This window comes from uncultured Maribacter sp., from assembly GCF_947500985.1.
Classification (GTDB): domain Bacteria; phylum Bacteroidota; class Bacteroidia; order Flavobacteriales; family Flavobacteriaceae; genus Maribacter.
Genome location: NZ_CANMTX010000001.1, coordinates 57,672 through 173,014, shown reverse-complemented (window position 1 = coordinate 173,014; position 115,343 = coordinate 57,672). Strand labels below are relative to the sequence as shown.

The 115,343-nt window shown below is 34.0% G+C and carries 109 protein-coding genes and 1 tRNA gene (2 of these 110 cut by a window edge); 57 read left to right on the top strand and 53 right to left on the bottom strand.

Annotation, left to right across the window (positions count from 1 at the left end):
* Both Q0871_RS00750 and Q0871_RS00745 read right to left on the bottom strand, forming a co-directional pair.
* Positions 1–1,237, bottom strand: the 5' portion of a protein-coding gene (locus Q0871_RS00750) for a magnesium chelatase (RefSeq protein ID WP_299317052.1). It extends 233 nt beyond the left edge of the window; only the first 1,237 of its 1,470 coding nucleotides appear in the window; its start codon is at positions 1,235–1,237; its stop codon lies off the left edge, out of view.
* 15 nt (positions 1,238–1,252) lie between these two features.
* Complete coding sequence (locus Q0871_RS00745) at positions 1,253–2,404, bottom strand: VWA domain-containing protein (protein ID WP_299317051.1); 1,152 nt, start codon at positions 2,402–2,404, stop codon at positions 1,253–1,255.
* Between the two features lie 484 nt (positions 2,405–2,888).
* Here Q0871_RS00745 and Q0871_RS00740 point away from each other — a divergent pair, with 484 nt between their 5' ends.
* The 4 genes from Q0871_RS00740 (at position 2,889) to Q0871_RS00725 (ending at position 6,235) form a co-directional block, all read left to right on the top strand.
* On the top strand, positions 2,889–3,653 hold the full coding sequence (locus Q0871_RS00740) for a DUF1853 family protein (protein ID WP_299317050.1): 765 nt from the start codon (positions 2,889–2,891) through the stop codon (positions 3,651–3,653).
* 180 nt (positions 3,654–3,833) lie between these two features.
* Positions 3,834–4,535 carry a glycohydrolase toxin TNT-related protein gene (locus tag Q0871_RS00735; protein ID WP_299317049.1) on the top strand — a complete coding sequence of 234 codons (702 nt, stop codon included), beginning with the start codon at positions 3,834–3,836 and terminating at the stop codon, positions 4,533–4,535.
* 250 nt (positions 4,536–4,785) lie between these two features.
* Entirely contained in the window at positions 4,786–5,604 is an 819-nt protein-coding gene (locus tag Q0871_RS00730) for a DUF4393 domain-containing protein (RefSeq protein WP_299317048.1), read from the top strand.
* A 220-nt stretch (positions 5,605–5,824) separates the two neighbouring features.
* Positions 5,825–6,235 carry a hypothetical protein gene (locus Q0871_RS00725; RefSeq protein ID WP_299317047.1) on the top strand — a complete coding sequence of 137 codons (411 nt, stop codon included), beginning with the start codon at positions 5,825–5,827 and terminating at the stop codon, positions 6,233–6,235.
* A 159-nt stretch (positions 6,236–6,394) separates the two neighbouring features.
* Here the strand turns inward: Q0871_RS00725 and Q0871_RS00720 are convergent, their stop codons facing one another.
* The gene (locus Q0871_RS00720; protein WP_299317046.1) at positions 6,395–7,240 is read right to left on the bottom strand and encodes a DUF4249 family protein; all 846 of its coding nucleotides are present in this window, start codon (positions 7,238–7,240) and stop codon (positions 6,395–6,397) included.
* Positions 7,241–7,243: 3 nt separating this feature from the next.
* Complete coding sequence (locus tag Q0871_RS00715) at positions 7,244–9,652, bottom strand: TonB-dependent receptor (RefSeq protein ID WP_299317045.1); 2,409 nt, start codon at positions 9,650–9,652, stop codon at positions 7,244–7,246.
* A 193-nt stretch (positions 9,653–9,845) separates the two neighbouring features.
* On the opposite strand from Q0871_RS00715, the gene Q0871_RS00710 reads away from it, so the two are divergent.
* The 4 genes from Q0871_RS00710 (at position 9,846) to Q0871_RS00695 (ending at position 13,507) form a co-directional block, all read left to right on the top strand.
* Positions 9,846–11,654, top strand: coding sequence for a glycoside hydrolase family 2 protein (locus tag Q0871_RS00710; protein ID WP_299317044.1), 1,809 nt, complete (start codon positions 9,846–9,848; stop codon positions 11,652–11,654).
* A gap of 353 nt (positions 11,655–12,007) precedes the next feature.
* Positions 12,008–12,202, top strand: coding sequence for a hypothetical protein (locus Q0871_RS00705; protein ID WP_299317043.1), 195 nt, complete (start codon positions 12,008–12,010; stop codon positions 12,200–12,202).
* A 43-nt stretch (positions 12,203–12,245) separates the two neighbouring features.
* Positions 12,246–12,656: a GNAT family N-acetyltransferase gene (locus Q0871_RS00700; protein ID WP_299317042.1), complete on the top strand. Its 411-nt coding sequence runs from the start codon at positions 12,246–12,248 to the stop codon at positions 12,654–12,656.
* Between the two features lie 239 nt (positions 12,657–12,895).
* The gene (locus Q0871_RS00695; RefSeq protein ID WP_299317041.1) at positions 12,896–13,507 is read left to right on the top strand and encodes a DJ-1/PfpI family protein; all 612 of its coding nucleotides are present in this window, start codon (positions 12,896–12,898) and stop codon (positions 13,505–13,507) included.
* Positions 13,508–13,553: 46 nt separating this feature from the next.
* On the opposite strand, the gene hisIE is transcribed toward Q0871_RS00695, so the two are convergent.
* From hisIE to Q0871_RS00580, 23 genes are all read right to left on the bottom strand, one after another.
* Positions 13,554–14,162 carry a bifunctional phosphoribosyl-AMP cyclohydrolase/phosphoribosyl-ATP diphosphatase HisIE gene (hisIE, locus tag Q0871_RS00690; RefSeq protein WP_299317934.1) on the bottom strand — a complete coding sequence of 203 codons (609 nt, stop codon included), beginning with the start codon at positions 14,160–14,162 and terminating at the stop codon, positions 13,554–13,556.
* A 143-nt stretch (positions 14,163–14,305) separates the two neighbouring features.
* Positions 14,306–14,998 carry an aspartate/glutamate racemase family protein gene (locus Q0871_RS00685; protein WP_299317040.1) on the bottom strand — a complete coding sequence of 231 codons (693 nt, stop codon included), beginning with the start codon at positions 14,996–14,998 and terminating at the stop codon, positions 14,306–14,308.
* Between the two features lie 154 nt (positions 14,999–15,152).
* Positions 15,153–15,908, bottom strand: coding sequence for an imidazole glycerol phosphate synthase subunit HisF (hisF, locus tag Q0871_RS00680; RefSeq protein ID WP_299317039.1), 756 nt, complete (start codon positions 15,906–15,908; stop codon positions 15,153–15,155).
* 22 nt (positions 15,909–15,930) lie between these two features.
* Positions 15,931–16,446, bottom strand: coding sequence for a DinB family protein (locus Q0871_RS00675; protein WP_299317038.1), 516 nt, complete (start codon positions 16,444–16,446; stop codon positions 15,931–15,933).
* Positions 16,439–17,203, bottom strand: coding sequence for a 1-(5-phosphoribosyl)-5-[(5-phosphoribosylamino)methylideneamino]imidazole-4-carboxamide isomerase (gene hisA / locus Q0871_RS00670; RefSeq protein WP_299317037.1), 765 nt, complete (start codon positions 17,201–17,203; stop codon positions 16,439–16,441). Before hisA ends, Q0871_RS00675 begins: the two co-directional genes overlap by 8 nt.
* 3 nt (positions 17,204–17,206) lie before the next feature.
* Complete coding sequence (locus Q0871_RS00665) at positions 17,207–17,629, bottom strand: GNAT family N-acetyltransferase (protein WP_299317036.1); 423 nt, start codon at positions 17,627–17,629, stop codon at positions 17,207–17,209.
* Positions 17,629–18,210, bottom strand: a complete 582-nt coding sequence (hisH, locus tag Q0871_RS00660; protein ID WP_299317035.1) for an imidazole glycerol phosphate synthase subunit HisH — start codon at positions 18,208–18,210, stop codon at positions 17,629–17,631. The genes Q0871_RS00665 and hisH overlap by 1 nt, the downstream gene beginning before the upstream one ends.
* 136 nt (positions 18,211–18,346) lie before the next feature.
* Complete coding sequence (hisB, locus tag Q0871_RS00655) at positions 18,347–19,483, bottom strand: bifunctional histidinol-phosphatase/imidazoleglycerol-phosphate dehydratase HisB (protein WP_299317034.1); 1,137 nt, start codon at positions 19,481–19,483, stop codon at positions 18,347–18,349.
* 119 nt (positions 19,484–19,602) lie between these two features.
* Positions 19,603–20,568 (bottom strand): DUF2167 domain-containing protein, encoded by a 966-nt coding sequence (locus Q0871_RS00650; RefSeq protein WP_299317033.1) that lies wholly within the window; start codon positions 20,566–20,568, stop codon positions 19,603–19,605.
* Between the two features lie 17 nt (positions 20,569–20,585).
* Positions 20,586–21,626 (bottom strand): histidinol-phosphate transaminase, encoded by a 1,041-nt coding sequence (hisC, locus tag Q0871_RS00645; RefSeq protein ID WP_299317032.1) that lies wholly within the window; start codon positions 21,624–21,626, stop codon positions 20,586–20,588.
* A gap of 43 nt (positions 21,627–21,669) precedes the next feature.
* Positions 21,670–22,953 (bottom strand): histidinol dehydrogenase, encoded by a 1,284-nt coding sequence (hisD, locus tag Q0871_RS00640; protein ID WP_299317031.1) that lies wholly within the window; start codon positions 22,951–22,953, stop codon positions 21,670–21,672.
* Positions 22,954–23,406, bottom strand: coding sequence for a GNAT family N-acetyltransferase (locus Q0871_RS00635; RefSeq protein ID WP_299317030.1), 453 nt, complete (start codon positions 23,404–23,406; stop codon positions 22,954–22,956).
* Complete coding sequence (gene hisG, locus Q0871_RS00630; protein WP_299317029.1) at positions 23,379–24,236, bottom strand: ATP phosphoribosyltransferase; 858 nt, start codon at positions 24,234–24,236, stop codon at positions 23,379–23,381. The genes Q0871_RS00635 and hisG overlap by 28 nt, the downstream gene beginning before the upstream one ends.
* A gap of 235 nt (positions 24,237–24,471) precedes the next feature.
* Positions 24,472–25,287, bottom strand: coding sequence for a prohibitin family protein (locus Q0871_RS00625; RefSeq protein ID WP_133671014.1), 816 nt, complete (start codon positions 25,285–25,287; stop codon positions 24,472–24,474).
* 10 nt (positions 25,288–25,297) lie between these two features.
* Positions 25,298–27,325, bottom strand: a complete 2,028-nt coding sequence (locus Q0871_RS00620) for a VWA domain-containing protein (RefSeq protein ID WP_299317028.1) — start codon at positions 27,323–27,325, stop codon at positions 25,298–25,300.
* Between the two features lie 68 nt (positions 27,326–27,393).
* A complete protein-coding gene (fabG, locus tag Q0871_RS00615; protein ID WP_299317027.1) occupies positions 27,394–28,143 on the bottom strand; it encodes a 3-oxoacyl-[acyl-carrier-protein] reductase in 750 nt (249 codons plus the stop codon).
* A gap of 106 nt (positions 28,144–28,249) precedes the next feature.
* On the bottom strand, positions 28,250–29,122 hold the full coding sequence (gene sucD / locus Q0871_RS00610) for a succinate--CoA ligase subunit alpha (protein WP_133671017.1): 873 nt from the start codon (positions 29,120–29,122) through the stop codon (positions 28,250–28,252).
* A 70-nt stretch (positions 29,123–29,192) separates the two neighbouring features.
* Positions 29,193–30,128 carry a UDP-3-O-(3-hydroxymyristoyl)glucosamine N-acyltransferase gene (locus tag Q0871_RS00605; RefSeq protein ID WP_299317023.1) on the bottom strand — a complete coding sequence of 312 codons (936 nt, stop codon included), beginning with the start codon at positions 30,126–30,128 and terminating at the stop codon, positions 29,193–29,195.
* 33 nt (positions 30,129–30,161) lie between these two features.
* Positions 30,162–30,728, bottom strand: a complete 567-nt coding sequence (efp, locus tag Q0871_RS00600) for an elongation factor P (protein ID WP_299317021.1) — start codon at positions 30,726–30,728, stop codon at positions 30,162–30,164.
* Positions 30,729–30,772: 44 nt separating this feature from the next.
* Positions 30,773–31,558 carry an acyl-ACP--UDP-N-acetylglucosamine O-acyltransferase gene (gene lpxA / locus Q0871_RS00595; RefSeq protein ID WP_133687493.1) on the bottom strand — a complete coding sequence of 262 codons (786 nt, stop codon included), beginning with the start codon at positions 31,556–31,558 and terminating at the stop codon, positions 30,773–30,775.
* A gap of 1 nt (position 31,559) precedes the next feature.
* The gene (locus Q0871_RS00590) at positions 31,560–32,960 is read right to left on the bottom strand and encodes a bifunctional UDP-3-O-[3-hydroxymyristoyl] N-acetylglucosamine deacetylase/3-hydroxyacyl-ACP dehydratase (RefSeq protein ID WP_299317016.1); all 1,401 of its coding nucleotides are present in this window, start codon (positions 32,958–32,960) and stop codon (positions 31,560–31,562) included.
* Between the two features lie 2 nt (positions 32,961–32,962).
* Positions 32,963–33,979, bottom strand: coding sequence for a UDP-3-O-(3-hydroxymyristoyl)glucosamine N-acyltransferase (lpxD, locus tag Q0871_RS00585; protein ID WP_299317014.1), 1,017 nt, complete (start codon positions 33,977–33,979; stop codon positions 32,963–32,965).
* A gap of 23 nt (positions 33,980–34,002) precedes the next feature.
* Positions 34,003–35,232, bottom strand: coding sequence for an HD domain-containing protein (locus Q0871_RS00580; RefSeq protein WP_299317012.1), 1,230 nt, complete (start codon positions 35,230–35,232; stop codon positions 34,003–34,005).
* Between the two features lie 87 nt (positions 35,233–35,319).
* Here Q0871_RS00580 and Q0871_RS00575 point away from each other — a divergent pair, with 87 nt between their 5' ends.
* The 6 genes from Q0871_RS00575 to Q0871_RS00550 all read left to right on the top strand — a co-directional run bounded on the left by Q0871_RS00575 (position 35,320) and on the right by Q0871_RS00550 (position 40,165).
* A complete protein-coding gene (locus Q0871_RS00575) occupies positions 35,320–36,864 on the top strand; it encodes a PglZ domain-containing protein (RefSeq protein ID WP_299317009.1) in 1,545 nt (514 codons plus the stop codon).
* 10 nt (positions 36,865–36,874) lie between these two features.
* A complete protein-coding gene (gene tsaE / locus Q0871_RS00570; protein WP_299317006.1) occupies positions 36,875–37,285 on the top strand; it encodes a tRNA (adenosine(37)-N6)-threonylcarbamoyltransferase complex ATPase subunit type 1 TsaE in 411 nt (136 codons plus the stop codon).
* Positions 37,286–37,512: 227 nt separating this feature from the next.
* Positions 37,513–37,644 carry a hypothetical protein gene (locus Q0871_RS00565; protein WP_299317003.1) on the top strand — a complete coding sequence of 44 codons (132 nt, stop codon included), beginning with the start codon at positions 37,513–37,515 and terminating at the stop codon, positions 37,642–37,644.
* A 103-nt stretch (positions 37,645–37,747) separates the two neighbouring features.
* Positions 37,748–38,410: a hypothetical protein gene (locus tag Q0871_RS00560; protein WP_299317001.1), complete on the top strand. Its 663-nt coding sequence runs from the start codon at positions 37,748–37,750 to the stop codon at positions 38,408–38,410.
* Between the two features lie 95 nt (positions 38,411–38,505).
* Positions 38,506–39,705, top strand: a complete 1,200-nt coding sequence (locus Q0871_RS00555) for an alanine dehydrogenase (protein ID WP_299316998.1) — start codon at positions 38,506–38,508, stop codon at positions 39,703–39,705.
* 76 nt (positions 39,706–39,781) lie between these two features.
* Positions 39,782–40,165, top strand: coding sequence for a DUF4258 domain-containing protein (locus tag Q0871_RS00550; RefSeq protein ID WP_299316995.1), 384 nt, complete (start codon positions 39,782–39,784; stop codon positions 40,163–40,165).
* Positions 40,166–40,171: 6 nt separating this feature from the next.
* Here Q0871_RS00550 and Q0871_RS00545 read toward each other — a convergent pair whose 3' ends face one another.
* On the bottom strand, positions 40,172–41,338 hold the full coding sequence (locus Q0871_RS00545) for a proline dehydrogenase family protein (RefSeq protein ID WP_299316992.1): 1,167 nt from the start codon (positions 41,336–41,338) through the stop codon (positions 40,172–40,174).
* A gap of 111 nt (positions 41,339–41,449) precedes the next feature.
* On the opposite strand from Q0871_RS00545, the gene aroB reads away from it, so the two are divergent.
* Complete coding sequence (gene aroB, locus Q0871_RS00540) at positions 41,450–42,511, top strand: 3-dehydroquinate synthase (protein WP_299316989.1); 1,062 nt, start codon at positions 41,450–41,452, stop codon at positions 42,509–42,511.
* A 108-nt stretch (positions 42,512–42,619) separates the two neighbouring features.
* Entirely contained in the window at positions 42,620–42,949 is a 330-nt protein-coding gene (locus Q0871_RS00535; protein ID WP_299316987.1) for a hypothetical protein, read from the top strand.
* Here Q0871_RS00535 and Q0871_RS00530 read toward each other — a convergent pair.
* The 3 genes from Q0871_RS00530 to Q0871_RS00520 form a co-directional block, all read right to left on the bottom strand.
* Positions 42,946–43,467, bottom strand: a complete 522-nt coding sequence (locus Q0871_RS00530; protein WP_299316985.1) for a DinB family protein — start codon at positions 43,465–43,467, stop codon at positions 42,946–42,948. The genes Q0871_RS00535 and Q0871_RS00530 overlap by 4 nt on opposite strands.
* Positions 43,468–43,553: 86 nt before the next feature.
* Positions 43,554–44,033, bottom strand: a complete 480-nt coding sequence (locus tag Q0871_RS00525; protein WP_027066901.1) for a winged helix-turn-helix transcriptional regulator — start codon at positions 44,031–44,033, stop codon at positions 43,554–43,556.
* Between the two features lie 116 nt (positions 44,034–44,149).
* A complete protein-coding gene (locus tag Q0871_RS00520) occupies positions 44,150–45,253 on the bottom strand; it encodes a M14 metallopeptidase family protein (protein ID WP_299316979.1) in 1,104 nt (367 codons plus the stop codon).
* Positions 45,254–45,511: 258 nt separating this feature from the next.
* On the opposite strand from Q0871_RS00520, the gene Q0871_RS00515 reads away from it, so the two are divergent.
* Together Q0871_RS00515 and Q0871_RS00510 are read left to right on the top strand one after the other, a co-directional pair.
* Entirely contained in the window at positions 45,512–45,877 is a 366-nt protein-coding gene (locus Q0871_RS00515; protein WP_299316976.1) for a helix-turn-helix transcriptional regulator, read from the top strand.
* 72 nt (positions 45,878–45,949) lie between these two features.
* Complete coding sequence (locus Q0871_RS00510; RefSeq protein ID WP_299316974.1) at positions 45,950–46,327, top strand: hypothetical protein; 378 nt, start codon at positions 45,950–45,952, stop codon at positions 46,325–46,327.
* Positions 46,328–46,560: 233 nt separating this feature from the next.
* Here the strand turns inward: Q0871_RS00510 and Q0871_RS00505 are convergent, their stop codons facing one another.
* The 4 genes from Q0871_RS00505 to Q0871_RS00490 form a co-directional block, all read right to left on the bottom strand.
* Positions 46,561–47,517 (bottom strand): sterol desaturase family protein, encoded by a 957-nt coding sequence (locus tag Q0871_RS00505; RefSeq protein WP_299316972.1) that lies wholly within the window; start codon positions 47,515–47,517, stop codon positions 46,561–46,563.
* Positions 47,518–47,625: 108 nt separating this feature from the next.
* The gene (gene mscL, locus Q0871_RS00500) at positions 47,626–48,054 is read right to left on the bottom strand and encodes a large-conductance mechanosensitive channel protein MscL (protein WP_299316969.1); all 429 of its coding nucleotides are present in this window, start codon (positions 48,052–48,054) and stop codon (positions 47,626–47,628) included.
* 8 nt (positions 48,055–48,062) lie between these two features.
* Positions 48,063–50,723 (bottom strand): DNA gyrase/topoisomerase IV subunit A, encoded by a 2,661-nt coding sequence (locus Q0871_RS00495; RefSeq protein ID WP_299316966.1) that lies wholly within the window; start codon positions 50,721–50,723, stop codon positions 48,063–48,065.
* 25 nt (positions 50,724–50,748) lie between these two features.
* Positions 50,749–52,614: a DNA topoisomerase IV subunit B gene (locus Q0871_RS00490; RefSeq protein WP_299316963.1), complete on the bottom strand. Its 1,866-nt coding sequence runs from the start codon at positions 52,612–52,614 to the stop codon at positions 50,749–50,751.
* A gap of 237 nt (positions 52,615–52,851) precedes the next feature.
* On the opposite strand from Q0871_RS00490, the gene Q0871_RS00485 reads away from it, so the two are divergent.
* Positions 52,852–53,757 carry a DnaJ C-terminal domain-containing protein gene (locus Q0871_RS00485; protein WP_299316960.1) on the top strand — a complete coding sequence of 302 codons (906 nt, stop codon included), beginning with the start codon at positions 52,852–52,854 and terminating at the stop codon, positions 53,755–53,757.
* A 1-nt stretch (position 53,758) separates the two neighbouring features.
* A complete protein-coding gene (locus Q0871_RS00480) occupies positions 53,759–54,052 on the top strand; it encodes a chaperone modulator CbpM (RefSeq protein ID WP_299316958.1) in 294 nt (97 codons plus the stop codon).
* On the opposite strand, the gene ychF is transcribed toward Q0871_RS00480, so the two are convergent.
* A complete protein-coding gene (gene ychF / locus Q0871_RS00475; protein WP_299316956.1) occupies positions 54,049–55,143 on the bottom strand; it encodes a redox-regulated ATPase YchF in 1,095 nt (364 codons plus the stop codon). The genes Q0871_RS00480 and ychF overlap by 4 nt on opposite strands.
* 202 nt (positions 55,144–55,345) lie before the next feature.
* Here ychF and Q0871_RS00470 point away from each other — a divergent pair, with 202 nt between their 5' ends.
* Genes Q0871_RS00470 through Q0871_RS00460 form a run of 3 tightly spaced genes read left to right on the top strand, consistent with a single transcriptional unit; the run spans position 55,346 to position 60,127 of the window.
* Positions 55,346–55,924, top strand: a complete 579-nt coding sequence (locus tag Q0871_RS00470) for a sigma-70 family RNA polymerase sigma factor (protein WP_299316954.1) — start codon at positions 55,346–55,348, stop codon at positions 55,922–55,924.
* Between the two features lie 57 nt (positions 55,925–55,981).
* Positions 55,982–56,995: a FecR family protein gene (locus Q0871_RS00465; protein WP_299316952.1), complete on the top strand. Its 1,014-nt coding sequence runs from the start codon at positions 55,982–55,984 to the stop codon at positions 56,993–56,995.
* A 15-nt stretch (positions 56,996–57,010) separates the two neighbouring features.
* Positions 57,011–60,127 carry a TonB-dependent receptor gene (locus Q0871_RS00460; RefSeq protein ID WP_299316950.1) on the top strand — a complete coding sequence of 1,039 codons (3,117 nt, stop codon included), beginning with the start codon at positions 57,011–57,013 and terminating at the stop codon, positions 60,125–60,127.
* Positions 60,128–60,291: 164 nt separating this feature from the next.
* Here Q0871_RS00460 and Q0871_RS00455 read toward each other — a convergent pair whose 3' ends face one another.
* Positions 60,292–60,642: a 4Fe-4S dicluster domain-containing protein gene (locus Q0871_RS00455; RefSeq protein ID WP_076549924.1), complete on the bottom strand. Its 351-nt coding sequence runs from the start codon at positions 60,640–60,642 to the stop codon at positions 60,292–60,294.
* 89 nt (positions 60,643–60,731) lie between these two features.
* On the opposite strand from Q0871_RS00455, the gene Q0871_RS00450 reads away from it, so the two are divergent.
* The 9 genes from Q0871_RS00450 to Q0871_RS00415 all read left to right on the top strand — a co-directional run bounded on the left by Q0871_RS00450 (position 60,732) and on the right by Q0871_RS00415 (position 69,060).
* Complete coding sequence (locus Q0871_RS00450) at positions 60,732–61,796, top strand: acyl-CoA reductase (RefSeq protein ID WP_299316946.1); 1,065 nt, start codon at positions 60,732–60,734, stop codon at positions 61,794–61,796.
* Between the two features lie 70 nt (positions 61,797–61,866).
* Entirely contained in the window at positions 61,867–62,931 is a 1,065-nt protein-coding gene (gene serC, locus Q0871_RS00445; RefSeq protein ID WP_299316943.1) for a 3-phosphoserine/phosphohydroxythreonine transaminase, read from the top strand.
* A 182-nt stretch (positions 62,932–63,113) separates the two neighbouring features.
* The gene (locus Q0871_RS00440; RefSeq protein ID WP_299316941.1) at positions 63,114–64,064 is read left to right on the top strand and encodes a D-2-hydroxyacid dehydrogenase; all 951 of its coding nucleotides are present in this window, start codon (positions 63,114–63,116) and stop codon (positions 64,062–64,064) included.
* Positions 64,065–64,133: 69 nt separating this feature from the next.
* The gene (locus Q0871_RS00435) at positions 64,134–64,766 is read left to right on the top strand and encodes a DUF937 domain-containing protein (protein ID WP_299316938.1); all 633 of its coding nucleotides are present in this window, start codon (positions 64,134–64,136) and stop codon (positions 64,764–64,766) included.
* A 67-nt stretch (positions 64,767–64,833) separates the two neighbouring features.
* Complete coding sequence (locus Q0871_RS00430) at positions 64,834–65,298, top strand: DUF6146 family protein (protein ID WP_299316936.1); 465 nt, start codon at positions 64,834–64,836, stop codon at positions 65,296–65,298.
* A 30-nt stretch (positions 65,299–65,328) separates the two neighbouring features.
* A complete protein-coding gene (locus tag Q0871_RS00425; RefSeq protein WP_073243999.1) occupies positions 65,329–65,643 on the top strand; it encodes a DUF6787 family protein in 315 nt (104 codons plus the stop codon).
* Between the two features lie 58 nt (positions 65,644–65,701).
* Positions 65,702–66,010 carry a DUF2645 family protein gene (locus Q0871_RS18695; RefSeq protein ID WP_367275105.1) on the top strand — a complete coding sequence of 103 codons (309 nt, stop codon included), beginning with the start codon at positions 65,702–65,704 and terminating at the stop codon, positions 66,008–66,010.
* Positions 66,011–66,077: 67 nt separating this feature from the next.
* Positions 66,078–68,471, top strand: coding sequence for a TonB-dependent receptor (locus Q0871_RS00420; RefSeq protein ID WP_299316928.1), 2,394 nt, complete (start codon positions 66,078–66,080; stop codon positions 68,469–68,471).
* Positions 68,472–68,505: 34 nt separating this feature from the next.
* Positions 68,506–69,060 carry a type 1 periplasmic binding fold superfamily protein gene (locus Q0871_RS00415; protein ID WP_299316926.1) on the top strand — a complete coding sequence of 185 codons (555 nt, stop codon included), beginning with the start codon at positions 68,506–68,508 and terminating at the stop codon, positions 69,058–69,060.
* Between the two features lie 60 nt (positions 69,061–69,120).
* On the opposite strand, the gene Q0871_RS00410 is transcribed toward Q0871_RS00415, so the two are convergent.
* The 4 genes from Q0871_RS00410 to folE form a co-directional block, all read right to left on the bottom strand.
* A complete protein-coding gene (locus Q0871_RS00410; RefSeq protein ID WP_299316924.1) occupies positions 69,121–69,606 on the bottom strand; it encodes a monoheme cytochrome C in 486 nt (161 codons plus the stop codon).
* The gene (locus Q0871_RS00405) at positions 69,607–70,827 is read right to left on the bottom strand and encodes a sulfite oxidase (protein WP_299316922.1); all 1,221 of its coding nucleotides are present in this window, start codon (positions 70,825–70,827) and stop codon (positions 69,607–69,609) included.
* 53 nt (positions 70,828–70,880) lie between these two features.
* Positions 70,881–71,180, bottom strand: a complete 300-nt coding sequence (locus tag Q0871_RS00400; RefSeq protein WP_299316920.1) for a hypothetical protein — start codon at positions 71,178–71,180, stop codon at positions 70,881–70,883.
* A gap of 82 nt (positions 71,181–71,262) precedes the next feature.
* Positions 71,263–71,862, bottom strand: a complete 600-nt coding sequence (gene folE, locus Q0871_RS00395; RefSeq protein ID WP_299316917.1) for a GTP cyclohydrolase I FolE — start codon at positions 71,860–71,862, stop codon at positions 71,263–71,265.
* Between the two features lie 231 nt (positions 71,863–72,093).
* Between folE and Q0871_RS00390 the strand changes: the two genes are divergently transcribed.
* Genes Q0871_RS00390 through Q0871_RS00380 form a run of 3 tightly spaced genes read left to right on the top strand, consistent with a single transcriptional unit; the run spans position 72,094 to position 74,102 of the window.
* Positions 72,094–72,774, top strand: coding sequence for an ABC transporter ATP-binding protein (locus Q0871_RS00390; RefSeq protein WP_036154139.1), 681 nt, complete (start codon positions 72,094–72,096; stop codon positions 72,772–72,774).
* 9 nt (positions 72,775–72,783) lie between these two features.
* Positions 72,784–73,341, top strand: a complete 558-nt coding sequence (locus tag Q0871_RS00385; protein WP_299316912.1) for a CPBP family intramembrane glutamic endopeptidase — start codon at positions 72,784–72,786, stop codon at positions 73,339–73,341.
* Entirely contained in the window at positions 73,338–74,102 is a 765-nt protein-coding gene (locus tag Q0871_RS00380; RefSeq protein ID WP_299316909.1) for a TIGR02757 family protein, read from the top strand. Before Q0871_RS00385 ends, Q0871_RS00380 begins: the two co-directional genes overlap by 4 nt.
* On the opposite strand, the gene Q0871_RS00375 is transcribed toward Q0871_RS00380, so the two are convergent.
* The 3 genes from Q0871_RS00375 to Q0871_RS00365 form a co-directional block, all read right to left on the bottom strand.
* Complete coding sequence (locus Q0871_RS00375) at positions 74,099–75,937, bottom strand: cytochrome c peroxidase (RefSeq protein WP_299316908.1); 1,839 nt, start codon at positions 75,935–75,937, stop codon at positions 74,099–74,101. The genes Q0871_RS00380 and Q0871_RS00375 overlap by 4 nt on opposite strands.
* Before the next feature lie 80 nt (positions 75,938–76,017).
* On the bottom strand, positions 76,018–77,640 hold the full coding sequence (locus Q0871_RS00370; RefSeq protein ID WP_299316905.1) for an alkaline phosphatase PhoX: 1,623 nt from the start codon (positions 77,638–77,640) through the stop codon (positions 76,018–76,020).
* Positions 77,641–77,829: 189 nt separating this feature from the next.
* Positions 77,830–78,966, bottom strand: a complete 1,137-nt coding sequence (locus tag Q0871_RS00365; protein ID WP_299316904.1) for a Gfo/Idh/MocA family oxidoreductase — start codon at positions 78,964–78,966, stop codon at positions 77,830–77,832.
* 221 nt (positions 78,967–79,187) lie between these two features.
* Between Q0871_RS00365 and Q0871_RS00360 the strand changes: the two genes are divergently transcribed.
* On the top strand, positions 79,188–80,672 hold the full coding sequence (locus tag Q0871_RS00360) for a carboxypeptidase (RefSeq protein ID WP_299316901.1): 1,485 nt from the start codon (positions 79,188–79,190) through the stop codon (positions 80,670–80,672).
* A 14-nt stretch (positions 80,673–80,686) separates the two neighbouring features.
* Here the strand turns inward: Q0871_RS00360 and Q0871_RS00355 are convergent, their stop codons facing one another.
* Entirely contained in the window at positions 80,687–81,142 is a 456-nt protein-coding gene (locus tag Q0871_RS00355) for a hypothetical protein (protein ID WP_299316899.1), read from the bottom strand.
* 113 nt (positions 81,143–81,255) lie between these two features.
* Here Q0871_RS00355 and Q0871_RS00350 point away from each other — a divergent pair, with 113 nt between their 5' ends.
* From Q0871_RS00350 to Q0871_RS00340, 3 genes are all read left to right on the top strand, one after another.
* A complete protein-coding gene (locus Q0871_RS00350) occupies positions 81,256–81,714 on the top strand; it encodes a hypothetical protein (RefSeq protein ID WP_299316896.1) in 459 nt (152 codons plus the stop codon).
* A gap of 12 nt (positions 81,715–81,726) precedes the next feature.
* Positions 81,727–82,416 (top strand): SGNH/GDSL hydrolase family protein, encoded by a 690-nt coding sequence (locus tag Q0871_RS00345; RefSeq protein WP_299316893.1) that lies wholly within the window; start codon positions 81,727–81,729, stop codon positions 82,414–82,416.
* Between the two features lie 87 nt (positions 82,417–82,503).
* The gene (locus tag Q0871_RS00340; RefSeq protein ID WP_299316891.1) at positions 82,504–84,057 is read left to right on the top strand and encodes a M28 family peptidase; all 1,554 of its coding nucleotides are present in this window, start codon (positions 82,504–82,506) and stop codon (positions 84,055–84,057) included.
* A 140-nt stretch (positions 84,058–84,197) separates the two neighbouring features.
* Here the strand turns inward: Q0871_RS00340 and Q0871_RS00335 are convergent.
* Positions 84,198–84,273: transfer RNA gene (locus Q0871_RS00335), tRNA-His, on the bottom strand.
* Positions 84,274–84,646: 373 nt separating this feature from the next.
* Here Q0871_RS00335 and Q0871_RS00330 point away from each other — a divergent pair.
* Together Q0871_RS00330 and Q0871_RS00325 are read left to right on the top strand one after the other, a co-directional pair.
* A complete protein-coding gene (locus tag Q0871_RS00330) occupies positions 84,647–86,479 on the top strand; it encodes a tetratricopeptide repeat-containing sensor histidine kinase (protein WP_299316890.1) in 1,833 nt (610 codons plus the stop codon).
* A gap of 230 nt (positions 86,480–86,709) precedes the next feature.
* On the top strand, positions 86,710–88,800 hold the full coding sequence (locus Q0871_RS00325) for a tetratricopeptide repeat-containing sensor histidine kinase (protein WP_299316887.1): 2,091 nt from the start codon (positions 86,710–86,712) through the stop codon (positions 88,798–88,800).
* Here the strand turns inward: Q0871_RS00325 and bshB1 are convergent.
* A complete protein-coding gene (gene bshB1, locus Q0871_RS00320; RefSeq protein ID WP_299316884.1) occupies positions 88,797–89,513 on the bottom strand; it encodes a bacillithiol biosynthesis deacetylase BshB1 in 717 nt (238 codons plus the stop codon). The two genes, Q0871_RS00325 and bshB1, sit on opposite strands and share 4 nt — an antisense overlap.
* A gap of 25 nt (positions 89,514–89,538) precedes the next feature.
* Positions 89,539–90,690, bottom strand: a complete 1,152-nt coding sequence (locus Q0871_RS00315) for a PLP-dependent aspartate aminotransferase family protein (protein ID WP_299316881.1) — start codon at positions 90,688–90,690, stop codon at positions 89,539–89,541.
* Positions 90,691–91,000: 310 nt separating this feature from the next.
* Here Q0871_RS00315 and Q0871_RS00310 point away from each other — a divergent pair, with 310 nt between their 5' ends.
* Entirely contained in the window at positions 91,001–92,275 is a 1,275-nt protein-coding gene (locus Q0871_RS00310; protein ID WP_299316879.1) for a M14 family metallopeptidase, read from the top strand.
* Positions 92,276–92,359: 84 nt separating this feature from the next.
* Here Q0871_RS00310 and ccsA read toward each other — a convergent pair whose 3' ends face one another.
* Entirely contained in the window at positions 92,360–95,539 is a 3,180-nt protein-coding gene (ccsA, locus tag Q0871_RS00305) for a cytochrome c biogenesis protein (RefSeq protein ID WP_299316876.1), read from the bottom strand.
* 138 nt (positions 95,540–95,677) lie between these two features.
* Here ccsA and Q0871_RS00300 point away from each other — a divergent pair, with 138 nt between their 5' ends.
* The 8 genes from Q0871_RS00300 to galK all read left to right on the top strand — a co-directional run bounded on the left by Q0871_RS00300 (position 95,678) and on the right by galK (position 104,740).
* Positions 95,678–96,442 (top strand): Rossmann-like and DUF2520 domain-containing protein, encoded by a 765-nt coding sequence (locus tag Q0871_RS00300; protein WP_299316874.1) that lies wholly within the window; start codon positions 95,678–95,680, stop codon positions 96,440–96,442.
* Entirely contained in the window at positions 96,426–96,953 is a 528-nt protein-coding gene (locus Q0871_RS00295) for an HAD family hydrolase (RefSeq protein WP_299316872.1), read from the top strand. The genes Q0871_RS00300 and Q0871_RS00295 overlap by 17 nt, the downstream gene beginning before the upstream one ends.
* A gap of 3 nt (positions 96,954–96,956) precedes the next feature.
* Entirely contained in the window at positions 96,957–97,544 is a 588-nt protein-coding gene (locus tag Q0871_RS00290) for a Maf family nucleotide pyrophosphatase (protein WP_299316869.1), read from the top strand.
* Between the two features lie 23 nt (positions 97,545–97,567).
* Complete coding sequence (locus Q0871_RS00285; protein WP_299316867.1) at positions 97,568–98,515, top strand: septum formation inhibitor Maf; 948 nt, start codon at positions 97,568–97,570, stop codon at positions 98,513–98,515.
* A gap of 3 nt (positions 98,516–98,518) precedes the next feature.
* Positions 98,519–99,097: a mechanosensitive ion channel domain-containing protein gene (locus Q0871_RS00280; RefSeq protein WP_299316865.1), complete on the top strand. Its 579-nt coding sequence runs from the start codon at positions 98,519–98,521 to the stop codon at positions 99,095–99,097.
* Positions 99,098–99,177: 80 nt separating this feature from the next.
* Positions 99,178–101,709 carry a PIG-L family deacetylase gene (locus Q0871_RS00275; protein WP_299316864.1) on the top strand — a complete coding sequence of 844 codons (2,532 nt, stop codon included), beginning with the start codon at positions 99,178–99,180 and terminating at the stop codon, positions 101,707–101,709.
* A gap of 111 nt (positions 101,710–101,820) precedes the next feature.
* A complete protein-coding gene (locus Q0871_RS00270; protein WP_299316861.1) occupies positions 101,821–103,557 on the top strand; it encodes a sodium:solute symporter in 1,737 nt (578 codons plus the stop codon).
* Between the two features lie 25 nt (positions 103,558–103,582).
* On the top strand, positions 103,583–104,740 hold the full coding sequence (galK, locus tag Q0871_RS00265) for a galactokinase (protein ID WP_299316859.1): 1,158 nt from the start codon (positions 103,583–103,585) through the stop codon (positions 104,738–104,740).
* A 73-nt stretch (positions 104,741–104,813) separates the two neighbouring features.
* On the opposite strand, the gene Q0871_RS00260 is transcribed toward galK, so the two are convergent.
* Together Q0871_RS00260 and Q0871_RS00255 are read right to left on the bottom strand one after the other, a co-directional pair.
* The gene (locus Q0871_RS00260) at positions 104,814–105,659 is read right to left on the bottom strand and encodes a DUF2911 domain-containing protein (RefSeq protein WP_299316857.1); all 846 of its coding nucleotides are present in this window, start codon (positions 105,657–105,659) and stop codon (positions 104,814–104,816) included.
* An 89-nt stretch (positions 105,660–105,748) separates the two neighbouring features.
* On the bottom strand, positions 105,749–106,993 hold the full coding sequence (locus Q0871_RS00255; protein ID WP_299316854.1) for a hypothetical protein: 1,245 nt from the start codon (positions 106,991–106,993) through the stop codon (positions 105,749–105,751).
* Between the two features lie 171 nt (positions 106,994–107,164).
* Here Q0871_RS00255 and Q0871_RS00250 point away from each other — a divergent pair, with 171 nt between their 5' ends.
* From Q0871_RS00250 to Q0871_RS00240, 3 genes are read left to right on the top strand one after another with little or no spacing between them, the layout of a single operon-like run.
* A complete protein-coding gene (locus Q0871_RS00250; protein WP_299316852.1) occupies positions 107,165–107,662 on the top strand; it encodes an SRPBCC family protein in 498 nt (165 codons plus the stop codon).
* Complete coding sequence (locus Q0871_RS00245; protein ID WP_299316849.1) at positions 107,663–108,352, top strand: SDR family NAD(P)-dependent oxidoreductase; 690 nt, start codon at positions 107,663–107,665, stop codon at positions 108,350–108,352.
* Positions 108,353–109,663 carry a deoxyribodipyrimidine photo-lyase gene (locus tag Q0871_RS00240; RefSeq protein ID WP_299316847.1) on the top strand — a complete coding sequence of 437 codons (1,311 nt, stop codon included), beginning with the start codon at positions 108,353–108,355 and terminating at the stop codon, positions 109,661–109,663.
* A 2-nt stretch (positions 109,664–109,665) separates the two neighbouring features.
* Here the strand turns inward: Q0871_RS00240 and Q0871_RS00235 are convergent, their stop codons facing one another.
* Positions 109,666–110,715: a DUF6340 family protein gene (locus Q0871_RS00235; protein ID WP_299316844.1), complete on the bottom strand. Its 1,050-nt coding sequence runs from the start codon at positions 110,713–110,715 to the stop codon at positions 109,666–109,668.
* A gap of 258 nt (positions 110,716–110,973) precedes the next feature.
* Between Q0871_RS00235 and Q0871_RS00230 the strand changes: the two genes are divergently transcribed.
* The 4 genes from Q0871_RS00230 (at position 110,974) to Q0871_RS00215 (ending at position 114,365) form a co-directional block, all read left to right on the top strand.
* On the top strand, positions 110,974–112,401 hold the full coding sequence (locus Q0871_RS00230; protein ID WP_299316842.1) for an amidohydrolase: 1,428 nt from the start codon (positions 110,974–110,976) through the stop codon (positions 112,399–112,401).
* 83 nt (positions 112,402–112,484) lie between these two features.
* Complete coding sequence (locus Q0871_RS00225; protein ID WP_299316838.1) at positions 112,485–112,928, top strand: VOC family protein; 444 nt, start codon at positions 112,485–112,487, stop codon at positions 112,926–112,928.
* Positions 112,929–112,948: 20 nt separating this feature from the next.
* The gene (locus Q0871_RS00220) at positions 112,949–113,947 is read left to right on the top strand and encodes a pirin family protein (protein WP_299316836.1); all 999 of its coding nucleotides are present in this window, start codon (positions 112,949–112,951) and stop codon (positions 113,945–113,947) included.
* Between the two features lies 1 nt (position 113,948).
* Entirely contained in the window at positions 113,949–114,365 is a 417-nt protein-coding gene (locus Q0871_RS00215; RefSeq protein ID WP_299316833.1) for a hypothetical protein, read from the top strand.
* On the opposite strand, the gene murA is transcribed toward Q0871_RS00215, so the two are convergent.
* On the bottom strand, positions 114,352–115,343 hold the 3' portion of the coding sequence (gene murA, locus Q0871_RS00210) for a UDP-N-acetylglucosamine 1-carboxyvinyltransferase (protein ID WP_299316831.1). 316 nt of this gene lie beyond the right edge of the window; the window shows 992 of its 1,308 coding nt (coding positions 317–1,308); the start codon falls outside the window, past its right edge; its stop codon occupies positions 114,352–114,354. The two genes, Q0871_RS00215 and murA, sit on opposite strands and share 14 nt — an antisense overlap.

The window sequence follows — 115,343 nt, the reverse complement described above, 5'->3', positions numbered from 1 at the left end:
TTCCTTCTCCTTGAAAGAACCAATGTAACAATTCGTCATAAACGGTTTCTTCATCTTTACGTTCTAGTTTATTGATTTTTGGAAAATATTCTGGGAATAAAGATTTCACGGCATCATCTATTAATATAGCTGCTACGCCGTCTGCCCCCTCCTGCTCTCCTTCGTATACCAATTCTATCTTACCTGTAATTGCAGGAATGATTCCTAAGAAATCACTTAAGCGGACCATAGTATGATCTCCGCCATTTAACAATGACCTAAGCTCAGCTGTACTTAATAAGTTTTCAAAAGCAGTAATACTGGTACGAGCACTTACACCACTTTTAGCATCTACATACTCACTTTTACGAGCTTCGAAAATGATTTGTTCAAGCAAGTCTTTTGCTAAATCTGGCACATATACAGCATCTGTTTGGCGTGAATCTAACTTCGCTTCTTGTTCTGTAATTTTTCTAGCAATTTCAATATCATCTGGGTAATGCGTTAAAATCTGCGAACCAATTCTATCTTTCAGCGGAGTAACGATACTACCTCTATTAGTATAATCTTCTGGGTTTGCTGTAAATACGAACTGAATATCCAAAGGCAACCTCAATTTGAATCCGCGAATTTGAATATCTCCTTCTTCCAATATATTGAATAAAGATACTTGTATACGTGCCTGTAAATCTGGTAGTTCGTTAATTACAAAAATACAACGGTTGGCACGAGGTATCATTCCGAAATGAATCACTCTGTCATCTGCATATGATAATTTCAGATTTGCTGCTTTAATGGGGTCTACATCTCCAATTAAATCTGCCACGGTAACATCGGGCGTAGCCAATTTTTCAGCAAAACGTTCATCTTTATGCATCCAAGTAACAGGAGTATCATCGCCTTTTTCTTTGATGAGCTCCATGGCATATCTAGACATCGGTTTCATAGGATCGTCATTAATTTCAGAACCTTCTACAACGGGTATGTATTCATCTAACAGATTTACCATTAAATGCGCCAAACGTGTTTTTGCCTGACCACGAAGTCCCAATAAATTAATATTGTGGCGAGAAAGAATAGCACGCTCCAATTCAGGAATTACAGTATCTTCATAACCCCATACTCCAGGAAAAGCATCTTCACCTTTTTTAATTTTCTCGATAAGATTGTCTCTTAACTCATCTTTTACACTTTTGGTTTCGTATCCGGCAGCTTTTAAATCCCCTAGTGTATGTATTTTTTTATAATCTAATTTCATAAAATTTTCTTAGTCTTATTTCAATCTTTTTTTTCTATTTGCTTCGTAATCTTCAAAAATCATTTCTCCTAAACCTTTTAATCCGGTAAAGAATGCCTTGCCTTTATTAGCCTCAGTAAAATAGCGGATAAATTGCATTAAGTAAGGATCTTGAGCAATCATAAATGTTGTAATCGGTATATGAAGTTTACGAGCCTGTCTCGCCATATTATAGCATTTCTCCACAATAAAATCATCCAAACCAACACTATTCTTATAATATGTACCGTCTGGCATGCGAAGACAACTTGGCTTACCATCGGTGATCATAAATATCTGCTTATTGGTATTACGTTTTCTACGGAGCATATCCATCGCCAATTGCAGACCAGCAACTGTATTGGTATGATACGGACCAACTTTTAAATACGGTAAATCTTTAATAGGTATAGGCCAGGCATCATTACCAAATACTAAAATATCTAAAGTATCTTTTGGATATCTAGTAGTAATTAGTTCCGCCAATGCCATAGCTACTTTTTTAGCAGGAGTAATACGATCCTCACCATATAAAATCATACTATGGCTAATATCGATCATAAGTATCGTACTCATCTGTGCTTTATGCTGCGTATCTTCAACAACAAGGTCATCTTCACTCAATTGAAAACTACCCATACCATGATTAATCTGAGCATTTTTAATACTCTCTGTCATAGATATGTTTTCTAGACCATCGCCATAACGGTATTCTCTTAAGTCGCCCGTATGCTCATCTCCTTGTCCAGATTTACCTGTTTTATGATTACCTGCACCACTTCTTTTAAGTTTACCAAAAATTTGGTCTAATGCACGCTGACGAATTATACGTTCCATCTTTGCGGTAATGGAGATATCTCCACCACCAGAACCTTCTTCCCCATCTTGTGCGTCGCCACCGCCATCTTTAAACTCTTCGCGTATGTATCCCTTAGCCTTTAAATCCTCAATAAAGTCTTCAATGGTATAGTCTTCAGTAGTAAGTTCATACTCCTTGTCTAATTCTCGTAACCAATCAATAGCTTCGTCAAAATCTCCAGAAGTGTGTGTAATAAGCTCTTGGAAAATATCGAACAGCCTATCAAAAACTGATTGTTCGGGTGCTTCATAAGTTTCAAAGCGGAACCCCTTTCTTATATTCATAGCCATAGTATAAAATTAACACTTTTACGTTGGATGCCCACGCCTTTTGGGAAATGTTAACGTTGTTGTTTAATCTTTTGGTTGTTGGTTATTGGTTGTCCGTTGTCCGTTGCTCGTTGTTGGTTGATGGTTGTTCGTTTTGTGCTGAGCGCAAGACGCAATTTCTTATATGCTTGGCGCATGGCTTGCAGCGTTGTGCGCAAGGCGTTTTCAAGTTCGTCTTTGCGAGGAGCTTTTTAGCTACGAAGCAATCTGTTTGTTTCGTGTTCCAAAGCCACAGATTGCTTCGCTGTGCTCGCAATGACGTTTAATTAAAGTAACTTCGGCTACGCTCAGTCACCGGTATTCAGCAATACTATTTACAAACAACGAATAATAAGTACCATCAACCGACAACTGACAACTGACAACGAACAACCAATAACTAAACATTATTAACAAAGAACAAACAACTATCAAACAGCTCAAAAGCTTTTTATCCACTGCACCTATGTGGAAAGGTATTCAGTTTGGCGTGGCGCAATTTGAATTTCCTGAGGTGGACTTGAATGAGATTACTCCGATAGCTATTCCAGAGAAATTGCGGTTGGGGCATCAGATGGAATATGTATGTAAGCAACTTTTAGATGCCAGTGATGAATATGAAGTGTTATTGCATAATTTGCCTATTCGTGAAGGGAAACAGACGATTGGAGAAATAGATTTTATACTTAAAGAGGCAGCCACACAACAATTGATACATGTAGAACTTACCTATAAATTCTACTTGATTGATACCGCAATTGAGAACACAATTCATCAATTAGTTGGACCAAATAGAAGTGATGCTTTTTATAAAAAACTACAGAAAATAAAAAACAATCAATTCTCTTTAATACATACCAATATTGGACGTTCTGTACTTTTAGAGAAAGAAATAGATACTACAAATATTAAACAACAGGTTTGTTTTAAAGCACAACTATTTAAACCTTATAAAGCAGATAATTTACAACTAGACCCATTTAATGCAAATTGTATTGTTGGTTATTGGCTGCGGCTAAAAGATTTTAAGGAAACTAAATTTTCTTCATTTCAATTCTATATACCTACTAAAAGTGAATGGGTTCTAGAACCTTACATTAATGTAACATGGTCGAGCCATACCGAAATATTACCAGCACTACAAGAGCTTTTAGACCATAAGAGTTCACTGATGGTATGGGTGCAAAAAAACAAAACAACATATGAAAAGTTTTTTGTGGTGTGGTGGTGAGTTTAAATTTCTGAATATGATTATCTATAACAGCTGTTAATAACTGTTGATAGGTCTGTTTTTAAATTGATGGCAATAAGATTACTTTTATAGATGATATATGTGTAATTGTGTGCATATACAATTGTTGGGCATAATATAAACGACATTACAAAACGAGAAACAAACTGAAATAAATTAATGGGAATATTTGACAAATTGTTCGGGAAAAAGGATTCTAAAACTGAACAAAAAGATAGTAGAAAAGAAGAAAAGGTTCAGTTAAACGAAGGAGATAAATTTGTTGCTGTAGACAATAATTCTGGATATAAAATAATCAGAAATTTAACTACTGAACAAAAGGATAGTATTGAAAAATCAACTATTCTTTTACGTGCTAGTCAACTTTATATGCACTATTGGACTGACAATTTAGTTTGTACTGACCCAAATGACCAAGGTTGGCAAAATAAAGTTATGTTCTTTTGGAAAGCAGAGGAGCCATTTCCTAAAAAATCCTTACCACCTGAATTTGAAACTTATAAAATTAAGCACTTTCTATTTGAGGAAGATACCTCAAAAATTTCATTACAAGTTGGACAAGCAATGCCTTGGTTTGGAATGCCTGGTCTTGGAGAAAAACACGTATGTGAAATAGACTCAAAAAAAATGACAATTCCGGAGCTGAACAAGCTTGGAATTGTTGAGTATTTTGAACAAATAGAACTGACGAATAGTAATTTAAGTGTTTTAACAAATAAGGATGAATATTTTTTCCTAATTGACGAAAGAATAACACCTTTTCAAAACGGAAGCTTTAATTTAAAAGGTAAACCGATTCCGATTAGTGTCGCTTATGAAATTGGTGGAATACATCTAATAAAGAAAACAAAATTGGAATAAAAAATACTATGCCCAACAATGGCTATAATTAATACGGGTTTTGTTGCTTAACCCAAAGTTTAGGTATATTTACGAAGTCCGCCAAATCTTTTGATTTGGCTTTACAACAATAAAGATAAAACAAAATAAAAAGTTTTGGCTAAGTGCTTAATCGGAAATTCAGTGATTTAAATCCCCGTACTAACCATAGCCGAGACGTTAGGCACAATTATGGTAACACCGAAGAAAGTTTGAATTAATAGAATTATTTATGGACGAACAGAAAATTAATGCGCTGGTAAATATTGGACAATCTAAAGTCGTTGAAAAAGCATATGATGATTTATTAAGTGAGCCGAGTAAAAAAGCTGGAACTGCTTTGGGAACAATTGTCAACATTGGAAACACCTTATTGTGGCCTATAAAATGGGCAAACGAAAGGACAAGATTATATTTCGAAAACAATTTAAAAAAATATGAATCCAAATTAGATGAAATTCCTGACGAACAAATAACAGAAGTTCCAACTGAGATTTCTATGCCAATTTTAGAACGGTTCACCTACGTTTCAAACGAAGAATTGAGCAATGCTTTTGTAAAACTTCTTGCAAGTGCATCCTCAACAGAAAATATCAATAAAGCACATCCAGGGTTTATTCAAATCATAGACAGATTATCACCCGACGAGGCGATAATACTAAAGTACTTAGCAAGCTTAAAAAACTTGCAAGGAGTCCCATTATTATCCATTAAACACCATAATGACCCTAACGCAAGTTCGCAGTATGTTTTTATTTTCAAAAATGAAACAGGCTTAGAATCTAAACTAGATTTGAAATTTTCTGAAAACATCAAAATATACTTTGATAATCTCGAATCCTTAGGACTAATACAGGAAAGAAACTATTATTATACGGACTTAGAACCAGAGTTTGATAAAATCATCGAAGAACAAAAAGGGTTATTAGAAAATGTCTTTTCTAAATATACTGAGCAAAATGAACTGAAAAGAGCTCGAAAAGAATCAAAAGGTATGTATGAAAAAACCGAGTTCGGAGAGCTGTTTATAAGTGCATGTATCGAAAAATAACTGTGCCTAACACAACCTGTAAACAATACGGGCCTCGGGCTTGAACGCAAAGGTTTACGTATTTTTATGAAGTCCGCGAAATCTTTGGGATTTCGCTTTGATACAAAAAAAGAAAAATAAAAACCAAAAGATTTCGCTATGTGCGTGGCGGAAAGCAAACGCTAGTTTGCTCCCGTACTGTTCATAGCCAAACCGATATAAACAATTTAGAATCTCCTTATTGAAATCAAAAATCATAGCATTTATTATAAATAAAGGTCTAATAATCGGCGGATTATTTATGTTGATTATTGCGGTCATTGTTCTGAATAATGGAGTCGTTAAAAAAAGAATAACTGAGCAGAATAAAATTGTAACTGTTAAAGTGCTTGAAACACCAAAAGATTGTGATAACCTTGGACAGAGAGGTGGATACTATAAGTTGACATATAATGGACAGGTTTTCGTAAAAAAAGGAAATCGGCTAATTTGCGAAACGATGATTGGAAAAAGTAATGTGGACGTATTGACCAATGAAAACGAGGACAAAATTGTATTCTTAAATGAATATGAAGAGTCGAATGATTTTTGGAGCGGTATTATACTCGGAATCATAGGAATAGTAATCGCATATAAAGGCTGGAAAAAATAAAAACTGTTTACAACAAAGAACTAAATCAAAAGCAAACATAGTCTTCGCAAATCTAAAAGAATTCTATTCTAGACACATAACCTATAAACTCTTTTAAGACTAAAAAACCAAGCCCTAAATTCTTTAGGGCTTGGTTTTCTTTTGATATCAATACCCTTTCTACTCTACCGTATAGATTACCGTATTTTTCTGAGTAACCCTAAAATAGCCATGTGCGTAATTATCTGGATTTGTTGTGTTAATACAATTACCTTTTATTGCTACAGGCGTAGACTCAAAAAGACCGACACCACCAAGTTGATCGATTACAATATCAATATAATTGTAATAGGGTCTAGAAATACTGTGCATATTTATGGTTACCACATCACCTGGAGCTAATGGTTTTATTTCTCCCTCTTCATCATCATCTTCATTTATCTCGAACCACCAATCTACCTCGTTACCGTTTATAAATTCATCATCACCTGATTCTAGTATTGGTAAAAGATCTTGTGGTCTTTCATACTTAAAAAAGTAATTATCCCCTTCCGCCTCAAAATCGTTAAATACAATATGCAATTCAATGGTTTCATCATCAAAACCATCTTCTGTATCTTGAAATACATCTATAATATCTGCCACCGGATTCATGGTGTCATTTGCAGTATATGTTTGTCCGTCATAAATAATTTCTAATGTATAACTAGCTTCTAATTGCGGATTGAATGTAGTGGTTGTATAGGTTCCATCATTTTGATCCGTAAAGAGATAAACTTCTCCATTAACATCATTGGTTACCGATACCTGCGCCCCAACTACATCGGTACTTTGGGTATCGAAAAATGGTGTAGATGTACGCAACGTTATACTTTGCTCATTACCAGCAGTACCTTTTTCCCAATCTAGAGAAGCTTCTACCACTAAGCGTATGGTATCGGTCTGTACATCAACATCGATAACATCTTCACAACTTACTATGCATATAGCAAATACCACTAGAAATAGTTTTATATAGTTTTTCATCGATTAAAATTTAAAGTTATAAGTAATAGATGGCACAATACCGAAAATGGCCGTTCTGGTAGCTTCATTAGCCCCTGTTTCTATATTCTGACCAAATGATATGGAAGCTGCATTTTTACGGTTGTACGCATTGTACAGCCCTAATACCCATTCTCCTTTTAATTTCGCATTCGGTTTTTTATTCGGTTTATAATTAACCGATAGGTCTAAACGATGATAAGCCGGTAATCGATCAGAATTTCTATTGGCATAGCTTGCCACTGAAATACCTTCATACTCATATTGACCATTTGGGTATGTAACCGGTCTACCTGTTTGAAAAACAAGATTGGTTCCAAAACTCCATTTGTCATTTAATTGATAGGAGCCAGAAATGGAAATATCGTGAGTTCTATCATACGGAGTATTATACCAATTGCCATCATTAATACCTAGTCCGCCAGCAGTACCACCAGGAGTTCTTTGTTCAGATTTAGAAAGGGTGTAAGCAATCCACCCTGTGAATTTACCTTCGTTCTTACGGAACAATAGCTCTAATCCGTATGCTCTAGATTCCCCAGTTAAAATTTCGGTTTCAATGGTATTTTGTCCAATAAGGTCTGAACCATCTATATAATCAATTCTATTATCGGTGTTCTTATAGTACACTTCAGCTTCCATAGAATAAGCTTTGTTCTTAAAATTACGGAAGTAGCCCAAAGCATATTGATTAGATAGTTGAGGGTCGATATATTGTCCGCTGGGTGCCCAAACATCTAAAGGCGTTGCGGAAGAAGTATTCGATAATAAATGAATGTATTGAGCCACTCTAGAGAAACCAGCTTTTAATGAAGAATTATCATCAATAGTATAGGCTAGTGAAGCTCTAGGTTCTAAATTTCCAAAAGATTTAATGGCATCTCCATTATCATAAACCGTCTCCCCTATTGCTGTACCGCGCTCATAGATACCTAAGTCTGAATTGTAGACTACTGGTTGGTTATTTTCATATTCCGTCATGGGTTGACCACCCAATCTTGTAAAGGCACTATAACGCAAACCGTATTGGGCCGTTAGTTTCTCTGTCAATTTATGTTCTGCATTTACGTAGAGGCCACTTTCAACAGCCTTTTTATTATCTAACAATAAAGGATTTACAGCCGAAGTTTCAGAAGTTGGTTTTATCTCGCCTGGATCAAACTGGTAATATATTCCGCTTGCGCCAAAATCTAGTTTAAATTTATCGCTGAAATAATATTTAAGATCATATTTAAGATTGTAATTGGTAATAGAAGAAACCCAGTCGAACTCTGCAAAAGTAAGACCTAACTTATAATCGTACTTACTATAAATAGCAGAAAGGTTGGAGAAAAGCTTGTCGTTAAAAATATGATTCCAACGCAGGTTTCCGGTAGAATTACCGTAAGAATTACTGAAAGTGTCCCCTAGCTCAAAAGAATCCCTTCCAAAATAACCAGAAAGAAAAAGCCTGTTATTTGCATTGATCTTATAATTGGTCTTTAGGTTTAAGTCATAGAAACCAACACTATTATCTTGCCCAGCCGCTTTTAATAATAGATTGGCATATGAACTTCTACCGGCAATTAAGAAAGATCCTTTTTCTTTAAATAAAGGAGCTTCTAAAGCCAATCGGCTAGAAATAATACCTATACCACCCGTGGCTGCAAACCGCTTACTGTTCCCATCCTTTTGACGTACATCTAAAACCGAAGAAACACGACCACCATATCTAGCAGGGATACCACCTTTATACAATTTTACATCCTTTATGGCATCAGCATTAAACACAGAGAAAAACCCGAACATATGCGATGTGTTGTAAATAATAGCCTCATCTAACAACACCAAGTTTTGATCCCCGGCACCGCCACGCACATGAAATCCGCCAGTGCCTTCACCATTGTTGGTAACACCCGGCAACATCTGTAAAGACTTTAGAATATCAACTTCCCCCAAAACCACTGGCATTTGCTTTACGGTTTCAATGTTCATTTTAAGAACACTCATTTCTGGTTTACGTAACACGGCAATCTCAGATTCTTCTGCCGTAACTTCCACTTCATCTAGCTGTGTAGATATTTCCGATATTTCAAAATTGAAGTTTTGGTTTCGATCAAGATTTACATCTTGTTTAATATCGGCATAACCCATATAAGTAATAAGTAAGCGATATTCCCCCTTTGGGGCTGTAATGGAATAGAAACCATATTCGTTGGTTACTACACCAATTGTTGTTCCCTCTAAAAACACCGATGCCCCAAAAAGGGTTTCTCCGTTTTCAATGTCAGAAATTTTACCACTTATGGTATAGTTTTCTTGAGCTAAAACCGGAGTGTAACTAAGTAATAAAATAATAATACTTGTGACGCTAAACCACCTTAAGCGCACTTTACGCTTTCCTTTTTTAATCATGTTGTTTGTTTAATTGATTGATGAATACCGCAATATGACTATATCCTTTTAAAAATGTTACACCAAAAATGAATATTTAAGAAAATACTAACATTGACAGACAAGAATTAAAATCCATATTGTTTTAAAAATTTGCACTGTTTTTTAATTAAAACGGTAAATTTCAGGTCTAACTTAAAACTCAGCTTACCAAATGAAAAACCTAAACAACATTGCGCTAGTTTTCTTTATATTTTTCAGCATATCCATTACTGCTCAAGAAACCGAATACGCTAATCTACTTCAAAATATAGATGCTAGACAAAAGACATCATTAAATGGAAAATGGGATATTATCGTAGATCCATTAGAAAACGGATTTTACAATCATAGACTACAAGAGTATGATAAAGGGTATTTTAAGAATGCAAAAATGCAATCTCCTTCTGACCTTATAGAATATAATTTCGATACCAGCCTTCAGTTAAATGTACCCGGTGATTGGAATACTCAAATGGACAAACTTTACTACTACGAAGGTACATTGTGGTACAAGAAAGATTTCAACTATACCCCTACTTCTAATCAAGAAAGCTTTTTATACTTTGAAGCTGTAAATTATGAGGCAATCGTTTATTTAAATGGTGAAAAGCTAGGCAAACATGTTGGCGGTTACACTCCGTTCCAATTCAATGTCACCGATAAACTTGTAGAAGGCAATAACTTTGTAGTTGTAAAAGTCGATAATAAACGTAAAAAAGAAAATGTACCAACAGTAAATCAAGATTGGTGGAATTATGGTGGTATTACAAGATCGGTTCACTTAATAAACGTACCAAAAACCCATATAGAAGATTACTCCGTTCAATTAGAGAAAGGAACAACCAATACAATCAGTGGATGGGTGACAGTAGCAAATGCTACAGATGGTGACGCCGTAAGCATTAAAATACCAGAGCTTAAGAAAACAGTAAAAGCTACAGTAAAAAATGGGAAAGCTTCTTTTACAATCAATGCTAAACCCAATTTATGGTCCCCAGATTCTCCTAAATTATATGAGGTTATTTTTCAAACAAGTACTGATAAAGTTATTGATCTTATTGGCTTTAGAACGGTAACCACAGATGGCTCTAAAATACTTATAAATGGAAAAGAAACTTTCCTTAAAGGTATTAGTATTCATGAAGAAGCAGCATTTAAAACAGGGCGTGTAGTTTCTGTTGAAGAATGTAAGGTACTATTGAATTGGGCAAAAGAATTAGGTTGTAATTTTCTACGATTAGCACATTACCCACATAGCGAGGCAATGGTGAAAGAAGCAGAGAAAATGGGCTTTTTAATATGGTCAGAAATTCCCGTGTATTGGACTATTGAGTTCGATAATGAAGATACCTATTCAAATGCCGAAAATCAATTGACCGAAATGATCTCTCGCGATAAAAATAGGGCTTCGGTAGTACTGTGGTCTATGGCAAATGAAACACCTGAAAGCGAGCCACGTTTATCATTTATCACCAATTTGGCAGAGAAAGCTCGTGAGCTGGATAATACAAGATTAATTACTGCTGCATTAGATACACAGGGTAAAGGCGATGATGGCAATTTAATAGAGGATCCACTAGGTAAAGTAGTTGATGTTATCGGTATTAATAATTATTGTGGTTGGTATTATGGGGATGTAGATTCATGTAGTAGTATTAAATGGGCAAGTGCTTACAACAAACCAATGATCATGAGTGAAATCGGTGGTGGGGCTTTATACGGTTTACATGGTGATAAAAATGAAAGATGGACAGAAGAATACCAAGATGAACTGTTTAAATCTAATATTGAAATGATGAAAAATATCGATTTTATGGCAGGTTTATCTCCTTGGATTTTGATGGATTTTCGTTCATCAAGACGTCCTTTACGTAGAATACAAGATGATTTCAATAGAAAAGGATTGATCTCTGAACAGGGCATGAAGAAGAAAGCCTTTTATACACTGCAAGAGTATTATCTTGATATGGATAAGAAATAAAAATATTGATATCATTGAATATAAAAGCGATTGATTACTACAGTGTAATCAATCGCTTTTATACTTTTAAAACTATAGTTATTCAGTATACGCTCCAGAAGAATACGTTAATTCATAACTGTGCGTGTATACTGTAAACAACTCAATCAAAACTAATTAGCATCATTACTACACAACAAAATTGAGAATTATGGGTTTTACTTAATAATTATCGGTTTTTGATTCAACTATTTATTGTTAAGGTTGTCAATCAAAAAAAAATGAAACCACTATTAATCAGCTTACTACTATTAATTCTCCAGTCCATTGTAAATAGTTGCGGACGACGAAAACTGATATAAGAAAAACGTACAATGAGTAGAAAAAAGAAACCTATCAGAGTATATTCTCAAGCAGTAATAGAAACACAACATGTGTTTACCGAAAACGACCAAGTTTTTATAAAAGACAACAACTCGTCGACATCAAGTAACAACGAAATGTGGTCACCAATACAGTTCAAATGGGTATCTATTGGTAGTGTTCAAGATTGTTTAGTTCTTGAATAAAACAAATACATAAGTATATTTGGGTCGTAGCATTGCTAGAATTATGAACTCAAAAATCATACAAATAACTTCCAAAGAAACATTACCGATTAGACATCAGGTAATGTGGCCAACTAAACCTTTAGATTACGTAAAGCTGAATAATGACAATGAAGGTCTACATTACGGACTATTTTTAGATAATACATTAATTTCAATAGTATCCTTATTTATTAAGGACGAAGAGGCTCAATTTAGAAAATTTGCTACATTAGAAAATTACCAAGGTAAAGGATATGGCAGTTTACTACTAAATGAAATTATACAAGTTGCTGGTAAGAAATCATTGAAAAGAATTTGGTGTAATGCCAGAACAAATAAAATGGATTATTATAAAAAATTTGGAATGGTAGTCACAGATAGCACCTTCAGAAAGGGAGGTTTAGATTATGTTATCATGGAACGGATATTTTGACACCTTATTTCTGAAAATTCCTGCTGGTTTATTATGGTATTGATAATAATGCTAGTTATAAACAATACCAACAAGTAATCCCACAGATTCATTTAAAAATTATCTTATTTTAGAACGAAATTTTCTTCTAGGTAATTATTTAAATAACAGTTATGCAGATGTTTACTAAGCTTATAAAATCTATATTAGTTGTATTAATCCTCAGTTCAAGTGTAACTGCCCAAGAAAATTCCAGCCAAATGAATTCTACTGAAAAAGAAGAAATTGCATTCTTGCTTTTCGACAACTATGAAACCCTAGATGTATTTGGACCTGCTGAAATATTTGGACGATTAACCGAATTATATACTTTAAAATTCTATTCACTTGAAGGTGGTATTGTGACCAATAGACATCAAGTCCCAATAATGACAGAAAAACTAGCAGATATCAATAAAAAGCCATTTGCCTTTTTAATTCCTGGTGGTTTAGGAACAAGAGTAGAAGTAAATAACGATAAGCTAATAACTTCTATTAAAGATATAAGCCTCTCGAGTACATATGTTATGACCGTCTGTACAGGAAGTGCCCTTTTAGCAAAGTCGGGACTTTTAGATAAAAGGCAGGCTACTTCAAACAAACGTGCATTTGCATGGGTCGTTACCAACGGACCAAAGGTGCAATGGGATAAAGAAGCTCGTTGGAAGGTAGACGAAAATTATTATACCTCTTCAGGTGTAAGTGCAGGTATGGATATGGCTTTAGGATTTTTAGCCGACCGACACGGTTTAGATTTTGCTAGAAATGTAGCTTGGGAAATAGAATACAACTGGATCGAAGATAAAGATAATGATACGTTTACTGCAGAATGATAAACTTCATCAAAAGCAGTTAACGTATCATTTGAACTTATAAAATCTATTTCTGCCTTTTCATTAATTCAGCTTCAATATCTTTAAGTGTAAAGCCTTTTGCCTGTAACAGCATTAAGTAGTGAAATAATAAATCTGCACTCTCGTACAAGAACAACTCATCATTATCATCCATTGCTTCAATAACAGTTTCCACAGCTTCCTCCCCTACTTTTTGGGCAATTTTATTTATTCCTTTTTTAAACAAAGAAGCTACATAAGATTTGCTATCGTCAGCAGTAGTTCTTCTTTCTTTAATAGTATCTTCTAACTCTGAAAAGAATCCGAATTGTGAATTGTTTTCTTCTTTCCAACAGGTATCTGTACCGGTATGACATGTAGGTCCTACAGGATTTACAGTAATTAAAAGAGAATCATCGTCACAGTCATTTTTAATAGAAACTAAATTCAAAAAGTTTCCGCTTTCTTCACCTTTAGTCCATAAACGCTGCTTAGAACGACTAAAAAATGTAACCTTACCACTATCAGTAGTTTTCTTCAAAGCTTCGGCATTCATATAGCCAAGCATCAATACATTCTTCGTACGTGCGTCTTGTATAATCGCAGGTACTAGACCGTCACTCATTTTCTTCCAATTAGGTGTATTAAACTCCATATTCTTTTTATTCAATTTCAATTCTATTAATCATATTTTTAAAAGGCGATAATCTTATCGTTAAACCAAACCTTCTACAGCGCTTAGGATAATATTTCGTTTAATAAGCTCACAAACCGTAAACTGATATAGCCAACTCAACACTAATCAAGAGCAAAATTTATTGCAGCAAAAGCATGTTCTTCTGTAGTATCAACAACCACAATGTCGCAATCTTCTTGCTTAATTAGCAAAGGTATTTCGGTACAACCTAAAATCACCCCTTCTGCCCCTTGAATTTCAGACTTTTTTATAATATCTAAATAATGTTGTTTAGAGTCTGTAGTAATTATACCTTTGGCTAACTCCGTGTAAATAATAGAATGAACTATCTCGCGGTCTTTTTCATCGGGAATCATTACTTCTATACCAAATTGGTTCTTTAAAATATCTTTATAGAAATCAAGCTCCATTGTATACTTAGTTCCAAGTAATAATACCTTCTTACAACCTTTTTGTTTCACAGCTTCGCCTGCAACCTCTGCAATATGCAAAAGAGGCACTGTAATTTTTTCTTTGATCGCAGGAACACTAAGGTGCATTGTATTAGCACAAATAAGAATGATATCTGCACCCGCATTTTCTAAACGAACGGCAATATCTGTCATTTGAGAATGTAAAGTATCCCAATCTCCACTTGCTTGTTTTGAAGATATCTCTGCAAAATTTACCGATTCAATAATACATTCACAAGAACTCTGATTGCCAAGTATTTTAGCAACTTTGGTATTTAATAATTGATAATACAATTGAGTAGACTGCCAGGTGATTCCTCCAATGAGACCTATTTTTTTCATTATATTTTTATTAAAAAGTTTGGTATACCAAATCCTTCGACTACGCTTAGGATAATACCTAGTTTAGCAATTCTAATTCGGTCACTAAGCGTACCCGAAGTGACATTTCGATTATCAAATCTGCCTACTGAAAACTGTTACTGCCAACTGTAAATTATAATCGAACAGGAATACCGTTATTCTTCAAGTCAGTCTTCAATTCTTGAATACCTATTTCCTTAAAGTGAAAAACACTAGCCGCCAAAGCTGCATCTGCTTTACCATCTATAAAGGTATCGGTAAAGTGTTGTTTATTACCTGCACCGCCAGAAGCAATTATAGGTATATTTAAATCCGTTGACAATTTTGCCAATGCTTCATTTGCGAATCCGTCTTTAGTGCCATCATTATCCATTGAGGTAAAGAGAATTTCTCCTGCACCTCGTTCTTCTACTTCTTTTGCCCATTCAAATAATTTTCTGTCGGTCGGTACTTTACCTCCAACCAAATGCACTATCCACTCTCCATCAATCTGTTTAGCATCTATAGCAACAACAATACATTGCGACCCAAATTTGGCAACCAAATCGTTAATCAACTGCGGATTCTTTACGGCAGATGAATTTATTGAAACCTTATCTGCTCCGTTATGCAACAAAATATCTACATCTTCAACAGAAGAAATTCCGCCACCAACAGTAAACGGAATATTAACTTTTTCTGCAACGCGATACACTAAATCTGCCAATGTCTTTCTTTTCTGTTCCGTTGCCGAAATATCTAAGAACACCAATTCATCGGCACCCTCGCGACTATAAATTTCAGCCAACTCAACAGGGTCACCTGCATCACGTAAGTCAACGAAATTGACACCTTTTACAGTTCTACCATCTTTGATATCTAAACAAGGTATTATTCTCTTAGCAAGCATATTTCTTAGTATTAAGTACTAATTACTCATTTTTAATATTCAAATCTACTCCGTCATAAAATCCCAAATCCTTTTCTTTAATCAGTTTCACATAAAAAGCAATTTGACCGATATGGTATGAATAATGTTCAACGGCATGCATAATAGCACCAACCCCCGAAAAAGACATTCCTTGTACAGATCTCACTTTTATCAACTTATCTGCTGTAGAATCAAATATGACACGTTTTACGGAATCTACCGTATCTTCCAACTTATGTAATAACTCTGCTTTTGTTAGACCTGAATTAACAGAAAACTCGGCATCTCTATTTCTATTATCATCGATCTCGCCTATAGAAGAAATTACATATTGTGTCATATTACCACACAGATGTAAAATAAGATTAGCTATACTGTTTAAAGAAGCATTAGGTTTCTGCCAAATTTCTTCTTCCGATATTTCAGAAAGACTTTTCTTGATCATACGTGTACTTTCATCCATACGGTACATCGCATTTTCAACAATTTCTTCAACTAAGCGTTCTTCTTTATCCATTACCTAAAATATATGTTTCTAATTGCTTTAAGCTTATTCTATTTTCATAAATAGCTTTACCGATAATGGTGCCTTCACAACCCATTTCTGCTAATTTAGGTAATTCATCAAAAGTTGATATTCCGCCACTGGCAATTAATTTTATTTGTAACACAGATTGGTCTTCAACTGCGCTCAGACTGACATCTGTTTGTGCAATTATCTTCTTGTATAAATCAAAAGACGGACCTTCTAACATACCATCCTTACTAATATCAGTGCAAATTACATATTGAATTCCTTTTTGTTGATATGATTGTATAAATGGAATCAATTCTTCCTTTGACTCTTCTAGCCAACCAGAAACAGCTACCTTTTCATCCATAGCATCTGCACCTAATATTATTTTATCAGCACCATGCTTTTCTATCCAACCAAGAAAAGTTTTAGGATCTTTTACTGCAATACTACCACCAGTAATTTGTTTAGCACCACTTTCAAAAGCGATACGTAAATCGTCATCAGTTTTTAATCCACCTCCAAAATCAATTTGTAAACCTGTTTGCGAGGCAATCTGCTCTAAAACTTTATGGTTGACGATATGTTTAGATTTTGCACCATCTAAATCCACCAAATGCAGATGCTTAATACCGTGTGCCTCAAATTCTTTAGCTACCTCTAACGGGTTCTCATTATATATTTTTTTGGTATCGTAGTCTCCCTTAGAAAGGCGGACACATTTACCATCAATGATATCTATAGCAGGAATAATTCTCATTCTTTAATCTAAAATTTGTTTATCAACAGACATCCACAATGGTGAATCTCCTATTTTATTAAATCCGAAACGCTCATATAACAAATGGGCATCTTTAGTTTTTAATGCTAATGTTTTAAGTTTTTTAATGGTAGTATCTTCTAACATCGCTTTCACTAAAATCTTACCATAACCCTTACCTTGAAATTTATCTAGAATAATCACATCCATAAAATATCCGAAATAAATATAATCGGTGACTACTCTGGCAAAGCCAATTTGTTCATTTTCAGGTGTATATATTCCAAAACAATACGAATTCTCAATAGTTAGCTTTACTTCATCTAAAGTTCGACCATTACCCCAGTAAGAATTAGCTATGAATTGTTGAATTTTTTCAAGTTTCAATAAACTTTTATCCTTTGAAATAAAATAATTTTGCTCCATTACATTTTTAAAAAATTTTCTAAAATCTTTTCTCCCACATCACTAGATTTCTCTGGGTGAAACTGAGTACCGTAAAAATTATCTTTTCTCAATGCAGCACTATAATCTAAACCATAAGTACATTCAGCAATTGTTTCAGAACACAATGGCGCATAAAAACTATGCACTAAATAAATATGCTCTTTTTCTTCAATACCATTAAATAATTCAGATTTCAAATTTGTAATCTGATTCCATCCTATCTGTGGAACTTTTACCGTATTATTAAATTTAACAACATCAACATCAAAAATTCCTAGTCCAGTAGTATTACCTTCCTCAGACGAATGACACATTAATTGCATACCTAAGCAAATACCTAAAACAGGTTGCGTTAAAGTCGGAATTAGTGTATCTAAACCGCTATCACGAAGTTTGTGCATGGCACTACTCGCCTCACCTACTCCTGGGAATATTACCTTATCGGCTTTTTTGATTTCCTCAACATCATTAGTCAAAACTGCATCATAGCCTAACCTTTTAATGGCGAACTTAATACTTTGAATATTTCCTGCCCCGTAATTTATTATTACAATTTTCATAAGCTCAGATACGAGGTTAGAAATTTAAAGTACGATTTATTATACCACAATTTCTATTTCTCATTTTACATATATTTTATTAACAAAGGTCAATTTGTTCTATTCCTTTCACCTTGTATTTATAACATTGTACTTTTTATAATACTCCTTTTGTACTAGGCAACACCATTTTTTCAACGTCTCTTTTAACAGACATTTTTATGCTCTTTGCAAAAGCCTTAAAAATAGCTTCAATCTTATGATGTTCATTGGTGCCTTCTGCTTTAATGTTTAGGTTTGCTTTTGCTCCGTCAGTGAATGATTTAAAGAAATGATGAAACATTTCTGTAGGCATATCACCCACCATTTCACGCTTAAAGTCTGCATCCCAGACTAACCAATTTCTGCCACCAAAATCTATTGCAGATTGCGCTAAACAATCATCCATAGGTAAACAGAAACCGTATCGTTCAATACCTAATTTATTTCCTAAGGCCATATGAAATACTTCACCAAGCGCAATACCTGTATCTTCTATAGTATGGTGTTCATCAACTTCTAGATCACCATCTACCTTTATAATTAGATCCATTTGCCCATGACGAGCCAATTGATCTAGCATATGGTCAAAAAATGCCAATCCGGTTTTAATATCACTTTTACCAGTACCATCTAGATTCAGTTTTATGGCAATATCAGTTTCATTAGTTTTTCTATGAATTTCAGCCGTTCTGTCATTCAATTTCAAGAACTCATAAATCTTCTCCCAATCATTGCTTTCAATAGCAATATGGCTATCTAGTTCATCACGTTTTACCGTAATTTCATCCGTACCCAAGTTGGTCTCATCATTTATGAAAATACCTTTAGAGCCTAAGTTCTTAGCCAATTCCATATCGGTTAATCTATCACCTATTACATAAGAATTTTCTAAATCATATTCATCAGAAAAATAGTCGGTCAGTAAACCAGTACCAGGTTTTCTAGTATCAGCATTTTCATGTGGAAAAGTTCTATCTAAAAACACCTTATCAAAAATGACGCCTTCATTTTCAAAAGACTTTAATATGAAATTATGCACCGGCCAAAAGGTGTTTTCAGGAAAAACATCTGTTCCCAATCCGTCTTGGTTGGTAATCATCACCAACTCATAATCAAGTTCTTTGGCAATTTTACCAAGAAAAGTGAATGACTTTGGATAGAATATCATTTTCTCAAATGCATCTATTTGCTCATCTACGGTTTCTTTGATTATGGTTCCATCACGATCAATAAATAGTACTCTTTTTTTCATTGCTTTTTCATATAATAGTAAATAACCTCGGGACAAGTCCGCGAGGCATTGAATTGAAAACAAAATTAATACTTCGACGCAAGCGTCGGAGCATTTAAATCTCGATTATCGAGTAAATACTAAGACAATTTAGAATCATCTTTAGGACCTTCAATTGCTGTTTGTTCTTTAGATCCAAAAAAGAATTTCTTTGCTCCTGCAAATAACGCTACTCCGCCTATTGCTATAAACTTCCAAAATTTAAGTATTAAAGCAAAGAATCCGGCTTTAGCCAATATTTTACCAGCGATTAAACCCCCTATTCCGTAAGCAGCAACATCATCAAAATCAGGATCAAATTCAGAATACTTGTAACCTGTATTAAACGATACACTTCCTAAAATTGGATCTAAGTTATTCTCAACATCTTCAAGCGTGTCCATGTCACCAATAACATTTAGGTTCATGTAGCCCTTACGACCTAAAACTCTAATATTGTAATTTAAAGTACTGGTTTCCTCTTCTTCGAAAAGTAATTCTTTTGCCCAGTATAATTTCTTGTTTTCTGAATCATAATAAGGCTTTGTTGCCCAACCTATCAAATCTACAGTCGGGTATCCCATACTAGATCTTTGCGGATTTGCTTCTTTAACATCATCTTGCATTTCACTTAACAAGTCATCATAATCCATGTCTTGTGCATCGTCATCCTCAATATATCCATCTTCTGAATACGATATTTCAATAGCGTAAGTTGTTTCTACTGGAGTTTCATCTTCTTTAAGCAAAAGCCCCATAACAGACTCATCTCTTGGGTTTCCCCAAATATCAGAAAGTACACGCTGCGCTTGTTCACTGTCTAAAAACTTATAACCTTCTGGCACCATTATTTTGGCAACATCACCATTAAGCATAGACCTATCATAAATATAGGTAAAGGTATTTTCTAGGCTATCAGAATACATTTTATAACTGATCAACGCCTCTGTTTCTTCATCACTTAGATTAAGACTGTCGGCTATAAATTCTAGTCTTTCAATATCTTGAGCACGAGCTATACTAACAGTAACTAATAATGTAATAAAATAAATGAACTTGCTTTTCATTGGTTTTGGTTTAAAGGTTATATCATTTTTAACGCCTCAGCAAGTGTTTTATTCTCTACAGCACTACCTACAGTAAAACGGAGGGTATTCTCACATAATGGTTGTGTAGTACGATTTCTAACTACAACCCCTTTAGCTAATAATTGTTTATACCTAAACGTAGCATCATCAACTTTTGCCAAAATAAAGTTTGCATCTGTAGGATAAATTTTTTCTACAAATGAAACTGTTTTTAAAGCCTCTTCTAATTTTGTCCTTTCAGCTAAAATTTCATTTACCTCGTTCTTAACAGAATTTAAATCTAACACACGAGTAGTTGCTTTCTCTTGTGTTAACTGATTCACATTATATGGAGGTTTAATTTTGTTCACCACCGCAATAATTTCCGCTGATGCAATACAAATACCTAAACGTATACCTGCCATACCATATGCCTTTGATAAGGTCTGAGTAATAATTAGATTCGGAAACTCTGCAAGTTTTGATGTCCAGCTTTCTTCAGATGAAAAATCTATATATGCTTCATCGATAACTACAAGTCCATTAAAAGAATTTAAAAGTTCATCAATACTATATGTTGAAAAACTATTTCCCGTAGGATTGTTGGGAGAGCAAATGAACAACAGTTTCGTATGCTCATTAATTGCCTTTTTGATTTCAGAAACATTAGGCTGAAAATCATTAGTCAATAATACCTCTCTATTTTCTACTAGATTAATCCCTGAAAGCACCTTATACATTCCGTATGTAGGTGGAAGCGTTATTATATTATCTTGTTTAGGCTCACAGAAAGCCCTGAACAATAAATCTAAAACTTCATCGCTACCATTACCTAAAAGAATATTTTCTTCCTTTATACCCTTCTGTTCAGCCAATGTAGCTTTCAAGCCTCTCTGTTGAGGATCAGGATACCGATTGACTCCGTTTTCAAACGGATTCTCATTTGCATCTAAGAAAACCATCGTCGAACCATCGGATACATATTCGTCCCGTGCAGAAGAATACGGACTCAAGCCCTTTACGTTTTCTCTTGTTATATTATCTAAATTGAAACTCATCAGTTCAATATGGTGTTGGTCATTGAGCTTAGCTGAAATGACATTATTTTAAACTATTTAATCTTAATGTTACTGCATTTTTATGTGCTTCTAAACCTTCTGCTTCTGCCATCAGTTCAATAGCATTACCAATTGTTTGAATACCATCTTTTGTGATTTTCTGAAAAGTCATACTCTTCATAAAACTATCAAGGTTTACACCACTGTATTGCTTAGCATATCCATTTGTTGGTAAAGTATGATTCGTGCCAGAAGCATAATCACCGGCACTCTCAGGAGTATAATTACCAATAAAAACAGAACCCGCATTCAGCGTATTATCGATATAGAAATCTTCATTTTCTACACAAACAATATAGTGCTCTGGTCCGTATTCATTTATTAAATCAATAGCATCTTGATCATTATCAACGTAAATCAATTTACTATTTGCAATTGCTTGTCTGGCGATTTCTTTACGCGGTAAATCTTCTAATTGAAGCGCAACCTCTTTCTCCACTGCATCAATCATTTCTTTAGAAGTAGAAACCAAAATCACTTGACTATCGACCCCATGTTCTGCCTGACTCAATAAATCGGAAGCCACAAAAGCCGCATTTGCAGTATTATCGGCAACAACCAATAATTCAGAAGGACCTGCAGGCATATCTATAGCAACACCGTGCTTTGTTGCAATTTGCTTTGCTACGGTTACATATTGATTTCCTGGTCCGAAAACTTTATACACTTGCGGTATGGTTTCAGTGCCAAAAGTCATCCCAGCAATTGCCTGAATTCCCCCTACTTTTACAATTTTTGTTACCCCGCATAAATCCGCTGTATACAAAATAGCAGGATTCAATTTCCCTTCCTTATCCGGAGGAGAACATAATACTATCTCATCACAACCTGCAATAGTAGCCGGTACTGCCAACATTAAGATGGTTGAAAATAAAGGAGCGGTTCCACCAGGTATATATAACCCCACTTTCTGAATCGGTCTTTTTTCTTGCCAACAAGAAACTCCCGGTGCAGTTTCTACTTCTGTACGACCCGTTTTTTGAGCGGCATGAAATATTTCAATATTCGACTTAGCCAATTGAATGGCTGCTTTAAGTTCATCTGACACCATGGAAATTGATTCATTAATCTCTTCCTTAGAAACTAATAATTCATCTAAAACTACCTTATCAAATTTTTCCGTATATTTTTTAAGCGTTACATCACCGTTATCGGAAACTTCTTTAAAAATACCGTTCACCAAACCTTCAATATCTGCCACAGTTTGTGTAGGACGCTGCAGTATAGCCCTCCAATCTTCTCTTTTGGGATTATATATCTTGTTCATCTAGTTGATATTTTTTTGGAAGTGATAAGCCACTTTTTCATACCCTTGTTTTTCCCAAAACTTATGTCCTTCCACATTTCCTAAATAACAATTTAATTCTGCTGCCTCACAACCTATCGATTCGGCATATTTAAATATCCAATCAGACAGTTTTTTTCCAATTCCTTTACCCTGATATTCAGGTAGTATACAAACATTATCAGGTTCAATATGTTTACCTATATAATATTTGGTCAACACCCATATTCCCGATATACCAATGAGCTTACCGCCGTCATACACACCAATACATTGATAATTTTGAGCGATCATCTCATTAAGACGTTCTTTTAGAGTAACCTTTCCAATCTTAGGATTCAACAGCTCTAAAAAGGGAATAATGCCTTCTAAATTTTCTGTTTCTATAAAATCAATTGTATACATTTTTACAAAACCATTTTCTCTATTGGACAAACAAGAATGCCTTCTGCGCCAGCTTTTTTCAATTCGTCTATGACTTCCCAGAATTTATCTTTTTTGATTACCGTATGTACAGAACTCCAACCTTCATCTGCCAAAGGCAATACTGTCGGACTTCTCATACCTGGTAATAATTTTAATATACCGTCTAACTTATCATTGGGGGCATTCAATAAAACATATTTAGAACCTCTAGCTCTTAGAACAGATTGAATTCTAAACTGTAACTTTTCAAGAAGTTCTTTTCTCTCTTCATTTATTTTTGGAGAAACTGCTAGCACAGCTTCACTTGTCAACATTACTTCAACCTCTTTCAGGTTATTTTTAAATAATGTACTACCACTAGAAACGATATCACAAATAGCATCTGCCAGTCCAATATTAGGTGCAATTTCAACAGAACCACTAATGATGTGCAAATCAGCTTTCACACCTTTATCTTTCAAGTAGTTCAATACTGTATTTGGGTAAGATGTTGCAATACGCTTACCTTCAAAATCTTTAACTGAATTGTACTTAACTGACTTTGGTACCGCCAAGGATACTTTGCATTTAGAAAAGCCTAGTTTTTCGGCAATTGAAATATCTTCTCCTTTTTCGATTAATACGTTTTCACCAATGATAGCAATATCTACCACTCCATCTCTTAAGTATTGAGGTATATCTCCATTTCTTAAATAAAACACTTCCATTGGGAAGTTTCTTGAAGAAGCTTTAAGCTGATCTTTACCATTATCAATGGAAATTCCGCAGTCTTTTAAAATTTGAAGGGACTCCTCATTGAGTCTTCCCGATTTTTGAATAGCAATTCTAATTTTAGTCATTTTCTTTATTTAATGCTTGGCAACCAAAAGAGATTTAAATACAAAACCCGTTTGATTGCTCAAACGGGTTTTTAAAATATGTTGTTCTACTACAATACATTCCTACCTCGCCTAAGCGTGAATATGGAAATGATGATGTGTAGTTCTATTTTTCATTATACTGTAAAAGTAAAAGGTATTTTTCATTTCACAAAACAAAAGTTTAAAATGAAACAAAAATAAATAAGTCCGTGTTTTAGTTATTCCCTAAAATTAAAGGTAATCCTGAGTCTCCACCACCAACTACAATTACTTTAGAGTTAGGTGATTCTGACAATTTTAATGTCGCATCGATACCTTTATCTTGAAGAATTTTATCTGTTAACGAAGCACTTAAAATTCTGTTCGCATCTGCTTTACCTTGTGCTTCAATAGTTACTTTTTCAGCTTCTTTCTTAGCGGTAACCAAACGAAACTCATATTCTAATGACTCTTGCTCTTGCTTTAATTTTCTTTCAATTGCATCTTTAATAGTCGGTGGCAAGGTAACATCTCTTACCAAAATCTCGTTCAATTGAATATATTGACCTGAAACTATTTTTTGAGTCTCATCAAATATTTCTTGCTGAATGGCATCTCTTTTACTTGAATACAATTGCTCTGGTGTATAACGACCAACTACTGAACGTGCCGCAGAACGTATGGTTGGTAAAAGAACTCTAGAAATATAGTCTTCACCTTTTTCTTGATGTAGTTTTCCTAAATCATTTCTAATTGGCTCGAACCAAGCAGATGCTTCCAATTTTATATCAAGACCATTACTAGAAAGTACATTCATTTTTTCAAGAACCTCTTGTTGACGTACTTCATAAACGGTAACCCTATTCCAAGGTGCTACTAAATGAAAACCTTCACCCATAGGTGGCTCATCAGTCACTACACCCCCACCAAAAGTTTTATACAAAACCCCTGCTTGACCAGAGTCTATTGTAACTGTTGATTTTGAAATTGCAATAATTACTACAATAAAAATAAATATTGCGGGTAACGCAATCTTTGGTAACTTATCCATTAATGTTTATTTAAATTAATCCGTTATATTTTCTGATAAACCATTCTGCTGCAAAGGCAAATACTATAATTGCCAAAAGCATTCTGAAATCAATCAAAGATACGATATTTTCAGTGCTTTTCTCGGTTGGCACATAAGCATCATTTTCTTTCAAATCTGCGAGTAGTTCTTCAATTTGAGAAGGATAAAATTGTTTTCCACCAGAGTTAATAGCCAGCTTTTCTAACTTTACATTATCGCTTGATACAAATTGATTCTCCATATCAAACTCAGAAATTACAAAATTACCAGTTTCAGTTTTTGACTCATTCGCTACAGAAACTACAAATTCATATGACCCAGCGATTAAATTAGATAGGTCTGCTTCGAAATATCCATTTTTTAAAACCATTGGGTTCGTTTGGACCTTTTTAGTATCTGTATTCGTTACTTTAATTTTCACTTTGGCATTTGGATCAAATAAAAATGCTTCATCAAAATATGTCGCCGTGATTACGGTATTACTACTACCCTCGTACACCTTTTCATAATCAACATTCAATCTCGACTTGTTCTTTGAACTAGTGAGATATCTAATTAGATTACCTATAAACTCATCGAAATTGACAAATTCATTTGTATTCCTAAAAGTCTGTACTCTCCATTTCCAAAGGTTCTCCCCCATTAATAGTGCAATTTTCTGAGAATTATTCTCCATTACCGACAACAATGGTTGCTGAATATTCAGACCTTTTATTTGAGTGCCCAATAAAGATTCGTAGGGCGAAGTAATAAGTATTGGTCCAGCATCACTAACTAAAGGCGGAAAATCTGTTATATCAAAATTTGAAATATCATATTTTGTAAAAGCATTATTCAATAAACCGAACACCTCTTGCGGCGGATAACCATTCTCTATTTCAAAAGGTACATTGGCGTTATTCAAAAATGAGTAATCTGTTTGAGTACCGGTTATAATAAAGGTATTCGCGTTTTTACTCTTAGCGTATTCAAAAGAATTCTTGAATCTAGCTGTAGGCTGATAAAAAATAAACAAGTCTATATCTTCTAAAATACTATTTGCTACATTAGATTTTAAAATTGAAATTTCTCGTTGCTCATTACTTTCAATAGCCTTTTTAAGCGCACCCAAGTCCGGATGCAGAATATCTGAAATTAAAGCAATCTTAGTTTTCTCATCGATTACTTCGATACTCGTAGTTCTTCGATTATTCTTAATATTACGTTCTTCTGCCAGCTGTGAAACTTCAACAACCAAATTTTTAATTCCCACTGAATTCGCCTCTACCTCAATAGAAATGGGTTTGTAATTATTCTGAGAATTTAATTTTACAATCTCTTTATGAACAACTTTTGAATTCATTTTAATAGCTACCGTAGCTGAAACAGCACTGTTACCTTGATAAGATACAAAGGTTTCTAACGGAAACTTATTCTTTAAAAAGGCGTATTTGTTGGTTTGAATAGTCCCAACCGAAATGTCTTTGTACTTAGTTGTGTCGCCTAAAACAACCGTGTAAATACTATTATTTTGATCGGATTTAAAATAGCTGTAATCTTGCCCAATAGTTTGATTTCCATCAGACAATAGAATAGTAACTGTCTGTTCACGTGCGTACACTTCTTTTAAAGCAGATAGCGATTTGTAGATATTGGTGTTTTTCTCTTGAAAAGAAAGACTATCAAAAATTTGTAGGTCAGCCCCAAAACTATAATCGGCAATTTTAAATCTATCTGCAATATCTTTTGATGACTTTATTTCAGATAATATTTCATTTAGTTGTGCTGCACTCTCAGTAATAGATGTAGAATTATCAGCCAATATCACCAGATTAGGCTTCTCTAAAGTGTATGATTTTTGAGAGAACTGCGGATTGATGAGTAAAAGCAATAACCCGAAAATAGCTATAAAACGCAAAAAGGCTAAAAGCCAATGAATTTTGCTTTTAGCCTTCTGCTTATATATATATTGAAAAGCAACGATACCCAATGCTACAATAGCAGCAAGAATAATATACAATACCGTTATGCTTTCCATGTATAAACTAAAGTTATTCTTAAAAAGGAATCAAAAAAAATAACATTCCTCCTGAGTTTGTTTTTGACTTAGGTTAACATACCACCATCAACATTCAATACTTGACCAGTAACGTAACCAGACAAATCTGATGCAAAGAAAAGACAAGCATTTGCTATATCTTCAGTAGAACCACCACGTTTTAGAGGTATCCCATCTCTCCAACCTTGAACGGTTTTCTCATCTAACTTATCGGTCATCTCAGTTTCAATAAAACCAGGGGCGATAGCGTTACATCTAATATTTCTAGAACCTAATTCAAGAGCCACAGACTTTGTGAAGCCAATCATACCGGCTTTAGAAGCAGCATAATTTGTTTGACCAGCGTTACCTTTTACCCCAACAACACTACTCATGTTGATGATAGAACCACTACGTTGCTTTAATAAGGTTCTTTGTACTGCTTTCGTCATATTAAAAACAGATTTTAAATTGATATCGATAACTGCATCAAAATCAGCTTCTGACATACGCATAAGAAGATTATCTTTTGTGATACCAGCGTTATTGATCAATACGTCAATTCTTCCACCAAAATCTTCTAAAACCTTAGCTACTAATTCTTCAGCTTCTTTAAAACTAGCCGCATTACTTTTGTATGCCTTGGCATTAACGCCTTTAGCTTTCAATTCTTTCTCCAATTCTAAAGCCGGAGCTTCACTAGAGCTATAAGTAAATGCAACATTTGCACCGTGATCGGCAAAAACCTTGGCAATACCCATACCAATTCCTCTACTTGCTCCTGTAATGATGACGTTTTTATCTTGTAATAATTTCATAAGTCCGTTATTTAAAACCGAAGTTTACCAAATATACCTTTTGTTTAATTTATAGGCTAAAAAAAATCCCGCTATAAACGGGATTTTATATGAAAAATATGAGTTCTTAACCCATTACCTCTTTTACTTTTAAGCCGATTTCAGCAGGAGAATCCACAACGTGAATTCCACATTCTCTCATAATACGTTTTTTAGCTTGAGCAGTATCATCGCTACCACCAACAATTGCGCCAGCATGGCCCATTGTTCTACCAGCAGGTGCAGTTTCACCAGCAATAAAACCAACAACTGGTTTTTTACTTCCACTTGCTTTATACCACTGAGCAGCATCTGCTTCTAACTGACCACCAATTTCACCGATCATAACCACACATTTAGTTTCTGGGTCATTGATCAAAAGCTCAACAGCTTCTTTAGTAGTTGTTCCTATAATTGGATCACCACCAATACCGATTGCAGTTGTAATACCTAAACCTTGACGTACTACTTGATCAGCAGCTTCATAAGTTAATGTACCTGATTTAGATACGATACCAACATTACCCTCTTTGAAAACAAAACCTGGCATAATACCAACTTTAGCCTCACCCGGAGTAATAACACCAGGACAGTTAGGGCCGATTAAACGACAATCTCTATTTTTAATATAGTTGGCAACCTTAACCATATCGGCAACAGGAATACCTTCTGTAATTGTAATAATAACTTTAATACCTGCTTCTGCAGCTTCCATAATGGCATCTGCAGCAAAAGCTGGTGGAACAAATATGATAGTAGTATCTGCACCTACTTTCTCAACAGCTTCAGAAACCGTGTTAAAAACAGGCTTACCTAAATGTTCTTGTCCTCCTTTACCAGGAGTTACACCACCTACGATATTAGTACCGTACTCAATCATCTGTCCGGCATGGAAAGTACCTTCACTACCAGTGAAACCTTGTACGATTATTTTGGAATCCTTATTTACTAATACGCTCATACTACTGTAGTTTTATTTTTGATTAGAACAAAAATATAAGTTGTTAATGACTTTTATAGCATTTACACCCTTATTTCTTATCCATTTTTTTAATTATTTCTGGAATCTTCTTGATATATGCCAATTGTTTCAACTTTTCACGTGATTCTTCGATAGGAGTCCCGAAATAACTCTTACCACCTTTCACTGATTTTGTAACTCCGGTTTGACCCATTATTACTGCTTTTGCACCAATTGTTATTCCGCTATTGGTTCCTACTTGTCCCCAAATCGTGACTTCATCTTCTATAATAACACAACCAGCGATACCAGTTTGAGAAGCAATTAAACACTTCTCACCAATTACGGTATCATGACCAACATGAACTTGATTATCTAGTTTGGTACCAAATCCAATGGTAGTATCTCCAGTGACACCTCTATCAATTGTACAAAGTGCTCCAATATCTACATTATCTTTCAAAACAACTCTTCCGCCAGATATAAGTTTATCAAAACCTTCAGGTCGTTTTTTATAATAAAATGCATCAGCACCTAAAACACTACCAGCGTGTATGGTAACATTATTACCTACAATACAATTATCATAAATAGTAACGTTTGAGTGAATAAGGCAATTATCACCTATCTCTACATTATTACCTATAAATGTATTGGGTTGAATAACGGTGTCTTTTCCAATCTTCGCTGTAGCAGCAATTGTCTGACTGCTTGATACAAAGGGTTGAAAGAATGTTGTTAGTTTATTAAAATCTCTAAATGGATCATCTGAAATCAACAATGCTTTGCCTTTAGGGCATTCTACATTTTTATTAATTAAAATAACTGTAGCCTTAGACTGCAGTGCTTTATCATAATATTTTGGGTGATCTACAAAAACAATATCTCCGTTTTCTACCACATGAATTTCATTCATGCCTAGAACAGGAAAATCATCATGCCCAACATATTCGCTAGATATAATATCTGCAATCTGTTTTAATGAAAAAGTAGTCAGAAATTTCAATTAATTCGCTTAATTCTAATTAATTAATATATACTATTCTTTTACACGTTCCATATAAGAACCTGAAGAAGTATCTATCTTAACTTTATCACCTTCGTTAATGAATAACGGAACATTGACCTCTGCCCCTGTCTCAACTGTAGCAGGCTTAGTAGCATTAGTAGCTGTATTTCCTTTAACACCAGGCTCAGTATATGTTATCTCTAAAACTACACTTGCAGGCATTTCTACAGATAAAGGCAAACTATCTTCTGTATTGAACATGATTTTCACTACTTCACCTTCTTTTAATAAACCAGGAGCGTCTAAAGAACTCTCTTGCAAGGTAATTTGGTTATAATCATCAGTATTCATAAAGTGATACGTATCTCCTTCAGGATACAAATACTGATAAGAACGAGTTTCTACACGAACATCATCAATTTTATGACCTGCTGAGAAAGTATTATCCAATACTTTACCAGAAGTAACACTTCTTAGTTTAGTACGCACAAAAGCAGGACCTTTACCCGGTTTTACGTGTAAAAATTCAATAATCTTATAGATATCGTTATTATATCTTATGCATAGTCCTTTTCGTATATCTGATGTAGATGCCATTCGTAGTATTTATTAATGTTGTTAACTTAAGTTTACTGTGTTATTTAATTATTGCTGAAATATCCTTTCATGATTCCACGTTGAGAATCACGAATAAATTGCAAAATCTCGTCACGTTCAGGGGTTGCTTCCATCTCCGCTTCAATTATTTGCACAGCTTGAGTGTTGTTATAATTCTTTTGATATAGAATTCTGTAGATATTCTGAATTTCTCTAATTTTATCAGATACAAATCCTCTTCTTCTTAATCCTACAGAATTGATTCCCACATAAGACAAAGGCTCTCTTGCAGCTTTCACATAAGGCGGAACATCTTTTCTCACCAAAGAACCTCCGGTTACAAAAGCATGTTGACCAACAGATACAAATTGATGTACAGCAACCAAACCAGCTAGTATTACATTATCACCAATAGTAACGTGACCTGCTAATGTAGAGTTATTTGAAAATATACAGTTATCCCCTACTAAGCAATCGTGTGCAACATGGCAATATGCCATTATTAGACAATTTTTACCGATAACAGTTTTCATACGATCAGAGGTACCTTTGTGTATGGTAGCACATTCTCTAATAGTGGTATTATCACCGATTTCAACGGTAGTTTCTTCACCATCGTATTTTAAATCTTGTGGAGAAGCAGATATTACTGCACCAGGAAAAATATTACAATTCTTACCAATACGAGCGCCTTCCATTATAGTCACATTTGACCCGATCCAAGTACCATCGCCAATAATAACGTTATTATGGATAGTTGTAAACGGTTCAACTACCACATTTTTGGCAATTTTAGCTCCCGGATGTATATAGGCTAAAGGTTGATTCATTCTATGTTCTTTTAACTATTTGCGCCATTAATTCAGCTTCACTTACTAATTTGTCATTTGCGTATGCATAAGCTTGCATATGACAAATACCTCTTCTAATCGGTGTAATTAAACTACAGTGAAATATTAATGTATCGCCTGGCAATACTTGCCTTTTAAATTTCACTTTATCTATTTTCATAAATAAAGTCAAATAATTTTCTGGGTCCGGTACAGTACTTAAAACTAAAATACCACCTGTTTGCGCCATAGCTTCTACTTGAAGCACACCTGGCATTACAGGTGCTCCTGGAAAGTGACCAACGAAGAAAGGTTCGTTCATCGTCACATTTTTCATACCCACAACATGCGTTTCTGATAGCTCGATTATACGATCTATTAATAAGAAAGGAGGTCTGTGAGGTAGCATATCCATTATCTTATGGATATCCATTAAAGGAGGTAAGCTTAAGTCGTACTTAGGAACTTTATTTCGTTTTTCTAATTTGATGATTTGTGAAAGCTTCTTCGCAAATTGATTGTTTACATAATGACCAGGCTTGTTAGCTATTATCTTACCTCGTATACGTGTACCAATTAATGCTAAATCACCAATAACATCCAATAATTTATGTCTTGCTGCCTCGTTAGGCTGGTGCAATGTCAGATTATCTAAAATACCATTAGCTTTTACAGAAAGCTTCTTTTTATCAAAAGCCTTCTCTAATTTCGTCATGGTAGCCTGAGAAATTTCTTTATCTACATAAACGATAGCATTATTTAAATCACCACCTTTTATTAGTCCGTTTTCCAAAAGCATTTCTAACTCGTGTAGAAAGCTAAATGTACGTGCATTTGAAATTTCAGATTTGAAATCAGAAAGTTTTTCTAATGTAGCGTTTTGGGTTCCTAAAACTTTAGTTCCAAAATCAACCATCGTCATCAATTGATATTCGTCTGATGGTATAATTGTTATTTCACTACCTGTTTTTTCATCCTTAAAAGAAATAACATCTTTAACAATGTATTCTTCACGCTCTGCTTCTTGTTCAACAATACCGGCATTCTCTAAAACTTCTACAAAGAATTTAGAAGAACCATCCATAATTGGTGGCTCTGCAGCATTCAATTCTATAAGTACATTATCTATTTCAAGACCCACCAAAGCCGCCAAAACATGCTCTGAAGTCTGAATTTTTACACCATTTTTTTCTAAATTAGTGCCTCTTTGGGTGTTTATAACTAGGTTAGCATCAGCTGGAATAATTGGTTCTCCTTCTAAATCTACCCTTTTAAATTTATAACCGTGATTTTCATCTGCAGGTAAAAACTTAATGGTAACATTGCTTCCAGTATGTAAACCAACTCCCGTTAGGCTTACTTCTTTACTAATTGTTCTTTGTTTGCTGTTTGTTGTACTCATCGTCAATCTTTCTTTTCTAAGGTGTCGATTCTACTAATTATTCTCGGTAAATTCTTAAAATGAACATATGATTTATTGTAATCACCATAGTTTAAAGCAGGTGATCCCTGTAGCACTTCATTATCCTTAACATTTCTTCCTATACCCGATTGTGCTTGTATTTTTACATTGTCACCAATAATGATATGACCAACAATGCCTACTTGCCCACCGATCATACAATGCTTGCCTATTTTTGTAGAACCCGCAATACCAGTTTGTGCAGCTATAACCGTATGTTCGCCAATTTCAACGTTATGTGCAATCTGTATTTGATTATCTAGCTTCACTCCTTTTCTTAAAATCGTAGAACCTAAAGTAGCCCTATCTATCGTAGTACCGGCACCTATATCAACATTATCTTCTAAAATAACATTACCGGTTTGTGGCACTTTAACAAATTCACCATTTTCATTTGGTGCGAAACCAAATCCGTCAGCACCTAGCACTGAACCACTATTAACAACACAATTGTTACCGATAATAGTTTCTGAATATACTTTGGCTCCAGCAAATAGCGTCACGTTATCTCCTATTTTCACATTATCACCAATGTAAACATTAGGGTACACTTTTACATTATCTCCTAAGGTTACATTATTACCTAAATAAGCAAAAGCACCAATGTAAACATCAGTTCCATAGGTTGCAGTATCCGACTTAAAAATCGGTTCTTCAATACCTACCTTATTGTTTTTGACTTGATTGTAATATTCTAACAACTTAGAAAACGATTTATACGCATCTTCAACCTTAATTAAAGTGGTAAATAAATCTTGTTCTGGAACAAAACTCTTATTGACTATCGTAACCGATGCCTTTGTCTTGTAAATGAATGAAGTATATTTCGGATTAGCTAAAAAAGTAAGGGAGCCTTCTTCGCCTTCCTCGATTTTAGCAAGTTTATGTACGGCTATTTCTGGATTTCCATGCACTTCTCCTTCTAAGATACCTGCAATCTGACCTGCTGTAAATTTCATGAGCGTAAAAGTAAGAAAAATTGTTAAACCCCTTCTTTAGGATAACACATATAATATTTGGTTACCGTTTTTGAAAGTGCATTTAAATTAAGGTGATCAGATAATTTTGCAACGTCCGTAATCTTTCCATTTTTTCTTAAAATGTTGATAGTCTGATGTTGCCTGTCGTATGCTTTATTTTTCAGCTCTCCTCTAAAGACGAAATAAGACGTTTCTTCATCGGTAAGATTATAGTGTGCTTTAACCTTATTAAACTGAGATAAAAACTTACTCTCTGTAACAGGTTCTTTCTTAACCTTAATATGTAACAGTTTTCTATCTATAATCATTTCACAGAGTGATGACAATACAAAATCATCAGAAAACTGCCATTCTTTTAGGGCTGCGAGTATATCAACATCATCTAGCTTTGCGAATTTTGCTAATATTTCGCTATTAAAATTATTAATATCTATATGGTTAGATAAGAAATACTTTAATGCATCACTACAATTTAAAGACTCCCCTTTTTCGATAAGAGAGCGTGCTCTTTTCAATATGCTAATTAGAACACGTTCCGCTACTACAGCTGTTTTATGCAAATAAACTTGCCAATACATAAATCGACGCGCCATTAAAAACTTCTCAACAGAGTAAATACCCTTCTCTTCAATAACCAAATTACCATCAACTACATTTAACATAGTAATTAATCTTTCGGCATTTGTATTACCCTCGGCAACGCCTGTATAGAAACTATCTCTTTTTAAATAGTCTAATCGGTCCATATCTAACTGACTAGACACCAACTGATTTAAGAATTTTTTTGAGTGATTACCCGTAAATATGGATATTGCCTCCGTTAAACTTCCGTTAAATCGCTGATTGAGTTCTTCCATAAATTGAAGCGAAATAAACTCATGGCTTACACCTTCAACAATACTATGCTCCATAGCATGAGAAAAAGGACCATGCCCTATATCGTGTAAAAGAATAGCGATTAATAGTCCGTCTTCTTCACCTTGAGTTATCTCAACCCCTTTAAAACGAAGTACTTGAATAGATTTCTGCATTAAATACATACAACCTAATGCGTGATGAAACCTGGTATGGTGTGCCCCAGGATATACTAAATACGATAACCCCATTTGAGAAATTCTACGAAGCCTTTGAAAGTAAGGATCTGCAATCAGGTCAAAAACGAGCGTACTAGGTATTCTTATAAAACCGTAAATTGGGTCATTAAAGATTTTCAGTTTGTTTGATGTCTTCAATATTGTATTGTCTTTTCTAAAATTAACATTTCAAAGTTATACAAAAGCAATAGGATAGAAATTGATTATCAGTAAAATAATAATACAATGAACAAGATAAAAATATTGTGGGTAGATGATGAAATCGATTTACTCAAGCCACATATCATCTTTTTAGAATCAAAAAATTACAGTGTTATCACCTGCCAAAGCGGACAAGAAGCATTAGAAGAATTAGCCGAAACCAGAGTAGATATCGTTTTTTTAGATGAGAATATGCCTGGTATATCTGGTTTAGAGACACTTTCAGAAATTAAAATAATTGATAATTCTTTACCCGTTGTAATGATTACCAAGAGCGAAGAAGAATCTATAATGGAAGATGCTATCGGTTCTAAAATTGCCGATTATCTTATAAAACCAGTAAATCCGAATCAGATTCTGCTTTCCTTGAAAAAGAATTTAGACCACTCAAGATTGGTTTCTGAGAAGACCACTAGTAACTATCAGCAAGAATTTAGAAAGATTGCGATGGATTTATCTATGGTAAATTCATATCAAGAATGGACAGATTTATATAAAAAATTGATTTATTGGGAATTGCAGTTAGAAGAAATTGAGGACAGCGGAATGTTCGAAATTTTAGAATCTCAAAAAACAGAAGCAAATCAACAATTTGGCAAGTTTGTAGAACGTAATTATGAAGATTGGTTTACCGATACCGATGCCCCCGTAATGTCTCATACTGTATTCAAAGATTGGATAGCGCCGGAAATCAAAGATTCAAAAACATTATTGATAGTTGTTGACAACTTACGTTATGATCAATGGTACGCATTTGAAGATACGGTCAACTCATTTTATAAAAAGAAGAAGGAAGATTCGTATTACAGTATTCTACCAACAGCTACACAATACGCACGTAATGCAATATTCTCTGGTCTGACTCCGCTTGACATGGAGAAAAAATATCCAGAATGGTGGAAAAACGATACCGATGAAGGCGGTAAAAACTTATTTGAAGACAAATTCTTAGGTGCTCAGTTAAAAAGACTCGGTTTAGATTTAAAATGGGAATACCATAAAATTAGTAGCCTAAAACAAGGAAAGCATTTAAGTCAGAATTTCAAAACTCAAAAAGATAATGACTTAACAGTAATCGTTTACAATTTTGTAGATATGCTATCCCATTCCAAAACAGAAATGGAGGTAATTAAAGAATTGGCTTCAAATGATAAATCTTATAGATCTCTAACCACCAGCTGGTTTAAAAACTCACCAATGCTAGAGATTATTCAGCAAGCACAGACATTAGGTATGAAATTGATTATAACCACTGATCATGGTACTATAAATGTAAAATCACCATCTAAAGTAGTTGGTGACCGAGATACAAGTGCTAATCTTCGTTACAAAACCGGAAGAAGCCTTACCTATGAAAAAAACGATGTACTAGCAGCCAAAGATCCAAAATCTATTTATTTGCCTAGTATTAATATGAGCAGTTCTTATATTTTTGCAAAAAATGACTTTTTCTTTGCCTATCCAAATAATTACAACCATTATGTTAGTTACTATAGAAACACTTACCAACATGGCGGCGTTTCGCTAGAAGAAATGATAATACCTTTTGTAGTTTTGGAACCTAAATAGATTTATACCCATGGAATTCATTTATACAGAACACGAGTTGGAAGATATCGCAAAGCAGATAATAAAATCCTCAAGTAGCAAGACATTAGCATTTTACGCCCCTATGGGCGCAGGTAAAACGACATTGATTAAAGCACTTATAAAAGAGTTAGGTAGCAGTGATAATGTGAGCAGCCCTACGTTTGGTTTAGTCAATGAATATGCACTTGAATCTGGTGAATTACTTGGCTATCATTTTGACTTTTATCGCTTAAATGATGAAGAAGAAGCGATGGATATGGGTCTGGATGATTATTTAGCTTCCGGTGGATGGATATTTATGGAATGGCCAGAAAAAATACCAAGTTTAATACCTAATGATGTTCAGAATATAAAAATTGAAATTATTGATGAAGAAACAAGAAAGCTAGTACTCTCGTAATTTGAGAGATTGACATAGAAGTGATAGTTTTTTAAAGATATGAAAATCACACAACCTCAAGAGTGGTTTTATATTGCATTTATTCGATGAAAAACCAAAAATTCGACAAAACGATTTATTAATCCGTTAAAAGACACAATTTTAACGATAAAGGGAGTTTTATTTGTGTATTTTTTCTTACGTTTGTAGGAGAACTAAATATTTAGTATAACCAAAAATCCCTTGAAATGAAAAACAAAAAAACATTCTTAGCATCAATCGCTTTAGGCGTATTCCTTTTAGCAATGGCTGCACCAATTATTGATATTGATAATCAGCAATTAAATATTGAAAAGAGAAAGATTACTAAAAGAATTTAATTCAAAGAATTCTTTCAAAATTAAAGAGCAATTTTATTGCTCTTTTTTTATTTATAATATTTAATAGTTTACATCGTTAGCATATAGTAATACTATAATGCAAATGATAAAGAAAGTCAAAAAAAAGAAAGCTAAAAAGAAGATTTTCCTGGAGTCTCTTTTAGTTTTTTTTATAGCAATTTCTCCTTTCTTATATAAAGGCTATGAATACCTACCCTATAATTCTAATGGAGATTTAACTTTTTTTGGTTTCACGTTAGGAGGTAACGGTTTTTCTGATGCTAAAACTTACGTATGGTTTTTAACAACTAAAGTAGTGCCTCTATATTTAATGATTTTTTGGTTTCTTACTTCTCGAGACTGGTGGTATCATATTATTATTATACCAATAGCAATGTATGCTTTTCAATTATTTGAAGTATTATATGATTCTGATGATGTTGTCGATACTGATAACATATGGTGGTTGATTCCTATTTGCATGATAACCATTCCTTTCGTATATATTATCCGTGTTAAATTGTACGATAAGCACGTACATGGCATTGATTTAGAAGCAATCGAAGCAGAATTAGAAGAACTTAAAAATAAGGGATTCGATAATACAGATAATTTTGATTCGGAAGATAATAGAAAAGAAGTACATCAAGATGAAATTTCTACTATTTCTGAAGATATAAATGAAAAATTATCTACAGGAAACTTAGAGCATATTTTTAAGAATGTTCAAAATCGTATTCAAGGATGGTTACAGCTAAAATCTTAACTATTCAATATCTTTAAAAGTTCAGAAAATTCATTTCTTTAAAAATTGTACATTTGAGTTTCAAGTCATTGATTTGAACAACTCATTAGTAAGTTATGAACCAACCCACTTCCCCTTTTAGTAGACACCAATTGATTCCACAAGAGGAAACCCTAGAGGTTTTGCGTCAAAAAGGAGAATTATTTATTGGTATTCCGAAGGAAAACCAATACCAAGAAAAAAGAATATGCCTTACTCCTGATGCCGTAAATGCAATAACTGCTAATGGGCATCGTGTTTTAATAGAATCTGGCGCTGGCGAAGGCGCTCATTACTCCGATGCCGATTATGTTACTGCTGGTGGAGAAATAACTCGAGACACTAAGAAAGTTTTCGCTTGCCCCCTAATTCTAAAAGTAGAGCCTCCTACCCTAACAGAAATAGAATATATAAATCCGCAGACAACCATCATATCTGCTCTTCAAATCAAAACACAGTATAAAGAATATTTTGAAGAACTAGCAAAAAAGCGAATTACCGCTATTGCATTTGAATACATTCGTGATGAGGAAGGTAAATACCCTGCAGTTCGCTCACTTAGTGAAATTGCCGGTATTTCTTCAGTACTAATTGCTGCCGAATTAATGGCTGCTAATAATAACGGTAACGGATTAATGTTCGGAAACATTAGTGGCGTACCACCCGTAGAAGTGGTGATTATAGGTGCAGGAACTGTTGGTGAATTCGCAGCAAGATCAGCTATAGGTATTGGAGCAAATGTTAAGGTTTTTGATAATTCTATTACCAAACTTAGAAACATACAGACCAACTTAAAACAAACAGTCTACACGTCTACTATTCAACCAAAAAACCTCTTAAAAGCTTTAAAACGATGCGATGTGGCTATCGGAGCAACAAGAGGTAAAGACCGATCGCCCGTTGTAGTAACTAGTACTATGGTAGAGCACATGAAAAAAGGTGCTGTTATCATTGATGTAAGTATTGATACTGGCGGGTGTTTCGAAACTAGCGAAATAACCGACCATAACAAACCCACTAGAAAGAAATTTGATGTCATTCACTATGGTGTACCAAACATTCCGTCTAGATATCCAAAAACAGCATCAGTTAGTATAAGTAACATATTTACTCCTTATTTATTAAAAATTGGAGAAGATGGTGGTTTAGAAAATTCACTCCGTTTTGACAAAGGTTTACGTAACGGACTTTACATGTACCATGGTATATTGACCAATAAGTCTGTAGGCGAATGGTTCGATTTACAATACAGTGACATAAATTTCCTTATTTTTTAGAATACTAAAGACTTTCTTTTTCCTATCCATTTTAAAAGGCATAATTTTGCACTCTTAAAAGTATTGAAGCATGAATATGGATTTTATTAAAAGGTTAGGTTTTTTCTTGGTTGGCTTATCTATTGGCATTGTGTTTCTTACTTTTTTTCTTAAAAAGAAATCTCAAGAAACGGGTGTTTATTTCTGCTACCTACCAGACTGTAGAACATTAAAAGACATTAGATCTAAATCTATGTACTATAGCGATGAAGCAACACAAAAACTAAAAGAGTTTGAATTAGATTCTATTGGGGTTACTTACATTTTAACTGAGGGAGATGTTGATTTTAGCAAAAGTGACACAAAATCTGTTCCCTGCAAAACCTACATTGTAGAGTCTGAATACAAGGAACAAGATTATATATTTACGGTAAGAAACTGTAGAGAAAAAGCTTCAATCGAAAAAGTAGAGCGACAATAAGCATTACTATATTTTTCTACGTTTTCTTTCTGCTTTCAATAATGAAAGCTCTCTACTTGTTTGCCCGGCTACCGATGTATTTTCATCTGCCCTTCTAATTAAATAAGGCATCACATCACGTACTGGTCCAAATGGCAAGTATTTAGCAACATTATATCCATTTGCTGCCAAATTATAAGATATGTGATCACTCATACCATATAACTGTCCGAACCAAACATGATCATTATTTTTTGCAATACCTTTTTTCTCCATCAACTCCATTAAACGATAACAGCTATCTTCATTATGTGTGCCAGAGAATATAGATAATGAATCTAAATTATCTATCATATATTCAATGGTTGCATTAAAATTATCATCGGTCTCAGCTTTAGTCTTACAAATTGGCGAAGTGTACCCTTTTTCTTTGGCGCGATCATTTTCTTTCTCCATATAGGCACCACGCACCACTTTCATTCCAACTAAAAACCCATCACTCTTTGCACGTTCTTGCAAAGATTTCAAATACGACAAGCGATCCCATCTGTAGGTCTGTAATGTATTAAATACAATCCTTTTCTTTTTGTTGTATTTACGCATCATGTCTTCAGCAAGGTTGTCTGCTGCATCTTGCATCCAGCTTTCTTCACCATCAATTAACAATGAAACTTCTAGGTCATGTGCTTTTTTACAAACTTTATCAAACCTATTGACAACACGTTGCCATTCTGCTTCTTCATCTTTGGTGAGCTCTTTTTTTTCGCTTATCTTTTGGTACAAAGCAAAACGACCAAAACCTGTTGGTTTAAAAACAGCAAAAGGTATAGCCTCTTTCTCTTTAACAAAGTCTAAAATGGTTAAGATAACTTCAGTAGCAGAATCAAAGGGGTCCTCCTCTTCTTTACCTTCTACAGAATAATCTAAAACCGAACAAACTCCCTTTTCCCACATTCGATCAACCACCGGTAAACAATCACGTTCATTTACACCACCACAGAAATGATCAAATACTGTAGCTCTAATTAAGCCCTCGACGGGTAAATGAGCCTTAAATGCAAAATTGGTGATTACAGACCCCATTTTAACCAAAGGTTCATTTGAGATCATCTTGAAAAGAAAATAAGCTCTTTCTAATTCTGAATCTGACTTTAGTGCAAAAGCTGTTGCAGTATTTTCAAATATTTGGTCCATTTTATATAATTTCTATAACGATCAAATATAATCACAGAATTTATAATCCTAAGACTAAAAATAACCTTTATTTTGCGGTTAAATAGTCATTAATACTAAGTCAAATTTTCGATGGATTCTATAATTTCAGATTCTTACGCAGTACATTTTAACGAAAATGCTTTTCAAACATTAAACAATCACCTTTCAGAAAAAAAATATTCTACTATTTTTATTCTAGTAGATGAAAACACACATGAGCTTTGTTTGCCAAATTTTATGGCAGAAATTAATGGTGATTATCAGTTTGAAATTATTGAAATTGAATCAGGAGAAATAAACAAAAATATTGAAACATGTGTTGGTGTTTGGGAAGCTTTATCTGAATTAGGTGCTGATCGCAAAAGTATCTTGATAAATTTAGGCGGCGGTGTATTAACTGATATGGGCGGCTTTATAGCGTCAACATTTAAAAGAGGTATTGATTTTATAAATGTACCTACTACCCTATTGTCTATGGTAGACGCATCGGTTGGTGGAAAAACAGGTATTGATTTAGGCGCTTTAAAAAATCAAATTGGCGTCATTAATCAGCCAGTTATGGTACTTGTAGTACCTGATTTTCTTGACACACTAGAAAATAGACAGGTTGTAAGCGGATTTGCAGAAATGCTAAAACACGGTCTTATTCAAGACACAACCTATTGGGAAGCACTGAAAGAAGCTAAGGGTTTAAAGGATATGAAGAGGCACATTCTTACATCTATCCAAATTAAGAACAAGGTGGTGCTTCAAGACCCTACAGAACAAAACATACGTAAGATTTTAAATTACGGACACACGCTTGGCCATGCTATAGAATCTTATTTCTTAGAGAGCGATTCAAAAGAAATGTTATTACATGGAGAGGCAATTGCCATTGGTATGATTCTAGAAGGTTATCTATCAAATAAACTGCTAGGATTATCAGATGAATCTTTAACCGATATAAAAACTACTTTTTTGAATAGATATGATAAAGTAAAGTTTTCAAATGAGGATATCGAAAACATTCTTAAACTAATGAAGTACGACAAGAAAAACTCTCATGGCAAAGTGAATTTTGTGTTGTTAAAATCTATTGGCAATCCCGAATATGACATTGAAATTCCTGTAGAATTATTCACTGAAGCATTCGCATACTACAAAGTTTAAAAAGTTCATATACTCAAAATGGCACTTTCACAACTCTAAAAATTGACTTGTGACAATTATTGCTAGTTTAGTTATAGTTAAACTCAACCTTCTATAAATAAATAAGTTATGATCAAACGCCTTATTGATTACCGTAAGTTAGACCACCAATTAGCTGCACTTTTAATAGAAACCTACCCTTATGGATATGGTGATGAAGACATCATTAGTTTTAAAAATATTAAAGGAGATTATGTTGAAGCAGTAGAATTAAAAACCGCCGATACATTATACCTAGTTAAGATAAGTAAAAGCCTTTCTAATTTCATTGCAAATTTTGAAGAGAACATAGAAAAGGAGTTAGAAACCAAAACACCAGAAGAGGTTATGCAATCGGAAGAAATGACGAAAGCACTTCACCTAAACTTCGAAATTGAATCTGAAGAAGAGCTAGATTAATTAAAATAGCGTTCTTGTAGAATATTTTCATGATGTTTTTGGTGACCACTTATTACCAAACCTAATGCAGCTACAGACCAAGGAATACCACTAGCTGTACCCATTCTTTTTTGATTTACATTTAGCATAGTATCGAACAAACTAATTGAAGAATCACGAACATGAAGATACTCTTTCAATATATCCTCTTTTGTACGTTGGTTGGCATTACTTTCTGTAACGAACATATTATGGTCAAAGCCTGGCAATGAGGTTTTGTCGTTTCTAGATATTCTAAAAGCACGATATTGAAATACACGTTCAGTATCAATTAAGTGAACCAAAACTTCAGCTACAGTCCATTTACCTTCCCCATAGCTGTGTAAAAATTGTTCATCGGTCAAACCTTGAACTAAATCTTCAAAACTTTTTCTACCATTTAATAAAGCAGTTTTTAAATCTTCTTGTTCATCAAGAGTTTTTAAATAAGTACCGTAGAAAAATTGTAATTCGTCTTCTTGTAAATCTTTAACCGTCATTCTGAAAATTGAAAAATTGAAAATTGAAAAAGCCCAATCATATAAGATAACCGGGCTTTATTTAAGTTAGTTGAATAACCTATTATTTATAACTCATTAAAAATAGTATGCATCAAACGTTTTTTATCATTAAAACTTTCTTCTAATGAAATCATCGTTTCTGTTCTACTAATACCATCGATATCATCTATTTTAAAGATAATATTTTTGGCATGCGTAGTATCCTTTGCTCTAATTTTACAGAAAATATTGAATTTACCTGTTGTTATATGTGCAATGGTAACGTTTGGTATTTGATTTAAACGCTCAAGCACGAATTTAGTTTGGTGTGTTTTTTCAAGAAAAATACCTACATATGCTATAAAGGCATAACCAAGTTTCACATAATCTAAAGTAAGTGATGAACCTTTTATGATTCCCGCTTCTTCCATTTTCTTAACTCTTACGTGTACCGTACCGGCAGATATAAGAAGTTTTTTTGCAATATCAGTAAAAGGAGTTCTAGTGTTGTCAATCAACATATCTAGAATTTGGTGGTCTATTTCGTCTAATTTGACTTTGCCCATAGTTGTAAAATTTTTGCCAAAAATAAAAAATAATCACATTAAACTCATTGAAACTTCATTTTTTTTAATGAAAACGTAAATATTATTACATTTTCGAAGAAATAAAACAATAAATATCACGAAAGCAGCTTCAATAAATCATTTTCTTTGAGCCATAAAATATCATTCTCATCATTGCAGTTCAATGTTTTATGTCCGAAAATCTCTGAGGGTTGCTTTTCTAAATGATATAATTCTGGCACAAACTCTACTTTACCGTTATTTAATACCTCTATATACTGTATTTGTACAAGTTCACTTTTGGTAAGCTGATTTTTAATATAATTATCATTTACAACTAAGATATCTACAAACTGTTTACCATTTTCAGGAATAGACAAATACTGTTCTAATGTGTAATCTGAGACAAGATTCTTTGATATCACCTTAATACCTTGTAATAAAGCCTTAAATATAAACACCCTAGTTTTATCTCTATCATAATCTTCTGCATAGTGACCTGCTTCGAACAATATTGTAGGCGTTTCTCTCATTTGAAAAGCATCACCAACGCAATTCGCATTAAAACCATCATCGTACCTACCTACTTGCCCAGGAATTTCTTTTTGCAATTTGTTATTCATTGCCGCAATAAGCTGCATACTTAATTTACGAGATGGCGAAATGTTTCTGTCTTTATCAAAAGCAGGTGCCAAAAAAGAAACGGTTGCAGGTTTACTCGTTTCACCTACATTAAATATAGTTCGCTGGTCATGAAGATTTAAACAATAGTTAGGTTTAAATTCCTCATAAACTGTTTTAAGAACACGACTCTCTGGCTGAGACAAATCTTGTGCATCTCTATTAAGGTCAATTTTATTAGCATTGACCCTTGTATAGTTTCGAGCTCCATCAGGACTTAATATAGGAATAATTTTTAGAGTACAAGATTTAGAAATTTCTGAGACATCAACAATATCTTGTTTTAAGTAGCTCAATAAATCAACAACTGCTTTAGTAGTTGTTGATTCGTTACCATGCATTTGAGACCACATTAAAATTTTATTTGGACCGCTACCAAACGTAATACATTTTATAGATTCATTTCTTACCGATTTTCCAACTACTTCAATTTTAAAAGTAGGCGACAGTGTTTTCAAAAACTCATTTAAATGATCATAGTTAATATACCTGCCAGAAATAGTGGGTACCATTATTTTATTATAATCCAAATCTTTCATTCTACTGATGCTTTAATACCACACAAAAATACTACAGCCTATGTTTACAATTGTAAACATAGTACATTTCGATATGCTCATTATGATTTTAATATAATTTACAATTTTAACTTATTATCTAATTACAATTACAATGTGTTGTAATTCAGTAAGTTATTAAATTTAATATAAACACAAACTTTACATATTTTTCATTTTTAATATGATATCATCAAACGCTTAACATTCTAAATTAAAGAATACATTAACTTTGTAAACATGCTAGACACTACTTCTTTTCTATCAAGATTAAAGACCATTTTAGCGCACAATGAACTATCATCTGCTGCGTTTGCAGATGTTATACAAGTGCAACGATCTAGTATTTCTCACTTACTGAACGGAAGAAACAAACCAAGTTTAGAATTTATCATTAAAGTGGACCAAGCCTTTGCTGAAGTAGATTTGCAATGGCTATTATATGGAACAGGAACTTTTCCTAAAACTGAAACCAACCCTACTCCAGAACCAAAAGACAACAAAGAAGCTTTAGCAAAAGTTACAAGCAAGAAGAACGAAAAAAGTTTAGAACGAATAATAATGTTCTATACTGACGGTACATTTAAAACATACTCTGAGTTTTAAAATCTACTTATAATCACGAACTATTATTGCCTTTTTCTAACCACTTCGTTCCTAATTCCTTTATTTTGCAGTATGAAGAAAAATTTGATTTTAACAGCTGCTCTAGGCTTAGTTCTTTGCTCATGTTACCAACCTGAACGTAATTGCGAAAAGTACAAAACAGGATCTTTTAAGTTCACCTATGAAGTTGGCGACACTATAAAAGAAGGTAAATTCACGAGAACCGAAGATTATAGTGTAGACCATTATGAGAATAAAATAGATAGTGCTACAGTACGTTGGTTCAATGATTGCGAATTCGTTTTACAAGACATTCATAGCAAAACAGCAATTCAATATAAAATTATTAGCACAACCGACTCCTCATACACCTTTCAATACAAAAGCGCCGTAAAGGATCCGAATAAAAAACTAATTGTAAAAACAGGAACAGCAATAAAAACTAAATAATCACTTTCTAAATCTCCTTTAATCCAAATGACCATATCACTATATTAGCCATAACCTATTTTGAAATTACTTTAGGTATTGAAAATATAATCTTCATCTCTATACAGCCAGCGTACTACTTGCGTCTTTTAAAGCAAAAAAATCCCTAATTAAGCAAATGCTTAATTAGGGATTTTTTGTTAATTCTATTAGACTTAAATGATTTATAAATCTAATTAAGCTCTTTTAAGACCTTAATTAGGTCTGTCGAAGGAAACACCAGGGTTTGTTTGTTTCTGTTGCTCAGACAATCGCTGTTGTTGCTTTACGGTCATCGTACTACCGTCATGACTCCATCCTGGAGGGCCGAATATGTACATTAACTTATGGCTTAGTTTTTTTGATTTCTTAGTATCTGCCCAAATATCTTTAAACTCATGCGTAAGAATAACTATAGGGTTGTTAGAATTTGGAGCATGAATTACACCAAATTTAACATCGATATTTTCATCATACTCTTTCCAAGTACCAAAAATCTTATCAAAGAAATTTAAAAATCCCCCATGATTCTTATCTAAATACTCCACATTCTGAGCGTGATGAACTTGGTGCATTGTATGCGTATTGAATATTTTCTCAATGAATCCCATTTTTGGAACATACTGAGAGTGCAATTGAAATTGCCAGAAAGACTCAATCGCTAAACATACAACTACCATCTCTACCGGAAAACCGATTATAGGCATCCAAACATAGAAAAAAGGCTTGTACAACAAAGTGAACCAACCATTACGAATTGCAGTACCAAGATTAAAATTATCAGAAGAGTGATGCACTATATGTGCCGCCCATAGAATACGAATTTCATGATTTGCTCTGTGAAACCAATAATAAGTAAAATCATCTGCTAATTGACAAAGTAACCAAACATACCAAGCATAGCCAAACGACTTATACCCCATGATATTTGTTCTTACACCATCAACCAATGGATTGAATAGCTCATAAGCATACTCAAAAAGAACAACTAATAAAATTACTTTTAATAAAGGACCGATAATGGCAGACCCAATTCCCATAACACTACTAGCTGCAAAATCTTTCCAATCATAAAGATCATCATCTCCATGAGTTTTGCTGTAGGTCAATTCTAATAAAATAAAGGCAATAAAGGCTGGTGCGCCATACACCAGGGGGTTAGTGAAATCCATTAATTAAAATTTTTTGTAAAGGTAGTTATAAAAGCAATTATTCTTTGAATTTGTCTAATCTTAACATTCTATCTCACGATAAGACTTCTCAATAATTAAACAGTTTAATTACTTTTTACTTTTAAGTATGGCATTTTGCTCTTGCAACAGTTGCTCCATACTAGATAGCAAGGCTATGTTTTTTGGAGTTTCTACTTCTTTGTTTGATGGATCTTCAGATTTCTCTTTAAACCTATTTATAAATTTTACCATAACAAAAATGGTCAGGGCTATGATTCCAAAATCTATTAGAGACTCTATTAGTTCACCATAACCAATAGCTACCTCCTCTACCGAATCAGAAACTTCCCTAAGAATCCATTTTTTATTTGAAAGATTAACATCATCTGTCAATAAAGAAAGTGGAGGCATAATTATAGCGGATACAATAGTACTTACAACTTTGTTAAATGCGGTCCCTATAATAATACCGACAGCTAAGTCTATCATATTGCCTTTAATGGCAAAATTCTTAAACTCTTCGAAAAATTTTTTCATAATTCCGACTAATCAAATAATGTTGGTTCATCTGCAGATTCATCATCTTCATTTTTAGAATTCTCAGCATCATCACCAGATGCTACAGATTCTTCATCTACAACTTCAATATTCTCAACTTCTTCTGGAACCATTGGCTCATGTGGCAATGGATCAAGAAGATTTATGTTTTTAACCTTCTCTGTAATAAACTGATTACCTAAAGCTTTAATACCTTTAATCGATATAAAATCTTCAACATCAACAGATTCATTATCCTTCGCTTCTTTACCTCTAGGCTTAGGAAATTCAATTTCTACCATTGGTTTCCAGTCCGTAGATACAAGCTCTAAATATGATTTTGGATGCTCTGAAATAAACAATTCTTCTTTATTTTCACTTTCAATCAAAAATCTTTTGATATAAAAACGTTCTTTTTCACCTTCCCAATAAATAGCAGAAATCGGTTTCTCTGGTATCCATTTCTCTAACACAATCATATCATCATCGAAATGAGAAGTCAATACAGGTAAAAAGGTTTTTGCAATTCCTTTCTGATTAATAACTAATAACAAGTCATCGCCCTTAAACTCCCCTAGCAATTCTCCTCTACCGTCAACATTCAATCTACGCACAACATTATCGAACCAAATTTTTCTTGGCTTCAGTGTAGACACTCCTTTTTCCTTTAATTCGATTCGCTTAACAGAATATTTAGTAACAATATTTCCTTTCGAAGCTCTTCCTTTAATCAGGACATCTGAAAAATCAATATCCCATTTCAATTTCTTAACACTACCCACCTGACGAAGTAAAACTGTTATTACTTCAGCCTCTCCGTTTGGATTAGCAGAGAAATATAACACCTGTGAACCAGCCTTACCAGTGGTTAAATCGTACTCTCTATCTCTGGTCATGCTGGTAACATTAAAACGCTTAATGTATGTAGCACCGCCTTTGCCGTCCTTATAAACAAGGTTATAGGTCGTGCGTTTATCTTTTTTCTTGAATACCGCGACATGAATAATACCCTTGCCCACAAAGATTTTAGAATCAACTTTTGATACCATCATTTTACCTTCATTTGTAATCATGATAATATCATCAATATCACTACAATCAGTAACATATTCATCTTTCTTTAATGATGTACCAACAAAGCCTTCATCTCTATTTACATATAGCTTCGTATTCCTGATAGCAACTTTAGTAGCTTCAATATCATCAAATACACGAATTTCGGTTAGACGACCTCTATCTTTACCGTAGGTTGCTTTAAGGTTCTTGAAGTAATTAATTGCAAATTCAATAAGATTAGCCAAATGATGCTTTACTTCCGCAATACGCTCTTGCAAGCTCTCTAAATGCTGCTGAGCTTTATCTAAATCGAACTTTGAAATTCTCTTTATACGTATCTCGGTAAGTCTGGTAATATCTTCTTCGGTAACTGCTCGTTTGAGATGTTTTGTAAATGGCGCTAAACCTTTATCGATTGCAGCAATTACACCTTCCCAAGTTTCCTCTTCTTCAATATCTCGGTAAATACGATTTTCAATAAAAATTCTTTCTAGCGAAGCAAAGTGCCATTGCTCTTCTAACTCCTTAAGTTGAATTTCGAGTTCTTGCTTCAATAATTCTACCGTAGAATCGGTAGACCTTCTAAGCATTTCTGTAACCCCAATAAACAATGGTTTGTTATCTTCAATAATACACCCAAGCGGAGAAATAGAAGATTCACAGGCTGTAAAAGCATACAAAGCATCGATGGTTCTATCTGGAGAAATACCAGGTGGAAGATGTACTAAAATCTCAACATCTGCAGCGGTATTGTCTTCAATTTTTTTAATTTTTATCTTGCCTTTTTCATTAGCTTTTAAGATAGACTCTATTAAACTACCAGTATTAGTACCATAAGGTATTTCATTGATTACTAGTGTATTCTTATCTAACTGAGATATTTTTGCACGAACCCTAATTTTACCACCTCTGAGTCCGTCATTATAATTCGTAACATCTATAATACCTGCGGTCGGAAAATCGGGATAAATCTTAAATCGTTGTCCCTTTAAATGCTTAATAGAAGCATCAATAAGCTCAATAAAGTTATGAGCCAATACTTTGGTAGATAAACCAACAGCAATACCCTCTGCACCTTGAGCTAATAATAAAGGAAATTTTACAGGAAAATTTACCGGCTCTTTCTTTCTGCCATCATATGACATTTGCCACTCGGTAATTTTGGGGCTAAATATAACTTCTAAAGCAAACTTAGAAAGTCTGGCTTCAATATACCTTGACGCAGCAGCCCTATCGCCAGTAAGAATGTTACCCCAGTTACCTTGAGTATCTATTAACAGGTCTTTCTGACCAATTTGCACCATGGCATCTGCAATACTAGCATCACCATGAGGGTGATACTGCATGGTATGACCAACTACGTTAGCTACTTTGTTATAACGACCATCATCAAGCTCCTTTAAAGAATGCATGATACGTCGTTGCACAGGTTTGAATCCGTCTTCAATAGCAGGTACCGCTCGTTCTAAGATTACGTAAGATGCGTAATCTAAAAACCAATCTTTATACATACCAGACACCCTGGTCAATGCTTCAGATGAGTCAATATTAGTACTGTTTTCTTCGGAAAGGCTTTCGTTTATTTCCTCGTTCAAATCGTCATTTTCCTCCATTCAGAAGCAATCGTATTAATTTAGTTTATACTACTTTATCTTTTATTAAATCAACCTCTACTTTAAGGTTTTCAATTATAAATTTTTGTCTATCTGGCGTATTTTTTCCCATGTAAAAACTCAACAGCTCTTCAATAGACATTGCCTTATCAAGCATAATTGGTTCTAGCCTAATATCTTCGCCAATAAAGTGCCTAAACTCATCTGGCGAAATCTCTCCTAAACCTTTAAATCGAGTTATTTCTGGTTTTCCAGTTAATTTATTCAGCGCATGTTGTCGCTCTTCATCACTATAACAGTAAATCGTTTCCTTTTTATTACGAACCCTAAACAAAGGAGTCTGTAGAATATAAAGGTGATTTTCTTTTATCAACTCAGGAAAGAATTGCAAGAAAAACGTAATTAACAATAATCGAATATGCATACCATCAACATCGGCATCAGTCGCTATTATTATGTTATTGTAGCGTAAATCTTCAATAGACTCCTCTATATTCAGTGCAGCTTGCAATAGGTTGAATTCCTCATTCTCATAAACAATCTTTTTAGACATACCATAAGAATTCAATGGCTTTCCTTTAAGACTGAAAACCGCCTGTGTGTTTACATCTCTTGATTTAGTAATAGAACCAGATGCCGAATCACCCTCGGTAATAAATAGCGAACTTTCTAATCTTCGATCATGCTTGATATCACCTAAGTGAACTCTACAATCTCTAAGTTTTTTATTATGAAGACTAGCCTTCTTTGCTCGATCGCGTGCCAACTTTCGAATACCCGAAAGCTCTTTACGCTCTTTCTCGGCCATCATAATTTTACGTTGAAGCTTATCTGCAGTATCGGTATTCTTATGAAGATAGTTATCTAAATATTTACCAATAAAATCATTAATATAGCTACGTACTGTTGGGAGAGTACCTCCCATTTCAGTAGAACCTAATTTCGTTTTTGTTTGACTTTCAAAAATCGGCTCCATTACTTTTATAGCAATTGCGGAAATAATAGATTTTCTAATATCAGAAGCGTCGTAGGTCTTGCCATAAAAGTCACGTATGGTTTTCACAATCGCTTCTCTAAATGCAGCTTGGTGCGTACCGCCATGTGTTGTATGCTGACCGTTTACAAAAGAATGATATTCTTCACTATATTGAGTTTTACTATGTGTAATTGCCACTTCAATATCTTCTCCTTTTAAATGTATAACAGGATAAAGCATATCATCCATATTATTATTATCCTCAAGCAAATCTTTTAATCCGTTTTCAGAGTAAAATTTCTCACCATTAAAAATTATGGTTAGACCTGGGTTTAGATACACATAGTTTTTAAGCATGCGTTCTACATACTCATTTCTATATTTATAATTTTTAAAAATTAATTCATCAGGTATAAAAGTAACCTTAGTACCTTTTCTTTTACCCGTTTCTTCAGGGCCAATTTCATTCTCTAAATTACCAGAACTAAATTGAGCCGTTTTTAATTGGTTGTCTCTAGAAGACTGCACTTCAAAAAAACTGGATAATGCATTTACAGCTTTAGTACCAACACCGTTCAATCCTACAGATTTCTTAAAAGCACGACTATCATACTTACCACCTGTATTCATTTTAGAAACCACATCGACTACTTTACCTAATGGAATACCACGACCGTAATCTCTAACCTTGACCACTTTATCTTTAATAGATATTTCAATGGTTTTACCGGCACCCATCACAAATTCATCTATACAGTTATCTATAACCTCTTTTAAGAGAATATAAATACCATCATCTGCAGACGAGCCATCTCCCAATTTACCGATATACATACCAGGTCGTAATCGGATGTGTTCTTTCCAATCGAGCGAGCGTATATTATCTTCAGTATATTGAGTAGTGTCTTGGGACATTTAAAAAAGTTTAAGAAAGTTGCGTTAAAGATAGCACCACTCAGTAAAAGATAAAACACCTATCTGTTAAAGTAATTAACAATAAATTAAGTCAGTTTGTTGATAGCCTTGAGCGTATTCATTAAATATAACCAAATTTAACTACCGACAAATAATAAAAAAACTCTTTAAATTATGACATGTATCATGATAACAATTTTATCCTTTTTATATCTTTATTTTAGATTTTGAACAGCTATGGATTTTATTGATTACTACAAAATTCTTGAAATTGACAAGAAAGCTTCACAAGCCGATATTAAAAAGGCATATCGAAAATTGGCGCGCAAACTTCATCCGGACCTAAATCCGAATGATAAAACCGCACAAGAAAAATTTCAACGTGTAAATGAGGCTAACGAAGTTTTAAGCGATTCTGAAAAAAGAAAGAAATATGACCAATACGGTAAAGATTGGCAACATGCCGATGCTTTTGAAGAAGCAAAAAGAAATCAACGTAGTTCGTCAGGCGGTAATAGAAGAAGTTATTCTAGTGCTGGCGGATCAAATAAAGATTTTTCAGACTTCTTTGAATCGATGTTTGGTGGAGCTGGCGGAGGTTTTAGTGGCGGAGGACGACAAAGGTCTACACAGTTTAAAGGTCAAGATTTAAATGCGACCCTTAAATTAAATATGCTTGATGTTCTTGAAGATCAAAAACAAACGCTTGACTTAGGTGCTAAGAAAATTAGAATAACTATACCTGCAGGAGTTGAAGATGGGCAAACCATAAAAATTTCTGGCTATGGCGGCGAAGGGGTAAATGGCGGACCAAAAGGAGACCTCTACTTAACATTTGAAATTAATAACAACACTAACTTTCAAAGGGTAAAGAACGATTTATATAAAAATGAATCTATCTCTTTATATGATGCTATTTTAGGTAGCTCAATAGAAGTAGAAACCTTAACAGGAAAAGTAAAGCTAAAGGTAAAACCAGAAACTCAAAACGACACCAAGGTGAAGTTAAAAGGAAAAGGTATGCCGGTTTATAAGAAAAAAGGTGCTCATGGCGATTTATACATCACTTATAAAGTAACCATGCCTACCAAGCTTTCAGAAAAAGAAAAAGAATTATTCAAACAACTTTCAGAATTACGATAATATGAATTCAGAAAATTACATTCAAATAGAGGTGTTTTGTGAACGTACACAAACTCCAATAGAATTTATAAATGATCTTTTAGAGTTCGAAATGATCGAGGTACAGCAAATTGAAAATAAAACATATGTTGAACCGCAATACCTTGTTGAGATAGAACGCGTATATAGGTTACGAGAAGACCTTGGTATAAATATGGAAGGTATAGACACCTTAAACCATATGATAAAAAAAGTCAACCGATTGGAGCAAGAATTAAAACTACTACGCGATCGGTTGACTATATATGAACATTAAACGTTAAAACGGAAATGCATTACATCACCATCTTTAACTATGTACTCTTTACCTTCTACCCTCATTTTACCGGCTTCTTTCACTTTTGATTCGCTACCAAAAGCCACGTAGTCATCATAAGCAATAACTTCTGCCCTAATGAAACCTTTTTCAAAATCTGTATGTATAACACCGGCAGCTTGTGGTGCAGTTGCGCCAACAGGAATTGTCCAAGCACGAACCTCTTTAACACCTGCAGTAAAGTAGGTCTCCAAATCTAATAATTTATAAGCTCCGCGAATAAGTTTAGCAGAACCAGGCTCTTCTAAGCCCAAATCTTCTAAAAACATTTGACGCTCCTCATAAGTCTCTAACTCCGTAATATCAGCTTCGGTACCTACCGCTAAAAAAATAACTTCTGCGTTTTCAGTAGCTACCATTTCTTTTACTTTATCAACATATGCATTACCAGACACGGCTGCATCCTCGTCAACGTTACAAACATACATTACCGGTTTATCTGTAATAAATTGAAGCGGTTTAACAAACTCAAGTCTAGATTCATCATCGATTTTAATTGCTCTAACAGAAGTACCTGATTCTAATCCGGTTTTTACAGCTAGTAAAACAGCTTCTTCTTTTTGTGCCTCTTTGTTACCAGTTCTAGCTGCTCTTTTTACTTTTTCTAATTTCTTATCTACAGTCTCCAAATCTTTTAATTGAAGCTCCATATCTATTGTTTCTTTATCTCTAATAGGATCTACGCTACCATCAACATGTACTATATTGTCATTATCAAAACAACGCAATACATGTAATATAGCATCAGTTTCACGAATATTACCCAAAAACTGATTCCCTAATCCTTCACCTTTACTAGCACCTTTTACCAAACCAGCAATATCAACGATTTCTACAGTGGCAGGCAATACCCTTTCTGGAACTACCAACTCTTCTAGTTTTTCTAATCGTGCATCTGGCACGTTTACAACACCTATATTAGGTTCAATTGTACAAAAAGGAAAATTTGCACTTTGCGCTTTAGCGTTAGACAAACAATTAAAAAGTGTTGATTTACCTACGTTTGGCAATCCTACGATACCTGCTTTCATAATTAAGAATATTTCAAGGGTGCAAATATAGTTTTTAGTTACAGATTTTTCATTCAATTTTTCATCAATAACTATAATGTAAAATTGATACAATAATTTTACATTAAAATCAAACTTTTTAGCTTGACGACAGTTTAATTGTTGTTTTTTAACATATTTTAAGAAATAATTCTTACTTTGGCAGAAGAACTTGTAAGAATTTATGGAACTTCATTCAGATGAAACTATATGGTATTTTTTTAAAAAGGGCGAATCCAACGGGTTTAGCTTGCTTTTTAAAAAGTATTATCCGCAATTACATGTCTATGGTTTAAAATTGAGTAATAATCAAGAACTTACAGAAGACTGTCTTCAAAATTTCTTTATACAGTTATTTGAAAGTAGAGAAAAATTAGGGCACATAAATAGTTTAAAAGCCTACTTATTTGTTTCCTTTAAAAGAAGACTAATAAAGAAGTTACAAAAGAATCAAAACAATATTCCTATTTCAGAGGCACAGCTATTTAAAACCAATTTTACTTTTTCGTCTGAAGAAATATCAATCAAACAAGAAATTCAATTTCTTTGCACCTCTACCCTAGCAAGCCTTATTAATCAACTTTCACCAAGACAAAAAGAGGTTATCTATTTAAAGTATTACAGCGGAATGAATAGTTCAGATATCGCCGAAGTAATGGATATGAATTACCAAAGCGTTTTAAATACACTACAAAAAGCCTTGACAAAACTTCGCATAGCATCTGAAAATCAAAAGATTAAATCTATTTTGAAAAAAAATTAAAAAAAGTAGGGTATATTTTTAAGAGTCAAGCCTCTTACTAATGGAACACCTTACTATATGAACAACAATAATAAATTCGACTTAGATTACTTCCTATCGGATGCATCATTTAAAAACTGGGCAAAAGGCTTAAATAAAAATGATATCGCTTATTGGAATAATTGGATTCAGAACAACCCTTCACATATAGAAACTGTAGAGAATGCGAAGTCTATTATTATAGGTATCAATTTTAATCAACAACTCCCTAGCAGTGAAAAAGTTAACGATGCCTTGGCTAATGTTTTATCAAAAATAAAGATAGAGCCTACTCCAAAAAAAATTCGTAAAAAAACACACACAGTAAACAGCTCGTTACTAACAGCTGCAGCTGCCGTGTTACTAGTTCTTATAAGCTGGACAACCTATACTTTATTAAATAATGAAACCACGACGATACACAAAACCAATTTTGGCGAAATAATCGACTTGAAATTACCAGATGGTACCTCTGTAGTTCTTAATGGAAATTCTGAAATATGGTATGAAAAAGACAATCCTCGTCTTATCAATTTAAAAGGAGAAGCATACTTTAAAGTTAAATCTATACCAAGTACCAATGCAAAGTTCTGGGTAATTACAGAAGACCTGAAAGTAGAAGTACTGGGTACACAGTTTCATGTAAATACTAGAAAACAAAAAACAAATGTGGTGCTTGACGAAGGTTCTATTCATTTAGAACTAAAAAATGGAGAAGTTACCAAAATGATACCGGGTGAAATAGTTTCATTTTCAAATGAAAGCAAAAAACTGATCCATAAAAAAGTTGATATTGAAACCCCATATGCACTATGGCGCGGCGGCACCTATGCTTTTAACGAAATCCCCCTAAAAGAAGTGATGTTCAATATAGAAACGACCTACGGTCTCAAAATTGAATATGAAAATGAAAAATTAAAGAATTTACCTCTTTCCGGTGGTATTCCAAATCAGAATTTACAAATATGTATAGCCGCAATAGAAAAAGCCACAGGTACAAGAATCATTAAAAAAGGAAAGATATTACGCGTGCAAGAAAACCCTATTTATTAACTAAACTATTTATTTATGAGAACGAACAAACTAATGAGATTACTGCTTGCAGTAATGCTTTTTTCAAGCATTACCAGTGCAACGGCAGCTAATGAACTAAAAGAAAACGTAACATTAAGCGAGTTTCTAAATGAGATCAGTGAAAAGCACGAAGTATTTTTCACGTACAACCCTACCCTGGTTTCAAGCACCAGTTTAAATCCTGAGGAATATAAATTCCCAGTATTAGACAAGATAATTAATAAATTGGAACGCAAAACAAGTTTTGATTTTGAATATCTTGGTAATAAATATTATGTGGTTTATCATAAGAAGCCAGAAAGGGCTAAAATTCTTAAGATAAATTCTTCAAATAATGGTATTACTGCTTTGACTTTGAATGAAAAGATTCAAAACACAATCACCGGAACAGTAACCGATGATTCTGGAATGCCGTTGGCAGGAGTTAATATTATCGAGAAAGGTACTACTAACGGTACTACTTCTGATTTTGATGGTAACTATTCAATTAACATTAATGATGATACTAAATTAGTATTTAGCTATATCGGTTTTGCCACGCAAGAAGTTTCAACACTTGGCAAGAATACAATTAACGTTCAGCTAACAGAAGGAATGCAACTAGATGAATTTATTGTTGTTGGTTCTCGTACAGCACCTAGAAGTAATGCTGACACGCCATTACCAGTAGATGTAATTGGAGCTAAAGATTTAAGTTCAACAGGTCAAGCTACTTTCGATAAAGCGTTACAGTATAAAATACCTTCTTTTAACACAGTACAAACGCCTGTAAACGATGCAACATCTTTATTGGATCCTTATGAAATTAGAAACATGGGACCATCTAGAACATTAATTTTGATTAATGGTAAGCGTAAGAACTTAAGTGCCTTGTTATATACACAAACATCTCCAGGTCGTGGTGAAACAGGAGCAGATATTTCAGCTATACCTACAGATGCGATTAAAAGAGTTGAAATCTTACGTGACGGTGCTTCTGCACAGTATGGTTCTGATGCAATTGCAGGTGTAATGAACATTATACTTAAAGATTCTCCGAATGAAGGATCAGCAACATTAAGAACCGGAATAACTTCTGAAGGTGATGGTGAAATGTTTGGTGTTTCTTTAAACAACGGTTCTGCTATTGGTGAGGACAAAGGCTTTGTAAATTATACAATAGACCTATCTAAAGTAAACCAAGCAAACAGACCAGGTACTGTTGATGCTGCTGGTGAAGCTGGTGATTTTGGCGCTGACATTGCAGATGTTCAAGAATTTCTTTCTAGAAGACCAGACGCAGGGAATATCAATGGATCCCCAGAAACTGCTGCTGCTAAATTCTCACTTAACTTAGGCTATGAATTAAGTGAAAACACCTCAATGTATGGTAATGCTGCATATGTTTATAAAGCTGTAAATAGTTTTGCAAATTACAGAACTCCTTATTGGAGAACTGTTGAAGATTTTCCATATTTAGCAGATTTTTTCCCTGGAGATAATCCAAACACTGCAGGTGGTTATGACGGTTATGTTCCAACATTTGAAGGTGAACTTAGCGATTATAATGCTACAATAGGTTTTAAATCAGTTATAAACGATTGGAATCTTGATGCAAGTTTTACAACTGGCGGAAATACTCAAACGTACAAAGTGAACAATACTCACAACAGAAATGTTGTTTATTCTCCATCAGTGTTTATAGATGCAAATGGAAATGGCTCTGTAGATGATGGTGAAATTACCGAAGGTTCTGAGCTGTATAGAGAAAATAGTCAGCAATCATTTGATCCAGGAGGAACTAGATTTTCTCATAACGTTGGTAACATTGATATTTCTAGATTATTATCTGACAAAGTGAGTATTGGTGTTGGTGCTGAGTTCAGAACAGAAACTTTTGAAATTATAGAAGGAGAATTAGCTTCTTATGACGGTGGTGGTGCAGATTCATTTGCAGGTGCCTCTCCTCAGAATTCTGGTAAATTTAACCGTTACAATATTGGTGGCTACTTAAGTTTAGATTATGATGTTACCGATGCTTTTTTATTAAGCGGTACCATTAGAACGGAGAACTATTCAGATTTCGGTAATACTTTCATATATAAGTTTAGTTCTCGTTATAAGTTTAGCGATGCATTTACATTAAGAGGTTCTTTATCTTCTGGATTTAGAGCTCCTACCCTACACCAAATCTATACTCAAAAAGCTCAGTATAGTTTTGTACCAGGGCAAGGTATACAAGTTGGTGGTTTGATCAACAATGTTTCTACACAAGCAAAATTATTGGGTATACCTCAATTAGATGCTGAAACATCTACAAACTACACTGTCGGTTTTGGTGGTAAAATAGATAAGTTCAGCTATACTTTCGACTACTATAATATCGCTGTAAAAGACAGAATTGTTCTTGGAAATGAAATCGGAGGTAGTGGTGACCCTACAAATCCATTAGATGTTCTTTTAGCTAGTAATAACTTAAGCGATGTTAGTTTCTTTTCTAATGCAATAGACACAAAAACATCTGGTATCGATGTTGTACTTGCTTATAAAGGAATCGAAATTGGTGAAGGAAGTTTAGATTTAAACTTATCTGGTAACTATACTATTCAGAATGAACTTGATGGTCCAGTAAAGGATATTGACTTAGTTGCCAATTCAGGACAATCTGTTGTAAATCAAACTCAAGAAGCTTTATTCTTTACTTCAAGACCTAAGACTAAATGGATTTTAGGAGCTAATTACGAAATAAATAAATTCGGTTTTTCTTTAAATAATACATTATTCGGAAAAACTAGCTTTTTTCAACAAGGTTTAAGTACTGATGCAAATGGTAATTTCAACCTAGGTACTGAATTTGACCCTAAAGTAGTAACTGATTTAGGAGTTAATTTTAGCGCTACAGATAAATTGACAATTGCCCTTAACATCAACAACTTGTTGAATGTATTACCTGAATGGAATTTTGTTTCTCAAAATGCTGCAGGTGATGCTATTTTGGCAGACCCAGCACAGACGCAGAACCAATCTAACTTGATTACTTTCAACCAACGTTATTCTCAAATGACGTATGATGGGTATCACTTTAGTCAATTAGGCACTATGTTCAACCTATCGTTGAATTATAAATTTTAGTTTGATTTAGTTTTAATAAAAAAGCTACCTATTAATTTAGGTAGCTTTTTTTATTTAATATTAAGTATGTTAAGTGATTATAATTTCTTCATAAAAAGGTAAACAATAAAGCAGTCTAAAGATTAACTATACTTATCAAAACCTTTAGAGAAAATATATCTAATTTACTCTGGGTGCATAAAACGTTGCTTCGCTAAAAGAACTTCTTCAGTTTCAACATGATCATCATCAGGAACACAACAATCTACCGGGCAAACAGCTGCACACTGCGGCTCTTCATGAAAGCCCATACATTCCGTACATTTATCAGGAGCTATGTAATAAACTTCATCACTAATAGGTTCTTGAACGTCATTTGCATCAACTTCCTTACCATCAGGCAAAACAACATTGCCATCTAAAGAAGTTCCATCGGCATATCTCCATTCATCTGCTCCTTCATATATTGCTGTATTAGGACATTCTGGTTCACAAGCCCCACAATTTATACATTCATCTGTTATTATAATTGCCATAATTTCTTCTTCATTAATATGCCCAAAAAAGAACGGGCATGCTTATTTTTGCACAAAGGTAATTCCTACTGAATTAGTATACAAATATAATGGCCCATAGCAACCTTAGTATAGAAGCTTTTGTTAAACTTGGAAATTTTCTAAGAACATTTTGTGATTTAGTCACAACAAATACAATTTCTGACCATTTAAATGACAAATGGATGGAACGGTTTAAAACCGAAGCGGAAAGAGCCCAGCATTATAATGGGTGGTTTTCGGAAGAAAACTGCATTCATGCTTTTCATGAATGGGGTAATGCACTTACCAAAGAAAATATAGAAAGCTGGCTTAAAAACTATAAGCTAGAGGCTAACCAAGAGAAAGTTGTAGCCCTAATTATGGCTGGCAATATCCCTTTAGTAGGGTTTCATGACCTTCTATGCGTATTAATTACAGGAAACAAAGCATTGGTAAAGCTATCGAGTAACGATCAAAAATTGATCCCTCTGCTTATTGATTACCTAATCGAAATCGAACCCTTTTTCAAAGACAGGGTGACGTTTACAAAAGAAAAGCTTGAAAACTATGATGCCGTAATCGCAACCGGCAGTAACAATACTGCAAGATATTTTGAATTTTATTTCGGTAAAAAACCGAATATTATTCGAAAGAACCGAAATTCTATTGCAGTACTTACAGGAAAAGAAACCGAAGAAGAACTGACCGCTCTCGGTGAAGATATTTTTAGATATTTTGGTTTGGGATGCAGAAGTGTCTCTAAAATCTATATTCCAAAAGATTACAACATTGATACATTTTTTAAAGCTATGTTTCCATATAGCGATATTATAAATCATAATAAATACGCTAACAATTATGATTATAACAAGGCTGTTTATTTAATGAGCGAATTCAAAATATTAGATAATGGTTTCTTGATCTTAAAAGAAGAAAAAAGCTTTGGATCCCCTATTGCGTCATTGTTTTATGAGCATTATGAAGATATCAGTACTTTAAAAAAATATCTAAATAACGAGGAAGATAAAATTCAATGTATAGTCTCATCAGGTGTCTTAGATGGTGAGATATCATTCGGACAAACACAAAAGCCTTCATTGAACGATTATGCAGATGGTATAGATACGGTTGATTTCTTGTTGAGAACATCCTAGAATTAAATGGTCATCCTAACTGTAAATTCTTAAAAAATCCTGACATTTGCATCCTTAAATTACAAACAAAATGAAAAAACATAATTTTAGCGCTGGTCCTTGTATATTACCAAAAGAAGTATTGTTAAAAGCTTCTGAAGCGGTTATGGACTTCAACGGTTCTGGCCTTTCTCTTATTGAGATTTCGCACAGAAGTAAAGATTTTGTTGCCGTAATGGAAAACGCAAGATCATTGGCATTAGAACTACTTGACTTAAAAGATAAAGGCTATACTGCCCTTTTTCTTCAAGGTGGCGCAAGCTTAGAGTTTTTAATGGTTGCATATAATTTGTTGGAAAAAAAAGCTGGTTATTTAAATACCGGTACTTGGAGTGACAAAGCAATTAAAGAAGCTAAATTATTCGGAGAAATTATTGAAGTTGGATCATCTAAAGATGAAAACTTTAAATACATTCCAAAAGGTTATACAGTACCATCAGGTTTAGACTACCTGCATATTACCTCAAACAATACAATATTCGGAACTCAATTCAAGAAGTTTCCAAAAACCGATTGTCCTTTAATTTGCGACATGAGTTCAGATATTTTTTCTAGAACTATGGACTTTTCTCAGTTCGATTTGATTTATGCTGGAGCACAGAAAAACATGGGACCCGCAGGTACCACTTTGGTAATTGTTAAAGATGATATTTTAGGAAAAGTTTCTAGAGAGGTTCCTTCTATGCTTAATTATCAAACGCATATTGCAAAAGATAGTATGTTCAATACTCCACCAGTATTTGCGGTTTATACTTCTATGCTAACTTTAGAATGGCTAAAAAATCTTGGAGGTATAGCTGCCATTGAAGAAACAAATGAGAAAAAAGCCAGATTATTATATTCTGAAATAGATTTGAACCCAGTTTTTGAAGGTTATGCAAATATTGAAGATAGATCGTTAATGAATGCAACCTTTAATATTACAGATGAAGTTTTAAAAACAACATTTGATAACATGCTAAAAGAAGCTGGTATTAATGGTTTAAACGGTCACCGTTCTGTTGGTGGCTACAGAGCTAGCATGTACAACGCACTTTCTCTAGATAGTGTTGGTGTATTGGTAGATGTAATGAGCGAAATGGAGCGTAAAGGATAAGCAATTCAAACGATTTACTGTATTAGTTTACATTTCATTCAGTATTTAATATTCAATAAAATAATTCGAGATAAACTCACGAAACATTTCTAAGTGAGCCTACGTAAATTTTTGAGGTCTACCTGAACGGAATGGACAAGAAAACCTCGGAGAATTAAAATCTCGATAATCGAGTAAAACATATGAAGATATTAGCAAATGATGGTATTTCTCAAAACGGCATTGACGCTTTAGAGAAATCAGGATTTGAAGTTTTAACGACAACTGTTGCACAAGAACAGTTAGCGAATTATATAAACGAACACAAAATTGACGCCTTATTAGTGCGCAGTGCCACCAAGGTTAGAAAAGATTTAATAGATACCTGCCCTACCCTAAAATTAATAGGAAGAGGTGGTGTTGGTATGGATAATATTGATGTTGATTACGCTAAATCTAAAGACATTCATATTATAAATACACCTGCGGCATCATCAGAATCTGTGGCAGAATTAGTATTTGCCCATCTTTTTGGTGGAGCACGTTTTTTATATGATGCTAACAGAAACATGCCTTTAGAGGGTGACAGCAACTTTAAAGGTCTTAAAAAATCATATTCAAAAGGTACAGAACTTAGAGGGAAGACTTTAGGTCTATTCGGCTTCGGTAATATTGGTCAAGCAACAGCTAAACTTGCGATTGGAGCAGGAATGAACGTTGTGTATTGCGACCCAGAAGTAGAACAAACCGATATTGAACTTTCTTTTTTCGATGGTCAGAAAGTGACATTCAATTTAAAGAATACATCGAAAGAAGACTTACTAAAACAGGCAGATTATATTTCTTTACATATACCAGGGCAGAATAACTATGTTTTGGGAGAGGCAGAATTTGCACAAATGAAAAAAGGTGTAGGTATCGTCAATGCTGCAAGAGGTGGTGTTTTAGATGAAGTTGCTTTAATAAACGCATTAGAGAACGGATCTGTTGCCTTTGCTGGTTTGGATGTTTATGAATCTGAACCAAAGCCTGAAATCAAAATTCTTATGCATTCTAGTATATCGCTAACTCCTCATATTGGTGCAGCTACACTTGAAGCTCAAGAAAGAATTGGACTAGAATTGGCCGACCAAATCATTTCCCTATTAAAATAGGTGCTTAAAAGGCAATATTCTGGCCTCTTTTTCGTACTTTACAATGTAAACATTAAATTAACTATTACAATGGCAGGATTATTAGATTTATTAAATAGCCCAATGGGGCAACAATTAATTAGCGGAGTTGCAGGTCAAACCAACCAACCAGCAGATAAAACCGCAAGTGTACTAAGTATGGCTATGCCACTTATTCTTGGTGCAATGAAAAAAAATGTATCTACTCCAGAAGGTGCTCAAGGTTTAATGAGTGCATTATCTAGTAATCATAGTGGTGGTATTTTGGATAACTTAGGCGGTCTTTTTGGCGGCGGTGTTGACGATAGTGTAATGGCAGATGGTGCCGGTATTTTGGGTCATGTTTTTGGCGATAAGCAACCTCAAGTAGAAAGTGCTTTAAGTCAAAAATCTGGTATCGACGCAGGTTCTGTAGCTTCTATTTTAAAAATAGCTGCTCCTATAGTCATGGGAATGATTGGAAAGCAAACTGCACAAAGTAACGTAAGTGATGGTACTGGTATGAATGCTCTTTTAGGTAGCATGCTAGGTGGACAGCCACAAGAAAATCAAAGCTTAATTACTTCTTTGTTAGATGCAGATGGTGATGGTAGCATACTAGATGACGTTGCCGGTATGGTAATGGGAGGCAGTAAAAGTAGTGGTGGAATCGGAGGTCTTTTAGGAGGTCTTTTCGGCAAATAAAATTTAAAGACTCTATTTATATAACCCGCTTACAACTGCAAGCGGGTTTTTTTGTATCTTAAAATTCATGAAAACGAAATACACCTCTTTTTTTGTAATGCTGATTGTTAGCACCATTTCTGTACTTCTATTAAATTGCGGAGCATCAAAAGAATCATTAGCTATTTCTAATAATGAAGAACAGGCTTTTAAACAAGTGCGAGGCGATACCATTACTATTTCTAGTGACAAGACAGAATATGAAATAATAATTATTGAGCCTGGTTTTAATACATGGCTAAGTTCAATTGCCAAACCAGAGGGTTATTATTCTCGAAATTTCCTTGAAAATAGAAATTACATCATGGTTGTAGAATGGAATAACAGAGTTATGCAGCCATCTAGATTTGACCCGAATTTATATGAATTGCGCATAGATTACTCAAATCAAATAGATTATGGGTATGAGGTTAATTACAAACTTTATAATTACTTCATCTATTTTCAAAGAAAATATAATCAACGTTTAGGTTCTTTTGTACCCCGTATTTAAAAAGTATATTTGCGGCATTCAACACATGTCATGCAAAAATTAAAAGAGCGTTGGGGCGTTACCAGCAATTTTCAATTAACAATTATTTTTATTGTTTTTTCCATTACCGGGTCATCTTCTGTCTTTGTGGCAAAACCTTTTTTAAATTTAATTGGCTTACAACAAGCTAATTTTCCAGATGCGTGGTGGGGAACAACAATGTATTGGATTTTACGAATTCTATTAATTTTTCCCTTTTATCAAATACTATTAGTAATATATGGCTGGTTATTTGGACAATTCAAATTCTTTTGGGCTTTTGAGAAAAAGATGCTTAAAAGATTAGGACTCGGATTCTTATTCTAAAATTTTTTGTTAGGTTTTCTTTAACATTCAATTCTACTTCTTTTAGTACTTTAGCGGTGTGAAAAACTCAATATTTACATATTTATCTGTATTAATATTGTTTTGCCTTATGTTAATTAAGGTGACTTCTTTTCACGTGTATTCTCATGATGACAATTCTGTTGATACGATAGAGAATTGTAGTATTTGCGATATGGCTATTCAGGATCAAAATTCTGAATTTACTTTTGTTGCCATTTTATTATTAATTCTTTTACCATTTATCTTTTTTACTGATAAAAAAATTAGGCCTTTAGTATTAGAGGCGCCTTCATTTTATTTTAGGTATGCAACTTTTGGCAGACCTCCCCCTTCCTTTCGTAGCTAGTCTACACTCCATTAAATAAATCGGTTTTAATATTTAAACCGATATATACTCGCGCAAAACTTATATAATGAAAAATTATTTATATGTTTTCGTAATCTTTTGCAGTTCATTTATTTATGCACAAGATTGCAATTCAATATTACTAGGAGAAATAGTTGATTTCCATGACAACAGTACGTTGAGTGGCGCAACTATTAATATCACTGGTAAAAACCTTTCAACAGTTTCTAAAGAAAATGGGAAATTTACTTTTAAAAATTTGTGTGATGGAGTTTTAGAATTAGAAATATCACACCCAGAGTGTACTACCAAATTTGTTACTTTAACAATCAATGGCGATACTTTTTATGAGATTAGGCTAGAACACCATTTAGAAGAACTAAATGAGGTAAAAGTAATCGGTGATGTCCCCAAAAGCACCAATTCTGCACAAGAGAATATTTTATCGGTAAAAGATATAGAGCGAAATAGTGGTAATAGTCTAGGCGATGCTCTAAAGAAAATTGCAGGTATATCAACATTAAATACTGGTGGTAACATTGTTAAACCAGTAATACAAGGTTTAAACGGTAGTAGAATCTTAATTCTAAACAATAACGTTCGCATGCAAGACATGGAATGGGGAGAAGAACATGCCCCAAATGTCGATGTCAACGCTAACCAGAACATAAGTGTCATTAAAGGCGCAGCAGCAATTGAATACGGTGGCGATGCCATAGGCGGAGTAATTGTATTAGAGCCGTTACCTATTGTTAGAACAGATTCCTTGTTTGGTAAAACACAATTGAACTTATCGTCTAATGGTCGTGGCGGTAACATTACTTCTTCGTTGACCAAATCTTACAAGTCTGGTCTATATATTAAAGCCCAAGGGTCTTATAAGAAATTAGGAGATTTAGAAGCTCCAGATTACATACTTTCAAACACCGGAATCAACGAAAGTGGTTTATCTCTAAATATTGGAAAACGCGATTTTGAACAAGGCTGGGAAGGCTATTATTCCTATTTTAATTCTGAGATTGGCATATTAAGAGCCTCGCATATCGGTAACGTAGATGATTTAATAAACGCTATTAATAGTGATGTACCAAGTGTAATAAATGATTTTACTTATGATATTACCCAACCCAACCAAGAGGTAACCCATCATTTAGGAAAACTAAGTTATTACCGAAGATTTGAAGGTTTTGGAAAATGGACCACACAATATGATTTTCAACAAAATAGAAGATTTGAATATGATATTCGTGTAGGGGATGATGCAGATAAAGCATCGTTAGACTTGAAACTGACAACACATTCTGTTTTAACCAATATTAAATTTGATGCTAAAGAAGGTTTTGACCTCAAAGTAGGCGCATTAGGTAGATATCAAACCAACTTTGCAAATCCTGATACAGGTGTAAGAAGACTAATCCCTGATTACGATAAATACGATTTAGGACTATTTGCGGTTGGCAGCTATGAACTAAACAAAGATTGGACGTTAGATGCAGGTGCTCGTTATGACTTTAGCAGAATAGACTCAAAAAAATTCTATAGAGTTTCACGATGGGAAGAACGTGGATATGATGTAGATTTTGCAGATATAATTATTGAAGACTTAGGCACACAATTACTTGTTAATCCTGTTTTTGACTACCATAATTTCTCTGGTACTGCTGGGTTTCATTACGAATTAAACGACAAAAATCATTTACGTTTTAATTATGCGTACTCGCAGAGGGCACCCAATGCTTCAGAATTATTTAGTGACGGGCTACACCACTCTGCAGCACGTATAGAATTGGGCGATTTAAGAATTAAGAGTGAAACGTCATCTAAACTCTCCGTGTCCTTAGAAAGAAATACCAGTAAATGGGGCTATACCTTCGCTCCTTTTCTGAATAGTATCAAAGACTTTATACTTGTTGAGCCAACAGGTGTAGAATTCACCATAAGAGGTGCTTTCCCCGTATGGTCTTATCGCCAGACTGATGCAGTTCTATTGGGTCTTGATGCATCCTTATACAACAATTGGTCTTCTAAAATTAGAACAGATCACAAGTTTGCATGGGTAAGAGGTACTGATACAGAAACAGACACACCGCTGATAAACATACCTGCTGCCAATTTCACTAATAGTATTACATATACAAATCCTAAATGGAATAATTTTCTTGTAAGTCTAGAAAGTCAGTATGTGTTCGAACAAACGAGATTTCCAGATAATATTGAGGTCTTTTCACCCGAACAACAAGAAAATGTGATTTTGGATATTAATACACCACCAGATGCTTATCAACTTTTATCCCTAAATACCGAAGCATCATTTACCCTTAAAAACAAAAACGATTTAACTGTAGGTCTTAGTGCAAGCAACCTATTAAATACAAATTATCGTGATTATTTAAATCGCCAACGATATTTTGTAGATGACATGGGCAGAAATATAAGTCTGCGCCTAATTTTTAACTATTAATATTAATTACTAACAAATGAAAACAAGTACAACTATGAAAAGAAACAAAACCTTAAAAACAGTTTTAGCATTAAGCTTAATGGCAACAGTTATGACATCATGTTCTAGTGATGATGATACCCCAGAAGTAGTAAACGAAGAAGAAATTATTACTACAATGACGGTTACCTTAACAAGTGCTGATGGTACAGCAACGCTGCAATCTCAAGATTTAGATGGAGATGGACCAGATGCACCTGTAATAACTGCAGATAATTTAACTGCAAATACAACATATACTGGAAGTATTGAATTATTGAACGAAACTGAAACTCCTGCAGAAGACATAACTGAAGAAGTAGAAGAAGAAGCTGATGAGCACCAGTTTTTCTTTGGTCTAACCGGTTCTCTTACAGATGTAACTTATTCTGATGAAGATGGCGACGGAAATCCAGTAGGTCTTGAATTTGAATTAACAACAGGTGATGCAGGTTCGGGTACTATTACAATTACATTGCGTCATGAGCCAACAAAACCAAATGATGGTACTTTGGCAGATGCTGGTGGAGAAACTGATATAGCTCAAACTTTTACCGTAGTAGTAGAATAGGCTAAGTTTATATTATTAAAAAAGCCTTTGAATTAAAATTCAAAGGCTTTTTTATGTTTTCTATTCTTCTAATTGATACCACTCAACATCTGTAAGTACTGCTCTCCTACCCACTTTTTTTGGTGGATAATTAGTTACTAAATAATTGATAATTACAGCTTCATTCTCACCTAAATCCCAAAGGTTTTGAGTTTCTTGCATCCACTTAATAGTAGATTTCCAGCGTTCCGCATTCATTCTATTTTGAATGACCAATTTAGAAGAATGGCAATTGGTACAGTTTTGAATAGTTTCTGCCATACCTGGTGCCTCTATAAATCCAGTACTTACATGAATTCCATTTTCTATTTTATCAAAATCATCTTCAACTGATATTTCAACAATTTCTGTTTCTGGTTCGTTTCCTTTGAAAGCAGATAGACTAGGATCGAAAATAAAGTATATCAAAGCAATACCTCCAATAGCCACAATAACTGTTGCCAATATGATTTTTTGATACGTACCTTGAAAATTGCGTTTCAATTTGTCATGATTTTGCTTTTTCATCTATGCGATTTTTACAGCTATCCTATGACAAGCATTATTTAAGTATCCTTTGGGGTTCCAACCAGGTAATAACATTGGCTGGCCAGCACCATTAGTATCTGTAGCTTTTGCCCAAACCTCGTAATACCCTTCTTGAGGAAATGAGATCTCTGCGGAGAAATGTTGCCAAGCTAAACGGTTAGCAGGTTTTTCAATGGTACAGTTGTTCCATGTGGCACCAAAATCTATAGAATATTCCATTTTAGCAACTTCCAATTCACCAGCCCATGCATGCCCTCTAATATTCAATTTCTTTCCTTTTGATAGTGTAGCTCCAGACTTAGGATATGTAATTAAAGACTTAACCGGCATAGATTCTATGATACACATATCTTCATCTGCCACTTTCTCACCAGGAGCAACGGGTTTACATGGAACTCTATAAGCCGTACCCGTCATTTTAGTTCCATCATGAACTACATTTCTAATACTAATTCGCTGTAACCATTTTCCAGAAACCGAAGCTGGCCAACCACCAGCAATTACCCGTAACGGATAACCGTGGGCTAAAGGAATATCCTCTCCGTTCATTTGAAAAGCCAATATAGTTTCGTCTTGCAATGCCTTTGACATTGGTGCACCTCTAGAAATGGGTTCTTTTGTTGGGTCTCTACTTAGATGTACATCTGCAGCATGATAACCAAAGTAAATGGCATCGTCCTTAATACCTACATCTTCTAAGACATCACGTAATCTAACACCTGTCCAGCTTGCACAATAAACGGCACCAATGGTCCATTGATTACCCTTCGCAGGTGGGTCAAATTCACTTCTACCATTACCACCACATTCAAGGGTTAATTGATAGGTGTGATGTTTAAATTTGGATTTGAGTTCTGCAAGGGAGTACGTTTTTTCTTGTTGGACAGATTCGCCATCTATGGTGAGCGTCCAGTTTTCTACATCAATTTCTTCAGGAATGAGTCCGTTATTTCTAATAAATATAGATTTGTTGGGTGTTACTTTATCATCTAAGAGATGAGCTTGAGCTTCAATATTCCAAGGTTTATCGTTTAAAACGACCATCCCTTTATCCTTATTGAATAATTTGAATGGATCTGAATCTTGTAAGGCTATAGGAGTATAACCAGCTGGCATTACATTTTTATAAACTATATCTACACCTAATAAGGCAGCTAGACTACCTAAACTAGATTTTGCTACAAAATTTCTTCTCTTCAAAACTCACGTGATTTGAGCTAAAGTTAAGATTTTTAATAAACTAAAAGTAAGATTTACACCTCTATTGTTTGCCCTTTTTTAGCAGCCTTAAAAACGTAAGTATATAACCACATAAGTGTAAATGATGGTATAATATCAAACCCTGGTATAATCTCTTCTAAGAAAGTAAATGCACCTGCAGCTTGCCCTACCTTACCTTTATACATTCTGGTCATGAGCCAACCAGCAAGGGGCGCCCAAACTATATCTGAAAATTCACCTACAAAAGGTATTACAAAAGACAGCATACCTATACCATCAAAAAGCAAACCCATAAAAAGTTGCTTGTATTTTTTATCTTTAAAAATTGACATATTGAAAAATTAGTTATTCTAACTTAAGAGTGCAACAAAGATGCCAAATTTTAAAAATAAATAAAAGACGGGTTAAGCCCTATTAAGAAAGTTTTGCACTGATTAATTTCAAGAACTCGTTTCTTGTCTCAATTTTTTCAAACTGACCTCTAAAGCCCGATGTTGTAGTTACCGAGTTTTGTTTCTGTACACCACGCATCATCATACACATGTGCGATGCTTCAATAACAACCGCAACACCCTTAGGTTTCAAAGTATTATTAATACATTCTAAAATGTCATGTGTTAGCCTTTCTTGCACCTGTAATCTTCTAGCAAAAACATCAACTACACGAGGTATTTTACTTAGTCCAACTATTTGTCCGTTAGGAATATACGCAATATGTGCCTTACCAAAGAATGGCAACATATGGTGCTCACATAAAGAATACAGTTCAATATCCTTTATAATAACCATATCATCATAGTCTTCTTTGAACATTGCCCCTTTTAAAATCTCTACTGGGTCTTGCTGGTAACCTTGCGTTAAAAACAACATGGCTTTAGCTGCACGTTCTGGTGTTTTAACCAAACCTTCCCTTTCTACATCTTCTCCAATTTCATCGATAATAGATGAATACCTGCTTTTAACTTCATCGGTAATTTCAAGATTGTATTCTTCTAAATTTTTATATGGGGACATATATTTCTATTTGTGTTTAACCTAATTTAGTTTAGGTTGAACAAATTTAATAATTTCTTTCATCATCAAACGTAAAAATATCATAAATAGTTCACATTGCAGTATTGCCATTTCTAATCACGCACAAACTATGCTATGATAAAAACTAATAACGAATAACTATTTTTAGCATGCTCCTTTTTCATTAATTTTGAATTTTAATATAATCATACTTCTAACACCAACTTTCTCATGATAAAAGCTTCTAACATTCATAAATATTACGGAGAATTAGAAGTACTAAAAGGTGTTGACCTTCATATAAAAAAGGGAGAGATAGTTTCTATCGTTGGTGCTTCAGGAGCCGGCAAAACTACCTTGTTACAAATCTTGGGAACCTTAGATGTACAGTCTAACCGAAAAGACAGTACCCTACTTATAAATAATATTGAAACTACTAATTTGAATGATAAAGATTTAGCGAAGTTCAGAAATGAGCACATAGGTTTCATCTTTCAGTTTCATCAATTATTACCAGAATTTACGGCCATTGAAAATGTATGCTTACCTGCATTCATTAAGAAAACACCAAAAGCTGATGCCGAAGTAAGAGCAAAAGAACTTTTAGATTTCTTAGGATTGTCACATCGATATAACCATAAGCCTTCAGAATTATCTGGTGGAGAACAACAACGCGTTGCAGTGGCAAGAGCTTTAATCAATAATCCATCAATAATTTTTGCCGATGAACCTAGCGGAAATTTAGATTCTGAAAGTGCCGATAATCTTCATAAACTATTCTTTGAATTACGTGAAAAATTTGGACAAACATTTGTTATCGTAACCCATAATAGCGAGCTGGCAGAAATGGCCGATAGAAAATTAACCATGGTAGATGGTAAAATTGTAGATAAAGAAATCATTTTAGCATAAGCAAAACAGATGCTAGAAGAACTTTTATTATTTGCAAAGAATCCGGTTTATAAGCAAGATATCACAACTCCATTTTCTAAAAAATTAAGAACATTTTTTAAGCTATTGATTATAGCATTAAGCACAAGTATTGTGCTATTACTGATTGCTAGTGTAGTTGAAAATTCGCTTCAACTTGAGATGGGCAAACATGCAATGGACGATTTGTTCGAAAACTACTCCCCTTTACTTATTTTCTTCTTAGCTGTAATAATTGCACCATTTTTTGAAGAACTTTTATTTAGAGGTCCACTTGTCTTTTTTGAAAATTACAACTATTTCAAAATAGTTTTTTATGCATTTACCATCGCTTTCGGCTTCATGCACATTAGTAATTTTGAAATGAGCACACAAGTAGTATTGTTTTCTCCATTATTGGTCGCACCACAAATAGGTGTAGGTTTTCTTTTAGGATTTATACGTATTAAATTTGGACTAGTTTGGTCAATGGCACTGCATGCTTGCTACAACATGGTGCTCATAGTCCCCGTATTGATAATGCAAATTTTAGATATACCCATTGAATGACAAAAAGTGAGTTAAAAGTATTTTTAGACGAAAAGGTTATTCAGTATAATAATCCTGAATTCTTAGAAACTGACCCTATACAGATTCCACATCTTTTTACGTCAAAAGAAGACATTGAAATAAGTGCATTTTTAACTGCAACGATAGCTTGGGGCAACAGGAAGAGCATCATCAATAATTCACATAAACTCATGGAAAGAATGGGACAAAGTCCGTACGATTTTGTAATCAACCATACTGATGAAAATCTCGAGAATTTAACTGGATTTGTTCATAGAACTTTCAATGACATTGACCTTACCTACTTTATTCAGAGTCTAAAAAATATTTACAATAATCATAATGGATTAGAAGGTGTTTTTACAACACAACAAACAAAGGATAGTTTACAGCCCACCATTTCAGAATTCAAGAAAATATTTTTTGAATTACCTTATGAGCAACGTACAACCAAACATGTTTCTGACCCATTAAAGGGTTCTGCAGCGAAAAGAATAAACATGTTTTTACGTTGGATGGTTAGAGATGCCGCCACCAATGTAGATTTTGGAATCTGGAAAGGTATTCATCCATCAAAATTATCTTGCCCATTAGATGTTCATTCTGGTAATGTAGCCAGAAAATTAGGTTTATTAAAACGAAAACAAAATGACGCAAAGGCACTAGCCGAGTTGGATCAAAATCTTAGAAAACTGGACCCAATGGATCCAGTTAAATATGATTTTGCCCTATTTGGTTTAGGTGTGTTTGAAAAATTCTAGTTTATTTCTTCTTTTTCAAATCTTTTATCGGTCAGTGTTTTCATAAAGGCAATAATTGCTTTTGATTCTGCATTGGTAAGATTCAAAGAATCTGAGGGCAATGTTTGGTAAGGTACATCTAAGCCCATACCTTGACCACCACCAACATTGTAGAATTCAACAACCTCTTCTAATGTTTTATACACCCCATTGTGCATATAAGGTCCCGTTAAATCAACATTTCGTACCGTTGATGTTTTAAAGAAATGCTTCTTCTCCTCTACTTCGTAAGGATAATACTGACCCCAGTCATCATCTAAAACAGGATTTTCAAAACTTGCGTTTTTAGGTACTCCAAGATTTTCAAATTCGCTCTCCATATATTTTGGTGGAACCGTACCATTGAATGCAGGTGGAAAATGACAAGTGGCACACGCAGCTTTACCCATAAAAAGATTAAACCCTGTAACCTCTTCAGCGGTCATGGTTTCTTCAATGTTATTCATGTTTCTATCAAACTTAGAATCGAACGGAGCTAAACTTCTTATGTAAGTGGCAATAGCATTACGTACATTCATATCAGTAATTTTACCATCATAAAGCGAATCAAATTGAACTTTATATGCTGATTTTGCTTGAATTTTCTCTTCTAATTGATCCAAATCAATGTGGAACTCATTTTCATTATTGGTAACACCAACAATTTGATCTTCAAGTCCGTCTGCCCTACCATCATAAAATAAAGAACGCTGGTAAACGGCATAGGTTAAAGTAGGTGAATTGCGTTGCAAATCTTGTCCGTTTATTCCTTTGGCAATTTTATGACCGTCAGTAAATGCTTTCTCTTTAATATGGCAAGTGGCACAACTTATAGTACCTGATCCAGATAAATCTTTATCATTGAATAACTGTCTTCCCAATTCAATTCTTTCTTCAGTAATATCTGGTGCTCTTTGGGTAGAGAACATTTTCATATTAAAAAAATTCTGGTCAAATAAGCTAGTTACTTTGGGGTCTAACGCCCGAGATTCACTAAGTTCAATATTCCAATCTTGTGCGGTTTTTGCCACTAAGTCCAATTGATTATTAGTGTGAAATTTTATAAAAGCATAACGATCAAAATCATCAAAATTTCCATTTTTAAGTACATTAATGGTAGAAGTAATTTCATCTTCCCATTTCATGTACAATTTTTTATCTGCGAAAGCATCTTTGTAGATAGCTAAAACATGCTGTAAAGTTTCGTAATTATAGATAGCTTCATTTAGGGAGTTAGCCAATTTTGGAGAATCAAACCCAGTAATACCTTTTGTAGCGATATTTACGATAGCATCGCGGATCATTTTTAAATGATGTCTATCTCTTTGTGTAATAAGAATATGATTTTTTCGTACAAATGGAATTCTAATTTTTAAATATTCTAAAACAGTATTTAGTTCTTTATTTGAAAATCCATTTTCATCATAAAGAAGTTCTTCTAATACCTGAAAACTTTTTGGATTCTGAATTCTAATATCTTGGTGATCATCTATTTCTACCTTCAATAAATTTGGAGCATTCATTGAAATATAGTTTTCATAGTCATAAGCTATCAGCATTGGTTCTACTCTTTTATACCATTCTCTACTTTTAAGAAAAAGACTTTTATTCTTTGACAGGGTATTAGAAGTATCTATTTGCTGCATATAATAAGAAGTACTATCCAATGCAATAAAATAATGTTCACGAATTGCATCATTGAACATTGATGTATCATTAGAGTTAATAGCCAATAATGGTTTGGTTTCATGATCCTTACAAGAAAGAAAAAAACCAAAAAGAGCAACAACAATCCATTTATTATGCAATATTCTCATGTTATATTTTAAAATTATTTATTGAATAGAAAAAAGGTTCCCAATTAAGGGAACCTTTGTAATTGGTTAAATTATATCACTTATCTAGGTAAGCCTGTCAATTTAAACAAAACAGAACCTTCTAAAGCAGCACTGCCTTCACTAATGGCTGTAGGATCAACAAACTTAAGTCCGTCAGCTCTTACTGCAGTATCAGGCGTCGTACTAAAATTCCACCCATGTACTTGAGCACCACCAATAAACGTAGGTTCAGATGCACCAATGATATCGGTAACATCGAATAACCCGGTAATTTCCCACATACTATCAGTATTTCCAATACCTACGCTAGATGCATATGTTTGGTTACACTCCATCACTTCAACAAAACTACCAGTATTTAAATCTAACTGCCATAATTTAGCGAACCCAGTAATGTCAGCATTTAAATCAGCATAACCGTTAGGATCTTCTTGAATGTAAGCATAGTTTTCAGTAACCAAAATATTATCAGGAGAGTGCAAACCGTCACCTTTACCACCTTCAAGATCACCATCTACAACCACAGTAAGAACTGCGTCTGCTGTTGGGTCAGTTTCGTTTAATTCTAATTTGTAAACACGACCAAAACCAGTACCTCTTAAGTTAAGATCTGGATTATCTCCTCGAATTCGACCTGTTGCATTAAAGTATACTTCTCTTTGAGCATCAGCAGTACCTCTTCTCCAGTCAATATCTTCAATTCTTTGAAAACCAATAGCACCTAAATCAATCGCTTCTTGATTTAATTCATCTATAGTTCTTTCGGTAACTTCTACCCATTCTACGTCATAGGCAATATCTTCTGACATACCCATTTCAAACAACTGTCCGCCTTCACCAGGTGCAGATTCTACAGGATTTTTACCTTTTAAAACGTACAATTTACCTCCATCTAGATCACCTCTTTGACCTACATACATACCAAAATGTGCTTGTGGATAAGTATTATCGCTATGATCATCACCCATAAAAACTACAGTCTGTGATGTATATGCATCTTTACCTATAACCACAGCGTTTTCAGTAGACCACTCTCCAAGAGCAGGAAGCCTTTCTACCTCTACTCTATCTTCTGTAGCTCTAAAAGGATTTACTCTGAAAACCCCTTTAGCGTTACCGCCCCATTCGCCACCAGAAAGATAAAGAGGACCAAAACCGTGCTCTTCAACTGTTATTGCAGAACCAGAACACATAGCCGTAAATGCAGTAGCTGTTGAGTTAACGATATAATCACCTTGTAATGGTTGAAGCTCAGAGTTTAACATTATTCTAGCAATAGAATAATCTGCTTCTAAATTATTGATTAATGCATAGTTACCATCTTCAGCCGGAAAAAGTGCAGCACCATCCATATAAGATCCATATACAAAGGTAGAATCAGATTCTAAAATATCTGCAGATGACATAATCATATTAAGCTCGGCGGATCCTGCAAATGCACCTTTCAATTCAAATAATTCATTCGGAGTTACAGAACTAGTTAATGGTATAGATTCTGCCAAAGTTAAATCTTGACCATCAGCACCATCGGCTCCGTCAGTACCATCAGCGCCATCAGCTCCATCAACACCGTCTATACCATTGGTGCCATCAATTCCATCTTCTGCATCACAGCTCACTACCGCGATTCCAAGACAAGAAAGAAACAATGCCTTAATTAATAATTTTTTTGATTTTTTCATTTTCAATATAGTTTTTAGGTTATAAGAGCAAAACTATAGAGACAACCTTTTAGAAAGGTTCACTGAAAATTAGCAATTGATGAAGAGAAGTTTATGCTTATGTTAAGATGTAAAATTAACTTGAATTTGAAGTGATCTAAACTTGAAATTCAAGTTAACTTAAATGTAACTACACTGATTTAAAACATGTTACAACACTATACCTAAATCACCCAAAGATAACGCTTGTTCTTTACCACCTTCTGCGATTGATTTATAAATGGCTTCAACGATAATCATATCTCTTTTACCCATTTCACCAGGAGCAATATTTTTGGTTCCCAATAGTACATGCTTGGAAAAATCGTCCATTTGTAAAGCTTGTTGTTTTTTAAATGGAAATTCTATAGTATTACCGTTAGATGTTCTCCCACTTATAGGTCCGTAACTATGAGCTGGATCAAGCTCGAACCAGCCTTTACTACAGTGACATTTTAATCTATTACCATTTGCGTTATGTGAAGTCCATATTTGTGCTACGGCACCATTGGCAAATTTAAACTGTGCGGTAACAGTTTCATCGGTATCTTTAAAGTAATCTGGTCGTGTACTAAACTCTTGCGCAGAAACAGAAATCGGATTTTGTCCTGCACCATAAATACTAGTTTGAATTGCATATACGCCCATATTCATTAAAGCACCACCACCAGAAAGAGATTTATTTAAACGCCATTGATCAGGGTTACCATTAGAAACATATCCGGCATCTGAAGAAACAAAAAGTACATCACCAAAAGTTTTCTCTTTTACATATTTCTTTACCTCATTTGTGTAAGGGTCGCTCTGCATTCTATAACCAACACCTAATTTTACCTTATTCTCTTTACAAGCATTGATTATTGCATCACATTCCTCTACGCTTACAGCCATTGGTTTTTCACAAATAACATGTTTACCTGCTTTAGCAGCTCGAATACAAAAATCTACATGCATACTATTAGGTAGTGCAACATAAACGATATCTATATCATCGTTCTTTGCTATTGCATCAAAATTATCGTAATTATAAATATTCTTTTTAGATAGGTTGTATTTCTCTTTCCAAATACCTTCTTTGGTTTTGGTACCGGTAACAACACCAGCCAAATAACAATGTACAGTTTCTAGTAACGATGGTGCAAGTTGATGTTCACTATAGCTTCCTAAACCTACTAAGGCAATACCTAGCTTTTTATTTAAAGGTTTTGTAGTAAATGCTTTTGCCAGTGGTATGTTAGAAAACAATGCTGTTCCTAATACTCCTTTCGTAGCTATACTGCTGAATGAGCGTCTTGATAATTTCTTCATGAGTCTATTTTAATGCTTTAGAAATTTAAATAAAAATCACTGAACTTCATAAATCATTTGATAATTTTCATATCATGAATATTTAGGGTTGTAAAATGACTAATTCTTTATGAGAATAGCTTGAAATGGTTAATCGATATTAACTATCTAATAGAACATTCTTAATGTCAATATTGAGCTTTTATTCTTATTTTCGTTAGACAACAGAACCTTATCAAATCATGAAAAAACTTCTACAACTATCAATTTGTTTGGCAGCCAGCATTGCCATTGCTCAGTCTAGAGAATTACCTATAGACACCGTAATTACCACACAACATACTGCTACCATAAACGGAGCCACTTTTTCGTATACCGCGCAAACTGGTACGCAACCTGTATGGGATGAAAATGCGAAACCTATTGCCTCTTTACATTATACCTATTACACTAGAAATAATATCAAAGATCGCGCTGCAAGACCATTATTGATATCATTTAATGGAGGACCAGGTTCTGGGTCTGTTTGGATGCATTTGGCTTATACAGGACCAAAAATACTAAAGATCGATGACGAAGGATACCCGTTACAACCATACGGTGTAAGTGCAAATCCACATTCAGTTTTAGACGTAGCCGACATTGTTTATGTCAACCCTGTAAATACCGGATATAGCAGAACTATACCTGCAAGCGGAAAAGAAGTTGATAGGGATAAATTCTTCGGAATTAATGCTGATATAAAATATTTGGCAGAATGGCTGAACACCTTCGTTACCAGAAACAACAAATGGCGTTCACCAAAATATATAATAGGTGAAAGTTATGGAGGCACCCGTGTTATGGGACTTTCTTTAGCACTGCAAGAACAACAATGGATGTACCTAAATGGTGTAATTATGGTTTCTCCAGCAGATTATAAAGTAATTCGTAATTCCGGTCCAGTAGCTGAAGCAATAAACCTACCTTATTTTACAGCTGCAGCTTGGCACCATAAAGCGTTACCTCCAGCATTACAAAATAAAGATTTACTAGAAATTTTACCAGAATCAGAAGCTTACACCATAGATAAATTAATACCTGCATTAGCAAAAGGCGGATTCTTAGAAGTAACAGAAAAAGAAGCTATTGCAGATAAGATGGCTTATTATTCAGGATTAAACAAAAAAGATATTCTTGATCAAAACTTAGTAGTGCCTACCTCTTTCTTTTGGAAAAATCTTTTAAAAGAAAAAGGTGGTTACACCGTAGGAAGATTAGATTCAAGATACTTAGGTATTGACAAACAATTAGCAGGTATGAAGCCCGATTACAATTCTGAATTAACATCTTGGCTGCATAGTTTTACACCGGCAATCAACTATTATCTTCAAGAGGAATTGAACTTTAAAACTGATGTGAAATACAACCTTTTTGGCCCTGTACACCCTTGGAACAATGATAATGACAACACCCGAGATAACCTAAGAAAGGCAATGGCACAAAATCCATATCTGAACGTTATGATTCAATCGGGCTATTATGATGGTGCTACTACGTATTTTAATGCTAAATATACCATGTGGCAAGTAGACCCAAGCGGTCGTATGAAGGATCGATTCAGCTTTAAAGGTTACCGATCAGGGCACATGATGTATTTAAGAAGAGAAGATTTAAAAACTGCAAATGACGATATTCGCGATTTTATTAAGCGTACAATTGCAACCGATAGAAGTGCTAAATATTAAAAAGCGCTAAGAATTTATTTTTTTAAAACAGTACTAGACATTCCCAATACAAGCAACGATTTTATTTCTGTTGTTTCTATTGGGAATGTCTTTTCTAATTGTAAATAGGTAGTTTTAGTAGCATCCTTAAATAATTGTTCTCGTTTACGTTGTTTCTTTTTCTTGAAAATATCTATGGTAACGCCAATAGTAGCACCACCTAATACTGTAGCCAATAAATCTTCATTACTCCAACCACCGTATTGCTTTTGGTCAATACTTTCTTTTGCCAACCCAATTAATAAGCTACCACCAACAGCACCCATAAATGTCCAAGTTCTATCGCCATCTGAAATTTCGTTAGCAATACCAGCTCCTACTAGTCCATAAAGATTTCCTCCTAAGAAATGAAGTACTTTATCCTGTTCTATTTGGCTATATGCACTTTGTAACGATAAAGCAAAAATGATAATTATGAATATATTTTTCATACCGCGCAAAGATAAAAATTCTGCAAGATGAACAAGATATAAATAGTAATACTAATAAGGGCTTCAGTTCTCTATGGCTATAATTTATATTATCTTAGAAAATTATATAGCTTATGGATTTAAAAAACTTTATTAGAAGCCTTTCTATTTTACATTTATTATTGTTATGCGTATTGGTCGTTATTACGATTTGGGTAGTTTATCAAATCAATTCATTCAACTCAAATGCAGCAATTGAGGGCGTTTTACTTTATTTAGTACCCCTTTTTGCAATGGTAGGTTATTTTGGAAGTCAGTGGATTTTTAAAAAAATGATTTCTAATATTCAGATACAAACGAAATTAGAAGATAAATTAAGAAAGTATAAATCTGCCTTGCAACTTAAATACACCTTTATAGAAATACCTGCATTTGTAGGACTTTTTGCCTATAACAATACGGGTAATGCACTCCCTTTGGTCATCTCCATTTGTTTAATTGCATACTTGGCAGTACAGCGACCTAACAAAGACAATATCATTAAAAGTATTCCATTAACAAATGACGAAGTAGCGGAAATTCAACAAGCTTAAACAATGAAACCAATGAAAAAAGTAAATGTTTTAATTATATCATGTATGCTATCATTATTAGGTTTAACTACTATAAATGCGCAAGATTGGGCAGATTTAAATCGTTTTAAAGAAGCGAATTCAACTATTCCAGAATTACAGGACAATGAAGATCGTATTGTATTTATGGGTAACTCCATTACTATAGGTTGGTTAAATAAACGACCAGAGTTCTTTGAAGGCAAACCTTATATTAATAGAGGTATAAGTGGACAAACAACACCGCAGATGCTTTTACGTTTTAGACAAGATGTTATTAATTTAAATCCGAAAGTGGTGACTATACTAGCGGGCACCAATGATATAGCAGGAAATACAGGACCGTCAACCTTAGAAATGATTATGGATAATATTAAAGGGATGGTAGAACTTGCCCATGCCAACGGTATTAAAGTTATTTTATCTTCTACCCTACCAGCTTATGATTACCCTTGGAAACCAGGTTTAGAGCCATCAGGAAAAATAATTGCTTTAAACAAAATGATAAAAGAGTATGCCGATGCTAATGGGCATATTTATTTAGATTATTTCTCTGCGATGGTAGATGAAAGAAATGGCCTACCAAAAAAATACGCCGAAGATGAAGTACACCCAACAGTTGATGGTTATAAAGTAATGGAACCATTAGTAGAAGCAGCCATTACAGATGCTTTAAATAAATAAAAATCAACCAAAATATTGATTCTAAAATCTACCTTTTAAAGCTAGTTAAGATTTGATTATTTTTGAAGAAATTTGATTACTATAAAAATGAAAAAAACACTATTTCTATTGGTCGCTACGGCCATGTCATGTAATTCTTCCCAAAAGACCGTTACCGATGCCGCAACAGAAGAAGCGTCATCAGTTGCATCTGAAATTTCATTTGCAGAAACGATTACAGAAGCAGAGTTAAAAGAACACCTTTACATTTATGCTTCAGATGAATTCGAAGGCAGAGAAACCGGTCAACCAGGTCAGAAAAAGGCAATAGCTTACATAAAAGCAGCATATGAAAAACTAGGTATACCACCTGCGAAGAAAGATGGTAACTATTTTCAAGAAGTACCATTAGAAATCAGTAAACTACCTATTGGTAAATTGACTGTTGATGGAACCGATTTTACTGTCGGCGATCATGTATTAACCTTTTCAGCAGCCAACACATCAACTGATGATATTGTATATGCTGCTTATGGAATAGATGATTATAATTATTCTAACTACAACGACCTTAATGTTGAAGGCAAGATTGTTTTAATGAAGTCTGGTGAGCCAAAAAATGCTGACGGTACCTTTGTAATTTCTGGCACTACCGAAACTTCTAAATGGAGTAATATGTCTGAATCTTTGACAAAAAGAGTTCAAATTGCTATGGATAAAGGTGCTATCGGTGTCTTGTATTACGATGCTGGTAATTTCAGTCGATTTAAGCGCAGGTTTGAATCAATGAAAACAAATAATAGTGGCAGAATGGAAGTAGTAGATAATAGCGCTCCTGAATTCTATAACTTGTTCATTGACCAAACTTTAGCCCAAAGCTTTTTATCTACTATTGACACTGATGATAAGCCACAAATTTTAAGCAAAAAATTACAATTGGCTTTTGAAAGTTCTAATGATAAAATTTCATCAGAAAATGTTGCAGCTATTTTAAAAGGTACTGAGAAGCCAAATGAGTATTTAATTATTTCCTCGCATCTAGATCATATAGGTATTACTGGTGATGGTGAAATAAATAACGGTGCAGATGATGATGGCTCTGGTACTGTTGCACTTTTAGAAATTGCCGAAGCTTTTAAGAAAGCAGCTGATGCCGGTAACGGACCTAAAAGATCTATTGTTTTCTTGCATGTTACTGGTGAAGAAAAAGGATTGTTAGGATCTCAATATTACACCGATGTAGACCCAATTGTTCCGCTTGCGAATACTGTTGCCAATTTAAATATTGATATGATTGGTAGAATAGACCCAGAACGTGAAGGAGACCGTAACTATATCTATTTAATAGGTTCAGATAAATTGAGTTTAGAACTTCATAATCTATCTGAAGAAGTAAATAAGAAATTCATGAATATTGAATTGGATTATACTTATAATGATGAGAACGATCCAAATCGTTTCTACTATAGAAGTGACCATTATAATTTCGCTAAAAACAACATTCCAATCATATTTTATTTTAACGGGACTCACGCAGATTACCACAAACCAAGTGATACACCAGATAAAATAAACTACGACCTTTTAGAAAACAGATCTCGATTAGTTTTTTATACGGCATGGGAAATTGCGAATAGAGAAAATAAGTTAAAAGTAGACTAGCAATCAACCGCTTAAAATATAGAAAAGCCTTGTAATCTCAATGATTTACAAGGCTTTTTTTATGCTTTAACTTAGGTAAACAAATGGTATAAAACAAAAAAGTCTTAGAAATGAATCTAAGACTTTTTATCTGCCTTTTAGGGTGGAAGACCGGGTTCGAACCGGCGACCCTCGGTACCACAAACCGATGCTCTAACCAGCTGAGCTACAACCACCATTTGTAAGCGAGTGCAAAGATAATTTTTTTAAACAGTTCTAACAAATAATAATTTAAAAATTCAATAAATATTTAATTTTAAGAATCATTAATTATAATTTTTTTAACTTGAAGTTTTATTTGAAACAACCTACTAAGTTTATTCCACTATTCATAATGCATTCTAAATCAAATTATAAACATAATTTTTTACTATTCGCATTTGTATGTTTCAGTTTTTTTTCCGCTATAGCACAAAAAGACAGTATTAATTATTATCATGAAAAAATATCGAAATTAGTTAATTCCCCTAATTTTTCTGAAAACTCAGCTCAATATATTGACAACCTAAACCAGCTCTCTTATTACCAAAGGCTAATTGAGCAAGACTCCATGTTAATAAACTCAGAACGAGCACTTGAACTGAGTAAAAAAAATGGCTATGTACAAGGTGAGCTTGAAGCATTGGCAAATCTTGCCACTTTACACCTCTATACTGGACAAACAGAAAAGTCAATTGATTTCAGTTTAGAGACCATAAAAAACCCTGATTTAAAAAAGTACCCAAAAACAGAAATGAAGATTTATAATATTCTTGGACAAGGATATTATTTTAAAAATGACTACCCTTCAACATATACTCAATTCTTACATACGCTTGCTATAGCAGAAAAAACAAACGATCAATTTCATTTATTTCGAATGAACATGAATTTAGGCACAATTTTCAGTCGCCTAGATGACAATGAGGAGGCTTTGAAATATTATGCTGTTGCATTTAATTATGCTAAACATTTAAAAGACCCTACTAAAGAAGCTATGCTGCTAAGTAATATGGCATTCTTAAATATTGAGTTAGGAAATTTAGAACAAGCAAAGATTGAATTAGACGAAACATTCGCGCTGTTTGAAAAAAATAAGCAAATGACATGGTTAGCATGGACCTACTCTACATTAGGGTTATATTATTTAAAATTAAATGATTTTAATAATGCTTTAGTGAATTATCAGATATCTTTAGATATGCATGATGGATTTAATGATGTTAAAGCAAAGGCTGAAGTAAAATATGGTCTCGGAAAATCATATTTAGGACTAAATAATTTAGTAAAAGCTAAGGCGAGTATAAATGAAAGTATACCTCTTTTTGTATCTTCTGATTATGAAAAAGGTCTAGAAGGAGCATATAGAACGCTATATGAAATTAACAAAAATCAAGGTAACACAGCCGAATCTTTAAAATATCTTGAATTAACCGAAAAACTTTCTAACGACATTTTTAAGAAAAATAATAGACGAAACTTAACTATGCTTAACGCAAAATTAAATTTAGAGAAAGAAACCGAAAATCTAAAAGTTCAGAATGAATTAGCGTTAAACCAACAACGCAAATATGTAAAATGGTCTCTTGCAGGTCTATTTGCTTTAATGGTTATTGTATTTATTATTTTAAAAGCTAATCAACGAGAAAAAATACTTAATAAAAAACTAGCTAAGCAAGCAGAAGTTTTAAACGAAAATCAAAAAGCCCTTACACAAATAAATGCCAATCAAGATCATCTTTTTTCAATTGTAGGTCATGATTTAAGAGGACCTATAAATTCGTTAAATGAAATTCTTACCCTCTATTTAGAAGATCCTGAAGGAAAAACTTATTTTGACAAATTTGCACCACAACTCAAAGAAGATCTTGAACAGGTGCAGTTTACAATGGACAATCTTTTGCATTGGGGGAAAACACAAATGCAAGGAAGCACTTTGAATATAAGAAGCATTTCTGTGAAGTATGAGTTAGATATCATATTACAATTGTATAGAAATGAGATAAACAAAAAATCTATCATTATTAACAACCAAATAGCAGCAAATCATAATGTATTTGCAGATCAACAGCAATTCAATATCATCTTTAGAAACCTAATAAATAATGCCATAAAATTCACTCCTAATAATGGTATGATTACAATTTCTACAGAAATAAAAGATAAAAATCTAGTAATTCAAGTTACAGATACTGGTGTAGGTATGACTGAAACCGATATACAAAAACTTTTTAGTAACACCGAAAATTTTTCTAAATATGGTACAAATTTAGAGAAAGGCACTGGTTTAGGTCTACGCTTAGTAAAGGCTATGGTTATAAAAAATAATGGAGAAATAATGGTCAAAAGTCAACCGAATCAAGGTAGTCAATTTATAATTGAGCTACCAGCAGATATGGCATAAATCTTATCATATTTCAAGACCTATAACCCATTAATCTACTTTTTAAAAAAACTGTAATCATTTAATTACAAACCTTTAATCTGATAGATAAATACCTTCGTAAACCCCAATTCATCGTCCAACTACATCTTTAAAACGATAAAACACACAATAATTCACGTTTCACAACATTTATTACTTTTTCGAATTCTTCTAGATTAATTTTAGGATCGCATTATTGAGCGATAGCTATGAACACTAGAATACAAAAACCATTTTCATTGCACAACCTATTATTAGGTTGCATGGTTGTATTTCTATTTTTGCTTATAGGTAATCTAACCCTTTCAGCTCAAGATTCTAAAAGAGATACTCTTTTAAGTGAATTAGAAGAAATAAAGAAGTCTGCAAGCTTTAATTCCAATGACACTCTTTATATTAATAATCTGCTTGAACTAGCGAAAGAATATCGTTATCATAACTTAGATAGTTTAAAAATTTTAAGTGAAAAAAGTCTTGATGCAAGTAAAAAAGCTAAATTCATTAGCGGAGAAATAATTTCTTATCATTCTTTAGGAGGATATTACTCAGATAAAGGCAAGATAGATCAAGCGATTGCAAATTTCACAAAATCATATAATCTTGCAGCCGAATATGATCAAAACTTTTTAAAGGCTAGAACATTAAATGATTTAGCCAAAGAATATGGTTATAAAGGCGAATACTCAAAAGCCTTAAAATGGTATTTGGCTACAATAGAAATTGCAGAGAAATATGATTATAAAAATATCATATCAATTGTAAACGACAATATTGCACATTTATATCTTGAACAAAAAGATTATGAACAGGCAATGGTGTTTTTACAACGATCTAAAGCTATTCATGAAGACATAGGCAACCCCCTATTTTTGGCTGAAACTTTAAGCAATATCGCTTCTACATATGCAGATATGAACGAGTTAGAATATGCTATGTATAATGTCAATATAAGCATTGCAACCTTTGAAAAAGAAAAAATACTAGAATGGCTAGCCTACTGTTATGAAATAAAAGGAAAGATATATCTTAAAAAAAACAAGAATACTTGGGCCCTTTACTGGTATAAACAAAGCGAATTACTGCATCAAGAAATAGAAGATGATCGTGGTAAAATAGATTTATTGAATGGTATGACCGAAGCTTATTTAAATCTTGAAAAAGACAGTGTAGCTGAAGTATATGCCTTAAATGCATTTGACCTTTCAAAAAAAATAGGTCTTAGATCAGGTATAAAAACTAGCGCGCTCAAACTTTCAAAAATTTTAAAGGAGAAGAAAGACTTTGAAAAATCGCTATGGTATCATGAGCTCTATCAGGCAACATATGAATCACTTTCTGCTCTTAGTAACGAAAAAGCATTGAATATGCTTAAAACAAGAGTAGCATACGATCAGCAGAAGCAACAATTAATTCTTGATAATGAAAAAGCACTCGCTAAACAAAAAATATACATTTATATATTTATTGTAGTACTTATCATTTTCGCGATTATCACATTCTTGATTCATAGAAATGAGCAAGAACAGAAAAAATTAAATCTAGAACTTAGAAATAAGAAAAATGATTTAGAAGAGAAACAAGCGTATTTAAATGAATTAAACCAGACTAAAAACAAATTATTCTCTATCATAGGTCATGATTTAAGAGGACCAATAGGTGCATTTCAAGGACTTTTAAAATTATTTAAAGAAGGAGAAATGACAAAAGATGAATTCTTGAATTTTGTACCGAAATTAAAAGTAGATATTGATACTATATCATTTACCCTCAACAACTTACTATCTTGGGGACAAACACAAATGAATGGATCAATCACTAGACACTCTGTAACTAATTTAGATTGTATAGTAGAGGAAAATATAGCACTCTTATCTGAAATTGCAGAAGCGAAGTCTATTACACTAGTAAATAGAATTGAGCCTAATTGTCAAATTTGGTCAGATCCAAATCAAATAGATATTATTATTAGAAATCTTCTAAGTAATGCTTTAAAGTTTACACCTAATAACGGACAGATAATCATTGGTGCCATACAAAAAATTAAAACTTGCGAGATATACGTAAAGGATAATGGAATGGGTATGAGTGAAGATATTATTAGCAAATTATTCGAGAAAGACTCTAACCATACTACTTACGGTACCAATGATGAAAAAGGCACCGGATTAGGACTTTCGTTATGTAAAGAAATGGTCGAGAAAAACAATGGTAAAATATGGGTGCATAGTGCCTTAGGTAAAGGTTCTAGCTTTTACTTTACAATACCAAGAATACAAAAACGATATAAAGAATCTGCTTAAATTAAATGGTCAAGCGAATCGACCGCCACCATTCTTTCTACAGTAAAGCCTTCTGCATAATCAACTCCAACTAATCTACCTAAATCTTTAGCTCTATAGTGCACACTTTCAATAAAGGTTTTACTACTAATTGGCGTTTCTGGCTCATTGCTTTTAGGATCATGAAACTGAGATGTATATGCTAAAATAGCATCAGTTTTAGCTGTAATATAATCACTAATATCTACTACAAAATCGGGAGTAATATTCTTCCACTGAATATAATGATATACTAATTTAGGTCTCCATTCTTGCTGACTCTCCTCTCCTACTTTTGTTTCAATACGTCTTAATCCGCTTAAAAAACAAGCATCACTAACAAGCTTACTACCTTTACCATGATCTATATGTCTATCATCAATGGCATTACACAAAACAGTATTTGGCTTGTATTTACGAATCATTTTTATGATTTCTAATTGATGCGCTTCATTGTTGATAAAAAAACCATCTCTAAATCTTAAATTTTCACGTACCGCAACACCTAAAATCTCTCCTGCATTGGCTGATTCTTGATCACGAATTTCCGCTGAACCTCTCGTTCCTAATTCACCACGTGTTAAATCTACGATACCTACTTTTTTACCCAAAGCTATTTCTTTGGCAATGGTACCACCTGCTCCTAACTCTGCATCATCAGGATGCGCTCCAAATACTAAAATATCCAACTTCATGCTATGCTAATTGTAATTGATATAATTATTTTAAACTTTCTAAAGCTTGCAAAATATCTTGCTGTAAATCTTCAACCTCTTCTATACCTACAGAAAAACGAATTAAACCGTCTGCGATACCTTGTTCCGCTCTTACTTCTGCACTCATTAAAGCATGCGATGTTTGTGTAGGTGATATTACAGTACTCTCTACCCCAGCCAAACTCATTGATGGCTTTATTAGTTGTAATGCTTTTTGAAATTGAGAAGAGTTTAAATGAGAATTCAATTCAAAAGATAACATACCACCGAAACCTCTCATTTGTTTTTTCGCTAAATCATACTCAGGGTGTGTTGGTAAGCCTGGATAATATACTTTTTCTATATCAGGCAATTTATCTAAGAAATGAGCCATTACTAAAGCATTTTCATTCTGTGCCCTTACACGAATACCCATTGTTTTTAAACTTCTCTCTAACAACCATACAGTGTAATCACTAAGACTACCTCCAAAGTTTTTTGCCAATTGAAAGATTCTATCCATATACTCTGTGGTTGAAGCTACTGCGCCGGCACAAATATCTGAATGACCACCCATGTACTTTGTAGCACTATGAATTACGACATCAATTCCAAAATCTATAGGATTTTGATTTACCGGACTAGCAAACGTATTATCGATTAAAGTAATAATTCCGTGTTTTTTTGCAATGACAGCAACGGCTTCTAAATCGGTAATGGTCAATAAAGGATTAGATGGAGTTTCTATATAAATAACTTTTGTATTCTCCTTAATTTGGGTTTCAAATGCTTCGGCTCTCCAACCTTCGGTAAATGAATACTCGATTCCGTATTTGGAAAACTCTTCGTTCACTAAATTATATGTTCCGCCGTATAAGGTCTGTTGCAAAACAACATGATCCCCAGCATTTAAAAAAGCCAACAATGCTGTACTTACAGCAGCCATTCCGCTACCAAATATTAGTGCAGATTCTGCGTGCTCTAACGCCGCCACTTTTTTGGAAAGCCCTTCTTGGTTTGGGGTGTTAAAGTATCTAGGATACCGTTTCACATCAACATCTTCATAAGCATAGGAAGTACTCATATACAATGGAGAAATGGCTCCTTTGTGTTGTGTATCTTCTAATTCACCAACATGGGTACAAATAGTGTTCAAGCCTTTTTTATTCGAATTCATTTGCTAAAAGTTATAGAAAATAAAGGTAAGAAAATAGAATGTAAACAAACTCACTATCCTACATCTGTATGTTATCATTAAAACATTTAAACTTAGGTCTCAAAACTTGTATTAAACTTTCTAAATATTTGAACATACACAGATTTAGTTTTTAACTCATTACTATTCAACTATCAAAACTTTATAAAATAGAGTTCACAATTAAGAATTACGGAATACTTCAATCAAATTCCATTCAAACACATCTACTTTCACATTTTGTTTCTAGATTTAAACTTCAACACATCAAAACCTATATAAACTCAAACCCATGAAGAAGAAATACGCTTATGTAATTTTACTTGTTTTCGCTTTTTTAGCATGCAAAAACCAAAAGCCTGCAACTCAAGGATATCAGGGTCAGGGAAAAAGTGCCGTTGTTTCCACCTTATCTAAACCTGTTCAAAAACAATGGAAAGGTATTTGGACCTTTGATGACGATGCTACCTTCTTTAGTAATGATTTTGAAAGCGGTAGGTTAAATGGAATAACGTCTGACGGAAACAATCATTATACCGCACTAATTACAGCTGAAAACACTCCGGTAAACGTAAGTCCGTGGTATGCGTTTAAAGTTTGGTCAAAAACACCAAAGACCATCACTATTAAAATGACTTACCAAGATTCTCGTAGTAGATACTACCCTAAAATAAGTACCGATGGCGAAAATTTTACTCCTTTAGATAGTACAAATTTCACAGGCATCAATAAAGGCACCGGTGATTTTGGAATTAAGGCAGTACCTGAGATGGTAGAAATAAAAATAAATAGTAGCGAAGAACCAACTTACATCACTGCACAAGAACTATACGGATCCACAAGGGTGAAAAATTGGATTGATTCTTTAGCTGTCAAAGACTTTATTTCTACATACGAAATAGGAAAAAGTAGAGAGGATAGATCAATGAATTTAATGGAGGTCAGTACTAGTAAGCACAAAAAAGCAGTTATGGTCATTTCTAGACAACACCCACCAGAGGTTACTGGCTTTCTTGCGATGAAGTCTTTTATTGAAACTTTAAGTGGAGACTCGCCAAAGGCTCAAAAATTTAGAGAAAACTATGATTTATTTGTTGTTCCACTAATGAACCCTGATGGTGTTGATAATGGTAACTGGCGTCATAACATGGGGGGAATAGATTTAAATAGAGATTGGCAAGATTTCAATCAGCCAGAGACAAGAAGTGTTAGAGACTTTCTAGTAAAAAAAGAATCTGAAGGATATGAGTTTGTCTTCGGTGCAGATTTCCACTCTACATGGGACGATATCTACTACCCTATCGACACTACGATTACTGGTGATAAAGGTAAAATTATTTTTGATTGGATAAATAATATCACCAATAGATTACCTCAAAAGCATACGAATGTAAAACCTTCTACAACTATAAAACCGACAATGGTTTCACGTAATTATTTCTATGTTAACCACGGTATGCCAGCTATTGTTTTCGAGTTGGGTGATAATACTGCAAGAGATTTCTTAAAACAAAAAGGTCAAGTAGCAGCTGAAGAACTTATGGATTTACTTGATAGTCAAAATTAAAGACCTAGAAGTATCTTAAATAGCATCAATAAAAAAAAGCCTCATGGAATTTCCATGAGGCTTTTTAATACTATGTATTTTATCTTATTTACTATAATTAACTTTATATCTCCAATAGCTGATTCCGCCTAACACTAGTACTCCTGCAACTAAATAGTATATAAATATTGGTGTAATTACTTGCGCACCACTGGCATAACTATGCAGACCCACCAAGTAAAAGTTCACCCCAAAATAGGTCATCATAATACTACCAAAGGCTATGACACTCATAAAGTTGAACGTCCATTTACCTCTTAATCCCGGTACTAGTCTTGTATGTATTACAAATGCATAAATCATAATAGAAACCAGTGCCCAAGTTTCTTTTGGATCCCAGCCCCAATAACGACCCCAACTTTCATTTGCCCATTGTCCGCCTAAAAAGTTACCGATGGTAAGCATCACAAGTCCCGTGGTTAAAGCCAATTCGTTGATTATGGTCAATTCTTTAATATTAATTGCCATTCGTTTCTTATTCTTTTTGGTGGTCAACATCATCAAAATCAATGAAACTAGACCCAAGATCATACCTACAGTCAACGGACCGTAGCTACCAACGATAACTGCAACATGTATCATTAACCAATAACTATCTAAAACAGGCTGTAAGTTGGCAATAGAAGGATCTATCCAGCTTTGGTGCGCTATCCATAAAAGCATTGAAGTTACAAATGCAGATGCTGCAAATGTCATATCACTTTTACGACCCAATGCCCAACCAATACCCATGGTAGCCCATGCTACGTATAAAATACTTTCGTAAGCATTACTCCAAGGCGCATGCCCAGAAATATACCAACGCATAACTAAACCGGCAGTATGCCACAAAAACAGTAGTATAATAGTTCCTTTAAAGAAATATATTGCCACCCTCCAAATAGAACGATCTTTAAATATTTGGAATATTAAGGTGAAGAACATTAGCAAACCAACAAGCGCATAAAAACGATACAACCTATTGAAAATGTTAAGTTTATTATAGGTCACCTCAAGATCTACTTTCTGTTGCGATGGTAAAACTTCACTACCATGGTTAAGTTGATTTTGGTGAAAAGCACCTAATAATTTATCTGCAGCTGTATAGTCTCCATTTTGTTGCGCCTTACCCAAGGTCATTAGGTAATATGGCATAGCATTCTTTACAAAATTAGAATACAGTGAATCTCTAATTTCGTATTGTCCCCCTCTGTACTCTACCGCTGAAATCCATTTGTTATTCTCATCATCTAATAATGGAAATATCTTAACAACATCTTGCCCTAAAGCTTGATTTAAAAGACTCAATCTAATATTGGCATCTTTAAAATCTTGTTGAAACTTATTCGGATTTGTTGTTGCTGTAGCCTCTCTCAAAAACGGCTCTAATTTATATTGCCCTTTTTTATCGAAAAAATCTGTAGCCTTCACATATTCTTGACCTGATGGGATACCTATAACATTTCTAATACTATCGTTCTGCGATTTCTTATCTAACGCGATGAATTCCGTATTATACCAAACCGCAGGATTCATCATCATAGAAAGTAAAATCTGATCAGATGTATAGCCTAAATAGGTGTCTTTCAAACTTAGTTTACGAAGTAGTTCTGATGAAAATGTATTAATAGGCTTCATTCGTCCACCTTCATCTTGTATTACTAGCTTGCCAAATTTATCTGCATGCTCTTTACAGACCATACTAGCTTCCAGTAAAGAATCTATTTGTGTTTTACTTGGTGCCTGTTGATGACCTTCTTCTGGCGTATGTTGTTCTTGTGCAAAAGATGAGAATGAAAACGCCATTAGAACTGCGATAACACCGAACATTTTTTTCTTTTTGATTTTTAATTCATCTAAAGAATTAGCCAAGTCCTTAAAGCGAGTTTTACCAAAAAACATAATTCCCATTAATCCGATATATAAAAGAAAATAACCAATGTAGGTAATCCAAGTCCCCCAAAAATCATGATTAACAGATAGCGTTGTCCCTTTCTCATCTGGATCAAAGCCTGATTGAAAAAAGCGATAACCATCATGGTCCAAAACATGGTTCATAAATATATCATAATCAAAAGGTCTTTCATCCTCAATGGTCACCCTACTCATAAAAGATGCATACCCTTTTTCTGTACCAGGGTATTTCTCCGCTATAAAATCATTCAATTTAATACCGAATGGCAAATCATATACTTTAGATCCGTATCGGATAGAGAAATTAAGTCCGCCAACATTCACTTTCTTACTAAAATCAGAAGGTCCTTTACTACCTAATAACTTAATTTGTTTTGTTTCTCCGTTAGCAATTACATCAAAAACTATGGCGTCTTGGTCTATTTTAGTTTTTTCTGCTTCAGGTATTTCAACAATACCATAAGAACCTTGTGTTACAGAATCTGGAATAACAAACTGCATACCAGCAGTATTATATAATGAACGCAACACTAAGGGTTGCAAACTATCTTTCACTAAAACGCCTTGAAACTGATCAGCCATACGCATATAGTTACCATCAAAAGGAGAATGAATCTGATATACAGAATCTGTGGTCATAATATTGATGGCGCCGTCTGTATTATTATTTAATGCGAAAAGTACATTATGTATACTTGCCACCTTACCATCTTCTAAATAGTGATCATGACGTTCACCATCACCAGCCTCTACAATCTTTAAAAACTTCGTTCCATTAGAATCTGGCAATAAACCTTGCTTAGCTCCTTTTATAAATTCAACATAAGAAACTTCAAAATCTTCACCATTAAAATCGGCTTTCCATGGAAGGTTAGATTTAATAGCTTCTGGAGTAACGATCAAATCATCTTCTAATACTTTTCTTCGTGCCTCACCTTCAATTTCTCCATCAACATAAACTGTTAGATACGTTTTATCAGAATAGAATACTTTTTCCGTCTTTCCTTCACGTATTGGCATCATACCTTCAAAACTGATATAACGCGTTACAAAAGCTCCAATAATAATCAATACCCAAGATAGATGCAGAACCAACACAGGCCATTTCTCTAATCGTAGAAGACGGTATCTAGTGATATTACCAAAAAAATTAATTACAAAAAATACCATGATAACCTCGAACCACCAGGCATTATAAATCCAGATTCGTGCAGTTTCTGTACTATACCAGCTTTCTATAAAAGTACCGAATGCCATTGCTGTGGCAAAAACGATAAATAGAATGGACATTAAACGTGTAGAGAAGAATATTTTTTTGAACATTTCCGTCATGGAAGATAGGAGTTGATTTTCAAGATGCAAAAATAAGGTCTTTTCATCATTTACGGATGCCTTTTGCTGCTTTTAAAGTTCGTTGAAACTGTTAATTTTAATACAACAAGACTTCTATAAACTTTGTACTTTTGCTACATGATATCTGTCGTTATAGTTGGTACAGGAAATGTAGCTCAAAATCTTTATCAAGCATTTGAAAAATCAAATGATGTAACCATTATGCAAATAATTGGTAGAAACCGAGAACATTTGACGTTTGTAAAGAACAACATTGCTATTTCTACGACCTATAATGAGATCGCAGCTGCAGATATTTATATACTGGCAATATCAGATGACGCTATCAAATTAGTTGCTGAAAGTTTTAAAAATGTTGATGGAATAGTAGCGCATACTTCTGGAGCGACTTCTCTTGAAGCCTTACAATCTGCAAAACGACCAGGTATATTTTATCCTTTGCAGACCTTTACAAAAGGTAAGATCATATCATTTGATGATATTCCAATTTGTGTAGAGGCTACGAGTGAAGAAGATCTCCATTTATTAAAAAAACTTGGCAAAAAATTAAGTAATACAGTAGTTGAAATAGATTCTGAACAGCGAAAAACCCTTCATGTAGCAGCAGTATTTGTAAATAATTTTACAAATTACATGTATACGATTGGTTCTGAAATCTGCAACGAGCATAAAATTGACTTCAAACTATTACAACCCTTAATCAAAGAAACTGCAGCAAAGTTAGATATACTTACACCTTTGCAATCCCAAACGGGACCTGCAAAACGCGGAGACCAAAAAACATTACACAATCATTTACAAATCATAAAAGACAAACACCAACGGGAACTGTACACCCTATTAAGCAACGCAATTAAAGAGAAGCATGGAAAAGAGTTATAAAGAATATTTAAATGACATTACCACATTTATTTTTGATGTTGATGGTGTATTTACAGATGGCAGTCTTTTAGTTACAAGTGAAGGAGAATTGCTTCGTACAATGAATGTGAAAGATGGTTATGCCTTAAAAGTAGCATTAAAAAAAGGTTATAATGTTTGTATTATTACCGGAGGAACAAATGAAGGTGTTCGTACCAGACTAAGTGCTCTAGGAGTAACAGATATTTATATGGGAGCTCATTATAAGATGGATGCTTTAGAAGAGTATATGGACATCTACCATATTGATGCAGAAAACGTCTTATTCATGGGTGATGACATACCAGATATTCCACCAATGCAAGCCGTTGCCATAGCTGCCTGCCCACAAAATGCTGTTGCCGAAGTAAAAAGTATAAGTCAATACATATCGCACATAAATGGTGGTCATGGTTGTGTACGTGATGTCATCGAGCAAGTTTTAAAAGTACGTGGAGATTGGACGAGCCATTTTAGTGCTGCAAACGATTAGTATATGTTGAAACAAAAATTAAAAGAATATCATTTAATTCTCGCATCTGGCTCACCAAGAAGACATCAGTTCTTTAACGAAATGGAGCTTGATTTTGAAGTTCGTATTAAATCTGTTGATGAAGTATATCCGTCAGAATTAAAAGGAGCTGAAATATCTGATTACCTAGCTAAATTAAAGGCAGAAGTATTTAAACCAGATTTGCAGCCAAAAGACATTTTAATAACATCAGACACAGTTGTTTGGCACAATAATGAATCTTTAGCCAAAGCTGAAGATAATATTGAAGCTGAATCAATGCTTAAAAAACTATCTGGAGATTGGCATCAGGTAATTTCATCTGTATGTTTTACAACAACTGAACGACAGATAGTTCAGCATTCAATAACAGAAGTCAAGTTCAAGAATTTATCGGAAGATGAAATTCAACACTATATAAAGGAATATCAACCTTACGATAAAGCAGGTGCATATGGTATTCAAGAATGGATAGGACTTATAGGTATTCAAAAAATTAAAGGCTCATACACTAATGTAGTTGGTTTACCAACACAACTGGTTTACGAAACCTTATCACTATTGGTAACATAGAATAATTTAAAATTATGACAGGCATGACATTATTAAAACTAAACAAGGCAGTTTACAGCATTTTCGGATTGGTAATACTCCTTTCTAGCTGCAAAGAAAAACCTAAAAATAATAGTGACACTTTAGCTATGTTAACCACTGAAATAAAAACAGAAGCTCCTGAAAAAGAGCTTTCCCAAGAATTTAAAGATTATTGGTATAACGGTACTGCAGAAATCACCTCCTACAATTTAGAACAAGCTAGGTATGGTGAGATGAGAGAAGGCAGTTCTGTATTGATTTTTGTGACTGAACCATTTTTACCAGGCGCTCAAGTAAAGGCAAATAATAGCAATGAAAGCAACATTCCTGTCTTAAAATTGAATACTACCAAAAACTACATTACGGGTATTTACCCCTACTCTATTATGACGAGTACTTTCTATCCTGTACATGATAATCAACATGCGCTTAAAGTATCGTTTTCTGCACAAGAATGGTGCGGTCATGTATACGCGCAATTAAACAATAAAGATGATTTCAAAATTATGAGTCATTCTTATTTTGAATCTGAAGGTGATCAAGATTACCAAATAGAGAAAGCTGTTCTTGAAAATGAAATCTGGAATAAAATTAGAGTAAACCCTGAAAATTTACCAAGCGGTGAAATAAAAATGATTCCTTCATTGGAGTTTATAAGAACAACTCATGAAGAATTCAAGGCTTACAAGGCAGTCACTTCTTTAACTGAAAAAGATGGAATGAATACTTATGAAATTTACTATCCAGAGTTAGAACGTACTTTAAAAATTAACTTTGAAAACAAGTTTCCATATCTAATAGAAAGCTGGGCAGATACCTTTCATGATGGATTTGGCGACAATAAAAAAGTTTTAACTTCTAAAGGAACAAGAATTAACAGGATTACAACACCCTATTGGCAGCAGAAATCGAATAAGGATTTATCTTTGCGCGATAGTTTAGGGTTATAGTATATGAAAGAATTTATTAATGGGCATTATAATGAGTTAATATATAGTCTCATTGTTTTAATTGTTATTCTAGTTTTAAAATTTTTATTCACCACAGCGATAAGAAAGGTTAGTAAGCTCAGTGATTATAATCCTGTACGTACAAATCTAATACTCAAGTTTACAAATATTGCGCTAACTATTATCGCAGTTGTAGTTTTAACCCTGGTTTGGAGTGTAAACTACAGAGATTTAGGCGTTATGCTATCATCGGTTTTCGCTGTAATTGGTGTAGCATTATTTGCCCAATGGTCTATATTAAGTAACATCACCGCAGGTGTTATCATCTTCTTTTCATTCCCTTTTAAAATAGGTAATACGATACGTATTTTAGATAAAGAATTACTTGACCCGAACAATACCGATTTAGATAAATTTGTAATAGAAGATATTAGAGCTTTCCATTTACATTTAAGAAGAAGTAACGGTGAGATTTTAACCTACCCAAATAACCTTGTACTTCAAAAAGGAGTAATACTAATATCTACTTACCAACAAGGTGAATTTTTAAATACAGAAGAAGAGGAAGAACAAATTTTTTGATTCTGTTAAAGAAGTCGTAAAAAAGCAAGCTTAGGTACTAATCTTATTATATTTGAAATTACTACCAAAACCAACTTAAAATGCGATATTTATTTGGGTTAATAACCTGCAGTATCTTTGTACTCGGTACCCTGAAAGCCCAAACCCCCAAGAACAGTTCTGCAACCGACATTTACCACTCTATTGAAAAGCTTAATTTTTTAGGTACCGCACTTTATATAGCTGCACACCCAGACGATGAAAACACCCGCTTAATATCATATCTATCTAACAACGTTAAAGCAAGAACTGGTTATTTATCTCTTACCAGAGGCGATGGAGGTCAGAATTTAATTGGTCCAGAATTACGTGAACTTTTAGGAGTACTACGAACACAAGAATTACTTGCAGCAAGAAGAGTTGACGGTGGTGAACAATTTTTTAGTCGCGCTAATGATTTTGGTTACTCAAAACAACCAAGTGAAACTCTAAAAATTTGGGACAAAGAAGCCATTCTTGGTGATGTGGTTAGAACTATTCGTAAATTTAAGCCAGATGTAATTATCAATAGATTCGATCATAGATCGCCAGGTACAACACATGGTCATCACACCTCTTCGGCAATGTTAAGTTTCGAGGCATTCGACCTAGCAAATGATTCTAATGCCTACCCAGAACAATTATCATCAACAAACACTTGGCAACCTAAACGATTATTTTTCAATACATCGTGGTGGTTTTATGGTAGCCAAGAAAAATTTAAAGCGGCAGATAAAACTAATCTTTTACATATGGATGTAGGCACCTACTACCCTATGTTAGGCATGTCTAATAACGAAATAGCTTCATTAGCTAGCAGTCAGCACTTATGCCAAGGTTTTGGAAGACTAAGCTCTAGAGGCACAGAAGATGAATACGTTGAATTGTTAAAAGGCGATTTACCAAAAGACAAGTCAAACCTTTTTGATGGTATCGATACTAGTTGGTCTAGAATTGATGGAGGAAAAGCTATCGGTGAAATTCTTTACGATGTACAGGATAATTTTAATTTCAAAAACCCTACATCACATTTACCAAAATTGCTTGAAGCGTATCAGTTATTACAAAATGTATCTGATGAGCATTGGAAAAATTTGAAAACAGAAGAATTAACTACAATCATTTCAGCTATTACTGGATTGCATTTAGAAGCTTTTACGAAAACGGGGTATACAAATCCTAGTCAAAACGTCGATGTTCAAATTCAAGCATTGAATAATAGTGATATTAATATTGAAATAAAATCAATATTTCTAAATGACCAGAATAGTAACATTGACAATATTGTTTTAAACAATAATGAATTGTTTGAAAAGAAAGTTGAATTAAATATTCCGGCTTCCACAGATTTCACTAGTCCATATTGGTTAATGGAAAAAGGAACTTTAGGAACGTATACCGTCAAGAATAACGACTTAATAGGCAAACCAGAAACACCACGAGCATTTAATGCTACTTTTAATTTAAACATAAACGGTGTTTTAGTTCCTATAATCAGACCTGTCGTTTATAAATATGCAAAACCCGATAAAGGAGAAATTTATCAACCTTTTGAAGTGGTACCAGAGGCAACAGCAAGCTTTACCGATAAGGTTTTAATATTTGCCGATGCATCACAAAAAAGAATTCCCGTTACTATTAAGGCTCACAAAGACAGTATCTCTGGTACAGTTGAGTTAAAATACGGCATAGGGTGGCAAGTTGATAAAAAATCGCAACCATTCTCAATCAACAAAAAAGGCGATGAGCAAACAGTATATTTTACGTTGAGTCCGCCAGCTACCGAGAACGAAAGTAGCATCTCCCCTATCATAAAACTAAATGGTAACGAAATTACCAAAGAGTTGGTGACCATAGCTTATGACCATGTACCGACGCAAACTGTTTTACTACCTTCAGAAACCAAAGTAGTTCGATTAAACATCCAGAAAGCAGGAGAAAATATAGGTTATATTATGGGTGCTGGAGATGAAGTACCTACGAGTTTAGAACAAATAGGATACAATGTTCAACTAATTGACCCTACAACCATCACAAAAGAATCATTAAAAAAATATGATGCTGTTGTTTTAGGTATTAGAGCATATAACGTAGTAGATGAACTAAAATTTAAGCAACGATTTATTCTAGATTACGCTAAAAATGGCGGTACAGTAATTGTGCAATATAACACTGCTAGCAGATGGGGTTCTCAATTTGAAAACATAGCGCCTTATGACCTAGAAATTTCACGAGACCGTGTAACGAATGAAAATTCTGAAGTAGAGATAATTGCAAAAGATAATTCACTTGTACATTTTCCGAATGAAATCAGCGAGAGTGATTTTGACGGTTGGGTTCAAGAACGAGGATTGTACTTTCCTAATAAATGGAGCGCAGAATTCACACCTGTATTAGAAATGCATGATGATGGAGAAGAATCAACAAAAGGTAGTCTTTTAATTGCCCCGTATGGAAAGGGAAACTATATTTATACCGGACTGAGCTTTTTTAGAGAATTACCGGTTGGTGTTCCTGGAGCTTACAAGCTATTTTCTAATATGCTTTCTGTTGGAAAAGATAAAGTTGAAACAAAAGCCAAAATCAAAGGATGAGCAACGAACGGGATGAAAATAAAACTTGGAAAAAAGAGTACACCATAGTGTTGGTACTCAATCTCATATATGTTCTTATTTTCTATTACGTAATGACGTCATTTAATTAATATGGAAGGATTAGATTGGATTATTCTTGCCAGCACACTTCTTTTTATTGTAGTTTATGGAGTCTGGAAAACCAAAGGAAGTAAAAACGTAGATGATTACGTTCGTGGTGGTAGTGATTCTAAATGGTGGACAATAGGTCTATCAGTTATGGCTACACAAGCTAGTGCAATAACCTTTTTATCTACCCCGGGTCAAGCCTTTCATGATGGTATGGGCTTTGTTCAGTTCTATTTTGGACTCCCCTTTGCCATGATTATCATTTGTATGGTATTTATTCCACTTTACCATAAGATGAAGGTATATACCGCCTATGAATTTTTAGAAGGTCGTTTTGATCTTAAAACTCGTTCTTTAGCAGCAATACTATTTTTAATTCAAAGAGGACTAGCTGCAGGTATTACCATTTTTGCTCCTTCAATAATTTTATCTGCAGTACTTGGTTGGGACTTACGCACACTAAATATTATTCTTGGTTCTCTAGTAATTATTTATACCGTGTCTGGTGGAACAAAAGCTGTGAGTGTCACTCAAAAACAGCAGATGTTCATTATCATGACAGGTATGTTCATCACCTTCTTTTTTATATTAGGATACCTACCTTCTGATATTACCTTTAGTAAAGCAATGAAAATTGCTGGTGCCAGTAATAAATTAGAAATACTGAATTTTGATTTAGATACTTCCAGTAGATACACATTCTGGAGTGGTATAACAGGCGGACTGTTCTTGTTCCTAGCCTATTTCGGTACAGATCAAAGTCAGGTACAGCGTTATTTATCTGGTAAATCTGTAAGAGAAAGTCAATTAGGTCTTATTTTCAATGCTGTTCTTAAAATACCTATGCAGTTCTTTATTCTTTTGGTGGGTGTAATGGTATTTGTCTTTTATCAATACAATCCGTCACCATTAAATTTTAATCCATCTGCTACACAGGCAGTAATGGAGTCAAGTTATGCTGATGACTACAAGCTACTCCAAAAAGGACAAATTGAACTAGAAGCAGAAAAAAGAATTGCTCAAAACAAATTTTCTGCAGCTTTAGAGATAAAAGAATATACAGCAGTTGAAGAAGCTAAAAAGCAAATTATACGCATTAACCATAAAGATAGCACCAATAGAATAGCTGCAAAAGCTTTAATTAGTCAAGCCAATGATGCGGTTGAAACTAACGATAAAGATTATGTCTTTATCCACTTCATACTAAATAATTTACCCACAGGTTTAGTAGGGCTGTTATTAGCCGTGATTTTATCTGCGGCAATGTCATCAACAGCTTCAGAGTTAAATGCACTAGGTACTATTACCGCTTTAGATTTATATAAGCGTAATAGAGCAAGCGAAAATCTTTCAGAAGAGCATTATGTAAAAGCCTCTAAGTTCTTCACTTTAATTTGGGGAATTATAGCCATATTAATTGCCTGTGTGGCAAACCTATTTGACAATTTAATTCAATTAGTAAATATCATTGGTAGTATTTTCTATGGTAATGTTTTAGGTATATTTTTAATCGCATTTTTCTTTAAGTTTATAAAAGGTAATGCCGTTTTCTTTGCTGCATTAGTTACACAAATTATTATTTGTATTATCTATTATTATCTAATTCATATTTACCCTTCTGGTCAAGAAAAATTAGGATATCTATGGCTTAACTTTTTTGGTGCGGCATTAGTTATTATAATATCATTTATATTTGAAGCCTTTGACCGTATGCTTAAAAAGCCTTTACCTACAACCTAAGAACAATAACTTTTCAAAAAAACTGATGGTACATAAACAAGTAGCGTCTTATTTTATTGAACAATACAAGAATACACCTACGCTTATTAAAGCTCCGGGACGAATTAATATAATTGGTGAACATACTGATTATAATGAAGGTTTGGTACTACCTGCTTCTATAGAAAAAGGGATTTATTTTGCTGTTTCTGGCAATGACCTTAATAGTATTCAGATTGAAACTTTTTTAACCCAGCCAGAGAAAATTGTATTCCAAATAAATGGCGAGCATCAAAAATTTGAATCTTTTTGGGGTAACTATTTTAAGGCTATTATTGAAATTCTAGTTGCTAAAAACTATCCTTTAAAAGGAATGGATTGTGTTTTTGGTGGAGATATTCCTATTGGATCAGGTCTCTCTTCTTCTGCCGCATTGTGTTGTGGTTTTATTTATGCCCTTACTAAAGTATCAGGAAAAGAGATTTCAAGAGAAGAAATTGCTTTAATCGCACAAGAAGCAGAACATAAAATTGGACTCAATTGCGGATTAATGGATCAATATGCAGTGCTCTTTGGAAAAAAGGGAAATGCATTTTTCTTAGACTGTAAAGATTTGAGTCATACCTACATTCCTATTAATCTAGATGGTTATAGTTGGGTACTGGTAAATTCTAATATAAAACACAATTTAGCTGTTGATTCTGAATACAACAAGCGTCGCGTTTCTTGCGAAAATATTGTAAAAGAGGTTCAGAAATATAGACCTGAAATCACGTCGTTACGCGATGTTACGTTAGAAGATTTACAAAAAGTTACCAACCTTGCTAATGTTATCGATATTAAGCGCGTAAATTATATTATCGAAGAAAATAATCGCGTTCGCAAAATGATAAAGGTTTTATCTGCTGGCGATGCTAATGCCGTTGGTGCTGTACTTAAAGAAGGTCATTGGGCTATGTCTACGCAATATCAAATAACCACAAGCGAATTAGATGCTTTGGTTAAAATTGGTGAAAGTTTAGATGGTGTGCTTGGTTCTAGAATGATGGGTGGCGGCTTTGGTGGCTGCACGATTAATCTAATGAAGACAGAAAAACTAGATAACAATATAAAATCTTTGCTAGAACAATATAAGAAACAAACTGGTATCGATGCTGAATACTACCATTTGGATATTGATGACGGGGTAAAAGTATTTGAATAAAATGCTACATATTTTCCATAAAAAAAGTCCGTGTTTTATAACACGGACTTTTTTAGTTTTATAAAGATTCTAATTATTTAGAACTCCATTCTTTAATTGAATCGTTGTTCATTTTAATGTAATCATTGTTACCAGCTGCAGTAGCACCTGTTAATGATTTTTTAGCAGCTTCAATCGCTCCTTTTTTATCACCAGCTTTCGCTAAGATTAGAGACTGTTGTCTTAGTTGCCAGAATGCAGGCTTATCAGTCATTGACATTGCCTTGTTCATCCATTCCTTAGCTTTGTTAATATCTTTACCTTCACTAGAATAGTATACAGCAGATGCATAATAATCTTCAGCAGTTGGTCCGCTTAAAGCTTTATCAATACTGCTCATTACAGTAGCATCTGTACCAACAGTAAAAGGAATTGCTACATAAGTATTTTCCCAAATGATACCAATATTTGCTCCGTTAGAAGTTACATCATCAAAAGTGATTGTAAAAGTTTCAACAGGCATCTCAATTTTATAAACTGATACAGATAATTGAGCAACTACTTTGCTTTCTTCCCAATTACTTGGAGTACCACCACCTATAGTATCAGTATAGATAAAAACTTCCCATGCAGAAGCTCCTGGTTTAGTGAAAATAGAATATGTTCCTGCTTTAACTTCTTTACCACTAATAGTTACGTCAGAGTCAAAAGTTACTAAAGTGTATCCGTTCGCTCCTGTTCTCCATAATTTGTCAAAAGGTACAAGGTTACCAAATACTTTTCTACCTCTCATAGAAGGTCTTGAATAGTCAATACTCACTTCAGTTAAACCTACCGTCTGCATTAATTTAGCTGCCGGACTTGGTGCTGGTGTATTTATTTGTGCTTCAACAGTTAAGGAAGCTACAATTGCCAATAAAAATAGTACTACTTTGTTCATGATTATTTTGCTGATTAGTTATTTATCGCAAAACTACTTATAAAGGAGAGGTTGAAATGTTAACAAATTCTTAAATACTAAGCTCATAATTAGTAAACAGCAAAAGATGTTGCAATTACACCATCTTCTAAATACAAAGCCAAATAATAAATTGAAGATTCTAAATGATGCGAGATGATACCCTTTTTATTAATTGCTCCTGATTTCTGCCATACTTCCTTTCCAGATAAATCATAAATAACCTGTCCGAAAACTGTTTTATCTGTGGCAATAGAATAATGGTAAAGGTTTGAAGAGCTATCTCTGTAGATAATCAATTTACCCTCTTCATTAGAATTCTCAGGAACTACAGGTATTATTGGATTTTCAGTTTCCTCTGGCTCCTCTGGAGTTTCAGGTTCTTCAGACTCTTCGGGATTCTCTGGCTCTTCAGGGTTTTCTGGCTCTTCAGGTTCCTCTGTCACAATATCCGCAATCTGAAAAGAAAATAATCGTGATGGCGATTCAATAGTGGGAGTTTGTCTAGAATAATATTCAGATGAAAAAAAATAACTGTTAGAACTGGTTTGCGTTAGTCCTTCCGCTTGTATAAAATTGAGACCTAAAGATTGTTGTACGTATCCTTCAAAAACAGCATTAAAATTTAAGTGATCTACAACACCTACAAACGGACTCAAAATCGAAGAGTATCCAATTACAACTAATCTGTTTGATTCTGCATCATAAGTTGCATCGGTAATCAACCCAACTTCTTCAATATTTCCTACAATACTTGCCGTATACGTTCCTGGAAATTTAGAAAATTCATAAGCCACTGACCCTTGAGATTGCCATTGCTTAGTCAATACTACTATTCTATCATCAATAACAAAAAATGCTTCTGCATCCCAATCACTATTTCCATTATTCTCGTACACTTGTTGATCTTCATAAGAAAAGTTTATGGTAGTTGCGGTAACGGTATTAGAACTTAGATACTCTTCTTTTAAGATTCTATGAACAGCTAAGTCAGTTCTTGTACCCACATTATTTCCAAAATCACCGATGTAGATATACTCATCATCTTGAGAAATCGCCTCCCAATCAATATTTGAAATATTAGTGATATTCACTCTTCTCTGTATAGAAAGCGTTAATGTATCTAATTCATAAAGTACGGCTTCGTTACCCGAATCATTATGGGTAATTAAATTCCCATTAAAATATATTAAACCAGATGTTTCAAAAACATCATTAGGCAGTTCACCAACAGTTTGCACATTCTCTTGCGCAGCTACCGCAGCTGTACAAGTGAATAGAATAATAATCCCCAACCGTTGAACAAAAAGTTTCATTGTTGCAAAATAAGCTAGAATAATGTTAATCACCTGTATTTAAGTGACCTAAATTCAATTTAATCGATAAAGTTAATTTTTAAGGTTATAACAAAGCATTTTCAATATTGTTTAACTATTTTTGATTATTGTTAGACATTTAAATAGTCTATCATTATTAAACGTTCGTGCATGAAATTATATCAATTACATTCAAAACAAGCGCTACCTATTGGCAAAAAACAAGCGTGGGAGTTTTTGTCAGACCCAGCAAATTTAAAGGTTATTACTCCTGAACATATGGGTTTCAATATTCTTTCGGGAGCGGATAGAGAAATGTTTCCTGGACAGATTATTCAGTATAAGGTATCCCCTTTCCCTGGTTATACTACAAAATGGGTAACTGAAATAACCCATGTAAATCAAGGTAATTATTTTGTAGATGAGCAACGATTTGGACCATATGCACTTTGGCACCATAAACACTTTATCAATGAAATAGATGAAGGTGTTATCATGGAAGATATTATAGATTATAAAATTCCATTCGGGCTTTTAGGTCAGTTAGCACATCCTATTATCGTAAAAAAACAGTTGATGGAAATATTTAAATTCAGAGAAGACAAATTAAAAGAGCTTTTCGGTACTGTAGATTCCATCCCTAATGAACTTCAACTAAAATCTTTTTAAATGAAAAATATACTATTAATTGGTGGATCTCATGGTATTGGGCTATCCATGGTAAAAGAATTACAAGAAACGCATAACGTATTTGTTGCATCGCGAACAGATGAAGAATTACAGCACGAAAACATAACCCATATCGAATTTGATGTAACTAAAGATGCACTAGATATTTCACAACTACCCGAAAAACTTGATGGATTTGTGTATTGCCCAGGCAGCATAAATCTAAAACCATTTAAAATGATGTCATTAGACACCATAAAAGATGACATGGAACTTAATTTCTTTGCTATGGTTAAAATAGTAAAAGATATAATTTCATTGATGAACGAAGGGTCAAGTATGGTCTTTTTTAGTACTATTGCAGTAGGTACAGGTATGCCATTTCATACTAGTGTAGCTGCTGCTAAAGGAGCTATTGAAGGTTTTGCAAAGTCTATGGCGGCAGAGTATGCACCTAAAATTCGAGTTAATGTTATAGCACCATCTTTGGTTGATACACCATTAGCAAAACGACTTTTAAACAATGATAAAAAACGTGAAATGATGAGTGAACGTCACCCATTAAAAAGAGTCGGAAATCCTGAAGATATTGCAAATGCAGCAGTCTTTCTTTTAAGTGATAAAAGTACATGGATGACCGGACAAATTATTGGTGTAGATGGCGGACTCTCAACTTTAAACATCAACTAAATGGCTAAAAAAGTATCTATATTTTGGTTTAGAAGGGATTTAAGATTAGACGACAATGTCGGATTTCTTGAAGCTTTAAAAGGCGAACACCCAGTACTACCTATTTTTATATTTGATGAAGAAATTCTTTCAAAATTACCTAAAGATGATGCAAGGCTTACATTCATACATGAGTCTCTGCAGAACATGCGAAATCAACTACAAGAAGAAAATGATAGCTCTTTAGCTATGTATTTTGGTAAACCTATAGATATTTTAAAAAGTCTTACCCAAGAATATGAGGTAATGACCATATTCACTAATAGAGACTATGAGCCATATGCAAAAGAAAGAGATGAAAAAGTTACAAGTTTCTTAAAGGAAAAATCTATTGAATTTAAAACATTCAAAGATCAAGTTATTTTTGAAAAATCAGAGATTGTTAAAGGTGATGGTGAGCCATATGTGGTTTATACACCTTATAAGAATAAATGGCAAGAACATTTTACTGCTGATAAAGATTTGGTTATTCACTATACTAGCCAATATTTACCAAATTTGATTAAAAACTCTCGATTACCAAATTTATCATTGAGCGATATTGGTTTTGAAAAATCCAAAATAACGGTTCCTGAATATGATGTTACCCCTACTCTAATTGATAATTATGAAGATACACGTAATTTTCCAGCAAAAGAGAATGGCACATCTCACTTAGGTCCGCATTTACGTTTTGGTACCGTATCGGTTCGTAAGATGATGAAAAAAGCCATTGCTGAAAATAACAAGGTCTTTTGGAGCGAATTAATATGGAGAGAATTTTTCATGACTATTCTTTATCACTTTCCTCATACGGTAGATAATGCTTTTAGATCGAAATACGACCGTATAGAATGGCGTAATAATGAAGATGAGTTCGAAAAATGGAAAACTGGTACCACAGGATATCTTTTGGTAGATGCCGGTATGCGCGAACTAAATGAGACTGGTTATATGCATAATCGTGTACGTATGCTAGTTGCAAGTTTTCTGTGCAAACATCTTTTAATAGATTGGCGTTGGGGAGAAACCTATTTCGCAGAAAAGTTGTTAGATTATGAAATGAGTTCAAATGTTGGCAACTGGCAATGGGCAGCAGGCAGTGGTGTTGATGCTGCACCCTATTTTAGAATTTTCAACCCAATGACACAAGTCGATAAGTTCGACAAAAACAAAGAATATATAAAAACCTGGATTAAAGAATTTGGCACCGCCAAATACCCAGAAAAAATGGTAGACCACAAAATGGCTAGAGAACGCTGTTTAGCTACATATAAAGAAGCCGTTAGCTAAGACTATTTCCCCAATTGACGATTTAGTTCTTGCTGATTAACAACTCTTCTTTTTAGCATATTTACATAACGTAATGCATCTTTATTTTCGTAGTCTGTATAGGCTTTAGAAGCATATTCTATTGCCTTGTTCAGGTTACCGTTTATTTCATTACTAATTGCCATATTATAATATGCTCTACCAGCAACTTTACTCTTGGCATTATTTAAATCAGCATTCCATAAATCGGCAGCACCGTCCCAATCACCTGCTTTTGCTCGTCTATCGGCAATTTCTAAATTGTTACTTCCTTTTATAAAATAATCTCTAGCAATACGAATTTTTTCAGGTCTTGTAAAAAGTGCATAGTTCGCACCTAGCTTAGAGCTGACACTTAGAACAGCCTCTTTTCTACCAATAACAGCTTCTAAAGCCTTTACAGGATTGATTCCCTCACCCGAAGAAAATAGTCTGTCGTTAGAAACGTACTCATCAATGATAGATCTATTAGACGGGTCATAAATTCTCCAACCGTTTTTAATAGCCGTATTCAGTTTAATTCTATGTCCCGGTACATTTGCATCGATACCCAAATTATTAGGTATTTTAACCGTCGTCAATTCATAATCTACAGCGGTATCGGTATCATAAAATTCTAATGAAAATAGAACGTCCAAATCATTTTCCTTACATATTCTATCAACAATTTCCCAAGAGATTTCAGAAGGGAAAATGCTTAATCCCTTTTCTATATCTTTTTGATTATCAATTACTTTAACAGCATCAAATCGATTACTACGTTCTAATTCATATTTGAGTCCCGTTACGGCATTTTGAGCGCCTTCCTTATCCAAATTAAGCCCCTCTAAAGATAAAATCTTATCAATATTATCTACAACCTTGTTCTTTTCAGATGCACTACTTCTATTTACTATACCTATATTAATTACATCGTTTGGTATCGGCACTTCGGCTGGTTGTGTAATACCCAACGTCATTCTATTGGTAGAACTACACGCCATAATTGAAAAAAATGCAGAGGTCAAGAGTACTTTATAGACTAGGTTTTTCATAATTCGAAATTTTTAAAACATTGCTATTTGAGTAATAACGAAAAATGGAACCTTAAATTATATATTTTACAAGTAAGGGCCGTCTTAAATTTATAATTCGAACAATACGATCATTATTTAGGTGTTGTGCGATATACTCAACCACAGCCACCCTATACCGTGTTAGATAAAGAGTTTTATTTTGGTATATTTACTAGGACTTTAATCTTAGGTTTAACACTACTAATGATTAGAAGACTAACAACCAAAACAACTAATATGAAAAAAACATTATTATTGGCGCTATTCTTGTGCATGAGTGCTTCTGTTTTCTCTCAGAAAATGAGTAAAGACAAAAACCTAATCATCGCTTCTGTCGAAAAACATAAAGAAGAGCTTATTAAAATTAGCGACTCTATTTGGGCACTAGCCGAAACTGCTTTTGATGAAACAGAATCTTCAAGAATTTTAGCAGATTATGCAGAAAAGAATGGGTTGACCGTTACTAGAGGCGTTGCCGATATACCAACAGCTTTTACCGCAACTTATGGTTCTGGTAGCCCTGTAATAAGTATTTTGGGTGAGTTTGATGCCCTACCGGGAATTTCTCAAAAAACGTCACCTGTAAAAGAACCTTTCAAAGAAGGTGCTGCTGGTCATGGTTGTGGACACAATATGTTCGGTACTGCAAGTCTTGGGTCAGCAATTGCTATTAAAGAATTAATGGATGCTGGTAAAATAAAAGGAACCGTAAAATTCTTAGGCACACCAGCGGAAGAAAAATACTTTGCAAAAGTATGGATGGTAAAAGCTGGATTATGGGATGACGTTGATGTTAATGTTAGCTGGCACCCAGGTGCTGGTATTGAAGCAGATGTACAAAGTGGATTATCACTTATTGATTTCGTTGTAGAATTTTATGGTCAGGCTGCACATGCCTCTATGGATCCTTGGAATGGTCGTAGTGCATCTGATGCTTTAGAATTATACACGACAGGTATCAACTATTACAGAGAGCATATTTTACCTTCTTCTAGAATCCATTATCATATACAAGATGGTGGGCAAGTTGTAAACGTGGTACCAGATTATGCTAAGCTTTGGGTACGTGTTAGAGACCCTAAAAGATCAAATATGCTACCAACTTACGAACGCGTAAAAGCAATGGCAGAAGGCGCAGCGATTATGGCTAATGTAGAGTATAAAATTTCATTAGTATCTGGTATCTATGAAACATTGGTCAACCGCTCTGGCGGAGAAATCATGCAAAATAACTTAGAGATATTAGGTCCTATTACCTATACTGAAGAAGAAACTGTTTTTGGTAAGGCAATTCAAAAAGCTACAGGTAAACCAGAAGTTGGTTTCGACGGTACTGTTCACCCATTAAGAGAAACATTAGAAAACCCAGGTGGTGGTTCTACAGATGTAGGTGATGTAAGTTGGAATGTACCTAACATTAATTTAGGTGTTTCTGTAGCACCAACGGGTACACCTTGGCATTCATGGGCTGTTGTAGCCTGTGGCGGAATGTCAATTGGTCATAAAGGAATGATCCATGCATCTAAAGCAATGGGTATGACAATGCTAGACTTGTTTCAAAATCCAAAATTAGTAACTAAGGTGAAAGAAGAGTTCAAAACCCGAAAAGGTGATGAAGTTTATGAACCAATGATCGATGGTCCACCGCCATTAGATGGAGAATAAAACACAATTAATAAAGAAGCTATCGTAACAGATAGCTTCTTTCATTTTTAAGTAACTTGAACCATCAAACTTAAACAACAACAATGAAAAAGATTATCGCATTATTCATTTTGATTACGGGTACTTTTGCCTCGGCCCAATCGTTCGATTTTCAATACGATCATTACTCAGTTATCGTAAAAGATTTGGATAAAGTAGGCGCATTTTATAAAGATGTTCTGAACTTGAAAGAGATTCCACACCCTTCTGACCCATCGGGTTTTAAGTGGTATTCAATACAAGGAAATTCACAATTACATTTAATAGGTAAAGATAGCGTGGCTATGGAACATAGTAAAAGTGTACACCTTTGTTTGGCTACCCAAAAGTTAGATGAATTAATCGCCTCTCTTGAAGAAAAAAATATAACGTATTACGATTGGCCAGGGAAAGAAAATACAGTAACCTTAAGAGCTGACGGAGTAAGACAGATTTATTTAAAAGATCCTGAGAATAATTGGGTGGAGATTAATAATGCTCAACATTAATTTTATATAATCATAAAATTATGAAGAGCACAATTAAAAAAATATTTCAGCTAGGCTTCCCCTGGCAAACACAAGATCCATTTTTATTCTGTGTATATCATTTGGACCACTACCCTAAGGGAAATGGAAAATTAGGTCCTGATGATTCTTTAGCAGGAAGAAATTTAGGTAACGATTTTCAAATTAAAGATGGATATAGAATGTATCACGGAACTACGATACCCGGATTCCCCGCACATCCGCATCGTGGCTTTGAAACTATAACAGTAGTGAATAAAGGATTTTGTGACCATTCTGATTCATTAGGCGCAGCAGGACGATTTGGAGAAGGAGATGTTCAATGGATGACTGCTGGCAGCGGAGTACAACATTCAGAAATGTTTCCGTTAATTCATACAGAAAAAGAAAATACCCTAGAGCTTTTTCAAATATGGTTGAATTTACCTGCTAAAAGCAAATTTGTTGACCCGCATTTTAAAATGCTTTGGCATGAAGATATTCCGGTATTAAAATTAGAGCATTCCACAGTTAAAATTATTGCTGGTAGTTTTGGTTCTGAACAAGCATTAAAACCTGCCCCTGATTCATGGGCATCAGAGTTAGAAAATGATGTTGCTATCTGGAATATAAAAATTGAAGCTAACGGCGCTCTAACATTACCAAAAGCAAATGAAGGTTCAACCAGAACAATTTATTTCTATGATGGTGATTCTTTAGAGGTTTTGGGCGAAATAATAACCCCCAATCATGGTATTGATGTAGATGCAAACACTGAAATAACATTGAAAGCCATTGAAAAAGAGGCTAGTATTCTTGTATTACAAGGCAAACCTATAGATGAACCTGTGGCTAAATATGGTCCGTTTGTTATGAATACTGAAGAAGAATTAGAAGATGCTATGAATGAGTTTAGAACTACGCATTTTGGTGGTTGGCCTTGGAGACATCCTGATCATGTACACGAAAAAAGCAAAGGACGTTTTGCAAAATATCCTGACGGCACTTTAATTGACAAATAAAATGTTAGAGACAATACGTTTAATTTGCGATAGTGGTTTATTGGTTCTAATTTGGATTGTACAATTAATAATATATCCGAGTTTCTCTTATTACAAACATGTGGATCTTTTTCAATGGCACAGCAACTACACCAAAAGAATTGCTGTTATTGTAATTCCATTAATGGTCACGCAATTGACCATAAGTCTTATTCAATTATATACAACCCCTGATTTCTACAGCATATTATATAGTAGCTTAGTTATAGCAGCATGGATTATAACTTTTATAATGTTTGTACCATTACATGAAAATATATCTAAAGAAAGAGATGTAGAGATATCTATTAAAAAGTTAAAACTCCATAATTGGTTAAGAACCGTATTATGGAGTTTTATTTTTATGCTTACCTGTTACTTAAAATTTACATTCTTGTAATTTTAGCACCTATTGCACGTAGTCTTTCGTCTATATTTTCATAGCCACGATCTATCTGTTCAATATTATGAATTGTAGAAGTCCCTTTTGCCGATAAAGCAGCAATTAGCAATGAAACACCAGCTCTAATATCTGGCGATGTCATTGTAGTTGCTTTTAAAGTAGACTTAAAATCATGACCTATTACTGTAGCTCTATGCGGATCACAAAGAATAACCTTTGCTCCCATGTCTAACAACTTATCTACAAAGAATAATCGGCTTTCAAACATCTTTTGATGTATAAGCACTTCTCCTCTAGATTGTGTAGCAACAACTAAAATGATGCTCAATAGATCAGGAGTCAATCCTGGCCATGGTGCATCTGCAATGGTTAAAATAGAACCATCAATATAGTTTTGAATTTCGTATCCGTCTAAATGAGCAGGAATATAAATATCATCACCTTTTCTTTCTAACGTAATACCTAGTTTACCGAATACTGTTGGTATTTGACCTAAATCGTCCCAACTAACATCTTTAATTGTTAATTCACTTTTAGTCATAGCAGCCAAACCGATCCAGCTACCAATCTCAATCATATCAGGTAACATACGGTGATCCGTACCACCTAATTTATCTACCCCATCAATAACCAAAAGATTAGAACCTACACCAGATATTTTGGCGCCCATTCTATTCAACATTTTACAAAGTTGTTGTAAATATGGTTCACATGCCGCATTATAAATGGTAGTTTGCCCTTCAGCTAAAACCGCTGCCATAACAATGTTTGCAGTTCCGGTAACGGAAGCTTCATCAAGCAACATGTAAGTACCTTTCAACTTATCTGCTTCAACACCGTAGAAATACTCTTCGCGGTTGTAGCGAAATTTGGCACCTAATTTTATAAAACCTTCAAAGTGTGTATCTAAACGTCTACGACCAATTTTGTCACCACCTGGTTTTGGAATATAACCTTTACCAAAACGTGCCAATA

Coding starts and splice junctions, on each gene's coding strand:
- Q0871_RS00745 (WP_299317051.1), bottom strand. CDS start 2,404: ATGGCTATGAATATAAGAAAGGGGTTCCGCTTTGAAACTTATGAAGCA.
- Q0871_RS00740 (WP_299317050.1), top strand. CDS start 2,889: ATGTGGAAAGGTATTCAGTTTGGCGTGGCGCAATTTGAATTTCCTGAG.
- Q0871_RS00735 (WP_299317049.1), top strand. CDS start 3,834: ATGGGAATATTTGACAAATTGTTCGGGAAAAAGGATTCTAAAACTGAA.
- Q0871_RS00730 (WP_299317048.1), top strand. CDS start 4,786: ATGGACGAACAGAAAATTAATGCGCTGGTAAATATTGGACAATCTAAA.
- Q0871_RS00720 (WP_299317046.1), bottom strand. CDS start 7,240: ATGAAAAACTATATAAAACTATTTCTAGTGGTATTTGCTATATGCATA.
- Q0871_RS00715 (WP_299317045.1), bottom strand. CDS start 9,652: ATGATTAAAAAAGGAAAGCGTAAAGTGCGCTTAAGGTGGTTTAGCGTC.
- Q0871_RS00710 (WP_299317044.1), top strand. CDS start 9,846: ATGAAAAACCTAAACAACATTGCGCTAGTTTTCTTTATATTTTTCAGC.
- Q0871_RS00705 (WP_299317043.1), top strand. CDS start 12,008: ATGAGTAGAAAAAAGAAACCTATCAGAGTATATTCTCAAGCAGTAATA.
- Q0871_RS00700 (WP_299317042.1), top strand. CDS start 12,246: ATGAACTCAAAAATCATACAAATAACTTCCAAAGAAACATTACCGATT.
- Q0871_RS00695 (WP_299317041.1), top strand. CDS start 12,896: ATGAATTCTACTGAAAAAGAAGAAATTGCATTCTTGCTTTTCGACAAC.
- hisIE (WP_299317934.1), bottom strand. CDS start 14,162: ATGGAGTTTAATACACCTAATTGGAAGAAAATGAGTGACGGTCTAGTA.
- Q0871_RS00685 (WP_299317040.1), bottom strand. CDS start 14,998: ATGAAAAAAATAGGTCTCATTGGAGGAATCACCTGGCAGTCTACTCAA.
- hisF (WP_299317039.1), bottom strand. CDS start 15,908: ATGCTTGCTAAGAGAATAATACCTTGTTTAGATATCAAAGATGGTAGA.
- Q0871_RS00675 (WP_299317038.1), bottom strand. CDS start 16,446: ATGGATAAAGAAGAACGCTTAGTTGAAGAAATTGTTGAAAATGCGATG.
- hisA (WP_299317037.1), bottom strand. CDS start 17,203: ATGAGAATTATTCCTGCTATAGATATCATTGATGGTAAATGTGTCCGC.
- Q0871_RS00665 (WP_299317036.1), bottom strand. CDS start 17,629: ATGGAGCAAAATTATTTTATTTCAAAGGATAAAAGTTTATTGAAACTT.
- hisH (WP_299317035.1), bottom strand. CDS start 18,210: ATGAAAATTGTAATAATAAATTACGGGGCAGGAAATATTCAAAGTATT.
- hisB (WP_299317034.1), bottom strand. CDS start 19,483: ATGAAAAAAAGAGTACTATTTATTGATCGTGATGGAACCATAATCAAA.
- Q0871_RS00650 (WP_299317033.1), bottom strand. CDS start 20,568: ATGAAAAGCAAGTTCATTTATTTTATTACATTATTAGTTACTGTTAGT.
- hisC (WP_299317032.1), bottom strand. CDS start 21,626: ATGAGTTTCAATTTAGATAATATAACAAGAGAAAACGTAAAGGGCTTG.
- hisD (WP_299317031.1), bottom strand. CDS start 22,953: ATGAACAAGATATATAATCCCAAAAGAGAAGATTGGAGGGCTATACTG.
- hisG (WP_299317029.1), bottom strand. CDS start 24,236: ATGACTAAAATTAGAATTGCTATTCAAAAATCGGGAAGACTCAATGAG.
- Q0871_RS00625 (WP_133671014.1), bottom strand. CDS start 25,287: ATGGATAAGTTACCAAAGATTGCGTTACCCGCAATATTTATTTTTATT.
- Q0871_RS00620 (WP_299317028.1), bottom strand. CDS start 27,325: ATGGAAAGCATAACGGTATTGTATATTATTCTTGCTGCTATTGTAGCA.
- fabG (WP_299317027.1), bottom strand. CDS start 28,143: ATGAAATTATTACAAGATAAAAACGTCATCATTACAGGAGCAAGTAGA.
- sucD (WP_133671017.1), bottom strand. CDS start 29,122: ATGAGCGTATTAGTAAATAAGGATTCCAAAATAATCGTACAAGGTTTC.
- efp (WP_299317021.1), bottom strand. CDS start 30,728: ATGGCATCTACATCAGATATACGAAAAGGACTATGCATAAGATATAAT.
- lpxA (WP_133687493.1), bottom strand. CDS start 31,558: ATGAATCAACCTTTAGCCTATATACATCCGGGAGCTAAAATTGCCAAA.
- Q0871_RS00590 (WP_299317016.1), bottom strand. CDS start 32,960: ATGAGTACAACAAACAGCAAACAAAGAACAATTAGTAAAGAAGTAAGC.
- lpxD (WP_299317014.1), bottom strand. CDS start 33,979: ATGAAATTTACAGCAGGTCAGATTGCAGGTATCTTAGAAGGAGAAGTG.
- Q0871_RS00575 (WP_299317009.1), top strand. CDS start 35,320: ATGAACAAGATAAAAATATTGTGGGTAGATGATGAAATCGATTTACTC.
- tsaE (WP_299317006.1), top strand. CDS start 36,875: ATGGAATTCATTTATACAGAACACGAGTTGGAAGATATCGCAAAGCAG.
- Q0871_RS00565 (WP_299317003.1), top strand. CDS start 37,513: ATGAAAAACAAAAAAACATTCTTAGCATCAATCGCTTTAGGCGTATTC.
- Q0871_RS00560 (WP_299317001.1), top strand. CDS start 37,748: ATGATAAAGAAAGTCAAAAAAAAGAAAGCTAAAAAGAAGATTTTCCTG.
- Q0871_RS00555 (WP_299316998.1), top strand. CDS start 38,506: ATGAACCAACCCACTTCCCCTTTTAGTAGACACCAATTGATTCCACAA.
- Q0871_RS00550 (WP_299316995.1), top strand. CDS start 39,782: ATGGATTTTATTAAAAGGTTAGGTTTTTTCTTGGTTGGCTTATCTATT.
- Q0871_RS00545 (WP_299316992.1), bottom strand. CDS start 41,338: ATGGACCAAATATTTGAAAATACTGCAACAGCTTTTGCACTAAAGTCA.
- aroB (WP_299316989.1), top strand. CDS start 41,450: ATGGATTCTATAATTTCAGATTCTTACGCAGTACATTTTAACGAAAAT.
- Q0871_RS00535 (WP_299316987.1), top strand. CDS start 42,620: ATGATCAAACGCCTTATTGATTACCGTAAGTTAGACCACCAATTAGCT.
- Q0871_RS00530 (WP_299316985.1), bottom strand. CDS start 43,467: ATGACGGTTAAAGATTTACAAGAAGACGAATTACAATTTTTCTACGGT.
- Q0871_RS00525 (WP_027066901.1), bottom strand. CDS start 44,033: ATGGGCAAAGTCAAATTAGACGAAATAGACCACCAAATTCTAGATATG.
- Q0871_RS00520 (WP_299316979.1), bottom strand. CDS start 45,253: ATGAAAGATTTGGATTATAATAAAATAATGGTACCCACTATTTCTGGC.
- Q0871_RS00515 (WP_299316976.1), top strand. CDS start 45,512: ATGCTAGACACTACTTCTTTTCTATCAAGATTAAAGACCATTTTAGCG.
- Q0871_RS00510 (WP_299316974.1), top strand. CDS start 45,950: ATGAAGAAAAATTTGATTTTAACAGCTGCTCTAGGCTTAGTTCTTTGC.
- Q0871_RS00505 (WP_299316972.1), bottom strand. CDS start 47,517: ATGGATTTCACTAACCCCCTGGTGTATGGCGCACCAGCCTTTATTGCC.
- mscL (WP_299316969.1), bottom strand. CDS start 48,054: ATGAAAAAATTTTTCGAAGAGTTTAAGAATTTTGCCATTAAAGGCAAT.
- Q0871_RS00495 (WP_299316966.1), bottom strand. CDS start 50,723: ATGGAGGAAAATGACGATTTGAACGAGGAAATAAACGAAAGCCTTTCC.
- Q0871_RS00490 (WP_299316963.1), bottom strand. CDS start 52,614: ATGTCCCAAGACACTACTCAATATACTGAAGATAATATACGCTCGCTC.
- Q0871_RS00485 (WP_299316960.1), top strand. CDS start 52,852: ATGGATTTTATTGATTACTACAAAATTCTTGAAATTGACAAGAAAGCT.
- Q0871_RS00480 (WP_299316958.1), top strand. CDS start 53,759: ATGAATTCAGAAAATTACATTCAAATAGAGGTGTTTTGTGAACGTACA.
- ychF (WP_299316956.1), bottom strand. CDS start 55,143: ATGAAAGCAGGTATCGTAGGATTGCCAAACGTAGGTAAATCAACACTT.
- Q0871_RS00470 (WP_299316954.1), top strand. CDS start 55,346: ATGGAACTTCATTCAGATGAAACTATATGGTATTTTTTTAAAAAGGGC.
- Q0871_RS00465 (WP_299316952.1), top strand. CDS start 55,982: ATGAACAACAATAATAAATTCGACTTAGATTACTTCCTATCGGATGCA.
- Q0871_RS00460 (WP_299316950.1), top strand. CDS start 57,011: ATGAGAACGAACAAACTAATGAGATTACTGCTTGCAGTAATGCTTTTT.
- Q0871_RS00455 (WP_076549924.1), bottom strand. CDS start 60,642: ATGGCAATTATAATAACAGATGAATGTATAAATTGTGGGGCTTGTGAA.
- Q0871_RS00450 (WP_299316946.1), top strand. CDS start 60,732: ATGGCCCATAGCAACCTTAGTATAGAAGCTTTTGTTAAACTTGGAAAT.
- serC (WP_299316943.1), top strand. CDS start 61,867: ATGAAAAAACATAATTTTAGCGCTGGTCCTTGTATATTACCAAAAGAA.
- Q0871_RS00440 (WP_299316941.1), top strand. CDS start 63,114: ATGAAGATATTAGCAAATGATGGTATTTCTCAAAACGGCATTGACGCT.
- Q0871_RS00435 (WP_299316938.1), top strand. CDS start 64,134: ATGGCAGGATTATTAGATTTATTAAATAGCCCAATGGGGCAACAATTA.
- Q0871_RS00430 (WP_299316936.1), top strand. CDS start 64,834: ATGAAAACGAAATACACCTCTTTTTTTGTAATGCTGATTGTTAGCACC.
- Q0871_RS00425 (WP_073243999.1), top strand. CDS start 65,329: ATGCAAAAATTAAAAGAGCGTTGGGGCGTTACCAGCAATTTTCAATTA.
- Q0871_RS00420 (WP_299316928.1), top strand. CDS start 66,078: ATGAAAAATTATTTATATGTTTTCGTAATCTTTTGCAGTTCATTTATT.
- Q0871_RS00415 (WP_299316926.1), top strand. CDS start 68,506: ATGAAAAGAAACAAAACCTTAAAAACAGTTTTAGCATTAAGCTTAATG.
- Q0871_RS00410 (WP_299316924.1), bottom strand. CDS start 69,606: ATGAAAAAGCAAAATCATGACAAATTGAAACGCAATTTTCAAGGTACG.
- Q0871_RS00400 (WP_299316920.1), bottom strand. CDS start 71,180: ATGTCAATTTTTAAAGATAAAAAATACAAGCAACTTTTTATGGGTTTG.
- folE (WP_299316917.1), bottom strand. CDS start 71,862: ATGTCCCCATATAAAAATTTAGAAGAATACAATCTTGAAATTACCGAT.
- Q0871_RS00390 (WP_036154139.1), top strand. CDS start 72,094: ATGATAAAAGCTTCTAACATTCATAAATATTACGGAGAATTAGAAGTA.
- Q0871_RS00385 (WP_299316912.1), top strand. CDS start 72,784: ATGCTAGAAGAACTTTTATTATTTGCAAAGAATCCGGTTTATAAGCAA.
- Q0871_RS00380 (WP_299316909.1), top strand. CDS start 73,338: ATGACAAAAAGTGAGTTAAAAGTATTTTTAGACGAAAAGGTTATTCAG.
- Q0871_RS00375 (WP_299316908.1), bottom strand. CDS start 75,937: ATGAGAATATTGCATAATAAATGGATTGTTGTTGCTCTTTTTGGTTTT.
- Q0871_RS00370 (WP_299316905.1), bottom strand. CDS start 77,640: ATGAAAAAATCAAAAAAATTATTAATTAAGGCATTGTTTCTTTCTTGT.
- Q0871_RS00365 (WP_299316904.1), bottom strand. CDS start 78,966: ATGAAGAAATTATCAAGACGCTCATTCAGCAGTATAGCTACGAAAGGA.
- Q0871_RS00360 (WP_299316901.1), top strand. CDS start 79,188: ATGAAAAAACTTCTACAACTATCAATTTGTTTGGCAGCCAGCATTGCC.
- Q0871_RS00355 (WP_299316899.1), bottom strand. CDS start 81,142: ATGAAAAATATATTCATAATTATCATTTTTGCTTTATCGTTACAAAGT.
- Q0871_RS00350 (WP_299316896.1), top strand. CDS start 81,256: ATGGATTTAAAAAACTTTATTAGAAGCCTTTCTATTTTACATTTATTA.
- Q0871_RS00345 (WP_299316893.1), top strand. CDS start 81,727: ATGAAAAAAGTAAATGTTTTAATTATATCATGTATGCTATCATTATTA.
- Q0871_RS00340 (WP_299316891.1), top strand. CDS start 82,504: ATGAAAAAAACACTATTTCTATTGGTCGCTACGGCCATGTCATGTAAT.
- Q0871_RS00330 (WP_299316890.1), top strand. CDS start 84,647: ATGTTAATAAACTCAGAACGAGCACTTGAACTGAGTAAAAAAAATGGC.
- Q0871_RS00325 (WP_299316887.1), top strand. CDS start 86,710: ATGAACACTAGAATACAAAAACCATTTTCATTGCACAACCTATTATTA.
- bshB1 (WP_299316884.1), bottom strand. CDS start 89,513: ATGAAGTTGGATATTTTAGTATTTGGAGCGCATCCTGATGATGCAGAG.
- Q0871_RS00315 (WP_299316881.1), bottom strand. CDS start 90,690: ATGAATTCGAATAAAAAAGGCTTGAACACTATTTGTACCCATGTTGGT.
- Q0871_RS00310 (WP_299316879.1), top strand. CDS start 91,001: ATGAAGAAGAAATACGCTTATGTAATTTTACTTGTTTTCGCTTTTTTA.
- ccsA (WP_299316876.1), bottom strand. CDS start 95,539: ATGACGGAAATGTTCAAAAAAATATTCTTCTCTACACGTTTAATGTCC.
- Q0871_RS00300 (WP_299316874.1), top strand. CDS start 95,678: ATGATATCTGTCGTTATAGTTGGTACAGGAAATGTAGCTCAAAATCTT.
- Q0871_RS00295 (WP_299316872.1), top strand. CDS start 96,426: ATGGAAAAGAGTTATAAAGAATATTTAAATGACATTACCACATTTATT.
- Q0871_RS00290 (WP_299316869.1), top strand. CDS start 96,957: ATGTTGAAACAAAAATTAAAAGAATATCATTTAATTCTCGCATCTGGC.
- Q0871_RS00285 (WP_299316867.1), top strand. CDS start 97,568: ATGACATTATTAAAACTAAACAAGGCAGTTTACAGCATTTTCGGATTG.
- Q0871_RS00280 (WP_299316865.1), top strand. CDS start 98,519: ATGAAAGAATTTATTAATGGGCATTATAATGAGTTAATATATAGTCTC.
- Q0871_RS00275 (WP_299316864.1), top strand. CDS start 99,178: ATGCGATATTTATTTGGGTTAATAACCTGCAGTATCTTTGTACTCGGT.
- Q0871_RS00270 (WP_299316861.1), top strand. CDS start 101,821: ATGGAAGGATTAGATTGGATTATTCTTGCCAGCACACTTCTTTTTATT.
- galK (WP_299316859.1), top strand. CDS start 103,583: ATGGTACATAAACAAGTAGCGTCTTATTTTATTGAACAATACAAGAAT.
- Q0871_RS00260 (WP_299316857.1), bottom strand. CDS start 105,659: ATGAACAAAGTAGTACTATTTTTATTGGCAATTGTAGCTTCCTTAACT.
- Q0871_RS00255 (WP_299316854.1), bottom strand. CDS start 106,993: ATGAAACTTTTTGTTCAACGGTTGGGGATTATTATTCTATTCACTTGT.
- Q0871_RS00250 (WP_299316852.1), top strand. CDS start 107,165: ATGAAATTATATCAATTACATTCAAAACAAGCGCTACCTATTGGCAAA.
- Q0871_RS00245 (WP_299316849.1), top strand. CDS start 107,663: ATGAAAAATATACTATTAATTGGTGGATCTCATGGTATTGGGCTATCC.
- Q0871_RS00240 (WP_299316847.1), top strand. CDS start 108,353: ATGGCTAAAAAAGTATCTATATTTTGGTTTAGAAGGGATTTAAGATTA.
- Q0871_RS00235 (WP_299316844.1), bottom strand. CDS start 110,715: ATGAAAAACCTAGTCTATAAAGTACTCTTGACCTCTGCATTTTTTTCA.
- Q0871_RS00230 (WP_299316842.1), top strand. CDS start 110,974: ATGAAAAAAACATTATTATTGGCGCTATTCTTGTGCATGAGTGCTTCT.
- Q0871_RS00225 (WP_299316838.1), top strand. CDS start 112,485: ATGAAAAAGATTATCGCATTATTCATTTTGATTACGGGTACTTTTGCC.
- Q0871_RS00220 (WP_299316836.1), top strand. CDS start 112,949: ATGAAGAGCACAATTAAAAAAATATTTCAGCTAGGCTTCCCCTGGCAA.
- Q0871_RS00215 (WP_299316833.1), top strand. CDS start 113,949: ATGTTAGAGACAATACGTTTAATTTGCGATAGTGGTTTATTGGTTCTA.